At 59.3% G+C, this 115343-nt stretch carries 92 protein-coding genes and 1 pseudogene (1 of these 93 only partly in view); 56 read left to right on the plus strand and 37 right to left on the minus strand.

From position 1 onward, the window contains the following. Both HU718_RS19055 and HU718_RS19060 read left to right on the plus strand, forming a co-directional pair. Positions 1-3884: the 3' portion of an RHS repeat-associated core domain-containing protein gene (locus HU718_RS19055; RefSeq protein WP_217868230.1), read on the plus strand. The gene continues 895 nt to the left of window position 1, outside the view; the window shows 3884 of its 4779 coding nt (coding positions 896-4779); its start codon lies off the left edge, out of view; the stop codon is at positions 3882-3884. Next, positions 3881-4300 carry a DUF6896 domain-containing protein gene (locus tag HU718_RS19060; RefSeq protein ID WP_150731421.1) on the plus strand — a complete coding sequence of 140 codons (420 nt, stop codon included), beginning with the start codon at positions 3881-3883 and terminating at the stop codon, positions 4298-4300. Before HU718_RS19055 ends, HU718_RS19060 begins: the two co-directional genes overlap by 4 nt. Before the next feature lie 126 nt (positions 4301-4426). Here HU718_RS19060 and HU718_RS19065 read toward each other — a convergent pair. The 3 genes and pseudogenes from HU718_RS19065 to HU718_RS19075 all read right to left on the minus strand — a co-directional run. After that, a pseudogene (locus tag HU718_RS19065) lies at positions 4427-5428 on the minus strand (chitinase); the annotation flags it as partial. Between the two features lie 43 nt (positions 5429-5471). Next, positions 5472-6101: a lytic polysaccharide monooxygenase auxiliary activity family 9 protein gene (locus HU718_RS19070; protein ID WP_186616521.1), complete on the minus strand. Its 630-nt coding sequence runs from the start codon at positions 6099-6101 to the stop codon at positions 5472-5474. Between the two features lie 222 nt (positions 6102-6323). Beyond that, positions 6324-6761 (minus strand): hemerythrin domain-containing protein, encoded by a 438-nt coding sequence (locus HU718_RS19075; protein ID WP_186616520.1) that lies wholly within the window; start codon positions 6759-6761, stop codon positions 6324-6326. Between the two features lie 148 nt (positions 6762-6909). On the opposite strand from HU718_RS19075, the gene HU718_RS19080 reads away from it, so the two are divergent. Next, positions 6910-7335 (plus strand): GNAT family N-acetyltransferase, encoded by a 426-nt coding sequence (locus HU718_RS19080; protein ID WP_007908103.1) that lies wholly within the window; start codon positions 6910-6912, stop codon positions 7333-7335. A gap of 117 nt (positions 7336-7452) precedes the next feature. On the opposite strand, the gene HU718_RS19085 is transcribed toward HU718_RS19080, so the two are convergent. After that, on the minus strand, positions 7453-7803 hold the full coding sequence (locus tag HU718_RS19085; RefSeq protein ID WP_077573583.1) for a hypothetical protein: 351 nt from the start codon (positions 7801-7803) through the stop codon (positions 7453-7455). Positions 7804-7937: 134 nt separating this feature from the next. On the opposite strand from HU718_RS19085, the gene HU718_RS19090 reads away from it, so the two are divergent. From HU718_RS19090 to HU718_RS19125, 8 genes are all read left to right on the plus strand, one after another. Then, positions 7938-8267, plus strand: a complete 330-nt coding sequence (locus HU718_RS19090; RefSeq protein WP_134176699.1) for a DUF6388 family protein — start codon at positions 7938-7940, stop codon at positions 8265-8267. Between the two features lie 25 nt (positions 8268-8292). Beyond that, the gene (locus HU718_RS19095) at positions 8293-8997 is read left to right on the plus strand and encodes a YoaK family protein (protein WP_186616519.1); all 705 of its coding nucleotides are present in this window, start codon (positions 8293-8295) and stop codon (positions 8995-8997) included. 191 nt (positions 8998-9188) lie between these two features. Further along, positions 9189-9581, plus strand: coding sequence for a sulfurtransferase complex subunit TusD (gene tusD / locus HU718_RS19100; RefSeq protein ID WP_186616518.1), 393 nt, complete (start codon positions 9189-9191; stop codon positions 9579-9581). A gap of 1 nt (position 9582) precedes the next feature. Next, entirely contained in the window at positions 9583-9939 is a 357-nt protein-coding gene (gene tusC, locus HU718_RS19105; RefSeq protein WP_186616517.1) for a sulfurtransferase complex subunit TusC, read from the plus strand. Beyond that, positions 9939-10232 carry a sulfurtransferase complex subunit TusB gene (gene tusB / locus HU718_RS19110; protein ID WP_186616516.1) on the plus strand — a complete coding sequence of 98 codons (294 nt, stop codon included), beginning with the start codon at positions 9939-9941 and terminating at the stop codon, positions 10230-10232. The genes tusC and tusB overlap by 1 nt, the downstream gene beginning before the upstream one ends. Next, positions 10229-10564, plus strand: a complete 336-nt coding sequence (locus HU718_RS19115) for a TusE/DsrC/DsvC family sulfur relay protein (RefSeq protein ID WP_102899345.1) — start codon at positions 10229-10231, stop codon at positions 10562-10564. Before tusB ends, HU718_RS19115 begins: the two co-directional genes overlap by 4 nt. Then, positions 10561-11562, plus strand: a complete 1002-nt coding sequence (locus tag HU718_RS19120; RefSeq protein WP_186616515.1) for a glycosyl transferase family protein — start codon at positions 10561-10563, stop codon at positions 11560-11562. Before HU718_RS19115 ends, HU718_RS19120 begins: the two co-directional genes overlap by 4 nt. A 91-nt stretch (positions 11563-11653) precedes the next feature. Continuing rightward, complete coding sequence (locus HU718_RS19125; protein WP_186616514.1) at positions 11654-12655, plus strand: glutathione S-transferase family protein; 1002 nt, start codon at positions 11654-11656, stop codon at positions 12653-12655. A gap of 116 nt (positions 12656-12771) precedes the next feature. Here the strand turns inward: HU718_RS19125 and cysG are convergent, their stop codons facing one another. The 6 genes from cysG to HU718_RS19155 all read right to left on the minus strand — a co-directional run bounded on the left by cysG (position 12772) and on the right by HU718_RS19155 (position 20404). Beyond that, a complete protein-coding gene (gene cysG / locus HU718_RS19130) occupies positions 12772-14166 on the minus strand; it encodes a siroheme synthase CysG (RefSeq protein WP_150793623.1) in 1395 nt (464 codons plus the stop codon). Beyond that, positions 14167-15447: a serine--tRNA ligase gene (serS, locus tag HU718_RS19135; RefSeq protein WP_186616513.1), complete on the minus strand. Its 1281-nt coding sequence runs from the start codon at positions 15445-15447 to the stop codon at positions 14167-14169. Between the two features lie 15 nt (positions 15448-15462). Continuing rightward, a complete protein-coding gene (gene crcB, locus HU718_RS19140) occupies positions 15463-15837 on the minus strand; it encodes a fluoride efflux transporter CrcB (RefSeq protein WP_095118232.1) in 375 nt (124 codons plus the stop codon). Then, positions 15837-17159 carry a replication-associated recombination protein A gene (locus HU718_RS19145; RefSeq protein WP_034155144.1) on the minus strand — a complete coding sequence of 441 codons (1323 nt, stop codon included), beginning with the start codon at positions 17157-17159 and terminating at the stop codon, positions 15837-15839. The genes crcB and HU718_RS19145 overlap by 1 nt, the downstream gene beginning before the upstream one ends. A 149-nt stretch (positions 17160-17308) precedes the next feature. Continuing rightward, entirely contained in the window at positions 17309-17929 is a 621-nt protein-coding gene (gene lolA / locus HU718_RS19150) for an outer membrane lipoprotein periplasmic chaperone LolA (protein ID WP_038369698.1), read from the minus strand. 66 nt (positions 17930-17995) lie between these two features. Beyond that, positions 17996-20404 carry a DNA translocase FtsK gene (locus tag HU718_RS19155; RefSeq protein ID WP_034155142.1) on the minus strand — a complete coding sequence of 803 codons (2409 nt, stop codon included), beginning with the start codon at positions 20402-20404 and terminating at the stop codon, positions 17996-17998. Positions 20405-20942: 538 nt separating this feature from the next. Between HU718_RS19155 and aat the strand changes: the two genes are divergently transcribed. The 3 genes from aat (at position 20943) to infA (ending at position 22719) form a co-directional block, all read left to right on the plus strand. Beyond that, on the plus strand, positions 20943-21623 hold the full coding sequence (gene aat, locus HU718_RS19160; RefSeq protein ID WP_016987045.1) for a leucyl/phenylalanyl-tRNA--protein transferase: 681 nt from the start codon (positions 20943-20945) through the stop codon (positions 21621-21623). Between the two features lie 57 nt (positions 21624-21680). Next, the gene (locus HU718_RS19165) at positions 21681-22388 is read left to right on the plus strand and encodes an arginyltransferase (RefSeq protein WP_016987044.1); all 708 of its coding nucleotides are present in this window, start codon (positions 21681-21683) and stop codon (positions 22386-22388) included. Between the two features lie 112 nt (positions 22389-22500). Continuing rightward, a complete protein-coding gene (gene infA / locus HU718_RS19170) occupies positions 22501-22719 on the plus strand; it encodes a translation initiation factor IF-1 (protein ID WP_002553999.1) in 219 nt (72 codons plus the stop codon). A gap of 929 nt (positions 22720-23648) precedes the next feature. On the opposite strand, the gene clpA is transcribed toward infA, so the two are convergent. Both clpA and clpS read right to left on the minus strand, forming a co-directional pair. After that, entirely contained in the window at positions 23649-25919 is a 2271-nt protein-coding gene (gene clpA / locus HU718_RS19175; protein WP_016987404.1) for an ATP-dependent Clp protease ATP-binding subunit ClpA, read from the minus strand. A gap of 30 nt (positions 25920-25949) precedes the next feature. After that, positions 25950-26333, minus strand: coding sequence for an ATP-dependent Clp protease adapter ClpS (gene clpS, locus HU718_RS19180; protein ID WP_011334948.1), 384 nt, complete (start codon positions 26331-26333; stop codon positions 25950-25952). 224 nt (positions 26334-26557) lie between these two features. Between clpS and cspD the strand changes: the two genes are divergently transcribed. After that, positions 26558-26842, plus strand: coding sequence for a cold shock domain-containing protein CspD (cspD, locus tag HU718_RS29845; RefSeq protein WP_141234537.1), 285 nt, complete (start codon positions 26558-26560; stop codon positions 26840-26842). Between the two features lie 82 nt (positions 26843-26924). On the opposite strand, the gene icd is transcribed toward cspD, so the two are convergent. Beyond that, complete coding sequence (gene icd, locus HU718_RS19190; protein WP_034155137.1) at positions 26925-28181, minus strand: NADP-dependent isocitrate dehydrogenase; 1257 nt, start codon at positions 28179-28181, stop codon at positions 26925-26927. 481 nt (positions 28182-28662) lie between these two features. Between icd and HU718_RS19195 the strand changes: the two genes are divergently transcribed. The 23 genes from HU718_RS19195 (at position 28663) to HU718_RS19305 (ending at position 56794) form a co-directional block, all read left to right on the plus strand. Next, the gene (locus tag HU718_RS19195) at positions 28663-30888 is read left to right on the plus strand and encodes an NADP-dependent isocitrate dehydrogenase (protein ID WP_186616512.1); all 2226 of its coding nucleotides are present in this window, start codon (positions 28663-28665) and stop codon (positions 30886-30888) included. Positions 30889-31086: 198 nt separating this feature from the next. Continuing rightward, positions 31087-31533 carry an NUDIX hydrolase gene (locus HU718_RS19200; RefSeq protein WP_102899352.1) on the plus strand — a complete coding sequence of 149 codons (447 nt, stop codon included), beginning with the start codon at positions 31087-31089 and terminating at the stop codon, positions 31531-31533. Positions 31534-31592: 59 nt separating this feature from the next. After that, a complete protein-coding gene (gene mnmA / locus HU718_RS19205) occupies positions 31593-32717 on the plus strand; it encodes a tRNA 2-thiouridine(34) synthase MnmA (RefSeq protein ID WP_186616511.1) in 1125 nt (374 codons plus the stop codon). Then, the gene (gene hflD, locus HU718_RS19210) at positions 32714-33337 is read left to right on the plus strand and encodes a high frequency lysogenization protein HflD (RefSeq protein ID WP_150707844.1); all 624 of its coding nucleotides are present in this window, start codon (positions 32714-32716) and stop codon (positions 33335-33337) included. The genes mnmA and hflD overlap by 4 nt, the downstream gene beginning before the upstream one ends. A 127-nt stretch (positions 33338-33464) precedes the next feature. Next, positions 33465-34835 (plus strand): adenylosuccinate lyase, encoded by a 1371-nt coding sequence (gene purB, locus HU718_RS19215; RefSeq protein WP_016987412.1) that lies wholly within the window; start codon positions 33465-33467, stop codon positions 34833-34835. An 86-nt stretch (positions 34836-34921) separates the two neighbouring features. Then, positions 34922-36091: a ribosomal protein uL16 3-hydroxylase gene (locus HU718_RS19220; protein WP_102899355.1), complete on the plus strand. Its 1170-nt coding sequence runs from the start codon at positions 34922-34924 to the stop codon at positions 36089-36091. Continuing rightward, positions 36084-36509, plus strand: a complete 426-nt coding sequence (locus HU718_RS19225) for a GNAT family N-acetyltransferase (protein WP_034155132.1) — start codon at positions 36084-36086, stop codon at positions 36507-36509. The genes HU718_RS19220 and HU718_RS19225 overlap by 8 nt, the downstream gene beginning before the upstream one ends. A 257-nt stretch (positions 36510-36766) precedes the next feature. Then, entirely contained in the window at positions 36767-37528 is a 762-nt protein-coding gene (locus tag HU718_RS19230; RefSeq protein WP_122606182.1) for a secretin N-terminal domain-containing protein, read from the plus strand. A gap of 474 nt (positions 37529-38002) precedes the next feature. After that, entirely contained in the window at positions 38003-39328 is a 1326-nt protein-coding gene (gene aceA, locus HU718_RS19235; protein WP_007920195.1) for an isocitrate lyase, read from the plus strand. 767 nt (positions 39329-40095) lie between these two features. Further along, the gene (locus HU718_RS19240; protein WP_003223812.1) at positions 40096-40509 is read left to right on the plus strand and encodes an NADH-quinone oxidoreductase subunit A; all 414 of its coding nucleotides are present in this window, start codon (positions 40096-40098) and stop codon (positions 40507-40509) included. A gap of 10 nt (positions 40510-40519) precedes the next feature. Next, positions 40520-41194 (plus strand): NuoB/complex I 20 kDa subunit family protein, encoded by a 675-nt coding sequence (locus tag HU718_RS19245; RefSeq protein ID WP_003223809.1) that lies wholly within the window; start codon positions 40520-40522, stop codon positions 41192-41194. A gap of 74 nt (positions 41195-41268) precedes the next feature. Further along, complete coding sequence (nuoC, locus tag HU718_RS19250) at positions 41269-43053, plus strand: NADH-quinone oxidoreductase subunit C/D (RefSeq protein WP_007920189.1); 1785 nt, start codon at positions 41269-41271, stop codon at positions 43051-43053. 2 nt (positions 43054-43055) lie between these two features. Then, a complete protein-coding gene (gene nuoE, locus HU718_RS19255; RefSeq protein ID WP_007920186.1) occupies positions 43056-43553 on the plus strand; it encodes an NADH-quinone oxidoreductase subunit NuoE in 498 nt (165 codons plus the stop codon). Then, positions 43550-44905, plus strand: coding sequence for an NADH-quinone oxidoreductase subunit NuoF (gene nuoF, locus HU718_RS19260; protein WP_007920184.1), 1356 nt, complete (start codon positions 43550-43552; stop codon positions 44903-44905). The genes nuoE and nuoF overlap by 4 nt, the downstream gene beginning before the upstream one ends. Before the next feature lie 136 nt (positions 44906-45041). Beyond that, positions 45042-47756, plus strand: coding sequence for an NADH-quinone oxidoreductase subunit NuoG (gene nuoG / locus HU718_RS19265; protein ID WP_186616510.1), 2715 nt, complete (start codon positions 45042-45044; stop codon positions 47754-47756). Next, positions 47753-48760, plus strand: coding sequence for an NADH-quinone oxidoreductase subunit NuoH (nuoH, locus tag HU718_RS19270; protein WP_007920179.1), 1008 nt, complete (start codon positions 47753-47755; stop codon positions 48758-48760). The genes nuoG and nuoH overlap by 4 nt, the downstream gene beginning before the upstream one ends. 11 nt (positions 48761-48771) lie before the next feature. Next, positions 48772-49320: an NADH-quinone oxidoreductase subunit NuoI gene (gene nuoI, locus HU718_RS19275; RefSeq protein ID WP_007920177.1), complete on the plus strand. Its 549-nt coding sequence runs from the start codon at positions 48772-48774 to the stop codon at positions 49318-49320. Positions 49321-49329: 9 nt separating this feature from the next. Further along, positions 49330-49830, plus strand: coding sequence for an NADH-quinone oxidoreductase subunit J (gene nuoJ / locus HU718_RS19280; RefSeq protein ID WP_007920176.1), 501 nt, complete (start codon positions 49330-49332; stop codon positions 49828-49830). Between the two features lie 3 nt (positions 49831-49833). Beyond that, the gene (gene nuoK, locus HU718_RS19285; protein ID WP_003223790.1) at positions 49834-50142 is read left to right on the plus strand and encodes an NADH-quinone oxidoreductase subunit NuoK; all 309 of its coding nucleotides are present in this window, start codon (positions 49834-49836) and stop codon (positions 50140-50142) included. After that, positions 50139-51992 carry an NADH-quinone oxidoreductase subunit L gene (gene nuoL / locus HU718_RS19290; protein WP_150731178.1) on the plus strand — a complete coding sequence of 618 codons (1854 nt, stop codon included), beginning with the start codon at positions 50139-50141 and terminating at the stop codon, positions 51990-51992. Before nuoK ends, nuoL begins: the two co-directional genes overlap by 4 nt. A 39-nt stretch (positions 51993-52031) precedes the next feature. Next, on the plus strand, positions 52032-53564 hold the full coding sequence (nuoM, locus tag HU718_RS19295) for an NADH-quinone oxidoreductase subunit M (RefSeq protein ID WP_007920174.1): 1533 nt from the start codon (positions 52032-52034) through the stop codon (positions 53562-53564). Positions 53565-53571: 7 nt separating this feature from the next. Then, a complete protein-coding gene (gene nuoN, locus HU718_RS19300) occupies positions 53572-55035 on the plus strand; it encodes an NADH-quinone oxidoreductase subunit NuoN (protein ID WP_150693914.1) in 1464 nt (487 codons plus the stop codon). Between the two features lie 433 nt (positions 55036-55468). Beyond that, the gene (locus HU718_RS19305) at positions 55469-56794 is read left to right on the plus strand and encodes an OprD family porin (protein ID WP_186616509.1); all 1326 of its coding nucleotides are present in this window, start codon (positions 55469-55471) and stop codon (positions 56792-56794) included. 450 nt (positions 56795-57244) lie between these two features. Here the strand turns inward: HU718_RS19305 and HU718_RS19310 are convergent, their stop codons facing one another. The 6 genes from HU718_RS19310 to HU718_RS19335 form a co-directional block, all read right to left on the minus strand. Then, complete coding sequence (locus tag HU718_RS19310; protein ID WP_150730409.1) at positions 57245-57625, minus strand: DUF6124 family protein; 381 nt, start codon at positions 57623-57625, stop codon at positions 57245-57247. Between the two features lie 449 nt (positions 57626-58074). Further along, positions 58075-58407, minus strand: a complete 333-nt coding sequence (locus tag HU718_RS19315; protein WP_186616508.1) for a DUF2790 domain-containing protein — start codon at positions 58405-58407, stop codon at positions 58075-58077. A gap of 77 nt (positions 58408-58484) precedes the next feature. Further along, positions 58485-58688 (minus strand): co-regulatory protein PtrA N-terminal domain-containing protein, encoded by a 204-nt coding sequence (locus tag HU718_RS19320; protein WP_150730408.1) that lies wholly within the window; start codon positions 58686-58688, stop codon positions 58485-58487. Positions 58689-58910: 222 nt separating this feature from the next. Further along, positions 58911-62063, minus strand: a complete 3153-nt coding sequence (locus HU718_RS19325; protein ID WP_186616507.1) for a CusA/CzcA family heavy metal efflux RND transporter — start codon at positions 62061-62063, stop codon at positions 58911-58913. 15 nt (positions 62064-62078) lie between these two features. Next, positions 62079-63272, minus strand: a complete 1194-nt coding sequence (locus HU718_RS19330; protein ID WP_186616506.1) for an efflux RND transporter periplasmic adaptor subunit — start codon at positions 63270-63272, stop codon at positions 62079-62081. 49 nt (positions 63273-63321) lie between these two features. After that, positions 63322-64569, minus strand: coding sequence for a TolC family protein (locus tag HU718_RS19335; protein WP_186616505.1), 1248 nt, complete (start codon positions 64567-64569; stop codon positions 63322-63324). A gap of 594 nt (positions 64570-65163) precedes the next feature. Between HU718_RS19335 and HU718_RS19340 the strand changes: the two genes are divergently transcribed. Continuing rightward, entirely contained in the window at positions 65164-65838 is a 675-nt protein-coding gene (locus tag HU718_RS19340) for a heavy metal response regulator transcription factor (RefSeq protein ID WP_122661495.1), read from the plus strand. Further along, the gene (locus HU718_RS19345) at positions 65835-67268 is read left to right on the plus strand and encodes a heavy metal sensor histidine kinase (protein WP_150708134.1); all 1434 of its coding nucleotides are present in this window, start codon (positions 65835-65837) and stop codon (positions 67266-67268) included. The genes HU718_RS19340 and HU718_RS19345 overlap by 4 nt, the downstream gene beginning before the upstream one ends. 263 nt (positions 67269-67531) lie before the next feature. Here HU718_RS19345 and HU718_RS19350 read toward each other — a convergent pair whose 3' ends face one another. From HU718_RS19350 to HU718_RS19375, 6 genes are read right to left on the minus strand one after another with little or no spacing between them, the layout of a single operon-like run. Further along, positions 67532-69274: an ABC transporter substrate-binding protein gene (locus HU718_RS19350; RefSeq protein ID WP_123376407.1), complete on the minus strand. Its 1743-nt coding sequence runs from the start codon at positions 69272-69274 to the stop codon at positions 67532-67534. A 47-nt stretch (positions 69275-69321) separates the two neighbouring features. Continuing rightward, positions 69322-69594 carry a DUF2160 domain-containing protein gene (locus HU718_RS19355; RefSeq protein ID WP_186616504.1) on the minus strand — a complete coding sequence of 91 codons (273 nt, stop codon included), beginning with the start codon at positions 69592-69594 and terminating at the stop codon, positions 69322-69324. Positions 69595-69604: 10 nt separating this feature from the next. Continuing rightward, positions 69605-70405 carry a carbohydrate ABC transporter permease gene (locus tag HU718_RS19360; protein WP_090284391.1) on the minus strand — a complete coding sequence of 267 codons (801 nt, stop codon included), beginning with the start codon at positions 70403-70405 and terminating at the stop codon, positions 69605-69607. A gap of 9 nt (positions 70406-70414) precedes the next feature. Continuing rightward, complete coding sequence (locus tag HU718_RS19365) at positions 70415-71281, minus strand: carbohydrate ABC transporter permease (RefSeq protein ID WP_007912484.1); 867 nt, start codon at positions 71279-71281, stop codon at positions 70415-70417. Then, a complete protein-coding gene (locus HU718_RS19370; RefSeq protein ID WP_186616503.1) occupies positions 71278-72387 on the minus strand; it encodes an ABC transporter ATP-binding protein in 1110 nt (369 codons plus the stop codon). Before HU718_RS19370 ends, HU718_RS19365 begins: the two co-directional genes overlap by 4 nt. Then, a complete protein-coding gene (locus HU718_RS19375; protein ID WP_123450812.1) occupies positions 72387-73481 on the minus strand; it encodes an ABC transporter ATP-binding protein in 1095 nt (364 codons plus the stop codon). The genes HU718_RS19370 and HU718_RS19375 overlap by 1 nt, the downstream gene beginning before the upstream one ends. Before the next feature lie 380 nt (positions 73482-73861). On the opposite strand from HU718_RS19375, the gene HU718_RS19380 reads away from it, so the two are divergent. Continuing rightward, positions 73862-75700, plus strand: a complete 1839-nt coding sequence (locus HU718_RS19380; RefSeq protein WP_186616502.1) for a sigma-54-dependent Fis family transcriptional regulator — start codon at positions 73862-73864, stop codon at positions 75698-75700. Between the two features lie 176 nt (positions 75701-75876). Here HU718_RS19380 and HU718_RS19385 read toward each other — a convergent pair whose 3' ends face one another. The 4 genes from HU718_RS19385 to HU718_RS19400 form a co-directional block, all read right to left on the minus strand. Beyond that, entirely contained in the window at positions 75877-77094 is a 1218-nt protein-coding gene (locus tag HU718_RS19385; RefSeq protein ID WP_186616736.1) for an MFS transporter, read from the minus strand. Positions 77095-77239: 145 nt separating this feature from the next. Beyond that, positions 77240-78385 (minus strand): integrase core domain-containing protein, encoded by a 1146-nt coding sequence (locus HU718_RS19390; RefSeq protein WP_186616588.1) that lies wholly within the window; start codon positions 78383-78385, stop codon positions 77240-77242. A gap of 453 nt (positions 78386-78838) precedes the next feature. Next, positions 78839-80221: a cysteine--tRNA ligase gene (gene cysS / locus HU718_RS19395; protein ID WP_186616195.1), complete on the minus strand. Its 1383-nt coding sequence runs from the start codon at positions 80219-80221 to the stop codon at positions 78839-78841. A gap of 15 nt (positions 80222-80236) precedes the next feature. Next, a complete protein-coding gene (locus HU718_RS19400) occupies positions 80237-81934 on the minus strand; it encodes a glutamine--tRNA ligase/YqeY domain fusion protein (protein ID WP_034154737.1) in 1698 nt (565 codons plus the stop codon). Positions 81935-82185: 251 nt separating this feature from the next. Here HU718_RS19400 and HU718_RS19405 point away from each other — a divergent pair, with 251 nt between their 5' ends. Together HU718_RS19405 and lpxH are read left to right on the plus strand one after the other, a co-directional pair. After that, the gene (locus tag HU718_RS19405) at positions 82186-82692 is read left to right on the plus strand and encodes a peptidylprolyl isomerase (protein ID WP_186616196.1); all 507 of its coding nucleotides are present in this window, start codon (positions 82186-82188) and stop codon (positions 82690-82692) included. Beyond that, a complete protein-coding gene (lpxH, locus tag HU718_RS19410) occupies positions 82689-83435 on the plus strand; it encodes a UDP-2,3-diacylglucosamine diphosphatase (RefSeq protein ID WP_034154735.1) in 747 nt (248 codons plus the stop codon). Before HU718_RS19405 ends, lpxH begins: the two co-directional genes overlap by 4 nt. Positions 83436-83655: 220 nt before the next feature. On the opposite strand, the gene HU718_RS19415 is transcribed toward lpxH, so the two are convergent. The 4 genes from HU718_RS19415 to HU718_RS19430 all read right to left on the minus strand — a co-directional run bounded on the left by HU718_RS19415 (position 83656) and on the right by HU718_RS19430 (position 88485). Next, complete coding sequence (locus HU718_RS19415; protein WP_064389289.1) at positions 83656-85185, minus strand: DHA2 family efflux MFS transporter permease subunit; 1530 nt, start codon at positions 85183-85185, stop codon at positions 83656-83658. A gap of 140 nt (positions 85186-85325) precedes the next feature. Further along, positions 85326-86528 (minus strand): HlyD family secretion protein, encoded by a 1203-nt coding sequence (locus HU718_RS19420; RefSeq protein WP_008082123.1) that lies wholly within the window; start codon positions 86526-86528, stop codon positions 85326-85328. Between the two features lie 15 nt (positions 86529-86543). Further along, complete coding sequence (locus tag HU718_RS19425) at positions 86544-88013, minus strand: efflux transporter outer membrane subunit (RefSeq protein WP_186616197.1); 1470 nt, start codon at positions 88011-88013, stop codon at positions 86544-86546. Beyond that, complete coding sequence (locus HU718_RS19430; RefSeq protein ID WP_077573642.1) at positions 88003-88485, minus strand: MarR family winged helix-turn-helix transcriptional regulator; 483 nt, start codon at positions 88483-88485, stop codon at positions 88003-88005. Before HU718_RS19430 ends, HU718_RS19425 begins: the two co-directional genes overlap by 11 nt. Before the next feature lie 221 nt (positions 88486-88706). Here HU718_RS19430 and HU718_RS19435 point away from each other — a divergent pair, with 221 nt between their 5' ends. The 8 genes from HU718_RS19435 (at position 88707) to HU718_RS19470 (ending at position 101730) form a co-directional block, all read left to right on the plus strand. Continuing rightward, positions 88707-89675: a fimbrial protein gene (locus HU718_RS19435; protein ID WP_116030159.1), complete on the plus strand. Its 969-nt coding sequence runs from the start codon at positions 88707-88709 to the stop codon at positions 89673-89675. A gap of 55 nt (positions 89676-89730) precedes the next feature. Next, a complete protein-coding gene (locus HU718_RS19440) occupies positions 89731-92544 on the plus strand; it encodes an ATP-binding protein (RefSeq protein WP_116030160.1) in 2814 nt (937 codons plus the stop codon). Further along, positions 92531-93718, plus strand: coding sequence for a response regulator cyclic di-GMP phosphodiesterase PvrR (gene pvrR / locus HU718_RS19445; protein WP_116030161.1), 1188 nt, complete (start codon positions 92531-92533; stop codon positions 93716-93718). Before HU718_RS19440 ends, pvrR begins: the two co-directional genes overlap by 14 nt. A gap of 87 nt (positions 93719-93805) precedes the next feature. Then, on the plus strand, positions 93806-96967 hold the full coding sequence (locus HU718_RS19450) for a hybrid sensor histidine kinase/response regulator (protein WP_186616198.1): 3162 nt from the start codon (positions 93806-93808) through the stop codon (positions 96965-96967). A gap of 22 nt (positions 96968-96989) precedes the next feature. Further along, positions 96990-97637 (plus strand): response regulator, encoded by a 648-nt coding sequence (locus HU718_RS19455; protein ID WP_116030163.1) that lies wholly within the window; start codon positions 96990-96992, stop codon positions 97635-97637. A 106-nt stretch (positions 97638-97743) separates the two neighbouring features. Beyond that, entirely contained in the window at positions 97744-98331 is a 588-nt protein-coding gene (locus HU718_RS19460) for a fimbrial protein (protein WP_116030164.1), read from the plus strand. 74 nt (positions 98332-98405) lie between these two features. Continuing rightward, the gene (locus HU718_RS19465) at positions 98406-99152 is read left to right on the plus strand and encodes a fimbrial biogenesis chaperone (RefSeq protein ID WP_116030165.1); all 747 of its coding nucleotides are present in this window, start codon (positions 98406-98408) and stop codon (positions 99150-99152) included. Positions 99153-99237: 85 nt separating this feature from the next. Further along, complete coding sequence (locus HU718_RS19470; protein WP_116030166.1) at positions 99238-101730, plus strand: fimbria/pilus outer membrane usher protein; 2493 nt, start codon at positions 99238-99240, stop codon at positions 101728-101730. A 130-nt stretch (positions 101731-101860) separates the two neighbouring features. On the opposite strand, the gene HU718_RS19475 is transcribed toward HU718_RS19470, so the two are convergent. From HU718_RS19475 to HU718_RS19485, 3 genes are all read right to left on the minus strand, one after another. After that, complete coding sequence (locus HU718_RS19475) at positions 101861-105535, minus strand: translocation/assembly module TamB domain-containing protein (RefSeq protein WP_186616199.1); 3675 nt, start codon at positions 105533-105535, stop codon at positions 101861-101863. Next, positions 105532-107259, minus strand: coding sequence for an autotransporter assembly complex protein TamA (locus HU718_RS19480; RefSeq protein ID WP_186616200.1), 1728 nt, complete (start codon positions 107257-107259; stop codon positions 105532-105534). The genes HU718_RS19475 and HU718_RS19480 overlap by 4 nt, the downstream gene beginning before the upstream one ends. Positions 107260-107325: 66 nt before the next feature. Beyond that, complete coding sequence (locus HU718_RS19485) at positions 107326-107976, minus strand: GNAT family N-acetyltransferase (protein WP_186616201.1); 651 nt, start codon at positions 107974-107976, stop codon at positions 107326-107328. A 301-nt stretch (positions 107977-108277) separates the two neighbouring features. Between HU718_RS19485 and xthA the strand changes: the two genes are divergently transcribed. Next, on the plus strand, positions 108278-109090 hold the full coding sequence (gene xthA, locus HU718_RS19490) for an exodeoxyribonuclease III (protein ID WP_141129140.1): 813 nt from the start codon (positions 108278-108280) through the stop codon (positions 109088-109090). Between the two features lie 187 nt (positions 109091-109277). Further along, positions 109278-110612: a substrate-binding domain-containing protein gene (locus tag HU718_RS19495; protein WP_186616202.1), complete on the plus strand. Its 1335-nt coding sequence runs from the start codon at positions 109278-109280 to the stop codon at positions 110610-110612. Between the two features lie 130 nt (positions 110613-110742). On the opposite strand, the gene HU718_RS19500 is transcribed toward HU718_RS19495, so the two are convergent. After that, positions 110743-111972: an acyl-CoA dehydrogenase gene (locus HU718_RS19500; RefSeq protein WP_134178261.1), complete on the minus strand. Its 1230-nt coding sequence runs from the start codon at positions 111970-111972 to the stop codon at positions 110743-110745. 157 nt (positions 111973-112129) lie between these two features. Between HU718_RS19500 and HU718_RS19505 the strand changes: the two genes are divergently transcribed. From HU718_RS19505 to HU718_RS19515, 3 genes are all read left to right on the plus strand, one after another. Further along, positions 112130-113059 carry a LysR family transcriptional regulator gene (locus HU718_RS19505; RefSeq protein WP_016986544.1) on the plus strand — a complete coding sequence of 310 codons (930 nt, stop codon included), beginning with the start codon at positions 112130-112132 and terminating at the stop codon, positions 113057-113059. A 197-nt stretch (positions 113060-113256) separates the two neighbouring features. After that, positions 113257-113658 carry a MerR family transcriptional regulator gene (locus tag HU718_RS19510; protein ID WP_038362702.1) on the plus strand — a complete coding sequence of 134 codons (402 nt, stop codon included), beginning with the start codon at positions 113257-113259 and terminating at the stop codon, positions 113656-113658. A 152-nt stretch (positions 113659-113810) separates the two neighbouring features. Beyond that, the gene (locus HU718_RS19515) at positions 113811-114710 is read left to right on the plus strand and encodes a hydroxymethylglutaryl-CoA lyase (protein WP_186616203.1); all 900 of its coding nucleotides are present in this window, start codon (positions 113811-113813) and stop codon (positions 114708-114710) included. Positions 114711-115343 lie beyond the last annotated feature (633 nt).

Below are 115343 nucleotides of genomic sequence, written 5' to 3' on the forward strand. Positions count from 1 at the left end.
AAGTGGTGGCCGAGGTTCGGGCCGAGCTGCTGGTCAGTTTTCTGCTGATGGGGTTGTCGGGTGGCATCGGCGTGCCGGTGCGCTTGAGCAGCAAAGTGCTGGCGAAGATCAAGTCCCCCCGGGCTCGAGAATGGCTGGCGGCGTCGGCGTTGCGCTTGGCCGAACTGACGTCCTCGGCGGATTTGACGCGGCATGCCAGCGTTTTGAAGCCGCTGATGCTCAATGTGCGTGACGTTGAGTTGAAACCGACACCGTCGATACCGCTGAACATTCGTCAGGCCGACTCGCTGGTGTTGACGGTGCCGAATCCGGCGCCTGTTGTGCGGGACAAGCCTGGCGGTTCGAGCCGGCTGGAACGGCATGAACCTCACGACGATTCGCCGGATCAGGCGAAAAATCCCAATGGCGACAGCGCTGATTGTGTGCCACGCACCTGCACCAACGGTTGCCCGGTGTCGATGGTCACTGGCGAAGAACTGCTGACCCTCACCGATGCGGTGCTCGATGGGGTGTTGCCGTTTGAGTTCACGCGGTTGTATCGCAGCAGCGCCGCCGAGATCGATATCGGGCTGGGGTTTGGCTGGAGCCATTCGCTGGCGCATCGGCTGGAGTTTGAGAATGACTTTGTTGTCTGGGTCGATCACGAAAACCGGCGTACGCGTTTTCCGTTGCCGAGCGTTGAACGACCGGCGATTCACAACAGCCTGTCGCGGGCGGCGATTTTCCTTGGCGATGAACCGGAAGAACTGATCCTCGCGCTGGCCGGGGAAACGGCGCGGTTTTATCACTTTCGCGCGGGACGGCTGACAGCGATCAGCGATGCCTATGGCAATCGTCTGACGGTGCAGCGCGATCGCTCTGACCGGGTGCAGCGACTGGACAACGGCGCCGGGCGTTCGCTGTTGTTGCGCTATGACCGGGCGCAGTTGCTGGGTGTTGATTATCAGGTGTTTCGCGAGGGTGCCTGGAGTACCGAACAGGCGCTGGTCAGTTACCGCTACGACGCTTATCAACACCTGATCGAGGCCAGCAACGCCGTCGGTGACAGCGAGCGTTACGACTACGACGACGCCCACGTGATCCTGCAGCGGCAACTGGCTGGCGGGGCGAGTTTCTTTTGGGAGTGGGAGCGGTCGGGGAAAGCTGCCCGTTGCGTGCGCCACTGGGCGTCGTTTTCGCAGATGGACACCCGTTATGTCTGGAATGACGACGGCAGTGTCGCGGTGCATTACGTCGATGGCACTGAAGAGGTTTACGTCCACGACGAGCGTGCGCGGCTGGTGCGCAAGGTCGAGGCCGACGGGGGCGAGCAGCTCAAGGCCTATGACTCCTCGGGCCGCTTGATCGCCGAGCAGGATGCGTTAGGCGCGGTCACCGAATACCGCTACGACGAGCTCGGACGGCTGATCGCGCTGATTCCGCCGGACGAGGCACCCACGTCCTACGAGTATCGCAACGGTTTCCTGTACCGGCGTTCGCGCGGTGAGGCGGTGTGGATCTACCGGCGCAATGCCGAAGGCGATGTCACCGAAGCGGTCGACCCCGACGGTCAGGTCACCCATTACTACTACGACACCCGGGGTCAGTTGCTGTCGATCCGCTACCCGGACAGCAGCCGCCATCGGTTGGTCTGGAATAGCCTCGGCCAACTCATCGAAGAGACCCTGCCCGACGGTGGCGTGCGGCGTTTTTCCTACGATGCACTGGGGCGGCGGACCACAACTGCCGACGAACACGGTGCAGTCACCCGTCAGCACTGGGACGCCGCAGGCCGACTGGCCCAGACGACTTTTCCTACCGGTAGCACCCGCGCCTACAGCTACGGCGCCTACGGTCAGGTCACCGCCGAGCGTGATGAACTGGGGCGCATCACCCGCTACGAATACGACGACGATCTGCACCTGGTCTCGCGGCGGATCAACCCCGACGGCACGCGGGTGCAGTACCGCTACGACCATGCGCAACTGCTGCTCACCGAGATCGAAAACGAATCCGGGGAAAAGTACCGGCTGGACTACACGCCGACCGGGCTGATCCGTCAGGAAAGCGGTTTTGACGGCCGGCGCACGGCGTACGCCTACGACCTCAACGGCCATCTGCTGGAGAAGACCGAGTTCGGGGATGACAGCTCTTGTTTGCTCACCGCTTATGAGCGCGATGCTGCCGGGCGTCTTCTGGCCAAAACCCTGCCCGACGGCCTCAAGGTTTTTTATCAATACGACCGCCTCGGCCGACTGATCAGTGTCGACGACGGTCAGCAACACCCGCTGGCCTTCGAGTACGACCGTCAGGACCGGCTGATCACCGAACATCAGGGCTGGGGCACCCTGCGCTACAGCTACGACGCCTGCGGCCAGCTCCAGCGCATGCGCCTGCCGGACAACAGCAAACTCGACTATCACTACGCCAAGGGCGGGGCGCTGGCCGCCATCGACCTCAATGGCGCATCGCTGACCCGGCATGTCTACCAGTCGGGCCGCGAACAACAACGCCAGCAAGGTCTGCTGCTCAGCGAATATGCCTACGACGATCAGGGACGATTACTCGCCCACGCTGTAGGCCATCAGCACGATTCACTGTACCGCCGCGATTATGCCTACAGCGCCAACGGCAATCTGGCGCACATCGCCGACAGCCGCCACGGCCAGCGTACCTACGGCTACGACGCCCTCGATCGCCTGATCAGCGTTCGTCACTCACGCGACGAACTGCCGGAAAGCTTCGCCCACGACCCGGCCGGCAACCTGCTGATGCAGGACCGCCCCGGCCCCAGCCAGATCAAGGGCAACCGCCTGCTGATGCAGGGCGACCGCCATTACGACTACGACGCCTTCGGCAACCTGATCCGCGAACGCCGCGGCCGCGGACAAACACTCGTCACCGAATACCGCTACGACTGCCAGCACCGCCTGATCGGCCTGACCCGTCCCGACGGCAAGACCGCCAGTTACCGCTACGACGCCTTCGGCCGACGCATCCGCAAAACCGTCAACGGCGAGACCACCGAGTTCTTCTGGCAAGGCGACCACCTCGTCGCCGAAAGCAGCGAACACGAATACCGCAGCTACGTCTACGAACCCGGCACCTTCCGCCCCCTCGCGCTGCTCGACGGCAAAGGCCCGAAAAAAGCCTGCCCGTTTTATTACCAACTCGACCACCTCGGCACCCCGCAGGAACTTACCGACTACAGCGGCGACATCGTCTGGTCAGCGCAATACGACGCCTACGGCAAAGTCGCCGCGCTGACCCTGGCCGGCGAAGACTACCTGAACCAGCCGCTGCGCTTTCAGGGTCAGTATTTCGACGGGGAAAGCGGGCTGCATTACAACCGGCACCGGTACTACGACCCGAGGTTGGGACGGTATTTGACGCCGGATCCGATCAAGTTGGCGGGTGGGCTGAATCAGTACCAGTACGTGCCGAATCCCACGGGGTGGGTGGATCCGTTGGGGTTGAATTCCAACTGCCCGCCGCCGAATAAGCCTGGGTGTGAGGTGCCGGGTGGGATTAGCGGGGCTAAGGTTGATGAGGGTGAGCCACAATTACCGGACTTGATTCATGGCGTTGACCCACATTCAGTGAAGCGAACGCATGCAATTATGGGAAAAAATTCAACTAAACACGTCGAAAAAATAAGGGATCAAATGCGAGCGGATGGCTACGATGTCAGCTATCCCATAGACGTAGCAGAACATCAGGGCACCTTCTATATTCTAGATGGACATCACCGTGCAGCAGCTGCAAAACAAACAGCAACGCCAATAACTATAAAATTGATCACAAATATCAGAGAGCATAAAGGACAACTTAATACGATCGAAGAAGTCATTGAATCAGCTAACAATGTCGGACACGACCGATTGGAGCATCACAGAAGAAGATGAAAACAGCCGATAAAAATCTTGAGGACCTAATAACTGACTTTCTTTCAAAAGTTGAAAGTGGAACAGAATTACTACAAATAAAATTTGGCACTCGGAATATTTTAAGACTCTGGCGGAGCAAGCAAATCGAACGCTGCGGTGAAATAACTGATGAAATTCAATATGAACTGCACGGCGTAGGGTGCGCCATTCATTTCCCATCAGAATCAGTGGACTTCGATTACGGCTCGAACAGCAGAATCGACGGCTTTGACGTATGGCGCCTTTACATTTACGCTTCGGACAGGCCGCTTACATATGAAAAATACTGCGACAAGAAAACACTCGAAAAAGAATTCAAAGAGCTTATCTATTTAAACAGAATCGAAAAGATGTCGATCAATGACAATCTTTATGTCCTGGTTAAAACCGAATAAAAACATACCCACACGCATTCCAAACCAACAAAAAAGCCCGGCAGCGCTACCGGGCTTCTTTATTTGCAACTAACGAGCGATGTGCGAAAGCTTGTCATCGACATCCGACTCGGCGGAACTCACTCCATGAATCAACGGCCCATAACGCCGACTGAACTCCCAGTTGTACGGCACGCCATCCTTGCTGGTGCCGTTGTCCCAATTCACCGACCACGTCATCAAGCCTTTGATCGGTATCCCCTTGATCGCCAGACGTTTGAGGACATTCCCGACCACGGTTTTGTCGATCACATAACCGGTGGCCGCCGCATCGTTGTTGGCCGGCAGGCCGATGACGAACTTGTCCGCCGGAATTCTGGTGAAGCCGCGAGTACCGGTCACCAGGCTTTCAGTCAGGTAGTAAAGGAAATCCTCCTTCAGCGGGTCGTTGTTCTGCGCAATCCACGCACCTGCACCGTCGTTGGCTTCCTGCACCCAGACACCGTCGCCACCCTGGTTGTAGAACTGTGGGGCGATGAAGTCGTAGTAGCCTTCCAGTGCCTGCAGGTAGCTCACGTATTTGCCGGTGCTGGTCAGATAAGGAAACTCTGGGGCCATGCTGATGATGAAGTGCTTGCCCTGGCCTGCGTAGTGATCCTTGACCAGTTTCAGTGCGGCCGGCAGGACGGTCTTGTTGGCAGCGAAGTCAATCGCGCTCTGTTCAAGATCGATGTCCAGCCCGTCGAAACCGTAGGTTTCCACCAGACGGATGATTTCATTGGCCAGCGCTTGTTCCTGACCACTGCGCAATTCGATGTGCGCATCGGCGCCGCCGAGGGAAATCAACACTGCTCGCCCCTGGCTGTTGAGCACGCCGACCTGGCGGCGGAACTCGGCATCGGAAACGTTGAACGGCTTGAAGGTCGGAATCCCGCTGCCCTTCATGAAGGCCACCGCGACCACGTTGTACTCCTTGGGCACCTCCTCAAGCGAGAGGCTGGCGAAGCGACCCTGGCGGTAACCATCGCTCGGACCCGCAGGCCAGTTGTGCCAGAAGCCCATGAGGATCTTTTTACCGGCAATGCTCGGCATCAGCGAAGCGGCATCGCTCGCCGCGCTTTGCACTAAAGAGAAATCGATTTGTGACATGTTCTAATCCTTCAGAACGTGTGGGTTTGACGACATATCGCCGTTATTTGAAGTCGACGTCGAAAGCCTGATAGAAGGCGTTACCGGTATTGGCAACGATCCACATCAGCACGATCACGTGATGGCCCTTCTTGTTGGCCGGTAGTTTCACCGCGTGATTGACCTTGGCCTTCAGCTCATTCGGATAGCTGTAATAAGGCACCTGAGTGTAGAAGTCCTCGAAGAACGGTTGCGCTTCCAGTTGCGCGCGGCTGATGCGTTGTTTCGGGTCCCAGCCATCCTTGGTGATCAGCCAGCGGTAGCCGCGGGTGGTGTGCGGCGCGGTGTATTCCCATTTGATTTCGAGGGTCTGCCCCGGGGTGACATTGAGCAGCGGCCAAGTGAACGGACGAGCGAGTTTCTTGCTCATTTCATCATTGGTGAAGTTCACGCAATCGCGGGCATCGCTCTTGCCACCGCTGAGAATGTAGCCGTCGGCCGGTGGCGTGACACTGTCCGAGTCGGTCTGATAAGGCACCGGAAATGGCCCGGCTGCAAGCGCCGGGAAATTCTTGCCGCCTTCCATTTCGTTGACCTGCCAGGCACCGAGCAATCCTTGCTCAATGGCAACCGCACCGCGGCTTGCAGGGGAAATGACACGACCGTGTCGCAGTTGGGTTTGTGGTTGATTCATGATTTTTCACTCCGTTGATTTAAGAACTCTCCTTTCCGAGGAGAGGCCTTCAAGCTAACGGAGAGGGATTTTTTGTCCATCGGCGGTTTTGTCGCAGTCAGCAGCCTTGAACCGTAAAAACACCACAAACACTGGATGTATATACAGTCTTCTGCGACAGCGCCCACCTGAGATGTGGTCAAAAGATTACACGGCAATGCTGCAAAAGCTGCCATTCAGTACTCATGTCAACTGTGCGTTGAACTCCTTTTCGTACTGCCCGGCGAGTTGTTCTTTCTGTTTCTCGTTGAGCAACTTGCCGGCCATCTGGAAGAACTTCTGCTCTTCTTCCTTGAGATGGTGATGAACCTTGTCAGAAAGCTTTTTCGCGATGGCCAGCCAGGCCGGGCTGGACATCTCGGTCTCATCGAGCTCTTCCATCATCTCGTCCATTTCATGGTGTTCGGCGATGGCATGGCGGCTCAGATCGACACCGTCATCAAGCTCCATCAACGGAATGTAGAAATGGCGCTCTTCAGCAGTTTCATGGGCCTGGAGCTCTGCCTTGAGCTGTTTGTAGGCTTCGACCCGCTCCGGCGTATCGCCGCTGGTTTCGATCAGGGTTTTGGCGTAGCTGCGCTGGCGATCATGGCTTTCGCGAAGGGCTTCGAAAATATTCATGGGAGTTCCTTATCAACCGCGTGCTGGAATGACGCTGTAAAGGCTAGACCTCGACGCGAGAGCGGCAGTTCCACCGCGTTGAGGAAGGGCTTGGAAGACAGGCGTCGGGCAGGATAGGCTGCGGATTCAAACCACAAGGAAGTCATGCATGAACTTGCGAATCGAGCTGTCGCAAAACCCGACCGAAGAAGAACGCACAGCCATCCTCGCGCCGCTGCGTGCGCACAACGTTGCCAACGCCGGACCGTCGACCTTCGAGCCGATCGCTCTGTTAGTGCGTGATGAACACGACGCCATCCTCGGTGGTTTGTATGCCCACACGTTCTATCGTTGGCTGTTCATTGAGTTACTGGCCGTGCCGGAGCAAGGTCGCGGCAAGGGTATCGGCTCGCAGTTGATGCAGAGGGCGGAGGATCTGGCACGGGAAAAAGACTGCGTTGGCATCTGGCTCGACACCTTCTCCTTTCAGGCTCCGGAGTTTTACAAGAAGCTTGGATTCAGCGAATGCGGAGAGATTCTGGATTACCCCTTGGGGCATAAGCGGCATTTCTTCCAGAAGCGACTGATTGGTTGAATGTTGCGACCCCTTCGCGATTAGGCTCGCTCCCACATTGGAACGCATTGCAAAATGTGGGAGCGAGCCTGCTCCGGGCGGCGTTCCGACGAAGGTGGCAGCCGCCTCAACACATGATCAGAGACAGGTCGCCAACGCCGCCAACCGGCGCTTGGCGACAAAGTCATCCTTCTGCGCGTAGTAATTCAGCGTCGTACCCGAGGCCTCGGTAATCACGTCGACAAACGACTCAGCCGACCGGGTATACACCGTCGTCCCACCCGACTTGCGCGGTTCCAGATACGCCGCCGCGTCCACGCCGAACACCGCTTCGTCCTGCCAGCCGAACTGCACACACTGGGCGACGACTTTCTCGGCTTTGTCCGAAGTCAGTACTTTATAGGGGGCTTTGGTGCGAGCATCGTCCATCACCGAGCCTGCGCAACCGGCCAGCAGCGTTGCCGCCAGCGCTACCATCAGAATTCGCATTGCATTCGCTCATTCAGAAAAAAGCGGACTGTATCACCGCAGCAGCAGAAATCGTTCTGCTTTACTGCATTTATAGCGCGACACGCGCGGGCCGCTGCGGCAACCTAAGGTCATCAGCCTCACAAGGAAAACACATGGCGCCTACCGACCAGCGACATGAACATGCCCTGAAAGTATTTCTCGACGCGCGTCCCGAACTGCGCGAAACCCTCGATCACCTCAACCCGTTGCTGGCCCAGGCCAAAGGCGAAACTCAAGCGCACTATCGCGAAGAGCGACTGCATGAAGCATTTGAGGCCGAAGCGGAAAGTCTCGGACTTTTTGCCTGGGAGTTGACCTTGCAACTGACGGCTGATTCGCCTGAGGAGTATCAGGCGCAGCGGTTGGAAGTGCACCGTGAAGTCGCGGAAATGGCCGGGATGGGTTGGCCGGAATATTGCGATCTGTATGGCATAGAACCATAACCGCCGCCCAAGGACACTTCTACCGATGCTGCCATCCGCCTCGACTCACCGCGCCAGCCCCGGGCATCTGCATACTCAGAAGTGGCGCGGGCGGATTGGTCTGGCGCTGGTGGCCAGCCTCTCGGTACTGGCCGGCATGACCGACGCCATTGGCTTTATGGCCAGCGGCGACTTCGTCTCGTTCATGAGCGGCAACACCACCCGACTCGCCGTGGCGATCAGCGATGGCGATGTCGGGTTGACTGCGCGCCTGGTGATTCTCGTCGTAACTTTTATCGTCGGGAATGCCTTGGGGGTGGTCGTTGCACGTTTCGGTGGACGTCGGGCGTTGCCACTGCTGCTGTGTATCGCCACCCTGCTGTGCGCGGCGGCTGCTTGGCCTTTCGACACCCAACTGCCGGCGTTGCTGGCGGCGATCGTTGCAATGGGCATGCTCAATGCGGCCGTCGAAGAGGTGAATGGCTTACCGGTCGGGCTGACTTACGTGACTGGTGCGCTGTCGCGATTCGGCCGTGGATTGGGTCGCTGGATGCTCGGCGAACGGCGCAGTGGCTGGCGGGTGCAACTGGTGCCATGGAGCGGGATGTTTATCGGCGCGATTCTGGGGGCGGTGCTGGAACATCATTTGGGACTGAAGGCGATGTTTGTCAGCGGTGTGCTGGCCGCGATGATCGGGCTGCTCTCGCTGAAAATCCCACGGCGCTGGCAGTTGGGCTATATGCCTCGCTAATGGACTCTTATACAAATCCTTGTGGGAGCGAGCCTGCTCGCGAAGAGGCCGGCACATTCAATGTTGTTTATCGCCTGACCCACCGCTTTCGCGAGCAGGCTCGCTCCCACAGGGGCCTGAGTACAACTTGGGTTTCGCGGCAGCCTCGATAAAGCTTTATCATGGCCGCAGTTTTGCTGATCGAGTCCGTCATGAAGTTCGCCATTGCGCTGTTTTCCGCCGCCCATGCGCCCTCCTCGCGCCGCGCCCTGCTGTTTGCACGGGCTGCGCTGGCCGGTGGGCATGAGATTGTCCGGCTGTTTTTCTATCAGGACGGCGTTTATAACGCTTCGGATGCGGTCGTCACTCCGCAGGACGAACTGGATTTGCCCAAGCAATGGCGCAGCTTCATCACCGAGCAAAAGCTGGACGGCGTAGTCTGCATCGCTGCGGCCCTGCGCCGAGGGGCGCTGAACGCGGAAGAAGCCAAGCGCTTTCAGCGTGAAGCGATTTCGGTCAGCGCGCCGTGGGAATTGTCCGGCCTCGGTCAGTTGCATGACGCAGTGCAAGACGCTGACCGCTTGATCTGCTTCGGAGGTGCGTGAGATGGCCAAATCCCTGTTGATCATCAGCCGTCAATCGCCGTGGTCCGGCCCCGCTGCCCGTGAGGCGCTGGACATTGTGCTGGCCGGTGGCGCCTTTGATCTGCCCATTGGCTTGCTGTTTCTCGATGACGGCGTGCTGCAACTGGCTGCCGGGCAGAACGCCAAGGCCCTGCAGCAAAAAGACCTCAGCGCCAACCTGCAAGCGCTGCCGATGTTTGGCGTTGAAGAGTTGTTCTACTGCGCCGAGAGCGCCACCATCCGTGGCCTCGGCAACTTCTCGCTAGACGACGCGCAGCCACTCGCCGCCGAGCAAATCACCGCCCTTATTGACCGTTACGACCAGGTGATCACCCTCTGATGTCGACTTTGCATGTGTTGTCTCATTCCCCTTTTGGCGACGATCGCCTCACCAGTTGTCTGCGCCTGATTGGCAGTGCTGATGCCCTGCTGCTGTCCGGCGATGCGGTCTATGCGCTGCAACCGGGCACCGCGCCGTTCACAGCCCTGCAAAGCCGTCAGATTAGATTGCTGGTCCTGGCCGAAGATGCACAGGCTCGCGCCATCGAAGTCCCGGACTGGGCTGAGGCCATTGATTACCCGGTCTTCGTCGAACTGTCGATCCACCACGACAAGGTCAACAGCTGGCTATGAATTCCATGACCGTCGGCGCCCGCGCCATCGAACTGGACAAGGACGGCTTTCTCGTCGACCTGAGCGACTGGTCTGCCGACGTTGCCAGCGCCCTCGCCGCCGCCGAAGAGATCGAGTTGACACCGGAGCACTGGGAAGTCCTCGAGCTGCTGCGCAGCTTCTACGAAGAATTCCAGCTGTCCCCGGCCACACGGCCATTGATCAAGTACACCGCGTTGAAACTCGGCCCGGACAAAGGCAACAGCCTCCACCTGAACCGACTGTTCAAAGGCACCCCCGCCAAACTCGCCGCGAAACTGGCGGGCCTGCCCAAACCGACGAATTGCTTATGACCGACTTTCCAGCGCTGACCCTCGAAACGCCCGCCGAGCATCCCTTCGCCCAGTTCGTGCGCATCCTCGGCAAAGGTAAACGTGGCGCTCGCGACCTGACTCGTGAAGAAGCCCGCGAAGCCATGGGCATGGTGCTCGACGACAAGGTTGAAGACACCCAGCTCGGTGCATTCCTGATGTTGTTGCGGCACAAGGAAGAAAGCGCCGAGGAGATGGCTGGTTTCACCGAAGCCCTGCGCGAGCGCTTGCAGGCACCCGAGTTGAACGTCGATCTGGACTGGCCGACCTATGCCGGCAAGAAGCGCCATCTGCCGTGGTATCTGCTGGCGGCCAAATGCCTGGCACAGAACGGCGTGCGCATCTTTATGCACGGCGGCGGCGCACACACGGCCGGGCGGCTCTACAGCGAGCAACTGCTCGGCGAGTTGAACATTCCGTTGTGCCGCACCTGGCAACAGGTCGGCACGGCGCTGGATAACGGTGGCTTGGCGTTCATGCCGCTGGTGGACTGGGCTCCGCAACTGCAAAAGATGATCGATCTGCGCAATACCCTCGGCCTGCGTTCACCGATTCATTCCCTGGCGCGGATTCTCAATCCGCTGGGCGCGCGTTGTGGGCTGCAAAGTATTTTCCATCCTGGCTATCAGGCAGTGCATCGCGATGCCAGCGGTTTGCTCGGCGACACAGCGATTGTGGTCAAGGGCGACGGCGGCGAAATCGAGATCAACCCGGATGCCGACAGCCACCTCTACGGCACCACCGGCGGCGAGAGCTGGGACGAGGAATGGCCGCAATTGTCGGCGCAACGCCACGTTAAACCGGCGACCTTGGACGTTGAACATTTGAAAGCCGTGTGGCGTGGCGACGTGGTCGACAGCTACCCACAAATGGCCCTGATTGCGACTATGGCCTTGGCCTTGCGCGGCCTCGGTCAAAACCGTGAGCAAGCCTTCACAACCGCCGAGCAGTACTGGGCCGCGCGGAACAAATCGATTTAACCGATCATTCGCGCCCGATCTTTGCGCTTTTTGTTCGAACTCATCGGAATAGACTCGACTCCAACGATTATTGGTTTACGGAGTCTTGATCATGGGTTTACTCGTCAATGGCCACTGGCAGGACAAGTGGTACGAAAGCAGCAAGGACGGCGCGTTCCAGCGCGAACAGGCCAAGCGCCGCAACTGGGTTACCGCCAACGGTGAACCCGGCCCCAGCGGTGAAGGCGGTTTTGCCGCTGAAGCCGGGCGCTATCACCTCTACGTTTCCCTCGCCTGTCCATGGGCGCATCGCACGCTGATCCTGCGCAAGCTCAAAGGTCTGGAAAGTCTGATCGACGTTTCGGTGGTCAGTTGGCTGATGCTGGAAAACGGCTGGACTTTCGACACGGCACTCGGCTCAACCGGCGACAAGCTCGACGGCTTCGACTTCATGCACCAGCGCTATACCGCCGACACGGCCGATTACACCGGCCGCGTTACAGTGCCGGTGCTGTGGGACAAGAAGCTCAAGCGCATCGTCAGCAATGAATCGGCGGAGATCATCCGCATGTTCAACAGCGCGTTTGATGATCTGACCGGCAATGATCTGGATTTCTACCCGGCACCATTACGCGGCGAGATCGATGCGCTGAACGAGCGGATTTATCCGGCCGTGAACAACGGCGTGTATCGCGCTGGTTTTGCTACGTCGCAACAGGCTTATGAAGAAGCGTTCGATGAGGTGTTTGCCGAGCTGGATCATCTGGAGCGTCTTCTGGGTGCCAATCGCTACTTGTCGGGGGAATACCTGACGGAAGCGGACATCCGTTTGTTCACTACGATGATTCGTTTTGACGCGGTGTATCACGGGCACTTCAAGTGCAATCTGCGGCGCATTGCCGATTATCCGAACCTGTCGAACTGGCTGCGGGAGATGTATCAGTTGCCGGGGATTGCCGAGACGGTGGATTTCCAGCACATCAAGAATCACTACTACGGCAGTCACAAGACGATCAATCCGACAGGGGTTGTGCCGAAAGGGCCGGAGCAGGATTTCACTGTGGCCCATGATCGGGCGCAGTTGAGCGGCAAAGGGGTTTGGCGCAGAGGCTGATTGATTCGGTGTTTTTGAGGGCCTCTTCGCGAGCAGGCTCGCTCCCACAGGGGATTTGTGCACGACACAGATCCAATGTGGGAGCGAGCCTGCTCGCGAATGAGGCGACTCGGTTTTCAGACCTGCGCCTGAGCCCCTTCGAACCACGCCAGTTTCTCGCGCAGTTGCACCACTTCACCAACGATCACCAGTGTCGGCGCATGCACTTCGTGCTCCGCCACCAGTCGCGGCAGATCAGCCAGCGTGCCGGTAAAGACGCGCTGATTAACCGTGGTGCCCTGCTGAATCAATGCCGCCGGGGTATCGGCTGAACGACCATGTTTGATCAGTTGTTCGCAGATGACCGGCAAGCCGACCAGGCCCATGTAGAACACCAGCGTCTGCGCCGGGGCGACGAGGTCGACCCATGGCAGATCAGTGGAACCGTCCTTCAAATGCCCGGTGACAAAACGCACCGACTGCGCGTAATCACGATGCGTCAACGGAATCCCGGCATATGCCGCGCAACCGCTGGCCGCTGTGATCCCCGGCACCACCTGAAACGGAATGCCGTGAGCGGCCAGCTCTTCGATCTCTTCGCCGCCACGCCCGAAGATAAACGGATCGCCGCCCTTCAACCGCACCACACGTTTGCCGGCCTTGGCCAGATCGACCAGTTGCTGGTTGATCTGATCCTGCGGCACGGCGTGATCAGAACGACGCTTGCCAACGTAGACCCGCTCGGCATCGCGACGGCAGAGCTCAAGAATCGCTGGCGCGACCAAACGGTCGTAGAGCACCACGTCGGCTTGCTGCATCAGACGCAAAGCCTTGAACGTCAGCAGATCCGGATCGCCCGGGCCCGCGCCGACCAGATACACCTCGCCGGTGGTGACCATGGCTTCGCCATCGATCTTGGCTTGCAGCAGACGCTCGGCTTCAGCGCCCTGCCCGGCCAGTTGACGATCGGCAATCGGCCCCTGAAACACGTCTTCCCAGAAGCCACGACGCTGCTGCACATCCGGAAACAGGCTTTTCACCTGATTACGGAAACGCGCGGCGAGTCCGGCCAATTGGCCGTAGGTCGATGGAATCCAGGTTTCGATCTTGGCGCGAATCAACCGCGCCAGTACCGGTGCGTCACCGCCGCTGGACACGGCAATGATCAGCGGCGAACGATCGACGATCGCCGGGAAGATCACGCTGCACAAGGCCGGCGCATCGACCACGTTGACCGGCACGCAGCGCTTGTGAGCATCGGTGGAAACCTGTGCGTTGAGCATCTCATCGTCGGTAGCGGCAATGATCAGCCCGCAACCGTCCAGATCCGCCTCAACGTAACCGCGCAACAGGCATTCACCGCCAGAAGCAGTAACCAGTTCACGCAGTTGCGTTTCAATTTCAGGTGCGACCACCCGCAGCAGCGCACCGGCATCGGCCAGCAGGCGGGATTTGCGCAAGGCAATTTCCCCTCCACCGACGACCAACACACGACTGCCGCGCAGGTTGTGAAACAGCGGCAGATATTTCATTTAGCCGATGACCTCAAGGCCACCCATGTACGGCTTGAGCACGTCCGGCACACGGATCGAACCGTCGGCCTGCTGGTAGTTTTCCAGCACGGCAACCAGCGTACGGCCAACAGCCAGACCGGAGCCGTTCAAGGTGTGTACCAGTTCCGGCTTGCCGGTTTCCGGGTTGCGGAAACGCGCTTGCATACGACGGGCCTGGAAGTCGCCGCAGTTCGAGCACGAGGAGATTTCGCGGTACTTGTCCTGGCTCGGAATCCACACTTCGAGGTCATAAGTCTTGACCGCGCTGAAGCCCATGTCGCCGGTGCACAGCGCCAGGGTGCGGTAAGGCAGACCGAGCAGTTGCAGGACTTTTTCGGCGTTGGCGGTCAGGCCTTCCAATGCTTCCATCGAGGTCGACGGCTCAACGATCTGGACCATTTCAACTTTGTCGAACTGGTGCTGACGGATCATGCCGCGCGTGTCGCGACCCGATGCGCCGGCTTCACTGCGGAAGCAAGGGGTATGCGCGACGAACTTGATCGGCAGCAGTTTCGAGTCGACGATTTCGCCGGCAATGATGTTGGTCAGCGATACTTCGGCGGTCGGGATCAGATACAGATCGGCTTCGCCTTCGCGAGCGATCTTGAACAGGTCTTCTTCGAACTTCGGCAGTTGACCGGTGCCTTGCAGTGCCGGCGCCTGAACCAGATAAGGCGTGTAAGCCTCCTCGTAGCCGTGCTCGTTGACGTGCAGGTTGATCATGAACTGCGCCAGTGCGCGGTGCAGACGGGCGATCGGGCCACGCAGCAGGGCGAAACGCGCGCCGGACAGTTTGGCGGCGGTTTCAAAGTCCAGCCAGCCGAACTTCTCGCCCAGCGCCACGTGGTCTTTCACTTCGAAATCGAATGCTGTCGGCGTGCCCCAGCGGCGCACTTCGACGTTGTCGTCTTCGTCTTTGCCGACTGGTACGGATTCGTGTGGCAGGTTGGGAATGCCGAGCAGGATCGAGTCCAGTTCGGTCTGGATCGCGTCCAGCTCGACTTTACCGGCACTCAGTTCGCCCGCCATGCGCTCGACGTCCGCCATCAACGGCGCGATGTCTTCGCCGCGCTGCTTGGCCTGACCGATGGATTTGGAACGCGCGTTACGCTCAGCCTGCAGTGCTTCGGTGCGGGTCTGGACGGTCTTGCGCTGTTCTTCCAGCGCTTCGATGCGCGCGGTATCCAGGGCAAAGCCACGGGAAGCCAAGCGGTCCGCTACGTCCTGAAGGTTGCTACGTAACAGTTTGGAATCGAGCATGTCGGTTTCTCGTTATCAAAGTTTGGTCAAAGACAGGCCAGCCCACGTCGCGAGCAGCCCGCCGAATACGCTGAGTGCCGCATAGCCCAGGGCCAGCAGCACTTGCCCGCTTTCCAGCAAGCGCACCGTATCCAGTGAAAAGGATGAAAAAGTCGTCAGCCCCCCGAGGAAGCCAACCATCAACCCGGCGCGCACCTCGATCGGCACCTCCGGGCGTATCAAAAACAGGCCGTACAACACGCCAATCAGCAGACAGCCCACGATATTAACGGCCAGCGTCGCGGTATAGAAGTGCCGCGGCCAATTGGCGTTGACCCAATTGCCGGTGGCGAAGCGCAACAAGGTGCCGGCGACACCGCCGACGGAGACCGCAACAATCAATGGAAGCACTATTTTCTCCGCTGCCGAGGGCTTAAACGATCGAGTTGAGCGAGGTGGTTGAGCTTCTCGCCGATCTTCAACTCCAGGCCGCGCGGCACCGGTTGGTAGAACGGGATGGGATCAAGCTCTTCCGGGAAGTAGTCTTCGCCGGCGGCGTAGGCGTCCGGTTCGTCGTGGGCGTAGCGGTATTCGTCACCGTAGCCCAATTGTTTCATCAGTTTGGTTGGCGCATTGCGCAGGTGCAGCGGCACTTCCAGCGAGCCGTTTTCAGCGGCGGCACGCAGAGCGGTTTTGAAGCCCATGTACACCGCGTTGCTTTTCGGCGCACAGGCCAGATAGGTGATGGCTTGAGCCACGGCCAACTCGCCTTCCGGGCTGCCGAGACGTTCCTGCACTTCCCACGCTGCAAGACACAGGCTAAGGGCGCGCGGGTCGGCGTTGCCGATGTCTTCACTGGCCATGCGCACCACACGCCGGGCCAGGTACAGCGGATCGCAACCGCCGTCGATCATTCGCGCAAACCAATACAGCGCGCCGTCGGGGTTGGAGCCGCGTACCGATTTGTGCAGCGCCGAGATCTGGTCGTAGAACGCCTCGCCACCCTTGTCAAAACGCCGACGGGTGTCCCCGAGCAGGCTTTGCAGGAGCTCGGTGCCGATTTCGCTGTTGTCTTCAGCCAGATCGGAGGCGTTTTCAAGCAGATTGAGCAGACGCCGGCCATCGCCATCGGCGGCGGACAGCAACATCTGGAAGCCTTCGTCGTTCAGCGTCAGGTTGCGCTTGCCCAGACCGCGTTCTTCGGTGAGCGCGCGATGCACCAGTTTGCGCAGCGCCGCTTCGTCGAGGCTTTTCAGCACGTAGACGCGGGCACGCGACAGCAGAGCGTTGTTGAGTTCGAATGAAGGGTTTTCGGTGGTGGCGCCAATGAAGATCAGCGTGCCGTCTTCAACGTAAGGCAGAAACGCATCCTGCTGGGATTTGTTGAAGCGGTGCACTTCATCGACAAACAGAATCGTGCGCTTGCCGTACTGGCCGGCCTGCTGCTTGGCAATTTCAACGGCCTGACGGATCTCTTTAACCCCGGCGAGTACTGCCGAGACCGTTTCGAAATGCGCATCGGAGACTTCCGCGAGCAACCGCGCCAGGGTGGTTTTACCCACGCCCGGCGGCCCCCAGAAAATCATCGAATGCAGGGCACCCTGCTCCAGCGCCTCCCGCAGAGGCTTGCCGCGAGCGAGCACGTGCTCCTGACCGACGTACTCATCCAGATTGGTCGCCCGCAAACGCGCGGCCAGTGGCTGGGCAATCGGTGCACTGCGAAACAGATCCATCACGTAGCGTTGAAACCTCTATTTTGATCAAGTCGATCATTTGCCCTTGTGGGAGCGAGCCTGCTCGCGAAAGCGGTGTATCAGTCACTATTAATGCTGGATGAAATATCGCTTTCGCGAGCAGGCTCGCTCCCACAGGGGTTTTGGGTTTATTCCTGGATCACGTCAGCACCCTTGGGGATGTCGAACTTGAACTTGGAGGCCGGCACCGGCTCGTTGGCCTTGACCCCGGTAAACAGGATGTTGGTGCGCTGGCCGACGCTGTCGATCAGCTGCATATCGTTAAGCAGACCGTTGCGGAACGACAGACGCAGGTTGTCGAACAGGGTGTCCTTGGTTTTCGGCTTGAGGGTGAAGTCGATCACGCCGCCCGCCTCTTTCGCGCTGATGTCAAAGCTCTGGCTGATCTTCGACACATCACCGGACAGCAGCAGCGCCGGGGTCTGGGTCAGACGCTCGTCGAGCTTTTTGATGGTCGCCTGTTCCAGATCCGGGTCCCACAGGGTGACTTTCTTGCCGTCGGAAACCATGGTTTGCTCGGCCGGCGCATTGGTGTGCCAGTAGAACAGGCCCGGACGCTGCAGGGTCATGTCGCCGGTGGTTTCCTGCAACTGCGTGCCGCTGCCGTCGAGGGTCAGCTGCGAGAAGTTCGCACTCAGGGTCTTGGATGTTTCCAGCAATTGGGTCAGACGCGCCACGTCCTTTTGATCGGCGTGCGCCGTGAGAGTGGTCAGCGCCAGTACTGGCAGCAACATGCGGATAAGACGCATGGGAGTCCTCTTGAATACTCGTTGGGAGAGCGGCGGCACATCATTGTCCCGCCTCTTGCTTTGGAATCAGTCGCGTACCGGGCCTGGGGCCAGGACTTCACGGGAACCGTTGGTGTTCATCGAGGTGACGACGCCGGCCATTTCCATGGCTTCGATCATCCGTGCGGCGCGGTTGTAGCCGATCTTCAGCTTGCGCTGTACCGCGGAAATCGAGGCGCGACGGCTTTCCAGCACAAACTGTACAGCTTCGTCGTACAGCGCGTCGGCTTCCGGATCATCGCCGTCGCCGCCACCGCTGCTGCCTTCAAAACCGCTGCCGGCTTCTTCGACACCGTTGAGGATGTCATCGTTGTATTCCGGTGCGCCGCGCAGTTTCCACGCCTCGACCACACGGTGTACTTCATCGTCGGAGACGAACGCGCCGTGAACACGGATCGGCAGGCTGGTGCCTGGCGGCATATAGAGCATGTCACCATGACCGAGCAGTTGTTCGGCGCCGCCCTGATCGATGATGGTTCGGGAGTCGATCTTGCTCGACACCTGGAACGCCATACGCGTCGGAATGTTGGCCTTGATCAGACCGGTGATCACGTCCACCGATGGCCGCTGGGTTGCGAGGATCAAGTGAATACCCGCCGCACGCGCTTTCTGCGCAATACGGGCGATCAGTTCTTCAACCTTCTTGCCGACGATCATCATCATGTCGGCGAATTCGTCGACCACCACGACGATGGTTGGCAGCTTCTGCAACAGCGGTGCTTCGTCGTGAATGCTTTCGCGCTTGTACAGCGGATCGCTCAACGGCTCGCCAGCGTCCTGGGCTTCCTTGACCTTGGCGTTAAAGCCGGACAGGTTTCGCACGCCCATCTTCGCCATCAGCTTGTAGCGGCGCTCCATCTCCGCGACGCTCCAGCGCAGGGCGTTGGCGGCGTCCTTCATGTCGGTCACAACCGGGCACAGCAAATGCGGAATGCCTTCGTAGATCGACAGTTCCAGCATTTTCGGGTCGATCATGATCAGCTTGGCGTCTTCCGGGCCAGACTTGAACAGGATCGACAGGATCATCGCGTTCACACCCACCGACTTACCGGAACCGGTCGTACCGGCCACTAGCAAGTGCGGCATCTTCGCCAGGTCGGTGATGACCGGTTTGCCGCCGATGTCATGACCGAGTGCCAGAGTGACCGGCGATTTGAAATTATCGTACTCAGGCGTCGACAGCACTTCGGAGAAGCGCACGATCTGCCGGTCTTCGTTGGGAATCTCGATACCGACGGTGGTCTTGCCCGGAATCACCTCGACCACCCGCACACTGGTCACCGCCAGGGAACGTGCAAGGTCTTTGGCGAGGTTGGCGATGCGGCTGACTTTTACGCCGGCGGCCGGCTGGATTTCGTAACGGGTAATCACCGGGCCCGGGTGGATCGAATCCACCGTAACCTCGACACCGAACTCCTTGAGCTTGATCTCGAGCAAATGGCCGACTGCCGCCAGGGATTCCGGTGAGTAATTGAGTTGTTTCTTTTCCGCAGGATCGAGAATCGAGATCGGCGGCAAGGTGCCTTCCACGGCACTGTCGACGAACAACGGCACCTGTTTCTCTTTCTGCACGCGCTTGCTTGGCTCGGGCGCTTTGGCTGGAGCTGGCGCAATGACCGGCGGAACTTGTTTCTCGCGATCGGACATGTGCTTGCTCAGGGCTTGCTCACGTTCGATCAGGCGTTCTTTGACTTTGGCCTGCTCACGCTTGTCGGTGACCGTCGGCGCGACCACGTCATGCACGCGATCATCGACTTCACGCAGTTGCGCAACCAGTTGTTTGCGTTCGGTACGTGCCGACCACCAGCGATTGAGCGCACCTTGGAACAGTTCGAACAGGTCGAGAGTGATTTTGCCGGTGATGTCCATCACCTTGAACCACGACAGGTCGGTAAATACCGTAAGGCCAAACAGGAATAACGCGATGAACAGCAACGTGCTGCCCTGAATGTTCAGCGCGTTCTTTGCCAGATTGCCGAGGCTTTCGCCCAGCGCACCACCGGCACCCGCCGGCAGACCCGAGGCCGCGTGAAAGTGCAGATGCGCCAGCGCAGCGCCGGACAGCACCAGAAACACCAGACCGATCAGACGCCAGGAGAACAGCCAGCCGCTCCACTGCCACGGTTCGTGGCGCTGGCGGAAGATCTGGTAGGCCTTGATCGCCAGCAGCAACGGGAAGATGTAGGCGAAGTAACCCAGCACCATGAACAGGATGTCGGCGCTGTAGGAGCCCGCCGGGCCGCCAAAATTCTGCACGTCGTCGATCTTGCTGTTGTGGCTCCAGCCCGGATCGTCCTTGCCGTAGGTCAGCAAAGCCATCATCAGGAACAGGCACAAGGCACCGATGGCGATCAATGCACCTTCCTTGAGCCGGTAGTGCAACTGTTGGCGCCAGAGCGGAACGACGGTTTTTGGTGCTTCGGTGGATTTCTTCAAAACGCTTCTTTTCCTGCGCCCGAGGCGCGTCCATCTATTGAATGACGATAAAAAACTGCCCAATCCAGGCAGGTAAAAAAGTTGACGGGCACAACTGAGACTACTTTTAACACTGCGCTGCTGCTTTTATAAACACAGGTATCAAAACAGTGCCCGGCGAATATTCTGTAACAGCCCGGCATTGTACGGGTTTGTGCGTCGGATGCCATGCTTCAGACCCCAGCATTGAGCATAGCCAAGCGCATAAAACCTGCGCTTCAATTTGAGCACGCATTGTCTTTTGTGACAAAGGCTTATGAGGTGTATTTGATGAACGTAGCGAAGCATTGCCATCCAGACCTTCTGAACTGTCGCTGAGCGCTCGCCATGCCGGCCAGGCGCCGGGCCACAGCGCTCGGTTACGACCGCGTCCGTCTCGCCAAGTTGCAATGCGGCGAACGTCGCGCAGGATCGAGACGACATTCGCAACGTTTAGCGGCACACTTTACCGCGAGCCCAACAGCTCGCCCCGCCCACCCCTTCTGCAAGCCCGGATGCCATGCTGACTTGGTTACAACGTAACTCCCTGACTTTTCCGCCTCTGGAAAAGGCCATGCGCGACCCCAACGGATTGCTCGCCGCGGGCGGCGATCTGTCTGCCGATCGTTTGATCGCGGCTTATCGTCATGGCTGTTTTCCGTGGTTTTCCGAGGGCCAGCCGATTCTCTGGTGGTCGCCGGATCCGCGCACGGTGCTGTTTCCCGACGAACTGCATGTCTCGCGCAGCCTCGGCAAACTGCTGCGCCAGGCACGCTATCAAGTGACCTTCGATCAGGACTTCGACGCCGTGATCCGCGCCTGCGCCGCGCCACGGGATTACGCCGACGGCACCTGGATCACCGAAGCCATGCAGGATGCCTACATTGAATTGCATCGCCGCGGCTTCGCTCATTCGGTCGAAGTGTGGGATCAAGGCGAACTGGTCGGCGGCCTGTACGGACTGGCTATGGGCCAACTGTTTTTTGGCGAATCGATGTTCAGCCGCGCTGACAACGCCTCGAAATTCGGCTTTGCCACCCTGGTGCGCCACCTGAAAGACTCAGGATTCGTGCTGATCGACTGCCAAATGCCGACCGATCATCTGCACAGCCTCGGCGCGCGGGCGATTCCTCGTCAGCAATTCGCCGACTATCTGGCAAATCACCTGGATCAACCCAATCGTGCCACCTGGGTTTGCTGAGCGACTTTTGCGCGCGTGGCTTACACTTAATTCACCAGCTTATCCCGAGGGTTGATCATGACCGAGTTGGCGCGGTTGAAGTTCTATGCCACTCAGCCTCACTCTTGCAGTTATCTGCCCGAGGAGCAGGCCACCACCCTGTTTCTCGACCCGAGCCAGCCCATGGATGTGCATGTCTACGCAGACCTGTCGGAAATGGGCTTTCGCCGCAGTGGCGATCATCTGTACCGGCCGCATTGCCAGAACTGCAATGCGTGCGTGCCTGCGCGCATTCCGGTGGCGCAGTTCACACCTAATCGTCAGCAGAAGCGGATTTTCAAGCGCAACGCGGATTTGCAGGTGCGCCCGGCCAAACCGCAATTCAGTGAAGAATATTTCGATCTGTACCAGCGCTATATCGAACAACGCCACGCCGACGGCGATATGTACCCGCCAAGCCGTGATCAATTCTCGACTTTTCTGGTACGTGACCTGCCCTTCTCGCGTTTTTACGAATTCCGACTCGACGGACGGTTACTGGCCGTGGCGGTGACCGATTTACTGCCGAACGGTTTGTCAGCGGTGTACACCTTCTACGAACCCGACGAAGAGCGCCGCAGCCTTGGCCGATTTGCCATCCTCTGGCAAATCGCCGAGGCACAGCGTCTCGGGCTTGAGGCGGTGTACCTCGGTTACTGGATCAAGAACTGCAAAAAGATGAACTACAAGACGCAATACCGACCCATCGAATTGCTGATTAATCAGCGCTGGGTCATCCTCAACTAAACCCAAGCCGTAAACCCCTTGGCGTAAACCCCATTTTTCGGGCACAATGCACGCCGCTTTTGCCTGGCGCAGTTGCACCGGGCCATTCATTGGATACCGAGGGCTTTACTGCATGTCGAAAGAAGACAGCTTCGAAATGGAAGGCACTGTCGTCGACACCCTGCCCAACACCATGTTTCGTGTGGAGTTGGAAAATGGGCACGTCGTAACCGCGCATATTTCCGGCAAGATGCGCAAGAACTACATTCGTATTCTTACCGGTGACAAAGTGCGCGTCGAGCTGACGCCCTATGACTTGAGCAAAGGGCGCATTACTTACCGCGCTCGTTAATCAAGTCAATACAGAACGCCCGGTTTATGCCGGGCGTTTTTGTTTGTCTGCGTTTTGGGGTTTGGGGTTTGGGGGCATTTCCGTTTTTTCGGGTGCGGCCGCTGGCGGTTTCGCTCTTACAGCGAGTCCCTTTTTCAAACGCCAAAAAGGAACCAAAAGGCTTTGCCCCTGGCGTACGGCACTTCGCCTAGGCTCAGTGTTCCCTCGCTACGGTGTCCATCCGGGGGCATCGCCTACGGTTTGCTTCGCTGCACCTCCTCTCGATGTATGCGGCTGCGCCGCACGGCGCTGCGCGCCTAACCCCCGGATGAACACCTCCGCTCGGCCTGCCGATGGGGCAAAAGATCAAAAGCCCCTCACCCTAGCCCTCTCCCGGAGGGAGAGGGGACTGACGGTGGTGTTTGGGAGAGGTACGCCGACGTGCGATACCGCGTTGAACTCAGGCTTTGAAAAGCACACAAATCGGCCCCCTCTCCCTCGGGAGAGGGCTGGGGTGAGGGGTGAATCCACCACAAATCCAAAGCCGAGCACGCTGTTGCTCCTCACCACTCAACAGGATGAGCGTTAGCTCGGCTGCAGCTCTTGATCTGTAAGGCGACGTCGGAAGGCTGAGTGGAGGGATTGATCCGGGCGTGGGAGCGCAGCGACCGTTTGGCGCAGCCAAACACAGCGAGAGGAGGTGCAGCGAAGCAAACCGTAGGCGCTGCGCCCGGATCGATACCGCAGCGAAGGAACCCCGAGCCCCAGCGAGCGGGCCGCACGTAGGAGCAAGCGTTTTTTGCTTACTTTTTTTGGCGTTTGAAAAAAAGTGAGTCGCCGTAAGGGCGAAACCGTAATAAGCCGCCACCGCAGCAACGGATATTCACCCAAAAAACCCAAACGACAAATAACAAAAAGGCGCCCGAAGGCGCCCTCTTGATCTCAGGCCATCAGGCCATTTCTGCGGTAGTCTCGAAGTCAAACGTCAACTCACCATCCTTGATGTCGATGTGCACCACACCGCCATGCTCGGCCAGCTCGCCAAACAGAATCTCCTCCGCCAACGGACGCTTGATCTTGTCCTGGATCAGACGCGCCATCGGACGCGCACCCATCGCCGAGTCATAACCACCCGCCGCCAGCCAACTCCGCGCGGCATCAGTGACCTCAAGCAGCACACGCTTGTCTTCCAGCTGCGCCTGAAGCTCGGTAAGGAACTTGTCCACCACACTTTTGATGACCTCATGACTGAGGCGACCAAACTGGATAATGGTGTCCAGACGGTTACGGAACTCCGGCGTAAAGCTCTTCTTGATCACTTCCATCGCATCAGACGAGTGGTCCTGATGGGTGAAACCGATCGAAGCCCGCGCGGCCGTTTCGGCACCGGCGTTGGTAGTCATGATCACGATCACATTGCGGAAGTCCGCTTTGCGCCCGTTGTTGTCGGTCAGCGTACCGTGGTCCATCACCTGCAACAGCAGGTTGAAGACTTCCGGATGCGCCTTCTCGATTTCATCGAGCAGCAATACGCAGTGTGGCTGCTTGGTGATCGCTTCGGTCAACAGACCGCCCTGGTCGAAACCGACATAGCCCGGAGGCGCACCGATCAGACGCGATACGGTGTGACGCTCCATGTATTCGGACATGTCGAAGCGAACCAGCTCGATCCCCAACGCCTTGGCCAATTGCCGCGCAGCCTCGGTTTTACCAACACCGGTCGGACCTGCGAACAGGAACGAACCAACTGGCTTATCAGGCGACTTGAGGCCGGCACGCGACAGCTTGATCGCAGTCGACAGCGAATCGATCGCTGCGTCCTGACCAAACACCGTCAGCTTCAGGTCACGCTCCAGGTTACGCAGCAGTTCCTTGTCGGAACTGGTGACGTGTTTCGGCGGAATCCGCGCGATTTTCGCGACGATGTCTTCGACCTGTGGCACTTCAATGCGCTTCACACGTTTTTCGACCGGTTGCAGACGCTGGTAGGCGCCCGCCTCGTCGATCACGTCGATGGCCTTGTCCGGCATATGCCGGTCATTGATGTAGCGCGAGGCCAGTTCAGCAGCCGCGCGCAACGACTCATCGCTGTATTCGATGTTGTGATGCTGCTCGAAACGCCCTTTCAGGCCGCGCAGGATACCGATGGTGTCTTCCACCGACGGCTCGACGACATCGACTTTCTGGAAGCGACGCGCCAAGGCACGATCCTTCTCGAAGATGCCGCGAAATTCCTGGAACGTGGTCGAGCCGATGCAGCGAATGTCGCCAGACGACAGCAGCGGTTTGAGCAGGTTCGAAGCGTCCATCACGCCACCGGACGCAGCGCCGGCACCGATGATGGTGTGGATCTCGTCAATGAACAGGATCGCCTGCGGACGTTTTTTCAGTTCATTGAGCAGCGCCTTGAAGCGCTTCTCGAAATCACCGCGATATTTGGTGCCTGCGAGCAGAGCGCCAAGGTCAAGCGAGTAAACAACGCTGTTGGCCAGCAGATCCGGCACCTGGTTGTCGACAATGCGCTTGGCCAGACCTTCGGCAATTGCGGTTTTACCCACGCCTGCCTCACCGACCAGCAGCGGATTGTTTTTGCGTCGACGCGCGAGAATCTGCGCGACACGCTCGACTTCCGATTCGCGGCCGACCAGCGGATCGATGCGACCCTGACGCGCGAGTTCGTTGAGGTTGCTGGCATAAGCATCCAGAGGATTGCCTGAAGAAGAAGACTCACCGCCCTCGTCGTCCTGCATATCTTGTTCACCTTCAGAGTGATCGCCATGCCCCGGCACTTTCGAAATGCCGTGTGCGATGTAATTGACGACATCGATGCGCGCAACGCTCTGCTGTTTCAGCAGGAACACTGCCTGACTCTCTTGCTCACTGAAGATGGCAACCAGCACGTTAGCGCCGGTTACTTCGCGTTTGCCCGAGCTCTGTACGTGGAAAACAGCACGTTGCAGTACACGCTGGAAGCCCAGGGTTGGCTGGGTTTCGCGATCTTCGTCATGAACGGGGATCAATGGCGTGGTGGAGTCGATGAACTCCTGCAGGTCGTGCTTGAGTTTGTCGAGGTTTGCGCCACAGGCACGCAAAACGGTGGCGGCAGCCTCATTGTCCAATAGGGCCAGCAAAAGGTGTTCGACGGTCATGAATTCATGACGTTTCGAACGAGCCTCCTTGAAGGCTAGATTGAGGGTGACTTCGAGCTCGCGGTTTAACATAGCTTCACCTCATACCCAAGTGGTCGGCGATTAACCGTCCTTCTCGATTTCACAGAGTAGCGGATGCTGGCTTTCCCTGGCGTACTGGTTGACCTGCATGGCCTTTGTCTCGGCGATGTCGCGGGTAAACACTCCACATACTGCCCGTCCTTCTGTGTGGACGGCCAGCATGACCTTGGTCGCCAGCTCGCGATTCAGGTTAAAAAACACCTCGAGCACTTCGACGACGAAATCCATCGGTGTGTAGTCATCGTTGAACAAAACCACCTTGTACATCGGCGGCGCCTGTAACGCAGGCTTTGCTTCCTGAACAGCAACGCCTGCCGAATCGTCGTCGTGCTCCTGTGGAAGATCCTTTTGGAGAAGCGGGCGATCCTGATTGAATGTTAGTCGAATCTGGCTGATTGCATGCATGGAAAGAAAGGTTCGTCAGTTGTGCAAATACAGTGGTGGGGGCGGCTGTCCACGTTTTCAACTCCGACTGCCCGGTCACCTTGACTATCGGGAAAACGGTGTTACAACCAATAGAACCCACAGTGGGTAAAAAAGATCCGCGGAGTCAATTCTTTTAACGAATAAGATTGCGGATGAATTGGATGATACTCCAGCGATGGAGTCTGTTGCAGAGGGATTTGAGCATGGCTGTCGGCAAGGTGAAATGGTTCAACAATGCCAAGGGTTTTGGATTCATTATCGAGAACGGCCAGACAGAAGACCTGTTTGCCCACTACTCGGCTATCCAGATGGAAGGCTATAAAACCCTGAAGGCAGGCCAAGAGGTGTACTTCGAACTCCTTCAAGGCCCCAAAGGCCTGCACGCAATCGCGATTCAGGACAAAAACACAGTGGATGAAGCTGTGGGTGCAGCAGGAGCCGCTGCCGCCGCAACCAGTGGCATCAACCACGCTGCAGTCGTGAGCTGAGCAACCTCGCCCAAGACACCCGGCCATAAAAAAACCGCCTGACTCAATTCACCAAGTCAGGCGGTTTTTATGTGCCCGCGTTTTACATATGCGAAATCAACGCATCCCCGAAGCCCGAAGACGAAACCAGCTTCGCTCCATCCATCAGACGCTCGAAGTCATAGGTCACGGTCTTGGCACCAATGGCGCCGTTGGTGCCCTTGATGATCAGATCCGCCGCTTCAGTCCAGCCCATGTGCCGCAGCATCATCTCGGCCGAGAGAATCAGCGAACCCGGGTTGACCTGATCCTTGCCGGCGTACTTCGGCGCAGTACCGTGAGTCGCTTCGAACATCGCCACGGTGTCGGACAGGTTGGCGCCCGGCGCGATACCGATACCGCCCACTTCCGCCGCCAGGGCGTCGGAGAGGTAGTCGCCGTTCAGATTCAGGGTCGCGATCACATCGTATTCCGCCGGGCGCAGCAGGATCTGCTGGAGCATGGCGTCGGCGATGGCATCTTTGACCACTACGTTCTTGCCGGTTTTCGGGTTTTTGAACTGCATCCACGGGCCGCCGTCGAGCAGGGTCGCGCCGAATTCTTCGGCGGCCACTTCGTAGGCCCACTCTTTGAAGGCACCTTCGGTGAACTTCATGATGTTGCCTTTGTGCACGATGGTCAGCGAATCGCGGTCGTTATCGACCACATATTGCAGGGCCTTGCGCGCCAGACGCTTGGTGCCTTCCAGCGAAACCGGCTTGACGCCGATGCCGCAGTTTTCGTCGAAACGGATCTTGGTGACGCCCATTTCTTCTTTAAGGAATTTGATGACTTTGGTGGCTTCCGGCGAACCGGCCTTCCACTCAATGCCGGCATAGATGTCTTCGGAGTTCTCGCGGAAGATGGTCATGTCGACGTCGCCAGGCTTTTTCACCGGGCTTGGCACGCCTTCGAACCAGCGCACCGGGCGCAGGCAGACGTACAGGTCGAGTTGCTGACGCAGGGCCACGTTCAGCGAGCGGATGCCGCCACCGACCGGCGTGGTCAGCGGGCCTTTGATGGAAACCACGTAATCCTTGACTGCGTCCAGGGTTTCCTGAGGCAGCCAGGTGTCCTGATCGTAAACCTGAGTGGCTTTTTCCCCGGCGTAGACTTCCATCCAGGAAATCTTGCGTTTACCGCCGTATGCCTTTTGAACTGCAGCATCGACAACCTTGATCATCACCGGACTGATGTCGACACCAATGCCGTCACCTTCGATGAAGGGGATGATCGGGTTATCAGGAACATTGAGAGAATGGTCTGCATTGACGGTGATTTTGTCGCCGACGGCTGGAACCTGAATCTTCTTGTAACCCATGCTGAACTCCATTGTTTGGATTGAACATCTGGCTTGGTTCGAGCGTAACCCAGTTAAATCAACACGCAAACCCTCTGTTCGTGGCGCGCCTACATCTCGTTTCGTACAAGCCTGAAAGCAAAGGGAAAAGCGCCAAACTCAAGCATTCGCGACGACTCTACGCCCCACCCTGCCCTGCGACCTTTAGACCAATGGACGAGAATCGTTGCATATGAACCATCGGCAGATTGCCAGCTACCTATGTATAATGCCGCCCGCTGACCACAGGGTCACGACGGCTGGCCTCTCTAGCACGAGACTTTCCGCCTGATTGGTCGGGTTGTTACCGCAGCCTGACTGCTTGACGCTCTACTGATGCACCCAACATCACCGCGAAGAATCTCGACATTCGGTTCATGGATGACTTTGAACGAACGCGCTTACCCGGCGCCCCTCGAGTTTCTGCGCACGCTTTAGCAAAGAAGAGAGAGTTAATCCGAATATGCCCACCCGCTCGAAGATCATCTATACCTTCACCGACGAAGCTCCAGCCCTCGCCACCTATTCCCTGCTGCCGATCATCGAGGCTTACACCGCCTCGGCCGATATCGCCGTGGAAACCCGCGATATCTCTCTTGCAGCACGTATTCTGGCCAGCTTCCCCGAGCAACTGGGCGACAAAGCCGTAGCCGACCACCTCGCCGAACTGGGCGACCTGGCCGTTACGCCTGAAGCCAACATCATCAAGCTGCCGAACATCAGCGCTTCGGTGCCACAGCTGCAAGCCGCGATCAAAGAGCTGCAAGCTCAGGGTTACAACCTGCCGGACTACCCGGAAACCGTGACCAGCGATGCCGACAAAGATGCCAAGGCACGTTACGACAAGGTCAAGGGCAGCGCCGTGAACCCGGTTCTGCGTGAAGGCAACTCTGACCGCCGTGCTCCGCTGTCGGTCAAGAACTATGCGCGCAAGCACCCGCACAAAATGGGCGCCTGGGCCAAAGACTCCAAGTCCCACGTCGCTCACATGAGCACCGGCGATTTCTACGGCAGCGAAAAAGCTGCTCTGATCGACGCCGCTGACGCCGTGAAGATCGAACTGATCGCCAAGGACGGTACCGCTACCGTTCTGAAAGAAAAAACCACCGTTCAGGCCGGCGAGATCCTCGACTGCGCCGTGATGAGCAAAAACGCTCTGCGCGCGTTCATCGCTGCTGAAATCGAAAGCGCCAAGGCCCAGGGCGTGCTGCTCTCGGTTCACCTGAAAGCGACCATGATGAAGGTCTCCGACCCGATCATGTTCGGCCAGATCGTTGCCGAGTTCTATAAAGACGCCCTGACCAAGCACGCTGCCGTGCTGGCCGAGATCGGCTTCAACCTGAACAACGGCATCGGCGATCTGTACGCGCGCATCAAGGCCCTGCCGGCCGAGCAGCAAGCGCAGATCGAAGCTGACATGGCCGCGGTCTACGCCGCTCGTCCATCGCTGGCGATGGTCAACTCCGACAAAGGCATCACCAACCTGCACGTGCCGAGCGACGTGATCGTCGACGCCTCGATGCCAGCAATGATCCGTGACTCCGGCAAAATGTGGGGCACCGACGGTCAGCTGCACGACACCAAGGCAGTGATTCCGGATCGTTGCTACGCGACCATCTACCAGGCCGTGATCGAAGATTGCAAAGCCAATGGCGCTTTCGATCCGACCACCATGGGCAGCGTGCCAAACGTTGGCCTGATGGCGAAGAAAGCCGAAGAGTACGGCTCGCACGACAAGACCTTCCAGATCAAGGCTGACGGCGTGGTTCGCGTCACCGACAGCAAGGGCAACCTGCTGATGGAACAGGCTGTTGAAGCCGGCGACATCTTCCGCATGTGCCAGACCAAAGACGCGCCGATCCAGGACTGGGTCAAACTGGCCGTCAACCGCGCTCGCGCAAGCAGCACCCCAGCGATCTTCTGGCTCGACCCGATGCGCGCTCACGATGGCGTAGTGATCGAGAAGGTTCAGGCTTACCTGAAGGATCACGACACCACCGGTCTGGACATCCAGATCATGGCGCCGGTCGACGCCATGAAGTTCACCCTGCAGCGCACCCGCGAAGGCAAGGACACCATTTCGGTGACCGGCAACGTACTGCGCGACTACCTGACTGACCTGTTCCCGATCATGGAACTGGGCACCAGCGCGAAAATGCTGTCGATCGTGCCGCTGATGAACGGCGGTGGCCTGTTCGAAACCGGCGCCGGCGGTTCGGCTCCGAAGCACGTGCAGCAACTGGTTGAAGAGAACTTCCTGCGCTGGGATTCGCTGGGCGAGTTCCTCGCACTGGCAGCGTCCCTTGAGCATCTGGGTGTGAACTACAACAACCCGAAAGCACTGGTACTGTCGAAGACCCTGGACCAGGCCACTGGCCAGTTCCTCGACAACAACAAGTCGCCATCGCGCAAAGTCGGCAACATCGACAACCGCGGCAGCCACTTCTACCTGGCGATGTACTGGGCTCAGGCCCTGGCCGCCCAGACTGAAGACGCTGCACTGCAAGCGCAGTTCGCGACCCTGGCCAAAACCCTGACCGAGAACGAAGCAACCATCGTTGCCGAGCTCAACGCCGTTCAGGGCAAGCCAGTTGACATCGGCGGTTACTACCACGCCAATGCCGAGCTGATCAGCAAGGCCATGCGCCCAAGCGCAACCCTCAACGCGGCGATTGCTGCGCTGGTTTAAGGTTGTAGCGCTGTAAACGAACCCCGGCCCTGTGCCGGGGTTTGTGTTTCCAGAGTTCACACAATTCCCCTGTGGGAGCGAGCCTGCTCGCGAATGCGGTTTATCATTCAGCATCTTCATTGACTGACTCACCGCTTTCGCGAGCAGGCTCGCTCCCACAAGGGGATCGGGTTTCAATTCAATATTTGAGGACAACTCATGGAATGGCTCCCCCACATCACCGTCGCCACCATCGTCGAGGACAACGGTCGCTTCCTGATGGTTGAAGAACACAAGGCTGGGCGTAACGTGCTCAACCAGCCCGCCGGCCATCTCGACCCGGACGAAACCCTGATCGATGCAGCCGTGCGCGAAACCCTCGAAGAAACCGGCTGGGACGTCGAACCCACCGGCGTGATCGGCATTTACCTGTACACCGCGCCGAGCAACGGCGTGACTTACCAGCGCGTGTGCTTCAGCGCCAAAGCCGTCAAACATAACCCGGATTATCAATTGGACGACGGCATCGTCGGCGCCAAGTGGCTGACCCGCGACGAACTAATCGCCCAACGCGACAACTGGCGCAGTGAGCTGATCATCCGTTGCATCGACGATTATCTGGCCGGTCATCACTTCAGCCTCGAACTGATCCGCCCTTCTCTTTAGCCTTGAGGCCGCGAGCCTGCTAGAATCGCGTCCTTTTTCAAGACACTCATTGAATCCCTATGCGTGATCCAGCCCCTTCTGACACATCCAAGAAGCGCGTCATTGTCGGCATGTCCGGCGGCGTGGACTCTTCCGTTTCCGCTCTCCTGCTGATCGAGCAGGGCTTTGACGTGGAAGGCCTGTTCATGAAGAACTGGGAAGAAGACGACGGAACGGAATACTGCACCGCCATGGACGACCTGGCGGATGCTCAGGCTGTCTGCGACAAGATTGGCATCAAGCTGCACACCGCCAACTTCGCCGCCGAGTACTGGGACAACGTGTTCGAGCACTTCCTCGCCGAATATAAGGCCGGTCGTACACCGAACCCGGACATCCTCTGCAACCGCGAGATCAAGTTCAAGGCGTTCCTCGACTACGCCATGATGCTCGGCGCCGACCTGATCGCCACCGGTCACTACGTGCGCCGCCGCGATATCGATGGCCGCACCGAACTGCTCAAAGGCCTCGATCCGAACAAGGATCAGAGCTACTTCCTGCACGCCGTTGGCGGCGAACAGATCGCCAAGACTCTGTTCCCGGTCGGCGAACTGGAAAAGCCGGAAGTTCGGGCGATTGCCGAGAAATACGAACTGGCCACCGCCAAAAAGAAAGATTCCACCGGAATCTGCTTCATCGGCGAGCGTCGCTTCAGCGATTTCCTCAAGCAATACCTGCCGGCACAACCGGGCGAGATCAAGACCACCGAAGGCGAAGTCATCGGCCGTCACCACGGTTTGATGTACCACACCATCGGTCAGCGCCAGGGCCTCGGTATCGGCGGTTTGAAAGATGCCGGCGATGAGCCGTGGTACGTGCTGCGCAAGGATCTCGACACCAACGAACTGATCGTCGGCCAGGGCAACAACCATCCATGGCTGTTCTCCAGCGCCCTGCTCGCCTCGGAAATCTATTGGGTCAACCCGATCGACCTGAGCCAGCCGCTGCGCCTGACCGCGAAAGTGCGTTATCGCCAGAGCGACCAGGCCTGCACCCTGGAAAAAACCGCCAGCGGCTACCGCGCCGTGTTCGACGAGCCGCAACGCGCGGTGACGCCGGGCCAGTCCGTGGTGTTCTACGACGGTGAAATCTGCCTCGGTGGCGGCGTGATCGAAGTCGCTGAGCCGTGGAGCGGCCAGGCATGAGCCCGACTCAGGAGCAACTGACGGCGCTCGGCGGTGTGTTTCTCGCCGCCGTACTGGTCGACCGGATCGCCAAGACCGGGCAAACCAGCGAGGCAGGCCTGAGTTGCATGCTCGGCAGCCTGCTGGTGCGCGACCCTAAAGACACGCTGGACGTGTACGGCGGCGACGACATCAATCTGCGCGAAGGCTATCGAGCGCTGATCGGCGCCCTCGAACGCGACCCGAGCACGCTGCAACGCGAGCCGTTGCGCTATGCCCTGTCGATGCTCGGCCTTGAGCGTCAACTGGCGAAGCGTGACGACATGCTCGACACCATCAGCAAGCGTTTGCCGCAGATCCAGTCGCAGGTCGAGCATTTCGGCCCGGCCCACGAAAACGTCGTCGCGGCTTGCGGCGCGCTGTATCAGGACACCCTGAGCACCCTGCGCCAACGCATTCAGGTGCACGGCGACATGCGTAATCTGCAGCAGCCGAGCAATGCCTCGAAGATCCGCGCCCTGCTGCTTGCCGGCATCCGTTCAGCGCGCCTGTGGCGGCAGCTCGGCGGGCATCGCTGGCAGTTGGTGATCAGCCGGCGCAAGCTGCTCAAAGAGCTATATCCGTTGATGCGCAGCGAGTAAATCGCCCTGCAATAAAAGCTTTGTAGTCTGTAACGCGTAATACGCCGGTCAGTTGGCAACGGACCGGCGGATTTTTTCATGTATGATACGCGCCCCATTTCGTTGCCCGACTGTCCGAGAACACCCCATGCAGCTTTCTTCGCTCACTGCGGTTTCCCCTGTTGACGGCCGCTACGCCGGCAAAACCCAGGCCCTGCGCCCGATTTTCAGCGAGTACGGTCTGATCCGTGCCCGTGTTCTGGTTGAAGTACGCTGGCTCCAGCGTCTGGCCGCCCACGCTGGTATCCCTGAAGTGCCAGCCTTCTCCGCCGAGGCCAACGCCGTTCTCAACGAACTGGCTGAAAACTTCTCGCTGGAGCACGCCGAGCGCGTCAAAGAGATCGAGCGCACCACCAACCACGACGTCAAAGCGATTGAATATCTGCTCAAAGAGCAGGCGGCCAAGCTGCCGGAGCTGGCCAAGGTCAGCGAGTTCATCCACTTTGCCTGCACCAGCGAAGACATCAACAACCTGTCCCACGCTCTGATGCTGCGCGAAGGCCGTGACGACGTGATGCTGCCGCTGATGCGCCAGACTGCCAACGCCATCCGCGAACTGGCCATCCGTTTCGCTGACGTGCCAATGCTGTCGCGCACTCACGGCCAACCAGCCTCCCCGACCACCCTGGGTAAAGAGCTGGCGAACGTGGTTTACCGTCTCGAGCGTCAGATCGCTCAAGTCGCTGCCGTTCCACTGCTGGGCAAGATCAACGGCGCCGTCGGCAACTACAACGCACACCTGTCGGCCTACCCGCAGATCGACTGGGAAGCCAATGCCCGCGCCTTCATCGAAGACGAGCTGGGCCTGGGCTTCAACCCGTACACCACGCAGATCGAACCGCACGACTACATCGCCGAGCTGTTCGACGCGATCGCACGCTTTAACACCATCCTGATCGACTTCGACCGTGACATCTGGGGCTACATCTCCCTGGGTTATTTCAAGCAGCGCACCATCGCTGGCGAAATCGGTTCGTCGACCATGCCGCACAAGGTCAACCCGATCGACTTCGAAAACTCCGAAGGCAACCTGGGCATCGCCAACGCGCTGTTCCAGCACCTGGCGAGCAAACTGCCGATCTCCCGCTGGCAGCGCGACCTGACCGACTCCACCGTACTGCGCAACCTCGGTGTCGGCTTCGCCCACAGCGTGATCGCTTACGAAGCCAGCCTCAAAGGCATCAGCAAACTGGAGCTCAACGAGCAGAAGATTGCCGCTGACCTCGACGCTTGCTGGGAAGTATTGGCTGAGCCGATCCAGACCGTGATGCGCCGCTACAACATCGAAAACCCGTACGAGAAGCTGAAAGAACTGACCCGTGGCAAGGGCATCAGCCCTGAAGCGTTGCAGACTTTCATCGATGGCCTGGACATGCCAGCGCAAGCGAAAGCCGAGCTCAAGCAACTGACCCCGGCCAACTACATCGGCAACGCTGTAGCGCAAGCCAAACGCATCTGATCGACCGCTTGACCCGTTTGAGACGCCCGGCCGCGCCGGGCGTTTTTATTCCCGTCTGAAAAGTGCTTTTTTTCAATAGGTTACATATGAATCCCGATATTCCTCTTCAACTTCTGGGCGGCATCACGGCACGCGAGTTCCTGCGTGACTACTGGCAGAAAAAGCCATTGCTGATCCGTCAGGCGATTCCTGACTTCGAAAGCCCGATCGACGCCGACGAACTGGCCGGCCTGGCACTGGAAGAAGAAGTCGAATCGCGCCTGGTGATCGAGCACGGCGAGCGTCCATGGGAACTGCGTCGCGGCCCGTTCGCTGAAGACGAATTCAGCAAATTGCCGGAAAAAGAGTGGACCCTGCTGGTTCAAGCGGTCGACCAATTCGTCCCGGAAGTCAGCGAACTGCTGGAAAACTTCCGCTTCCTGCCGAGCTGGCGCGTCGACGACGTAATGATCAGCTTCGCCGCCCCGGGTGGCAGCGTTGGTCCGCACTTCGACAACTACGACGTGTTCCTGCTGCAAGGCCACGGCAAGCGCAACTGGAAAATCGGTCAGATGTGCGATTCCGAGAGCCCGCTGCTGCAACATGCGGACCTGCGCATCCTCGCTGAATTCCACGAGACCGAAGAGTGGGTGCTGGAACCGGGCGACATGCTCTACCTGCCGCCGCGCTTGGCTCACTGCGGTGTCGCCGTCGACAATTGCATGACCTACTCGGTCGGTTTCCGTGCGCCAAGCGCCTCTGAAGTGCTGACCCACTTCACCGACTTCCTCAGCCAGTTCCTGACTGACGAAGAGCGCTACACCGATGCCGACGCACAGCCAGCAGCCGATCCACACCAGATTCAACACGACGCACTGGATCGCCTGAAAGCCCTGCTCGCCGAACACATGAGCGACGAGCGCCTGCTGCTGACCTGGTTCGGCCAGTACATGACCGAGCCGCGTTATCCAGAACTGGTGGCCGGCCCGGAAGAAATCGAAGAAGAAGACTTCCTCGCTGCCCTGCAGGATGGCGCCATTCTGATCCGCAACCCGAGCGCGCGCCTGGCCTGGTCGGAAGTCGATGACGACCTGCTGCTGTTCGCCAGCGGCCAGAGCCGTTACCTGCCGGGCAAGCTGCGCGAACTGTTGAAGCTGATCTGCGCCGCTGACGCCCTGCACACTGACAACCTCGGTGAGTGGCTGAACGACGAAGACGCTTGCGGCCTGCTGTGCCAGCTGGTCAAGCAAGGGAGCCTGGGGTTCGCCGATGAATAAGATTCGCGTACGTGTCGCAGACTGGCAGAAGGACATCGCCGAGATCCGGCGCATTCGTGAAACGGTGTTCATCGCCGAACAATCGGTGCCACCCGAGCTGGAATGGGACGCGGATGACGCGACCGCCGTGCATTTTCTGGCGTTTGAAGGCGACTTTCCGATTGGCACTGCGCGCTTGTTGCCTGATGGGCACATTGGCCGGGTTTCGGTGCTGAAAGACTGGCGCGGGATGAAGGTCGGTGATGCGCTGATGCAAGCGGTGATCGCCGAAGCTGAAGAGCGTGGTTTGAAGCAGCAGATGCTCAGTGCTCAGGTGCAGGCCACGGCGTTCTATGAGCGCTTGGGTTTCAGCCTGGTCAGTGAGGAATTCCTCGAGGCCGGGATTCCGCATGTCGACATGGTTCGGCATTCGGCCTGAGACCGAGATGCGGCTTTCGTCGGAACGCCGCCCGGAGCAGGCTCGCTCCCACAGGGGATCTCCAGCGGACGCGATATTTGTGTCAGACAGAGATTCAATGTGGGAGCGAGCCTGCTCGCGAAGAGGCCCGCAAGCACACCACAAAACGCCCCGACATCAACCGATGCCGGGGCGTTTTGCTGTCTACGATTCAACTTGCCCCACCCCAGGCCGACAAACTGGCAATATCAAGCCTTTCGAAAGCGGAGATAACGGACATGTCCCTACGCACCCTGCTCACCACCCTGCTGCTCGGTTGCAGTTTTTCGGTGATGGCAGCCACAGAAATCGTGCCCCTCAATTACCGCACCAGCACCGACATGCTGCCGATGGCGCAAGACTTCCTCGGCAAGGACGGTCAGGTCAGCGCCTACGGCAACCAGCTGATCATCAAGGCCGAGCCGGACAAGATTCAGGAACTCAAAGCACTCATCACGCAACTGGACACCGCGCCCAAGCGCTTGCTGATCACTGTCGACACCAACGAAAACAATGGCCGTGGCGACGAAGGTTATTCGGTCAACGGCGCTCAGCCGAATCAGACCCGTATCATCAGCCGCAGCACCACCAGTCGCGAAGGCGGCGTCCAGCAAGTTCAGGCCACCGATGGCATGCCGGCGCTGATTCAGGTTGGCCAGAGCGTGCCGATCACCAATGTTCAGAGCGATTCCTACGGCGGTTACAACAGCCAGACGCAATACCGCAACGTCACCCAGGGTTTCTACGTTACCGCCAGCGTCACCGGCGACATCGTTCATCTGGCGATCAGTACCAACCGTGACCGCATGAGCCAGGAACGTCCCGATGTAGTGAACGTGCAAAGCACCGACACAACGGTCAGCGGACGCCTTGGTGAGTGGATCACCCTCGCCGGCGTCAATCGCCAGACTCAGGCCGACAAACAGGGCCTGACCCGCAGCTACTCGACTCAAGGTCGGGATGACATGACCTTGCGGGTGAAAGTCGACGCCCTGGACTAAAGCACCGAAAACTGACTGATTAGTCGTATTAGACGAAAGATGTAGTGCTTGAAAAAAAGCACTACAAAACGTTTGACGGGGTAAAAAAGCGAAGGCATGATGGCCTCGCTCCCGCTAATCAGAGGCCCTGGCAAGGGCCTTCGAAGCGATGTTCGCACCTACCCCGCGAACCGCTTCGTGTCTGTACCGCCCACAAGGTGTGTTTGACGAGGTTGCCGACTGGAACGAAGTTGTCCCGAGGGACGGAAGCGTATTTAGGTAACCCGGCTTCACACTGTAGACCGTATAAAGGCCCACGACGCCCGAATGCGCCCACAGTCCGCCACTACCTGCTCACTTCCCCTCGAGCCCATCGTTCATCCCGTCGCCTACCCCGCCGAATCCGACTTGACCACCTAAGCTTCTGGTCAGCGAGCGCAGGAATTTTCCACCGCAGAACAACTTTTCATAAAAGACGCGACGAGGTTTATCTCCATGGCACTGACACGCGAACAGCAAATTGCAGCCCTCGAAAAAGACTGGGCTGAAAACCCGCGCTGGAAAGGCGTGACACGCACTTACTCCGCTGCTGACGTCGTCCGTCTGCGTGGCTCGGTTCAACCTGAGCACACCTTTGCAAAAATGGGCGCCGACAAGCTGTGGAACCTGGTCACCCAGGGTGCCAAGCCGTCCTTCCGTCCTGAGAAAGATTTCGTCAACTGCATGGGCGCCCTGACCGGTGGCCAGGCTGTTCAGCAGGTTAAAGCCGGTATCCAGGCGATCTACCTGTCGGGCTGGCAAGTGGCTGCGGACAACAACTCCGCTGAATCCATGTACCCGGACCAGTCGCTGTACCCGGTGGACTCGGTGCCTACCGTGGTCAAGCGCATCAACAACTCGTTCCGTCGTGCTGACCAGATCCAGTGGAAAGCCGGCAAGAACCCGGGCGACGATGGCTACATCGACTACTTCGCACCGATCGTGGCTGACGCTGAAGCCGGTTTCGGCGGCGTTCTGAACGCTTACGAACTGATGAAGAGCATGATCGAAGCAGGCGCCGCCGGCGTTCACTTCGAAGACCAACTGGCTTCCGTGAAAAAATGCGGTCACATGGGCGGTAAAGTACTGGTTCCTACTCAGGAAGCCGTACAGAAGCTGACCGCTGCGCGTCTGGCGGCTGACGTTGCCGGTACTCCGACCATCATTCTGGCCCGTACCGACGCCAACGCTGCTGACCTGCTGACCTCCGATTGCGACCCGTACGATCAGCCGTTCGTGACTGGCGAGCGCACTCAGGAAGGTTTCTACAAGGTCCGTGCTGGTCTGGATCAAGCCATCGCCCGTGGTCTGGCTTACGCGCCGTACGCCGACCTGATCTGGTGCGAAACCGCCAAGCCGGATCTGGACGAAGCTCGCCGCTTCGCCGAAGCGATCAAAAAGGAATACCCGGACCAACTGCTGTCGTACAACTGCTCGCCTTCCTTCAACTGGAAGAAAAACCTCGACGACGCGACCATCGCCAAGTTCCAGCGCGAACTGTCCGCCATGGGTTACAAGCACCAGTTCATCACCCTGGCCGGCATTCACAACATGTGGCACAGCATGTTCAACCTGGCGCACGACTACGCCCGCAATGACATGACTGCCTACGTGAAGCTGCAGGAGCAGGAATTCGCCGACGCGGCCAAGGGTTACACCTTCGTGGCTCACCAGCAGGAAGTGGGCACCGGCTACTTCGACGACATGACCACTGTGATTCAAGGTGGCTCGTCCTCGGTAACCGCATTGACCGGTTCGACCGAAGAAGAACAGTTCCACTGATTCGGCTTCGCTGAGCAAACGGCCTCTGCGGATCGTACAGAAAGCTAACCGCAGAGCCGCAAGACTGACGCCCCGACTGGTTCGGGGCGTTTTTTTTGCCCCCGGAAAACACACCCTCCCCTGTAGGAGCTGCCGAAGGCTGCGATCTTTTGATTTTGCTTTTAAAAGACAAGATCAAAAGATCGCAGCCTTCGGCAGCTCCTACAGGGGGCATGTGTTGGGTTCAAGACCTCCCAAGCGCCACGAAACCTTGTGGGAGCGAGCCTGCTCGCGAATGCGTTGTGCCAGCTTGCACATGCGGTGACTGACCCACCGCATTCGCGAGCAGGCTCGCTCCCACAGGTTTTCTCTTCAGCCTGGGAGACAAAACATTGACCCAGCGCGGTACATCCGTCAGAAAAATCCGCTAAAACGGGCGCCGTCGCTACTTGCAGTAACGTGCAAGTAAGACAACTTCCCAACTGACATCCCGTTAAACAGTTACAAAACCACTCCAAACGATATCAATTATCATTTAGCCGCAACTATGTTCGTTACATTCCCTACAAAACATTATTTGCATAAACCCGCCTAATGCCCGCAACGCATGGGCTGCAGGGCATTGGAGATGCGCTATGTCCTTATTCCAATAAATAATTTCGCTATAGGAATTTTACTTGCAGGGTGTTTAGCCATAAAATCAGCGCGATTGATTGCTGCGACATATCGTCACTGCCTATTTCTTTATCAAGCTCAGAGACCTTTGCTCTCTGTTAAGGATTACCAGCATGCCCGAAGCGACAGGACTCATGGCCCACAACTGGGGCTTTGCCATTTTCCTTCTGGGTGTCGTCGGCCTGTGTGCCTTCATGCTTGGCGTCTCCAGCCTCCTTGGGTCAAAAGCCTGGGGCCGCAGCAAAAACGAACCGTTCGAGTCGGGCATGCTACCTACCGGTGGCGCCCGCTTGCGGCTCTCAGCCAAATTCTATCTGGTCGCGATGCTCTTCGTGATCTTCGATATCGAAGCCCTCTTTCTCTTTGCATGGTCTGTGTCCGTCCGCGAAAGCGGCTGGACCGGATTCGTCGAAGCTCTCGTTTTCATAGCAATTCTGTTGGCAGGTCTTGTCTACCTGTTCCGAGTGGGCGCCCTTGACTGGGCTCCGGAAGCTCGTCGCAAGCGGCAGGCGAAGCTGAAACAATGAGGCTTTGGCAATGCAATACAATCTCACCAGGATCGACCCCGATGCTCCTAACGAGCAATATCCGATTGGCGAACGGGAAACCGTTTCCGATCCGTTAGAAGATCAAGTCCACAAAAACATTTTCATGGGCAAGCTGGAAGACGTGCTGAGTGGCGCGGTCAACTGGGGACGTAAGAACTCCCTGTGGCCGTACAACTTCGGCCTGTCGTGCTGCTACGTGGAAATGACCACCGCCTTCACGGCGCCCCACGACATCGCGCGCTTTGGCGCCGAAGTGATCCGGGCATCGCCGCGTCAGGCCGACTTCATGGTTATCGCCGGGACCTGCTTCATCAAGATGGCGCCGATCATCCAGCGTCTCTACGAGCAGATGCTCGAGCCGAAGTGGGTTATCTCCATGGGTTCGTGCGCTAACTCCGGCGGCATGTACGACATCTACTCTGTGGTTCAAGGGGTGGACAAGTTCCTGCCCGTGGACGTCTACGTACCTGGCTGCCCGCCCCGTCCGGAAGCATTTCTGCAAGGCTTGATGCTGTTGCAGGAATCGATTGGACAGGAGCGTCGTCCGCTTTCCTGGGTCGTTGGTGATCAAGGCGTTTATCGCGCCGACATGCCTTCGCAGAAGGAACAGCGCCGCGAACAGCGAATCGCAGTCACCAATCTGCGCAGCCCTGACGAAGTCTGATCCAGATCTGTTCTTACAAAAGAAACGAGAAGCTGGCTTCATTCTTTACGTTGACCGAAAGCGAAAAAATAACCATGACTACAGGCAGTGCTCTGTACATCCCGCCTTATAAGGCAGACGACCAGGATGTGGTCGTTGAATTGAACAACCGTTTTGGCGCCGAAGCGTTCACCGCTCAGTCGACCCGCACCGGCATGCCGGTGCTGTGGGTCGCGCGCGCCAGGCTCGTTGAAGTCCTGACTTTCCTGCGTAACCTGCCCAAGCCGTACGTCATGCTCTATGACCTGCACGGCGTGGACGAGCGTCTGCGCACCAAGCGTCAAGGGCTGCCGAGCGACGCCGAGTTCACCGTGTTCTATCACCTCATGTCGCTGGAGCGTAATAGTGACGTGATGATCAAGGTCGCCTTGTCCGAGAGCGACCTCAGCTTGCCGACCGTCACCAGCATCTGGCCGAACGCCAACTGGTACGAGCGCGAAGTCTGGGACATGTTCGGCATCGACTTCAAAGGCCACCCGCACCTGTCGCGCATCATGATGCCGCCGACCTGGGAAGGTCACCCGCTGCGCAAGGACTTCCCGGCGCGCGCCACCGAATTCGATCCGTACAGCCTCAACCTCGCCAAGCAACAGCTTGAGGAAGAAGCCGCGCGCTTCCGTCCTGAAGACTGGGGCATGAAGCGCTCCGGCCCGAACGAGGACTACATGTTCCTCAACCTCGGCCCGAACCACCCTTCCGCGCACGGTGCGTTCCGCATCATTCTGCAACTGGACGGTGAAGAGATCGTCGACTGCGTGCCGGACATCGGTTACCACCACCGTGGTGCCGAGAAGATGGCCGAGCGTCAGTCCTGGCACAGCTTCATCCCGTACACCGACCGTATCGATTACCTCGGCGGCGTGATGAACAACCTGCCGTACGTGCTCTCGGTCGAGAAGCTGGCCGGCATCAAGGTGCCTGAGAAGGTCGACGTCATCCGCATCATGATGGCCGAGTTCTTCCGGATCACCAGCCACCTGCTGTTCCTCGGGACTTACATCCAGGACGTTGGTGCGATGACCCCGGTGTTCTTCACCTTCACCGACCGCCAGAAGGCGTACACGGTGATCGAAGCCATTACCGGTTTCCGTCTGCACCCGGCCTGGTACCGCATCGGTGGCGTCGCCCACGACCTGCCACGCGGCTGGGAAAAACTGGTGAAGGACTTCGTTGAATGGCTGCCAAAACGCCTCGACGAATACACCAAGGCTGCCCTGCAGAACAGCATCCTCAAGGGCCGTACCATCGGCGTCGCCCAGTACAACACCAAAGAAGCCCTGGAATGGGGTGTCACCGGTGCTGGCCTGCGTTCGACCGGTTGCGATTTCGACCTGCGTAAAGCGCGTCCGTACTCCGGCTACGAGAACTTCGAGTTCGAAGTACCGCTGGCTGCCAACGGCGATGCCTACGACCGCTGCATGGTTCGCGTCGAAGAAATGCGCCAGAGCATCAAGATCATCGACCAGTGCATGCGCAACATGCCGGAAGGCCCGTACAAGGCGGATCACCCGCTGACCACGCCGCCGCCGAAAGAACGCACGCTGCAGCACATCGAAACCTTGATCACGCACTTCCTGCAAGTTTCGTGGGGCCCGGTGATGCCGGCCAACGAATCCTTCCAGATGATCGAAGCGACCAAGGGCATCAACAGTTATTACCTGACGAGCGACGGCGGCACCATGAGCTACCGTACCCGGATCCGCACTCCAAGCTTCCCGCATCTGCAACAGATCCCTTCGGTGATCAAAGGCAGCATGGTCGCGGACATGATTGCGTACCTGGGTAGTATCGATTTCGTTATGGCCGACGTGGACCGCTAAGCATGAACAGCACGCTTATCCAGACAGACCGTTTCACCCTCAGTGAAACCGAGCGCTCGGCCATCGAGCACGAGCTGCATCACTACGAAGACCCGCGCGCGGCGTCGATCGAAGCCCTGAAGATCGTTCAGAAGGAGCGCGGCTGGGTGCCGGATGGCGCCTTGTACGCGATCGGCGAGATCCTCGGCATCCCGGCCAGCGACGTTGAAGGTGTGGCGACGTTCTATAGCCAGATTTTCCGTCAGCCGGTTGGCCGCCACATCATTCGCGTCTGCGACAGCATGGTCTGCTACATCGGCGGCCACGAGTCGGTGGTCAGCGAAATCCAGAACAATCTGGGCATCGGCCTGGGTCAGACCACCACCGACGGTCGTTTCACCCTGCTGCCTGTCTGCTGCCTCGGCAACTGCGACAAGGCACCGGCGCTGATGATCGACGACGACACCTTTGGTGATGTGCAGCCTGCTGGCGTCGCCAAACTGCTCGAGGGCTACGTATGACCCTGACATCTTTCGGCCCGGCCAACCGCATTCAGCGTTCGGCCGAGACTCACCCGCTGACCTGGCGTCTGCGTGACGACGGCGAAGCCGTTTGGCTCGACGAGTACCAGGCCAAGAACGGTTACGCCGCTGCGCGCAAAGCCTTCGCCGACATGGATCAGGACGCCATCGTCCAGACCGTGAAAGACGCAGGTTTGAAAGGTCGCGGCGGTGCAGGCTTTCCCACTGGCGTGAAGTGGGGCCTGATGCCCAAAGACGAATCCATCAACATCCGCTACCTGCTGTGCAATGCGGATGAAATGGAGCCGAATACCTGGAAAGACCGCATGCTGATGGAGCAACTGCCCCATCTGCTGATCGAAGGCATGCTGATCAGTGCTCGCGCGCTGAAAACCTACCGTGGCTACATCTTCCTGCGTGGCGAATACACCACCGCCGCCAAGCACCTCAACCGTGCCGTGGAAGAAGCCAAGGCTGCTGGCCTGCTGGGCAAGAACATTCTCGGCAGCGGCTTCGATTTCGAGCTGTTCGTCCACACCGGCGCCGGGCGTTACATCTGCGGTGAAGAAACCGCACTGATCAACTCCCTCGAAGGCCGCCGCGCCAACCCGCGCTCCAAGCCGCCCTTCCCTGCCGCTGTTGGCGTGTGGGGCAAGCCGACCTGCGTGAACAACGTCGAAACCCTGTGCAACGTGCCGGCGATCATTGCCGACGGCGTGGACTGGTACAAATCGTTGGCTCGCGAAGGCAGCGAAGACATGGGCACCAAGCTCATGGGCTTCTCCGGCAAAGTCAAAAACCCCGGCCTGTGGGAGCTGCCGTTCGGCGTCACCGGTCGCGAGTTGTTCGAAGACTACGCCGGCGGTATGCGCGACGGCTTCAAGCTCAAGGCCTGGCAGCCAGGCGGCGCCGGTACCGGTTTCCTTCTGCCAGAACACCTCGACGCGCAAATGTATGCCGGCGGCATCGCCAAAGTGGGCACCCGTATGGGTACCGGCCTGGCCATGGCGGTGGACGACAGCGTCAACATGGTCTCCTTGCTGCGCAACATGGAGCAGTTCTTTGCCCGTGAGTCGTGCGGTTTCTGCACCCCGTGCCGTGATGGTTTGCCATGGAGCGTCAAGCTGCTGATGGCCATCGAACAAGGCCGCGGTCAGCCAGGCGACATCGAGACCCTGCTGGGTCTGGTCAACTTCCTCGGCCCGGGCAAGACCTTCTGTGCTCACGCACCGGGTGCCGTGGAACCGTTGGGCAGTGCCATCAAATACTTCCGTCCAGAGTTCGAAGCCGGTATCGCGCCAGTCAGCGCCGCCGTCCCGCCTCTGGCAAGGCCGATCGTAATCGGCGCGTAAACGCTTAAAAAGGTGAAGGGTCCGTGCCCTTCGCCTTTCGTCCGATGACGCCTTTCGGGGCTGACTGGATTCGGACGGATAACAAGATTCCATTAGCCACGCCCGCTGACACCGGGCCAACGAAGACCTTTGAACCATGGCCACTATCCACGTAGACGGCAAAGCGCTCGAAGTCGACGGGGCAGACAACCTGTTACAGGCATGTCTGTCGCTGGGCCTCGACATTCCATATTTCTGCTGGCACCCCGCGCTTGGTAGCGTCGGGGCTTGCCGCCAGTGCGCGGTCAAGCAGTACACCGACGAGAACGACACCCGTGGTCGCATCGTCATGTCCTGCATGACCCCTGCCACCGACAACACCTGGATCTCCATCGAAGATGAAGAATCCAAGGCGTTCCGCGCCAGTGTTGTCGAATGGCTGATGACCAACCACCCGCACGACTGCCCTGTGTGCGAAGAAGGCGGTCATTGCCACCTGCAAGACATGACCGTGATGACCGGCCACAACGAGCGCCGTTATCGCTTCACCAAACGCACCCACCAGAACCAGCAACTGGGCCCGTTCATTTCCCACGAAATGAACCGCTGCATCGCTTGCTACCGCTGCGTGCGTTTCTACAAGGATTACGCTGGCGGCACCGACCTCGGTGTGTTCGGCGCCCACGACAACGTGTACTTCGGTCGCGTTGAAGACGGCACCCTCGAAAGCGAGTTCTCCGGCAACCTCACCGAGGTCTGCCCGACCGGTGTGTTCACCGACAAGACTCACTCCGAGCGCTACAACCGTAAGTGGGACATGCAGTTCGCGCCGAGCATCTGCCATGGCTGCTCGAGCGGTTGCAACATCTCCCCGGGCGAGCGTTACGGTGAACTGCGTCGCATCGAAAACCGTTTCAACGGTTCGGTGAACCAGTACTTCCTGTGCGACCGTGGCCGTTTCGGTTATGGCTACGTCAACCGCACCGACCGTCCACGTCAGCCGCTGCTGGCCGACGGCACCAAGCTCGGTCTGGATGCCGCACTGGATAAAGCCGCTGACCTGCTGCGCGGTCGCAACATCGTCGGTGTCGGTTCGCCGCGCGCCAGCCTTGAAAGCAACTACGCGTTGCGCGAACTGGTCGGCGCCGAGCACTTCTACTCGGGTATCGAAGCCTCCGAACTGGAGCGCATCCGTCTGGTCCTGCAAGTGCTGAAAGACAGCCCGCTGCCAGTGCCGAACATGCGCGACATCGAAGACCACGACGCCATTTTCGTGCTCGGTGAAGACCTGACCCAGACCGCCGCCCGTGTAGCGCTGTCGCTGCGTCAATCGGTCAAGGGCAAAGCCGAAGACATGGCCGAAGCCATGCGCGTTCAGCCTTGGCTCGACGCCGCCGTGAAGAACATCGGTCAGCACGCGCTGAACCCGCTGTTCATCGCCAGCCTGGCGGAAACCAAGCTCGACGACATCGCTGAAGAATGCGTACACGCCGCTCCAGACGATCTGGCGCGCATCGGTTTCGCCGTTGCTCACGCTCTGGACGCCAGTTCCCCGGCCGTTGAGGGTCTGGACGCCGAAGCACTGGAACTGGCCAAGCGCATTGCCGACGCCCTGCTCGCGGCCAAACGTCCGCTGATCATCGCCGGTACTTCGTTGGGTTCCAAAGCCCTGATCGAAGCCGCCGCGAACATCGCCAAGGCGCTGAAGCTGCGCGAGAAAAACGGTTCGATCAGCCTGATCGTGCCGGAAGCCAACAGCCTTGGCCTGGCCATGCTCGGTGGCGAATCGGTCGACGCTGCGCTGCAAGCCGTCATCGACGGTAAGGCTGACGCGATCGTTGTGCTGGAAAACGATCTGTACACCCGCACCGCCAAAGACAAGGTCGATGCCGCGCTGAACGCTGCGCAAGTAGTGATCGTTGCTGACCATCAGAAGACGGCTACCAGCGACCGCGCGCATCTGGTTCTGCCAGCCGCAAGCTTCGCTGAAGGCGACGGTACCCTGGTCAGCCAGGAAGGCCGCGCCCAGCGCTTCTTCCAGGTTTTCGACCCGCAATACATGGACGCGAGCATTCTGGTTCACGAAGGCTGGCGCTGGCTGCACGCCCTGCGCGCGACCCTGCTGAACCAGCCGATCGACTGGACGCAACTCGACCACGTCACCGCTGCCGTTGCTTCGAGCACCGAGCAACTGGCGCGTATCGTCGACGCTGCACCGTCCGCCGCGTTCCGCATCAAGGGTCTGAAACTGGCGCGTGAGCCGCTGCGTTATTCCGGTCGCACCGCAATGCGCGCCGACATCAGCGTTCACGAACCACGCACCCCGCAAGACAAAGACACCGCGTTCGCCTTCTCCATGGAAGGTTACTCGGGCTCTGCCGAACCGCGTCAGCAAGTACCATTTGCATGGTCGCCGGGCTGGAACTCGCCACAAGCGTGGAACAAGTTCCAGGACGAAGTCGGTGGTCACATCCGTGCCGGCGACCCGGGCACCCGCCTGATCGAAAGCACCGGTGATTCGCTGAACTGGTTCGCTGCTGCACCGCGCGCATTCAATCCGGCGCCGGGCACTTGGCAAGCCGTGCCGTTCTTCCACCTGTTCGGCAGCGAAGAGAACTCTTCGAAAGCCGCGCCGGTTCAAGAGCGAATTCCGGCTCCATACGTGGCACTGGCCAAGTCCGAAGCGGATCGTCTCGGCGTCAACGACGGTGCCCTGCTGAGCCTGAACGTGGCCGGTCAGACCCTGCGTCTGCCGCTGCGTATCAATGAAGAACTGGGCGCCGGTCTGGTGGCATTGCCTGCGGGCATCGCCGGCATTCCACCGGCATTCGCCGGCGTATCCGTCGACGGTCTGCAGGAGGCAGCGCAATGACCTGGTTCACCCCTGAAGTGATCGATGTGATCCTCTCGGTCGTCAAAGCCATAGTGATTCTGCTGGCCGTAGTGGTCGCGGGCGCGTTGCTCAGCTTTGTCGAACGTCGCCTGCTGGGCTGGTGGCAGGACCGTTACGGTCCGAACCGCGTTGGCCCGTTCGGTATGTTCCAGATCGCCGCCGACATGCTGAAGATGTTCTTCAAGGAAGACTGGACCCCGCCGTTTGCCGACAAAGTGATCTTCACTTTGGCACCGGTGGTGGCGATGTCGGCCCTGTTGATCGCCTTCGCGATTATCCCGATCACCCCGACCTGGGGCGTCGCGGATCTGAACATCGGCTTGCTGTTCTTCTTCGCCATGGCCGGTCTGTCGGTCTACGCGGTGTTGTTCGCCGGCTGGTCGAGTAACAACAAGTTCGCCCTGCTCGGCAGCTTGCGTGCGTCGGCGCAGACCGTGTCCTACGAAGTGTTCATGGGCCTGGCCCTGATGGGCATCGTGGTCCAGGTCGGCTCGTTCAACATGCGCGACATCGTCGAGTACCAGGCGCAGAACCTGTGGTTCATCATTCCGCAGTTCTTCGGCTTCTGTACCTTCTTCATCGCTGGCGTCGCCGTGACTCACCGTCACCCGTTCGACCAGCCGGAAGCAGAACAGGAACTGGCCGACGGTTACCACATTGAATACGCCGGTATGAAATGGGGCATGTTCTTCGTCGGTGAATACATCGGCATCATCCTGATCTCGGCGCTGCTGGTCACCCTGTTCTTCGGTGGCTGGCACGGTCCGTTCGGCATCTTGCCGCAACTGGCGTTCGTCTGGTTCGCACTGAAGACCGCGTTCTTCATCATGCTGTTCATCCTGCTGCGCGCTTCCATTCCGCGTCCGCGTTATGACCAAGTGATGGATTTCAGCTGGAAATTCTGCCTGCCACTGACCCTGATCAATTTGCTGGTGACCGCTGCGGTCGTGTTGTGGAACACGCCTGCAGTCGCGGTTCAGTGAGGATTTGACCCATGTTCAAATATATTGGCGACATCGTTAAGGGTACTGGTACCCAGTTGCGCAGCCTGGTCATGGTCTTCGGCCATGGCTTTCGCAAGCGCGACACCCTGCAATACCCGGAAGAAGCGGTCTACCTGCCACCACGCTACCGTGGTCGCATCGTCCTGACCCGTGACCCCGATGGCGAAGAGCGTTGCGTTGCCTGCAACCTGTGCGCCGTGGCTTGCCCGGTGGGTTGCATCTCGCTGCAGAAAGCTGAAACCGAAGACGGTCGCTGGTACCCGGACTTCTTCCGTATCAACTTCTCGCGCTGCATTTTCTGCGGTCTCTGCGAGGAAGCCTGTCCGACCACCGCAATCCAGTTGACTCCGGATTTCGAGATGGCCGAGTTCAAACGTCAGGACCTGGTGTACGAGAAAGAAGATCTGTTGATCTCCGGCCCCGGCAAAAACCCTGATTACAACTTCTATCGTGTTGCAGGTATGGCAATCGCTGGCAAGCCGAAAGGCTCCGCGCAGAACGAAGCCGAACCGATCAACGTGAAGAGCTTGCTGCCTTAAGGAAGAACGATGGAATTCGCTTTCTATTTCGCATCGGGTATCGCTGTTGTGTCCACGCTTCGCGTAGTCACCAACACCAACCCTGTGCATGCCCTGCTCTACCTGATCATCTCGTTGATCGCCGTGGCCATGACCTTCTTCGCACTCGGCGCACCGTTCGCCGGCGTGCTGGAAGTGATCGCTTACGCTGGCGCCATCATGGTGCTGTTCGTGTTCGTGGTGATGATGCTCAACCTCGGCCCGGCCTCGGTTCAGCAAGAACGCGTCTGGCTCAAGCCCGGCATCTGGGCGGGGCCGGTGATTCTCGCCGCGCTGCTGCTGGCCGAACTGCTGTATGTGCTGTTCGCTCACCAGAGCGGCCAGGCCATCGGCCACACCACCGTAGACGCGAAAGCCGTGGGCATCAGCCTGTTCGGTCCGTACCTGCTGGTGGTCGAACTCGCCTCGATGCTGCTGCTCGCTGCAGCCGTCACGGCGTTCCATTTGGGCCGTAACGAGGCGAAGGAGTAAGACATGCCTGCTATCCCTCTCGAACATGGATTGGCCGTTGCCGGCATCCTGTTCTGCCTTGGTCTGGTCGGCCTGATGGTCCGCCGCAACATTTTGTTCGTGTTGATGAGTCTGGAAGTGATGATGAACGCCTCTGCACTGGCGTTCATTGTTGCAGGCGCCCGTTGGGGCCAGCCGGATGGACAGATCATGTTCATCCTGGTGATCAGCCTTGCAGCCGCAGAGGCCAGTATTGGTCTGGCGATCCTGCTGCAACTGTATCGCCGCTTCCACACGCTCGATATCGACGCTGCCAGTGAGATGCGCGGATGAATCTTATCTTTCTGACTTTCGTATTCCCTCTGATCGGTTTCCTGCTCCTGTCGTTCTCCCGTGGACGCTGGTCGGAAAACCTCTCGGCGCTGATCGGCGTGGGTTCCATTGGCTTGTCGGCGATCGTCGCCGCCTACGTCATCTGGCAATTCAACGTCGCGCCACCCGAAGGCGGTCACTACACGCTGGTACTGTGGAAGTGGATGGCGGTCGAAGGGTTCAAGCCTGACTTCGCCCTCTACGTCGATGGCCTGTCGATCACCATGCTCGGCGTGGTCGTTGGCGTCGGTTTCCTGATCCACCTGTTCGCGTCCTGGTACATGCGCGGCGAAGCGGGCTACTCGCGCTTCTTCTCGTACACCAACCTGTTTATCGCCAGCATGCTGTTCCTGGTGCTCGGCGATAACCTGTTGTTCCTGTACTTCGGCTGGGAAGGCGTGGGCCTGTGCTCGTACCTGTTGATCGGTTTCTACTACAGCAACCGCAACAACGGTAACGCCGCACTCAAGGCCTTCATCGTGACCCGGATCGGCGACGTGTTCATGGCCATCGGCCTGTTCATCCTGTTCCAGCAAGTCGGCACGCTGAACATCCAGGAACTGCTGGTGCTAGCACCGCAGAAATTCCAGGTCGGCGACTTCTGGATCACCCTGGCGACCCTGATGCTGTTGGGTGGCGCAGTCGGTAAATCTGCACAACTGCCGCTGCAAACCTGGCTGGCGGACGCGATGGCCGGCCCGACCCCGGTTTCGGCACTGATCCACGCCGCAACCATGGTGACCGCTGGTGTTTACCTGATCGCCCGTACCCACGGTCTGTTCACCCTGGCGCCGGAAATCCTCCACCTGGTCGGCATCGTCGGTGGTGTGACCCTGGTTCTCGCAGGCTTCGCCGCACTGGTTCAAACCGACATCAAACGTATCCTCGCCTACTCGACCATGAGCCAGATCGGCTACATGTTCCTGGCGCTGGGCGTTGGTGCCTGGGACGGCGCGATTTTCCACCTGATGACCCACGCCTTCTTCAAGGCCCTGTTGTTCCTTGCTTCCGGTGCGGTGATCGTTGCCTGCCACCACGAGCAGAACATCTTCAAGATGGGCGGTCTGTGGAAAAAACTGCCACTGGCCTACGCCAGCTTCATCGTCGGTGGTGCTGCGCTGGCCGCTCTGCCACTGGTTACCGCAGGCTTCTACTCCAAGGACGAAATCCTTTGGGAAGCGTTCGCCAGCGGCAACCACGGTCTGCTCTACGCAGGTCTGGTCGGCGCGTTCATGACGTCGCTGTACACCTTCCGCCTGATCTTCATCACGTTCCACGGTGAAGCCAAGACTGAAGCCCACGCCGGTCACGGCATCTCGCACTGGTTGCCACTGTCGGTGCTGATCGTATTGTCCACCGCCATCGGCGCGATGATCGTTCCGCCACTGCACGGCGTACTGCCAGAAAGCGTTGGCCATGCCGGTGGCGAAGCCAAGCACAGTCTGGAAATCGCTTCGGGCGCCATTGCCCTGGCCGGTATCCTGCTGGCAGCGCTGCTGTTCCTCGGCAAGCGTCGCTTCGTCACGGCGATCGCCAACAGCGGCATCGGCCGTTTCCTTTCGGCCTGGTGGTTCGCTGCCTGGGGCTTCGACTGGATCTACGACAAACTGTTCGTCAAGCCTTACCTGGCGATCAGCCACGTACTGCGCAAAGACCCGCTCGACCAGACCATCGGTCTGATCCCGCGTATGGCCAAGGGTGGTCACACTGCCCTGAGCCGCACCGAGACCGGTCAACTGCGTTGGTACGCTGCTTCGATGGCTGCTGGTGCCGTGCTGGTGATTGGCGCCATCGTGCTGGTAGCGGTCTGATATGAACCTTGCGAATTTGCGAAAGGAAACGAGCCCGTCATGATTCTGCCTTGGCTAATCCTGATCCCCTTCATCGGCGGCCTGCTGTGCTGGATGGGTGAGCGCTTCGGCGCTACCCTCCCGCGCTGGATTGCGCTGTTGACCATGACCCTGGAACTCGCCCTCGGCCTCTGGCTGTGGGCCCACGGTGACTATTCATTTGCACCGGCGCCTGGCGCCGATCCGACCTGGGCGCTTGAGTTCAAGCATGTCTGGATCCAGCGCTTCGGCATCAACGTGCACCTGGCCCTCGACGGCCTGTCGCTGTTGATGATCCTGCTGACCGGTCTGCTGGGTATCTTGTCGGTACTGTGCTCGTGGAAAGAGATTCAACGTCACGTTGGCTTCTTCCACCTGAACCTGATGTGGATCCTGGGCGGCGTAGTCGGCGTGTTCCTCGCCCTCGACCTGTTCATGTTCTTCTTCTTCTGGGAAATGATGCTGGTGCCGATGTACTTCCTCATCGCGCTCTGGGGTCACAGTTCTTCGGATGGCAAGAAAACCCGGATCTACGCAGCGACCAAGTTCTTCATCTTCACTCAGGCTTCCGGCCTGATCATGCTGGTGGCGATCCTCGGTCTGGTGCTGGTCAACTTCAACAACACTGGCGTGATTACTTTCAACTACGCCGACCTGTTGAAAACCAAGATGTCGATGACCACCGAGTACATTCTGATGCTCGGCTTCTTCATCGCCTTCGCGGTCAAGCTGCCAGTGGTTCCGTTCCACTCGTGGTTGCCTGATGCCCACGCCCAGGCGCCGACTGCCGGTTCCGTCGACCTCGCCGGTATCTTGCTGAAAACCGCTGCCTACGGCCTGCTGCGTTTCGCCCTGCCGCTGTTCCCGAATGCTTCGGCCGAGTTCGCGCCGATCGCCATGACCCTCGGTCTGATCGGGATCTTCTACGGTGCGTTCCTCGCTTTCGCACAAACCGATATCAAGCGTCTGATCGCCTTCTCGTCCGTTTCCCACATGGGTTTCGTGTTGATTGGCATCTACTCCGGCAGCCAACTGGCCCTGCAAGGTGCAGTGATCCAGATGCTCGCGCACGGTGTGTCGGCGGCGGCACTGTTTATCCTCAGCGGTCAGTTGTACGAGCGTCTGCACACTCGTGACATGCGTGAGATGGGCGGTGTGTGGTCGCGTATCGCTTACCTGCCGGCGATCAGCCTGTTCTTTGCAGCCGCTTCGTTGGGTCTGCCGGGTACCGGTAACTTTGTCGGTGAGTTCCTGATCCTGATCGGCTCCTTCGCAAGCTGGCCGTGGATCACTGCGATTGCCACTTCCGGTCTGGTGTTCGGTTCGGTCTACTCGCTGATCATGATCCACCGTGCTTACTTCGGTCCGGCGAAATCGGATTCGATTCTGCACGGTATGGACGCTCGCGAACTGATCATGGTGCTAGGCCTTGCGGTGTTGCTGATCTACATCGGCGTCTACCCGCAACCGTTCCTCGACACGTCTGCCGCCACGATGCATGGCGTGCAGCAGTGGCTCGGCACCGCCTTCACTCAACTCGCTTCGGCCCGGTAAGAGCGCTATGGAATTCACGATTCAACACTTTATTGCGCTTGCGCCACTGTTGATCACCAGCCTCACCATTATCGTGGTGATGCTGGCAATCGCCTGGCGCCGCAACCACTCGCAGACCTTCCTGATCTCGGTCGCCGGTCTGAACCTGGCCTTGCTGTCGATCCTGCCAGCCCTGAAAGTCGCGCCTCTGGCCGTGACCCCACTGCTGCAAATCGACACTTTCGCTTGCCTGTACATGGCGCTGATCCTGGTCGCCACCCTCGCCTGCGTCACCCTCGCCCACGCCTATCTGGGCGATGGTGGTTCGGGTTACCCGGGCAACCGTGAAGAACTCTACCTGCTGATCCTGATGGCCGCCGCTGGTGGTCTGGTTCTGGTCAGCGCGCAGCACCTGGCCGGTTTGTTCATCGGTCTGGAACTGCTGTCGGTGCCGGTCTACGGTCTGGTGGCTTACGCCTTCTTCAACAAGCGCTCGCTGGAAGCCGGCATCAAATACATGGTGCTGTCGGCCGCCGGTTCCGCGTTCCTGCTGTTCGGTATGGCGCTGCTGTACGCAGACGCCGGTTCGCTGAGCTTCGTCGGTATCGGTCAGGCACTGGCCGCGACCGGTCTGCCTAGCCCGCTGGCGCAACTGGGCCTGGGCATGATGCTGATCGGTCTGGCGTTCAAGCTGTCGCTGGTACCGTTTCACCTGTGGACGCCTGACGTCTACGAAGGTGCTCCGGCACCGGTGGCCGCGTTCCTTGCGACCGCTTCGAAAGTGGCCGTGTTTGCGGTGATGGTGCGTCTGTTCCAGATCTCCCCTGCTGCCAGCAGCGGCGTACTGAGCGACGTGCTGACCGTCATCGCCATCGCCTCGATCCTGTTCGGTAACCTGCTGGCCCTGACCCAGAGCAACCTCAAGCGTCTGCTCGGTTACTCGTCCATCGCGCACTTCGGCTACCTGCTGATCGCGCTGGTGGCGAGCAAGGGTCTGGCGGTGGAAGCCATCGGCGTGTACCTGGTCACCTACGTGATCACCAGCCTCGGCGCCTTCGGCGTAATCACTCTGATGTCCTCGCCGTACAACGGCCGTGACGCCGACGCGCTGTACGAGTACCGCGGCCTGTTCTGGCGCCGTCCGTACCTGACCGCCGTACTGACCGTGATGATGCTGTCCCTGGCCGGTATCCCGCTGACCGCGGGCTTCATCGGCAAGTTCTACATCATCGCTACCGGTGTCGAATCGCACCAATGGTGGCTGGTCGGCTCGCTGGTGCTGGGCAGCGCCATCGGCGTCTTCTACTACCTGCGCGTGATGGTCACCCTGTACCTGATCGAACCAAACCTGCGTCGCCACGACGCCCAGCTGCACTGGGAACAGAAGGCAGGCGGCGTAATGCTGCTGGCCATCGCCCTGGTCGCATTCTTCCTGGGTGTGTACCCGCAGCCATTGCTGACACTGGTTCAGCAGGCGGGTCTGGCGGGCTGATTGCTTGGCTGGCTAGAAATGAAAACGGCACCTTCGGGTGCCGTTTTTGTTTTTGCGGGATTTAACGTCTCGAGCGCTTGCGCTGGCCTCATCGCAGGCGCGCCCGCCTCCCCAGGTTTGTGCGTCGCTCACAAACTCCGGGCACACCCAAAAACCATTGTGGGAGCGAGCCTGCTCGCGAAGGCGTAGGCACTTTCAACATCTTGATTGGCTGACACTCCGCTTTCGCGAGCAGGCTCGCTCCCACAGTTTTGTGTGGCGTTCACTCAATTCATATAACCACATGACGAAATTGTAATTCCCCCATCACCTCCGCGTTATCCGCAGCTTGCAACGATGTGACCCGGCGACCATGCCGGCGGGCCCTGCCCCGCCGAACAATAAAACCCACGCCGACACACGTTCCCGTTCTGCCGAACCCAAGGAGTGTTTGATGGTTAACAATTCAAAAATGTCGATTTCCGCTTTAGCGGTGGTGATCGGCGCCGGGCCGTCCATGGTGTTTGCAGAAGACAAGCCTGAAGGCTTTGTCGAAGGCAGCAGCCTGACGGTGCTCAACCGCAACTTGTACTTCAATCGTGATCATCGCAACGGCCAGTCCAGCCCCACCGGCAACGGTTATTCCGAAGCCTGGTCGCACGCGGTGATCAGCAAGTTCGAATCCGGTTTCACCCAAGGCACCGTCGGGGTCGGTGTTGATGCGTTTGCGATGATCGGGCTAAAACTCGACAGCGGTGACGGCCGCAACGGTGGGCGCAGTTCGTTTGATGTTTTGCCGGTCAATAGTGATGGCGAGGCGCGGGACGAATACACCAAGGTTGGCGGCGCCGCGAAAATTCGGGCGTTCGATACGGTGGTCAAGGTTGGCGATGTGTTCCCGGCCAATCCGGTGGTTGCGGCGGGTGACTCGCGCCTGCTGCCGGAAAGCTTTCGCGGGGTGACGGCGAGCAACACCAGCATTGAAGGTTTATCGGTTCAGGGCGGTCGACTGCACGCGATGAGCCAACCGGTGTCCAGCGACATGCGCGAGAACTTCGCCACGTTCTACGCCGGGCCGGTCAATTCGCCGTGGATCGCGTATGGCGGCGGCGATTATGTGCTGAACAAAAACCTCAGTTTCAGCCTGTACTCCAGCCGTCTGAAGGATGCGTGGAATCAGTACTACGCAGGCACCGCTTGGACCTATCCGCTGTCCGATGACCTGTCGCTGTTCGGTGGTCTGAACTATTACAAGGCCGTCGATGAAGGCAAACAACTGCTCGGCGAGTTCGACAACAACATCTGGAGCGGCCGCGTTGGCGTCAAGCTTGGTGCCCACTCCGTCGCCCTCTCCCACCAGCGCAACAACGGTAATGACGACTTCGACTACCTGCGCCAGTCCGACTCGATCTTCCTCGACAACTCGATCCAGTACAGCGACTTCAACTCGCCGAAAGAACGTTCGTGGATGGTGCGCTATGACCTCGACATGAGCACCTATGGCGTACCGGGTCTGTCGTTCATGACCCGTTACGCACGCGGTACCGACGCCGACTATTCCAACGCCAACGCCGTGTACATGCGCCGCGATGCCGAGGGCAATCCGCTGACAGATCAGAAACGTTGGGAGCGCGATTTCGAAGTCAAATACGTAGTGCAAAGCGGTTCGATGAAAGACTTGTCACTACGCTTGCGCCAGGCCACCACCCGCGCCACGGCGTTCGAGTCGGATCTGGATGAAGTTCGGGTGATTGTCGAGTATCCGTTGGCGATTCTTTGATGGTGCGGTTGATGCAAATTCACCTTTAGAAGCTCCTTGCTCCTTTGGTAAGAGGTGAATCTTTTAGCGTCCTTCGGGGCGCTTTTTTTGCTTTGCGTTTTGCCGTGGTTATGTTTTTCAGGTTTAGGCCCGGCCCTCACCCTAGCCCTCTCCCAGAGGTAGAGGGGACTGACCGAGTTGGCTGTTGCAGATACATCGACCTGAAAAACCGGGGCGCACTCTGGTTTTGAATGGCTTGAAAGCCTGCTCCCTTTCCCCCTGGGTGAGAGGGGACTGACCGAGTTGGTTGTTGCAGATACATCGACCTGAAAAACCGAGGCGTACTCTGGTTTTGAATGGCTTGAAGATCTGCTCCCTTCCCCCTCGCCCCCTCGGGGGAGAGGGCTGGGGTGAGGGGGCAGGATTTTGAGGTCAACGCAAAAACAACGGTTAAAAACTGGCCATTGATAACTACGCGTTTGGATCTACGTTATCCAGCGCCTTGTTCACCGCCAGTTCGCCAAGCATGACCACCTGCGCGATACCGAGCAGGGTCTTGCGATGGGTGCCGCCTAGCAGCGCGGCGAAGTCACCGAGCATTACCGTGGCCGAGGCCAGGGATTCGCTGGCGTTGGCCAGTAATGATTCGGTGTCGGCTTTGGGATTGACCAGGAACATCTGGTTGGGGATGTACGGTGCGGACATGATGGCGGCCGACGGTTTGAGGTAGAAGTCGAGGGCGCGGTCGGCGGCTTCGTGGAGTTTTCTAGTCTCAATGGAGACGTAGGGGGATGTTGAGTTGGCGTCGGGGATTGCGTCTGCTTCGGGGGGATTGGGTGTTGGCTTTTTCATAATGTTTTACTCAGCTTGAAGGTGGAGCTGGCCCTTTCGGTTCCACGCGAAAGGGTGGCAGCTGTACGCAGGTTGGAACCCGGGCAACTGAGCAAACCCGACAGACTCGAAGTCTCCCGCGCACAGCCGCCATAACGGAGTGCACACATGAAAGTGCGCAAGCATACGTCATGAACAGTGCGTTTTGCTTCAGTTGAGCCGCGGGGTTCCAATCCCGATCGCTGAATTGGCAGCGACCCACACAGGCTAGTGAGCTGACGTCCGACGGACAACCTGAAAACATTGTGGGAAGGTTCCGCACTTCCCACATAACCTTTAAACATCACGAATTGAAATACAGAACGTGTAGGAGCTGCCGAAGGCTGCGATCTTTTGATCTTTAAAATCAAAGTCAAAAGATCGCAGCCTTCGGCAGCTCCTACACGGGACCACGTTTTGGCGTGGCGGATTCAGCTTCCGCCGTTTCGACACACGCCCATCACGTTGTACTTGATGGTATTGAGCTGACCTTTGGAGTCCTCATAGGTCATCGCGGTGGGCACCACTTTGCACGCAGGCTGTGGCTTGACCACGCTCACCACTTTGACCACGTCCAGCTTCATTCCGTATTCGTAATCCTTCACCACCGGCGCCGCTTTGCCCTGGTTGGCGGCGTACTGTTCCATGGCTTTGCTGTTGGCGCTGAGCGCGCGTTCAAAAGTGCGGTCACCACCGCCTTCGGCCAGCACATTCACAGACATCGCCATGACAGCGGCGAATGCGATCAACTTGAGTACTTTCATTCTCTTTCCTTCCCGTCCAGGCGTAAAAAAAGCCCGGCATCGATGCGCGATATCGGGCTTGTTCAGGTGCAGCAGGCTTACAGATCGCGGGTCTTGTCATCTTTCTTGTCGTTGACGACGACCGGGTTACCGGCGGCTTTTTCCTTGGCCACGAACAGCTCCATGGAGCGGTCGTTGCTGGTCATCATCCGCTCGAAAGTGCGGTCGCCGCCGCCTTCGGCCAGGGCCACGGAAGAGATCGCCAGAGCGGCTGCGAAAGTACTGAGTTGGGCAAGTTTCATCGTTGATTCCTCGTTTAAGTAGCTGACGGGTTCAAGGTAACAAGGCGCACCTTTCGTGACGGTGGCGGGGAAATTACATATCCGTTATGTGCCCGGCACTCTTCTGAAGTCGAACACAAAACCTGTAGGAGTGAGCCTGCTCGCGATAGCGGTGTGTCAGTCAATTTAGATCTGACTGATAGACCGCTATCGCGAGCAGGCTCACTCCTACAAGGGGATTACCTATTCAGATGGAACCGCGTCCTCATCCCGGCGATGGGCGAGTTGGTAGAGAGCCGGCAAGATCAGCAACGTCAGGATCGTGGAAGACAAAATCCCGCCGATCACCACGGTTGCCAGTGGCCGTTGCACTTCAGCGCCGGTGCCGGTTGCGAGGGCCATCGGAATAAATCCCAGCGACGCCACCAACGCCGTCATCAACACCGGCCGCAAACGCGTCAGCGCACCTTCGTGAATGGCATCGGACAGCGACCGCCCCTCCTCACGCAAATTATGAATAAACGCAATCATCACCAAGCCGTTCAACACCGCCACCCCGGACAACGCGATAAACCCGACCCCCGCCGAAATCGACAACGGAATATCGCGCAGCCACAGCGCCATGACCCCACCGGTCAAGGCAAACGGAATCCCGGTAAACACCAGCAAGCCGTCCTTCAGGTTGTTGAACATCATGAACAACAACCCGAACACCAGCAGCAGCGCCACCGGCACCACGATCTGCAAGCGCTTGGCCGCCGATTGCAGTTGCTCGAACTGCCCGCCCCAACTGGTCCAGTAACCGGCCGGGACTTGCACATCACGCTCGATCACCTCACCGGCCTCGCTGACGAACGAGCCAATGTCACGCCCACGCACGTTGGCGCTGACGATCACCAGACGCTTGCCGTTCTCGCGGCTGACCTGATTCGGCCCAAGCACCAAATCGAGGCTGGCGACGTCTTGCAGCGCGATGAAACCGATCTGATTGGCCGCTGCATTCAGAGGCGCCGGCACTGGAATCAGCAGCGCCGACAGCCCCTCGATGTCCTTGCGCATGGCATCGGACAAACGCACAACCATGTCAAAACGCCGATCACCCTCATACAACGTCCCGGCCTTACGCCCGCCGACTGCAACGGCAATGGTGTCCTGCACATCACCGACGTTGAGCCCGTAACGCGCCGCTTTGTCGCGATCAATGTTGATGGTCAGCACCGGCAAGCCGGTGGTCTGTTCGACTTTCACCTCGGATGCGCCGTTGACCTTCTGCATCGCTGCGGCAATTTTCGCAGCGGTGGCATTGAGCACGTCCATGTCATCGCCGAATACCTTCACCGCGACATCGCTGCGCACGCCGGAAATCAGTTCGTTGAAACGCAATTGAATCGGCTGCGACAGTTCATAGTTGCTGCCCGGCAGCGTCGCGGCGGCGGCTTGCAGTTCGGCCATCAGGGTTTCGCGGGACTTGCCTGGGTCCGGCCACTGGTCCTTGGGTTTGAGCATCACGTAGCTGTCAGAGATGTTCGGCGGCATCGGATCCGAGGCGATTTCGGCCGTGCCTGTGCGGGCAAACACGCGCTCGACTTCCGGCACCTTCGCCAGAATCAGCGTTTCCAGCCGCAGCTGCATGTCCACCGATTGCGTCAGGCTGGTGCCCGGCACGCGCAACGCTTGCAAAGCAAAATCCCCTTCGCTGAGGCTCGGCACAAACTCGCTGCCCATACGACTGGTGAGCACACCGCTGAGCACGATCACGCCCAACGCAGCGCCCACGGCCACCGCGCGATGGGACATGACCCAGGCCAGCGCCGGCGCATACACGCGACGGGCGCCGCGCATCACCGCGCCCTCTTCTTCCTTGACCTTGCCCGTGACGAACAACGCAATCGCCGCCGGTACAAAGGTCACCGACAACAGCATCGCGCCAAGCAACGCAATCACCACGGTGAACGCCATCGGGTGGAACATTTTCCCTTCGACGCCGCTCAAGGCGAAAATCGGCAGGTACACGACCATGATGATCAACTGCCCGAAAATCAGCGGCCGCCGCGCCTCTTTCGCTGCGGCAAAGACTTCCTTGAAACGCTCGGCGCGAGTCAGCAAACGGCCGTGATGCTGCTGCGCATGGGCCAGTCGACGCAGGGTGTTTTCGACGATCACCACCGCGCCGTCGACGATAATGCCGAAGTCGAGCGCGCCGAGGCTCATCAGGTTGGCGCTGACCTTGTTGCTGAACATCCCGGTGAAAGTGAACAGCATCGACAGCGGAATCACCATCGCGGTAATCAGCGCCGCGCGGATGTTGCCGAGGAACAGGAACAGAATCGCGATCACCAGAATCGCGCCTTCGATGAGGTTCTTTTTCACCGTGGCGATGGCCTTATCGACCAGGTGCGTGCGGTCGTACACCGGCACGGCGATCACGCCTTGCGGCAAGGATTTGTTGATCTGTTCGAGCTTGCTGGCCACCGCTTGCGAGACCGTGCGGCTGTTCTCGCCGATCAACATAAACACCGTGCCGAGCACCACTTCGCGACCGTTTTCCGTGGCCGCACCGCTGCGTAATTCGCGGCCGATTTCCACGGTGGCGACGTTCTTCACCCGGATCGGCGTGCCGTCGACATTGGCCATGACGATGTTGGCGATGTCCTCGGTACTCGCCACTTGCCCCGGCGCGCGGATCAGCAATTGCTCGCCGCTGCGCTCGATGTAACCGGCGCCGACGTTGGCGTTGTTGCGCTCCAGCGCGGTGACCAGATCGGTGAGGGTCAGCTTGTACGCGGCCAGGCGTTTCGGGTCCGGCGCAATCTGGTATTCCTTGGCGAAGCCGCCGATGGTGTTGATCTCGGCGACACCGGGTACGTTGCGCAATTGCGGCTTGATGATCCAGTCCTGAATCACCCGCAGATCGGTCGGTGTGTACGCACTGCCATCGTCCTTGAGCGCGCCCTCCTTCGCCTCGACCGTCCACAAAAAGATCTCGCCGAGACCGGTGGAAATCGGCCCCATCACCGCCTCCGCGCCTTCGGGCAATTGCTCCTTGGCGATCTGTAAACGCTCGTTGACCAGTTGGCGGGCGAAGAACAGGTCGGTGCCGTCCTTGAAGATCACCGTCACTTGCGACAGCCCCGAGCGCGACAACGAACGGGTCTGCTCCAGTGCTGGCAAACCGGCCATCGCGGTTTCAATCGGGAAGGTGATGCGCTGTTCGGTTTCCAGCGGCGAGAACCCGGCGGCGCCGGTGTTGATCTGCACTTGGACGTTGGTGATGTCGGGTACGGCGTCGATCGGCAGTTTTTGATAACTGGCGATGCCGAGGCCGGCCATGAGCAGAACGGCGAGCAGCACGATGATGCGTTGCTCGATGGCAAACTGGATCAGGCGTTCGAACATGAGGACCTTCCAGAATTAATGACTATGCTCGGCTGAGGCTTTGCCCAGCTCCGACTTGAGGACGAAGCTGCCGGCGCTGGCGACTTGCGCGCCCGGTTCCAGGCCTTGAGTGATTTCCACATGGCCGCCTGCGCGACTGCCCAGCTCTACTGCGCGCGCTTCGAAGCCATCGTCGGTACGCACGAACACCGTGGATTTGTCCTCGACGGTCTGGATCGCAGATTCCGGTACGGCGACTTTCGCTTCGCGGCTGTCAGTGGCGACCAGCGCGGTGACGAACAGACCGGGGCGCCATGAGCCTTGCGGGTTTTCCAGGGTGACGCGGACGGTCGCGGTGCGGGTTTGTTCGCCGAGCAGGCTGCCGACGTAAGCCACGCTGCCGACCACTTCTGCGTTCAACTCCGGGGCGCTGACGGTGACCGCTTTGCCTACTTGAACCTTGTTCAGATCCTTCGGTGACACGCCGAACGTCACCCACACTCGCGACAGATCCGAGAGCGTGAATGCCGCCGTGGTTTCATCAACGACTTCCCCCGGCGTCAGGTGTTTTTCCACCACCACGCCGTCGAACGGCGCGCGCAATTCGTAGCGGTTGCCGCCGGTGGCGACCACGCTGCCGCTGAGTACGCTGATCTTTTGCTGCGCATTGCTCACGGCAATTTCTGCCTCTTGCAGTGCCTGGCGCGCCTGGAGGAAATCCTGCTCGGCCGAGATTTTGTCCTGCCAGAGTTTTTTCTCGCGCTCGTAGGTGGTGCGCGCCAAGGCCAAACGGCGCTGCGCGGCGGCCTGCTCGCTGCGTTGATCGGAGATCTGCTGACTGGCGATCACCGCCAGCAACTGGCCCTTCTTCACCGTTTGCCCGAGGTTGACCGCCACCGCCTCGACCACACCCGGCACGCGCGGCACGACGTGGGCGGTGCGGTCTTCGTCGAAGCGCACTTCGCCGGGGAATGGCAGACCGCGGCTGATGTTTTGCGGCTTTGCTTCGGCGAGTTGAATACCGGCAGCGGTGATTTGTTCGGCGCTCAACTCAATGTGCCCTTCTTCGCCATGCTCGCCTTCGGCGGCGGCACCTTCTTCGGCGTGATCGGCATGTTCGGCTGCTTCATCGGCATGGGCATCGATGCTTGCATCGCCCGCCCACATCGAGCCGATACCAATGCCCAGCGCCAACGTCGCCACCGCGACCACCATCAGTTTTTGATCCATGGAAACTCCTCTGCGTCATACCTGCGCGCAGTGCTGTGAAAAGTGAAATTCAAGGGCTGACGCTGAGGTCGCCGAAGATCCGTTCAATGCGTACGCGGGCATCGGTCGCTTCGCTGACTGCCTGGATGTACTGGCTACGGGCGCTGATCAAAGTGCGTTGCGCATCGAGCACATCGAGGAAGCCGAACTTACCCATTTCGAAACCACGGGTGGCGCTGTCGACCGCACTTTGCGCCGCAGGCAGGATGGTCTGGTTGAATGCCTTTACCTCGCCATTGGCGGTCTGCCATTGCTCGAGACTGGTCTGGATTTCCGTGCGCAAACGCAGCTCGGTGGCGTTGCGCAGATCCCGCGCCTGATCGGTTCGGCGCGCTGCGGCGAGTACGTTGCCCTGATTGCGGTTGAACAGCGGAATCGGCATCGACAGCCCGACCACGTTGACCCGCTCGCGCTCGGTTTCGCTGTACTGGCTGCCGATGCTCACGGTCAGGTCGGGAATGCGCTGGGATTTTTCCAGGCCCAATGACGCTTCGCGTTGATCGATCTGCAGTTTGGCCAGACGCAGTTCGGCAGTCTCGTTCAGACGCTCGAGCAATCTTGTCGTTGGTGGAACGGCCGGCATGCTTTGCGTGGGTGCCTGCACCTTGGTCGACGTCGGCAACGGCGCGCCCATGACTTGCGCCAATTGTTGGTACGCGGTGGCCTGATCGCGTTCTGCCCGGCTCAGTTCAAGGCGCACTTCCGAGAGCTGCACTTGCGCCCGCGTGCCTTCGACCGGTGATGATTTGCCTGCTTCGATGCGCCCTTGCGCCACGCGCACACCGTGCTCGGCCAATTGCAGGGATTGCCGCGACAGCTGCAAGCGTTGCTGCGCGGTTTGCGCGCTGTTGAACGCCTGAATGACGTCTGCACGCAAGGCATTGCGCTTGCGCTCCAGTTCGATGCCGACAGCGTCCTGCGCGCGGCTGGCGACATCGATCCGCGCGCCGCGTTTGCCGCCCAGTTCGATCGGCTGACTGAGCATCACCGTGGTTGTGCGCGAATCGCGGCGAGTGTCTTCAGCCTCCCACGACACTTCGGGATTGGGGATCAGCCCGGCTTGCTGACGCTCGCCTTGAGCGATGCCGATTTCCCACTGCACAGCGGCCAGGTCCGGGTTGCCGGCGAAGGCACTTTGCAGGGCTTGCTCCAGCGTCAGGGGCGCCGCGTTCGCGAGGCCGGTACAGGCCAGCAACAGGATGCCGCTGGCGGTTTTTTTCAGGCGTGATCGCGCCGTCAGTTTTATTAAACCGGGCAATGGAAGACTTCCTTTATTCAAGAATCTCGGATGCCGCCACGGTAGGGTTTTGAACTTATCGACAAGGTGACTGGAACATTACAAATCCGTTATCCACGGTTTGCCGAAGTTGTTTTGCTCTAGGATGCGAAGTGCTGGCGGCGTTATCGAAATACATCGAAACAAAAACACGCTAGTTATCTGCTGAATTGCACTTGCCGGAATCAAAGTGATGGGGATTTTGTGGTTTGTGCTGCGACCGACTGTCGCAGAGCACCGTTTTAAAGCGCTTAGTCGTTGACCCTGTAGCCACTACAACCTTTATCGTCCGGACTTCCCCTCACCCCAGCCCTCTCCCGGAGGGAGAGGGAGCCGACCGAGGTGTCTGACACTTTCCATCGACCTGTTAAATCAAGTCGACTATGGATTCCGTAAAGATGTTCCACGTCGGTGCAGTTCTGAAGCATCCCACGTTTAGTCCCCTCTCCCTCTGGGAGAGGGTTAGGGTGAGGGGCTTCTTATCGTTATTGAACAACGTCCGGAAGACCTTACAAAAACAATAACTTTCCCAGTCACCGAAATTAAATACCCATTAAATAAAAGTGGTGAAAGATCATGCGAATCCTTGTCGTCGAGGACGAGCTTAAAGCTGCCGAATACTTGCATCAGGGTTTGACCGAAAGTGGTTATGTCGTTGACCACGCCGCCACCGGTGCCGATGGCCTGCACCTGGCGCAACAGCAGACCTATGACCTGATTATTCTCGACGTAAACCTGCCGGAACTGGATGGCTGGGGTGTGCTGGAACAGTTGCGTCGCACTCATTCCACACGAGTGATGATGCTCACCGCGCGCGGGCGTTTGGCCGACAAGATTCGCGGCCTCGATCTGGGCGCCGACGATTATCTGGTCAAGCCGTTCGAGTTCCCCGAACTGCTGGCGCGGGTGCGCACATTGATGCGCCGCAGCGAAAACATCCCGGTGCCGCAGGTGCTGAAAGTGGCTGATCTGGAGCTCGATCCGGGCCGCCATCGCGCGTTTCGTGGTGCGCAGCGTATTGACCTGACCACCAAGGAATTCGCCCTGCTGCATCTGCTGATGCGCCAGTCCGGCGAAGTGCTGACGCGCACACAAATCATCTCGTTGGTGTGGGACATGAATTTCGATTGCGACACCAACGTGGTCGAAGTGTCGATCCGCCGCTTGCGGGCGAAGATCGACGACCCTTTCGACAGCAAGTTGATCCACACCCTGCGCGGTGTCGGCTATGTGCTGGAGGCGCGGGAATGAAGCCTTCCAGCCTGTCGATGCGCTTGGGTTTGACAGTGAGTGTTCTCGGCGCGCTGCTGGTGGTGTTCCTCGCGATCCTTGCCTATTTCGCGTTGACCCATGAGCTGAATTCGCTTGCCAGAGACAGTCTGGAAAAGAAGATGGCGCAGGTGGAGCACAGCCTGTCGCTGTACGTCGATGCCAATGAAATCACCGGCAAGCCGCATATCCTTCTGGATCAGGTGATGGGCCATGACAACCTCACTTTGACGATTTATGACCGTTTGAATTTGCGCTCGCCGCTGCTCAAATCCGGTAGCGGTCTGACTGATCCACGGGTTGAATTGAAAGCAGTGCGCGCGACCACTGATCAACTGGCGTATTCCGACAGCCTGGATGCTGAAGGCGCGAAATTCCTCACCGTGTCCAAGCTGATTCGTCTCAAGGACAGCAGCAGCGTGCCGGTGCTGCTGTCCGTGGATAACGCCCACGATGAGGCCCTCCTCAGCGCCTACCTGCGCTCGACGCTGATTGCCTTGCCGTTGTTGCTGGTGTTTATCGGCCTCACTGCGTGGGGCGCGGTGCAGCGTGGTTTGGCGCCGCTGCGTGAGTTTCGCAAGGTGGCGGCGATGGTCTCGACCCAGGACCTGGAGCATCGATTGTCGGTGGTGAACATGCCTCAGGAACTGAGCGAACTGGCGCAAGGCATCAACTTCATGCTGCATCGACTCGATGCCGGGGTGCAGCAGTTGTCGCAGTTCTCCGATGACCTGGCGCATGAGCTGCGCACGCCGATCAACAATCTGATGGGCAAGGCGCAGGTGACCTTGTCCCGCGAACGCACGACCGAGGAATACAAGGACGTGCTGGTGTCCTGCACCGAGGAGTTGGAGCGCGTGGCGCGGATTGTTTCGGACATGCTGTTTCTGGCGCAGGTCAGTCATCCGTCGGCGCTGGCGCCGTTTGAAGCGGTGGCGCTAGAAGTTGAAGTGGCGAAGGTGGCGGAGATGTTTTCGTTGTCGGCGCAGGACAAGCAGATTCATTTGAATGTGCTTGGCAGTGCCTCGGTGCTGGGCGACCGGTTGATGATTCAGCGAGCGATTTCCAATCTGCTGTCCAACGCGTTGCGTCATTGCCCGAATGGGAAAACCGTGACGTTGCTGATTGAGCAGAGCGCAGCGCAGGCATCCCTGCTGGTCAGCAACCCCGGCGCCGGGATTGAAGCGCAGCATTTGCCACATCTGTTCGACCGCTTCTACCGCGTCGACAGCAGCCGCTCGCGCTCGCAGGGCAGCACCGGGTTGGGACTGGCCATCGTCCGTTCGATCATGAGCCTGCATCAGGGCGTGGCGGAGGTGAAGAGTTTGCCGGGTGCGATGACCGTGTTCCGGCTTGGGTTTCCTGCGGTGCCGCCAATGGCCCCATCGCTTGCAGGCAAGCTCCCACAGTGATTTGCGGGGTATCCGAATCTTGTGAACACTAAAAAAACCTGTGGGAGCCTGGCTTGCCAGCGATGGCGGTGGGGCAGGCGATATCCATGTTGAATGTCAGTAAGCAATCGCTTGCAGGCAAGCTCCCACAGTGGTTTCGGGTGCACTCGGAATTTGTGAGCGACGCAGAAACCTGTGGGAGCGAGCCTGCTCGCGAAAGCGGTAAATCAGGCACCAACAAAAACGGCACCTTGCGGTGCCGTTCGCCTTTCACATTTCAGCTTTTACTTACGCGCATCCGCCCAGGATTTCAGCAGTTCGTTGTAGCTCACGGTCTCGCCCTTCGGTTTCTCGTTAGCCAGTTTCGGTTTCGGTGCGCCCGGTTGATCAAACCAGTATTGCGCATCGCGCTCCGGGTTCATCTTCGGAGCACAAACGGCCTGAGCCTTGGAGCGTTCCAGACGCGTCATGATCGCGTCCTGGTCCTTGGCCAAGCCATCCAGCGCCTGTTGCGGGGTCTTCTCGCCGCTGGCCGCTTCGGCGATATGGCTCCACCACAGTTGCGCCAGACGCGGATAATCCGGCACGTTGGTCCCGGTCGGAGTCCATTGCACGCGGGCCGGGCTGCGGTAGAACTCGACCAGGCCACCGAGTTTCGGCGCCAGATCAGTCATCGCCTGCGAGTTGATGTCCGACTCACGAATCGGCGTCAGGCCGACGATGGTTTTCTTCAGCGACACGGTTTTCGAGGTCACAAACTGCGCGTACAGCCACGCTGCCAGCTTCTGTTTCTCAGGCGTGGATTTCATGAACGTCCACGAACCCACGTCCTGATAACCGAGCTTCATGCCCTCCTCCCAATACGGCCCGCGTGGCGATGGCGCCATGCGCCATTTCGGCGTGCCGTCGGCGTTGACCACCGGCAGGCCCGGTTTGGTCATGTCGGCGGTGAACGCGGTGTACCAGAAAATCTGCTGAGCAATGTTGCCCTGCGACGGCACCGGACCGGACTCGGAGAAGGTCATGCCCGCCGCTTCCGGTGGCGCGTATTTCTTCAGCCAGTCGACATACTTGGTGGTGGCGAACACCGCGGCCGGGCCGTTGGTATCGCCGCCACGGGTCACACTGGAGCCGACCGGGTGGCAATCCTCGACGCGAATCCCCCACTCGTCCACCGGCAAACCATTCGGGATGCCTTTGTCGCCGCCACCGGCCATGGAGAACCAGGCATCGGTGAAACGCCAGCCCAGCGACGGGTCTTTCTTGCCGTAATCCATGTGCCCGTACACGCGCTTGCCGTCGATTTCCTTGACGTCTTCGCTGAAGAATTTGGCGATGTCTTCATAAGCTGACCAGTTCACCGGCACGCCCAATTCGTAGCCGTACTTTTCCTTGAACTTGGCTTTCAGATCGGCGCGCTCGAACCAGTCGGCGCGGAACCAGTAGAGGTTGGCGAATTGCTGGTCGGGCAATTGATAGATCTTGCCGTCCGGCGCGGTGGTGAATGAGATGCCGATGAAGTCCTTGATATCGAGGGTTGGCGAGGTGAAGTTCTTGCCTTCGTTGGCCATCAGGTCGGTGATCGATTCGGTCTTGCCGTAGCGAAAGTGCGTACCGATCAAGTCCGAGTCGTTGACCCAGCCGTCATAGATGTTCTTGTCCGACTGCATCACCGTCTGCATTTTCTCGACCACATCGCCTTCTTGCAGCAGGTCGTGGGTGAGTTTGATCCCGGTGATTTCGCTGAACGCCTTGGCCAGCACTTTCGACTCGTATTCGTGGGTGGTCAGGGTCTCGGAAACGACCTTGATGTCCATGCCGCGAAACGGCTCGGCGGCCTTGATGAACCACTTCAGTTCTTCGAGTTGCTGCTCGGCCGTCAGGGTCGACGGTTTGAATTCACTGCCGATCCATTTTTTCGCCGCGTCCTCGTAGGCATCGGCCCACGCGGCGGCGCTCAAACCGCTGAGTGCCAGCATGGCTGCCAATGAAATGCTATGTCGCAGCTTATTGTTTTTGTCGAACATAGAGACCTCCTGTTTAAGTTGTGGAGCCGCGTTGCCGAACGACTCGACTAGCCCCAACGCATCACAGCCAACAGCCACACCAGGGACAACGCGGACGCCACCCAGATGCTCCAGTCGGTGGCGCCGATCACCAGCAAATGCAGGTAGGCGCTGCCGAGAAGACCGATAAACAAACGATCACCACGGGTGGTGGCAATCGGCAGAAAACCTCGCCGCAGGATGCTCGGCGAACGCAACTCCCACGTGATCATACCGACCAGAATCAGGCCGATGACGATGAAGAATGCTGCGGTAGGCGTGGTCCAGCTCATCCATTCCATCATCACCTCCTCAGACCCGACCGAGGGCAAAGCCCTTGGCCACGTGGTTGCGAACAAACCAGATCACCAGCATGCCCGGCAGAATGGTCAACACCCCCGCCGCCGCCAGCACGCCCCAATCAATGCCCGAAGCGGACACCGTGCGCGTCATCACCGCCGCAATCGGCTTGGCGTTGACCGAAGTCAACGTGCGCGCGAGCAGCAGTTCGACCCAGGAAAACATAAAGCAGAAAAACGCCGTGACACCGATCCCGGAACCGATCAACGGGATGAAAATCTTCACGAAGAACTTGGGGAAACTGTAGCCGTCGATGTAGGCGGTTTCGTCAATTTCCTTGGGAACCCCAGACATGAACCCTTCGAGAATCCACACCGCCAACGGCACGTTAAACAGGCAATGCGCCAACGCCACGGCGATGTGCGTATCGAACAGACCGATCGACGAATACAACTGAAAGAACGGCAGCAGAAACACCGCCGGCGGCGCCATGCGGTTGGTCAGCAGCCAGAAAAACAGGTGCTTGTCGCCGAGAAAACGATAGCGCGAAAACGCATACGCCGCCGGCAACGCCACGCTCAGCGAGATCACCGTGTTCAAACTCACGTAATACAGCGAGTTCAGATAACCGGTGTACCAGCTCGGATCGGTGAAGATCACCTTGTAGTTCGCCAGCGTAAAGGCCTGTGGGAAAAGCGTCAGGCCGCCGAGGATTTCGGTGTTGCTCTTGAAGGACATGTTCAGTAGCCAGTAGATCGGCACCAGCAGGAACAGGATGTACACCAGCAACGGAATCAGCTTTCTCTTGCTCATGGCCGGGCCTCAGCGGTTGGCGTCGGAGTGCGTCATGGCGGTGTAGAACAGCCAGGACACCAACAGGATGATCAGGAAGTACACCAGCGAGAACGCCGCTGCCGGACCGAGGTCGAATTGCCCTACGGCCATCTGGGTCAACGTCTGACTCAAGAAGGTCGTGGCGTTACCCGGCCCGCCGCCGGTGAGCACGAACGGCTCGGTGTAGATCATGAAACTGTCCATGAAGCGCAGCATCACCGCGATCAGCAGCACGCTCTTCAGCTTGGGCAACTGAATGTGCCTGAACACCGCCCAGGCCGAGGCCCGATCAATGCGCGCAGCCTGGTAGTACACATCGGGAATCGCGCGCAAACCGGAGAAGCACAACAACGCCACCAACGAAGTCCAGTGCCAGACGTCCATCACCAGCACCGTCACCCAGGCGTCCATGGTGTTGGCCGCGTAGTTGTAACTGATGCCCATGGCGTTGAGGCTCGACCCCAGCAAACCAATGTCCGCGCGGCCGAAAATCTGCCAGATCGTACCGACCACGTTCCACGGAATCAGCAGCGGAATCGCCAGAATGATCAGCACCACCGACGACCAGCGACCCTTGGTTGGCATGGTCAGGGCAACGGCAATGCCCAGCGGAATTTCAATCAACAACACGCACGCCGAGTAGATAAACTGACGCAGCAACGAGTCGTGCAGACGCGGGTCGAGCAGCACTTGCTTGTACCAGTCCGCGCCGACGAAGTAGCGGCTGGACTGGTCGAAGATGTCCTGCACCGAATAGTTGACCACGGTCATCATCGGGATCACCGCACTGAACGCCACCAGCAGGAACACCGGCAACACCAGCCACCAGGCTTTGTTGTTCTGCACCTTGTTCATGGCTGCACCTCTTCGTCGGCTTCCAGCAGAAATTCATCGGCATAGACCATCAGCCACTGCGCCGGGAAACTGATGTACGCCGTGCCTTGCGGCACCGGTTTGTCTTCGGCCAGCCGCACTTTCAGCGGTGCGCCGTCGAGGTCGAGGGTCATGATCTTGTAGGTGCCGAGGTCTTCGACGTGTACGACCCTGGCCTGCATCGCGTCATCAAACGGCTCGTCCCACACATGAACAAACTCGGGGCGGATGCCGACCTTCAGATTTTTCCATTGGCCGTGTTCGATATGTCGCTGCATGGCGTCGGACAACGGCAGGTGCGTCGAGGCGAACCCGACGCCACCGGGCTGCGGCTGCACCTCGATCAGGTTCATCCCCGGGCTGCCGATGAAATAGCCGACAAAGGTGTGGCTCGGCCGCTCGAACAGTTCCCGTGGCGTGCCGAACTGGACGATCTGGCCGCCGTACATCACCGCGATCTTGTCGGCGAAGGTCGAGGCCTCGAGTTGATCGTGGGTGACGTAGACCATGGTGATGTTGAACTGCTCGTGAATCTGCTTGAGCTTGCGCCGCAGCTTCCACTTCAGGTGCGGATCGATCACCGTCAGCGGCTCGTCGAACAGGATTGCGGAAACGTCGTCGCGGACCAGGCCACGGCCCATCGAGACTTTCTGTTTTTCGTCGGCGGTGAGGTTGCGCGCCTTCTTGCTCAGGAGGTTTTGCAGGTCGAGGACTTCGGCAATTTCCTGCACCTTGCTGTGCACTTTCGCCTCGGCCATGCCCTGATTTCGCAGGGGAAACGCGAGGTTATCGAACACGGTCATGGTGTCGTAGACCACCGGAAACTGGAAAACCTGGGCGATGTTGCGCTTCTCCGGCGTCAGGTCGTTGACCGCTTTGCCATCGAACAGCACATGGCCCTGCGAAGGGCTGAGCAGGCCGGAAATGATGTTGAGCAAAGTTGACTTGCCGCAACCCGACGGCCCGAGCAAGGCGTAGGCGCCGCCCTGCTCCCAGACGTGATCCATCTCGCGGATCGCATAATCCTCGGCGCCGCTCGGGGTTTTGCTGTAGCTGTGGGCGAGGTGCTGTAAACGGATTTCGGCCATCAGGCAACCCTCGCGACACGCCGGCCCGGTGCTTGCACCAGACGGCCCTGCGCATCGAAAACGAACAGTTTATGGGTCGGGATGTAAATGCGGATCGGCGCATCGACGTCGTATTCGTGAACGCCGGGCAAGTGCAGCACCAGCAGGAAATGCTCGTTGCGCACGTGCAGGAAGGTTTCCGAACCGCTGATCTCGGCGACTTCGACGGTGACCGCCAGTTCGAGGTCGTCATCGTTGCTCGGCACCAGCGAGATGTGGCTGGGACGCACGCCGAAACGGAACTCGCCCTCGCCCACCGGACGCAGATCGACGTTCAACGGGAAGTGTACGAAGTTGGCAAAACTCACTTCATTGCCAGCAATGCGCCCCGGCATCAGGTTGATCGGTGGCTCGGAAAACAATTCCGCCGCAAGCACGCTTTGCGGCTGGTGATACACCGAAGTCGACGGGCCGCTCTGAATCACCCGGCCTTCGTGAAGAATCGTCGTGGTGCCGCCCAGTGCCAGCGCTTCGTTGGGTTCGGTGGTGGCGTAGATGGCGATGGTGTGGCGCGCCTTGAACAGCTCGCGCATTTCCTGGCGCAGCTCTTCGCGCAGTTTGTAATCGAGGTTGACCAGCGGCTCATCGAAGAGGATCAGCTCGGCATCCTTGACCAGCGCGCGAGCCATGGCCGTGCGTTGCTGTTGACCGCCGGACAGCTCCAGCGGATAGCGCTGCAGAAACTTCTCGATGCGCAGCATCTTCGCGGTTTCCTGCACTTTGCTGTGGATGATCTCTTTCGAGACACCGGCCTGACGCAGCGGCGAGGCGATGTTCTCGAACACGGTCATGGTCGGGTAGTTGATGAACTGCTGATAGACCATCGATACGTTGCGCAGACGCACCGGGCGTTGGGTGACGTCGACGCCGTTCATCAGGATGCGACCGCTGTCGGGCTTATCGAGCCCGGCCATTAAACGCATGAGGCTGGTTTTGCCGGACAGCGTGCGGCCGAGCAAAACGTTGAAAGAACCGGGTTCGAATTTCAGGCACGCATCGTCGATCCAGGTCTGGCCCTCGACGGTACGGCTGACGTGCTCCAGGGTGAGTGACATGGCTCGGCCTTTTTATTATTGGAGTCAAGCGACCTGTGCACGGGAGCGAGTTTCGTGCCAGAAATGGCAAGTGGTTGATTTGGCGTGAAAATCGTTGAAAGCGCGGGGAACAGGCGTTCATTGCTGAACACATTTGAACAGTCGGGCGATTGACAATGAACAATAGTGAACAACACTCTATGAACGCTTTTTGCCCGATCTCATGGACGCCGAAGATCCCTGTAGGAGTGAGCCTGCTCGCGATAGCGGTGTGTCAGTCAATGCAATTTTGTCTGATAGACCGCTATCGCGAGCAGGCTCACTCCTACAGGGATCGGTGTTGGTTTCAAAGATCGGGTTCATAACAACAATAAAAATCGCTGCATCAGAGGCCCACTGCCATGGCCGCACCTGCCCCGCCGCTGTCCCACGACGCGATCGTCCAGACTTCCTGGCAACGTTGCCGCGCGTTCGGTCTTGACCACCAAAGCACGCCGGCCTTCGATCAACTGCCCGCCGCCGGCATCGCGCAGTTGCTCGACAGCCATCATTCGCTGGTGCAGACCACGCACCAGGAAGTCCTGCCCTATTACGAAAACATCCTCAGCAATTCCAACTGCCTGATCATGCTCGCCGACAATCAGGGCCAGGTCCTGACCTCGTGGGGCACGCAGCGCTTTATCGAGCCGAATCTGGCCCGGGGTTTTCAGGCTGGGGCGAGCTGGATGGAGCGCTGCAGCGGCACCAATGCGATCGGCACGGCACTGGCCTGTGAACAAGCGGTGCATATCGAACACGATGAACACTTTCTGAAAGCCAACCGTTTCATGACCGGTTCCGCCGCGCCGATTTTCGACGCTGAGCGCAAGGTCATTGCCGTGCTCGACGTGTCCAGCGACAGCTATCTGCCGCCCTCGCACACTTTGGGCATGGTCAAGATGATGAGCCAGACCGTGGAGAACCGGCTGATCCTCAATCTGTTTCACGGCCAGCATTTTCAGCTGACCTTCAACACCGGGTTGAACAACCTCGACAGTCAGTGGGCCGGGTTGTTGATTTTTGATGAGAGCGGACAGGTGCTGTCGGCCAATCGCCGCGCCGACAATCTGCTCGGCCTGCGTTTGTCGCGGGTCAGCGTTGAAAGTCTGTTCAAGGTGTCGCTGCTGGAGTTGATCAACCAGCCGGACGGGTTGCCGTTCGCCTTGCAGACCTCCGGGCGTAACCGCTTTCAGTGTTTGTTGAAGCGGCCGAAGCAGGCGTCGATTCAGCCGCGCGTGTTTGCTGCTGAACCGAAAACCGCCGCGCCCACCCCCATCAGCCTCAACACTCTGCACTTCGGCGACGCTCGCGTGGAAAAAGCCGTGCGTCAGGCTGAGCGTTTGCTGGAGAAAGACATTCCGTTGCTGATCCATGGCGAAACCGGGGTTGGCAAGGAAGTTTTCGTCAAAGCCCTTCATCAAGCAAGCTCCCGCAGTAAACAGGCATTTATCGCCGTCAACTGCGCGGCGATCCCCGCCGAACTGGTCGAGTCCGAGTTATTCGGTTACGAGAAAGGCGCGTTCACCGGCGCCAACCAGAAAGGCAGCATCGGCCTGATTCGCAAGGCGGATAAAGGCACGCTGTTCCTTGATGAAATTGGCGATATGCCGCTGCCGACGCAGGCGCGGTTACTTCGGGTGTTGCAGGAGCGTTGTGTACAACCGGTGGGCAGCAGCGAGTTGTTTGCGGTGGATTTGCGGATTATCTCGGCGACTAACCGTTCGTTGCGCGAGCAAGTGCAATTGGGCCGGTTTCGTGAGGATTTGTATTACCGCATTGGTGGGTTGACGCTGGAGCTACCGCCGCTGCGGGAGCGCAGTGATAAGGAGGCGTTGTTTAAACGACTGTGGGAACAGCATCGTGAGCCGACGCAGTGGGCGGGGTTGAGCCAGGAAGTGTTGGAGTTGTTCAGCCGTCATCCGTGGCCGGGGAATTTGCGTCAGGTCAGTAGCGTGATGCAGGTGGCGTTGGCGATGGCTGAGGAGCAGCCGGTGAGGCTGGAGCATTTGCCGGATGATTTTTTTGTCGATCTGGAGATGGAACCGGTGGAGAGCGCGGCGCCGTTGGGGGTTGATTTGAATGATGTCGAGGCGTTGAACCGGGAGTTGAAAGCGGCTGGGGGGAATATTTCGCACTTGGCACGGCGGTTGGGGGTGAGTCGGAACACGCTTTACAAGCGGCTGCGGCAGATTGAGGGTTGAGTGAATCCCGTTCCCCTCACCCCAGCCCTCTCCCGGAGGTAGAGGGAGCCGACCGAGGTGTCTGGCGTTGTACATCGACCTGAAAAAACCAGTCGATTATGGATTCAAAGCAGCACGTTCAGGTCGGCGTATCTCGTGAACATCCCCCAATCAGTCCCCTCTCCTGCGGGAGAGGGCTAGGGTGAGGGCGAAAATTCCGGCTCAACATGCGCAACCGAAGCCGCCTCCAATGTCCGCAGCCCCAACAACACAACAACCACCATCATGATCCCTGCACCAATGGCCACGCCGAATCCCGCCCGCGCACCCCACGCATCAATGACCAGCCCCGCCAGCATGCCGCCCAGCGCGACGCCGATGCTTATACCCGTGGTCATCCACGTCAGCCCTTCGGTGATCCGCGACGGCGGGATGATGATCGTCCCCAGCTTCATGACCACGACCATCGTCGGCGCAAACGAGATGCCGGCGATAAACAGCGCCGCTGTCAGCACATAAACATCCGTTGCAAAAACAGGCAAAACGCCGGTGAACGCCGTGACCAATATCCCGATCAGGAACTGTTTTTCGATCGCCAGAGAAAGCCTCAGCGCACCGAACGTCAAACCCGCCACCAGTGAACCGAACGCATAAGCAGCGAGGATGAAAGTCGCCGACGCTGGCCAGCCTTGTGCATTGGCGAAAGCCACAACAGCCACATCGATTGCTCCGCCAATGACCCCCATCGCCAACAACGCGAGGACAATGGTGCGCACACCAGGGATCAGCAAGGTCGAGCCGCTATGGCTGGCGTGACCCACGACAACCTTGGGTTCAGTCTGGCGTTGCAGGAGAAACGCCGTGACTCCGACGGCCAGCAGCCCGACCGCGACCAGTGGCCCGGCCTCGGCAAAAAAACTAACGCTCAAGCCAATCGCCAGCGGCGGGCCGATAATGTAGGCCATTTCGGTGAGGACCGTGTCCAGCGAGAACGCCGTGTGCAACTGCGGCTTGCCCCGGAACAACTGCGACCATCGCGCGCGGATCATCGACGGCATGCTCGGCATCGTCCCCGCCAGTGCCGCCAGAACAAACAGCAGTGCGGCTGGAGCGCGCAAGTAGACGGCGGTGATCAGCGCCAGCAGCATGGCAATGCTGAACGCGGTGACGACGGGCAGTACGCGACTCTGGCCATGTTGGTCGACCAGTCTCGAGATGTAAGGGCCGAGCAGTGCATTGGCCAGGGTGAACGTCCCGGCGACGGTGCCGGCCAGCCAGTAAACCCCGGTTTGCTGGACCAGCATGGTGATGATGCCAATGCCGATCATTGCCTGCGGCAAGCGTGCGATAGAACTCGCGAGCACTAGCCCGGTGGCGCCGGGGGTCGTTAGCAGTTCGCGATAGTGATTGGCCATGGTGTTTCCCTTACATGATCGTCACCGCTCAGCATCCGGCTGAACGCGTTGCCGACATCAAGACCTACGCGAACGCCAAAAGCAACCCTCACTGTAGAGACCGGTACATCCTTTACAAATTAGACCGGGGACATCGTTTACACCTTTACAGGCTTGAAACGCGTTTTGCGCCGCTTTCAAGCCTGCCTAAACAGTGGCTGCAAAGGTACAGTTCCCAAGCGTCATCAGCCACTTCCTTCAGCGCGATGTCCTCTCCAATCAGAGCCTCTCCTAGAAAAATCAGCTGTCCTTTCCATTTAATTTCCCCATTTGACCGAACCTTGCGCACTTCAACATCGGAACCGTATTCAAGCGCAGGCAAGTAACCGGGATAAGCGCGTGTCGACGGGCTATAGACAGATGCCGGCGGTTTCATGCCCAGCGCGGTGTGCGGTCGGTGGTGGTTGAAGTCTTGGATGAAGTCCTGAAAAGCCAACTGCTGGCGCACCAGGTTTTCCGCCGGTGGCACTGCTGCCTTTAGCGTTCGATGCATCCGTTCATGTCGACCATTTTGGTCGGGACGGCCAGGCGTAATCGTTTCGACATGGATTCCAAGCCTGATGAACCAAACCGATAACTTCGAAAGTCGCGCCAGACCTGTCGACGCAAAAGGAGCGCCATTGTCAGTGCGGATCACATCCGGCAGCCCATATTCTCGAAAAGCCCACTCGAAGCCTTCCCGCGTAGGCGCTCCGTGCGTACTGGGCAAAGCGCGACAGACGAATAAAAAACGGCTCATCTGATCGGTAATGGTCAGCGGATAGCACCAATTACCGTCCTGCATTTTGAACTGCCCTTTGTAATCAGCACACCAAGTCTGGTTGGGCGCGTCGACCGGACGCAAATGTGTTGGAGCACGGGGACGCGGGGGATAGGGCCGTCGCGCCACCACCAAACCAGCTTTCTTCAACCACTCCCCGGCGGTACTCGCCGCCGGCCATTGGATATGCGGATCGGAATCGCGCAGGCGACCAATGATCTGCTTGGGTCCCCGATCGGGATGTTCGTTTTTCTTGGCCAGCAGCGTGGCAATGATTTCGTCGGGCGTTTGATGAGGACAGTTCAACGGCTTGCGCGATTGCTCTTTCAAGCCATCTACGCCCAACGCTGCATATCGTTCCAGCCATTTGTCGATGGTTGGACGGCTGACGCCATAGCGCCGGCTTAATTGGCTCTTGGTGTAGCTGCCGCCAAGCCAGTCACTGACTAACTTCACTCGTTGATCCATTGGGGACTCTTGATTCCAGGGCATGGTCAGCACCTCCTGACCATGATTAATACCTGTAAACCATGTCCCCGGTCTCAAACGTAAAGGATGTACCCGGTCTTTACCCACCCCAGCCCTCTCCCGGGGGGAGAGGGCGTTGACCGAGGTGTCTGGCGTTGTGCAGCGACCTGAAAGACCTAGTCGGTTATGGATTTAGTACGGTGCATTGAGGTCGGAGGATCTCTTTGACGCCATTCCCCTCACCCCAGCCCTCTCCCAGAGGGAGAGGGAGCTGACCAAGGTGTCTGGCGTTGTACATCGACCTGAAAAAACCAGTCGATTATGGATTCAAAGCAGCACGTTCAAGTCGGTGTATTTCCTGAACATCCCCCAATCGGTCCCCTCTCCCTCCGGGAGAGGGTTAGGGTGAGGGGCTCTTTCTCGCGACCAAACAAAAACCCGCACAAGGCGGGTTTTGTTTTAAAGCCGATAAGACAATCAGTCAGCCAGACGCCAAGTAGTACCACCCTTGCCGTCTTCCAACACAACACCCATAGCGGTGAGCTGATCACGAATACGATCCGACTCAGCCCAATCCTTACCCGCACGCGCCGCCAGACGCGCCGCAATCAGCGCATCAACCTCTGCCGCATCGACACGCCCTTCAGCGCCCGCCTGCAAAAAGTCATCGGCTTCGAGCTGCAACACACCCAACACACTCGCCAGCTCTTTCAGACGTGCCGCCAGACCCGCCGCCGCATCAAGATCGCTCTCGCGCAGACGGTTGATCTCACGCACCATCTCAAACAGCACGGCACAAGCTTCCGGCGTACCGAAGTCGTCGTTCATCACCGTGGTGAAACGCTCGACGAAGGCTTCGCCGCCCGCCGGTGCCACGGTCGGCAGGCCTTTCAAAGCATGGTAGAAACGCTCCAACGCCCCTTTGGCGTCCTTGAGGTTGTCTTCCGAGTAGTTGATCGCGCTGCGGTAGTGGCTCGACACCAGCAGGTAACGCACGACTTCCGGGTGGTACTTTTCCAGCACGTCGCGAATGGTGAAGAAGTTGTTCAAGGACTTGGACATCTTCTCGCCATTGATGCGAATCATGCCGCAATGCATCCACGCGTTGGCGTAGGTCTTGCCGGTGGCCGCTTCGCTCTGGGCGATTTCGTTTTCGTGGTGCGGGAACTCGAGGTCGCTGCCGCCGCCATGAATGTCGAAGGTCTCGCCGAGGCAGCAGGTGGACATCACCGAGCACTCGATGTGCCAGCCCGGACGCCCGGCGCCCCATGGCGATTCCCAGCTCGGCTCACCCGGTTTGGCGGCTTTCCACAGCACGAAGTCGAGCGGGTCCTGTTTCGACTCGTCGACTTCGATGCGGGCGCCGATGCGCAGGTCTTCGATTTTCTTGCGCGACAGTTTGCCGTAGCCCATGAACTTGGCGACGCGGTAGTACACGTCGCCGTTGCCCGGGGCGTAGGCGTAACCCTTGTCGATCAAGGTCTGGATCATCGCGTGCATGCCCGGAATATGATCCGTGGCGCGCGGCTCCATGTCCGGCTTCTTGATGTTCAGGCGCGCTTCGTCTTCGTGCATCGCGGCGATCATGCGATCGGTCAACGCTTCGAACGATTCACCGTTCTCGTTGGCGCGGTTGATGATCTTGTCGTCGATGTCGGTAATGTTGCGCACATAGGTCAGGTCGTAACCGCTGAACCGCAACCAGCGGGTCACCAGGTCGAACGCGACCATGCTGCGGCCGTGGCCCAGGTGGCAGTAGTCGTACACGGTCATCCCGCAGACGTACATGCGCACCTTGTTGCCATCCAGCGGCTTGAAGACTTCTTTGCTCTTGGTGAGCGTGTTGTAGATCGTTAGCACGTTAAATCCCTTGAATCACTGGCCCCACGAATCACGCAGGGTCACGGTACGGTTGAATACCGGCTGACCTGGTTTCGAGTCCTTCAAATCGGCAACGAAGTAACCTTCGCGCTCGAACTGGAAACGGTCTTCCGGCTGTGCATTGCCAAGCGATGGCTCAGCACGACAACCGGTGAGTACCTGCAGCGAATCAGGGTTGATGTTGTCGAGGAAACTCGCGCTGTCTTCGGCCTTCTCAGGGTTGGCCGAACGGAACAGGCGATCGTACAGACGCACTTCGCACTCGACGCTGGCCGCGGCCGGCACCCAGTGGATCACGCCTTTGACCTTGCGGCCTTCAGGGTTCTTGCCGAGGGTTTCCGGGTCGTACGAGCAACGCAGTTCGACGATGTTGCCATCGGCGTCCTTGATCGCTTCGTCGGCACGGATCACGTAGCTGCCGCGCAGACGCACTTCACCGGCCGGTTCCAGGCGCTTGTAGCCCTTCGGCGGCTCTTCCATGAAATCGTCACGGTCGATGTAGATTTCCCGGGCGAATGGCAGCGCACGCACGCCCATGTCTTCTTTCGGGTGGCGCGGCAGTTCGAGGTTCTCGACCTGGCCTTCCGGGTAGTTGGTGATGACGACTTTCAGCGGACGCAGCACGCACATGGCGCGCGGTGCGGTGTGATCGAGGTCGTCACGGATGCTGAACTCGAGCATGCCGAAGTCGACCACGCCGTCGGAACGGTTGGTGCCGATCATTTCGCAGAAGTTGCGGATCGATTTCGGCGTGTAACCACGGCGGCGGAAGCCCGACAGCGTGGACATGCGCGGATCGTCCCAGCCGTTGACGTGCTTTTCATCGACCAGCTGCTTGAGCTTGCGCTTGCTGGTGATGGTGTAGTTGAGGTTCAGACGGCTGAACTCGTACTGACGCGGGTGCGCCGGCACTGGCAACGCGTCGAGGAACCACTCGTACAGCGGACGATGGCTTTCGAATTCCAGGGTGCAGATCGAGTGGGTGATGCCTTCGATGGCGTCCGACTGACCGTGGGTGAAGTCGTAGTTCGGGTAGATGCACCACTTGTCGCCGGTCTGATGGTGATGGGCGTGACGGATGCGATACATGATCGGGTCGCGCAGGTTCATGTTCGGCGAGGCCATGTCGATCTTCGCGCGCAGCACACGGGCGCCGTCCGGGAACTCACCGGCGCGCATACGGGCGAACCAGTCGAGGTTTTCTTCTACCGAACGGTCGCGGAACGGGCTGTTCTTGCCCGGCTCGGTCAGGCTGCCACGGTATTCCTTGGCCTGCTCTGGGGTCAGGTCGTCAACGTAGGCCTTGCCGGCCTTGATCAGCTCGACGGCCCAGTCGTGCAACTGGTCGAAATACTGCGAGGCGTAGCGCACTTCGCCGGACCACTCGAAGCCCAGCCATTTGACGTCGCTTTCGATCGCGTCGATGTATTCCTGGTCTTCCTTGGCCGGGTTGGTGTCGTCGAAACGCAGGTGCGTGACGCCGCCGAACTCCTGAGCCAGGCCGAAGTTCACGCAGATCGACTTGGCGTGGCCGATGTGCAGGTAGCCGTTGGGCTCAGGCGGGAAACGGGTGACGATCTGCGTGTGCTTGCCCGAGTCCAGGTCTGCCTGGATGATCGGCCGCAGGAAATTGACCGGCACGGCAGGGCCGGACTTGGCATTCGAGGTAGGGTCGACAGTGGGCTTGCTCATAGGATCCTTGACTTACATGTGCGCGGCCGCAGAGGGGGCCAGACAAAACAAAGCCGCTATCATAGCCGATGCTGTCAAGGGGCTGACAGAGCACGGCCTATAAAGGAGCGCATTTAATCGCAGGGATTTGGAAAAACAGCCTCGAAATTCGCGCCTGTCACGCTAAACTGCGCACCTTGGCCGAAGCAGGCTGAACCGGTTTCGGGACTTTGTGTCCGGAAACCACGAATTCCTTATAAAGAGTAGCGATCATGACTCAAGTTAAATTGACCACCAATCATGGCGACATCGTCATCGAACTGAACGCTGAAAAGGCGCCGATCACCGTCGCCAACTTCATCGAGTACGTCAACGCCGGTCACTACGAAAACACCGTTTTCCACCGTGTCATCGGTAACTTCATGATCCAGGGCGGCGGTTTCGAGCCAGGCATGAAAGAAAAGAAAGACAAGCGTCCAAGCATCCAGAACGAAGCTGACAACGGTCTTTCCAACGACAAATACACCGTTGCCATGGCCCGCACCATGGAGCCGCATTCGGCTTCCGCGCAGTTCTTCATCAACGTTGCCGACAACACCTTCCTCAACCACAGCGGCAAGAACGTGCAAGGCTGGGGCTACGCAGTATTCGGTAAAGTGACCGCTGGCACCGACGTTGTCGACAAGATCAAAGGTGTTTCGACCACCTCCAAGTCCGGCCACCAGGACGTACCAGCAGACGACGTGATCATCGAGAAAGCCGAGATCATCGAAGCGTGATATTGCTGATTTCAGACTTGCATCTGGAAGAGGAGCGCCCGGACATTACCCGGGCGTTTCTGGATTTGCTCGCCGGACGCGCCCGCTCGGCGAGTGCGTTGTACATTCTCGGCGACTTCTTCGAAGCGTGGATTGGCGACGACGCCATGACACCTTTCCAGCGTTCCATCTGCCAGGCCCTGCGCGAATTGAGCGACAGCGGCACGGCGATTTTTCTAATGCACGGCAATCGCGACTTCATGCTCGGCAAGGCCTTCTGCAAGCAGGCCGGCTGTACGTTGTTGAAGGACCCGAGTGTCGTGCAGTTTTACGGCGAGCCCGTGCTGTTGATGCATGGCGACAGCCTGTGCACCCGCGACGTCGGCTATATGAAGCTGCGGCGTTATCTGCGTAACCCGATCACCCTGTTTATCCTGCGTAACCTGCCCTTGAGCAGCCGCCACAAACTGGCGCGCAAACTGCGCAGCGAGAGCAAGGCGCAGACGCGGATGAAGGCTAATGACATTGTCGATGTCACGCCTGAGGAGATTCCGCGGATCATGCAGGAATACGGCGTGAAAACCCTGATTCATGGGCACACTCATCGCCCGGCGATCCACAAGTTGCAGCTCGGTGAGCAAGCGGCGAAGCGGATTGTGCTCGGGGATTGGGATCGGCAGGGTTGGGCGTTGCAGGTGGATGAGAGCGGGTATGCCTTGGCGCCGTTCGACTTCGCCCCGCCACTGGCTTTGCCGCACGGCTGAAGATCGCCACCCCCTCACCCCAGCCCTCTCCCCCAGGGGGGCGAGGGGGAAAGGGAGCCGACCGAGTGCAGTTCAAAACCCGCGATCGACTCACAATCTCAAATCATGCTTTCCCCAAACCGGAGTTCAACTCGGTGGCTCAGGTCGGCGTACCTCGAAAGAAAACTTCGGTCAGTCCCCTCTCCCTCGGGGAGAGGGCTAGGGTGAGGGGCTTTTGACTTTAGTGCCCTGAAGCCGCAGGCCCCGCCTTGGCAGCAAACGGCGGTTTCGCCAGCCACACAATCAGAATCAACCCCATGAACCCCCAGCCCAGCAACGTGAAGTAATCCACGGTGGAGAGCATGTACGCCTGACTGGTGAGGATCTGATCCATCTGCGCATAAGCCGATTGGCTCGCCCCGCCCAAGTGATTCAAGGTCTCGCGCGTCGCCGGCTCGAAGGTGCTGATGCTCTCACTCATATACGCATGATGCTGATCCGCGCGGCGAATCCAGATCCACGTGGTCAGCGACGCCGCAAAGCTACCGCCCAACGTCCGCAGGAAAGTCGCCAGACCGGCACCGTCGGCAATCTGACTCGGCGGCAGGTCCGACATCAGAATGCTCAAAGTCGGCATAAAGAACAGCGCCACACCAATGCCCATGAACAACTGCACCAGCGCGATATGCTGGAAGTCGACCTCGTTGGTGAATCCGGCCCGCATGAAGCAACTCAGACCAATCGCCAGAAACGCCAGCCCGGCCAGCAAACGCAGGTCGAACTTGTTCGCGTACTTGCCGACAAACGGCGACAGCAGCACCGGCAGAATGCCGATCGGCGCGACGGCCAGACCGGCCCAGGTCGCGGTGTAGCCCATTTGCGTCTGCAACCACTGCGGCAGGATCAGGTTGATGCCGAAGAACCCGGCGTAACCCAGCACCAACACCAACGTGCCGATGCGGAAGTTACGGTGCGCAAACAATCGCAGGTTGACCACCGGATGCTGGTCGGTCATTTCCCAGATAACGAACACCGCCAGCGCGATCACCGAAATCGCCGCGCCGATGATGATGAAGTTCGACTCGAACCAATCCAGGTCATTGCCCTTGTCGAGGATCACCTGCAACGCGCCAACACCAATGATCAGCGTAATCAGGCCGACGTAATCCATCGGCTGACGGCTGGTTTCCACCGGACGTTTGGCCAGTTGCGAACGCACCACCATCACCGCAAAGATGCCGATCGGCACGTTGATGAAGAAGATCCACGGCCAGCTGTAACTGTCAGTAATCCAGCCGCCAAGAATCGGCCCGGCAATCGGCGCGACCACCGTGACCATCGCCAGCAACGCCAGGGCCATACCTCGCTTCGCGGGCGGATACACCGCGATCAACAAAGTTTGCGTCATCGGATACAGCGGCCCGGCGACCAGACCTTGCAGCACGCGGAAGCCAATCAGTTCCGGCATCGACGTCGAGATACCGCAGAGAAACGAGGCCAGCACGAACAAAATGGTGGCCCACAAAAACAGCTTCACCTCGCCGAAACGGCGGCTGAGCCAACCGGTCAGCGGCAGCGCAATCGCGTTGCTCACGGCGAACGAAGTGATCACCCAGGTGCCCTGCTCCGAACTCACCCCCAGGTTGCCGGAAATCGTCGGCAGTGCCACGTTGGCGATGGTGGTGTCGAGCACTTGCATGAACGTCGCCAGCGACAGGCCGATGGTGCTGAGCAACAGGCTGGGCGGCGTGAAAGAGGCGTTATTGCTCATTGTGAATCCTATGAAACCAGGTTGACGCCGCCCTCTTGTGGGAGCGAGCTTGCTCGCGAAGGCGGCCTGTCAGACAAAACAATGCTGAATGACACACCGCTTTCGCGAGCAAGCTCGCTCCCACAGGGTCAGGTGTGATCTCAGCGTTGCGCGGTTTTGCTCACCGCGGCGCTGTTGTCGTGGATCAGCTGCGCAATCATCGCGTCGGCTTCGGCCAGTTGGCGGTCGTAGACGTTGGTGCTGAACGAGGCCTTTTGTGGAGGCTGCTGCGCCAATACCGGGCCGCTCTGGTCGTGCAGGTTCACTTCAACATTGGTCGACAGACCAACGCGCAGCGGATGCTTGGCCAGTTCTTCGGCGTTGATGTGAATGCGCACCGGCACACGCTGAACGATCTTGATCCAGTTACCGGTGGCGTTCTGCGCGGGCAGCAGGGCGAACGCGCTACCGGTGCCAGCGCCGAGGCTGTCGACGGTGCCGCTGTATTTCACGTCGCTGCCGTAGATGTCGGATTCGATATCGACCGGCTGACCGATGCGCATGTCACGCAACTGGGTTTCCTTGAAGTTGGCGTCGATCCACAGTTGATCCAGCGGAATCACCGCCATCAACGCCGTGCCCGGCTGCACGCGCTGACCGAGTTGCACGGTGCGCTTGGCGACGTAACCGGTGACCGGCGCGATCAAGGTGCTGCGGGCATTGGTCAGATACGCCTGACGCAGATCGGCGGCGGCCGACATCACGTCAGGATGCGACGACACCACGGTGTCATCGACCAGCGCGCTGGTGGTTTTCAGTTGCTGCTTGGCGTTGGCCAGGGCGTTTTGCGCCGAGGTCAGGTCGTCGCGAGCGTGGGACAGTTCTTCCTGGGAAATCGCCCCGCCCTGCGCCAGGTTTTTCCGGCGGTTGTAGTTGTCCTGGGCTTTCTGCACTTCGGCCTGTTGCGCGTTGACCTGGGCTTTCATGCCATCAACGTTGCTGTACAGACCGCGCACCTGACGTACGGTGCGCGCCAGTTTTGCCTGCGCACTTTGCAGGCCGACTTCAGCGTCGTTCGGGTCGAAGTTGATCAGCACCTGACCTTCGTGAACCAGATCACCATCGTCAGCACCGATGCTGACCACGGTGCCGGTCACCAGCGGGGTGATTTCGACGACGTTGCCGTTGACGTAGGCGTCGTCGGTGCTTTCGTTAAAGCGCCCGATGAATTCGTGATACGCCCAGACGCCGGCGCAGGCGAGTGCAACCACAACAGCCAGCACCAGCAGCATGACTTTGCGTTTGCGCGGGTTGCCGGTGTCCGGGGTGTTGCCTTGAGCTTGGGTGTTTTCGGCAGTGGCCATGACAATTACCTTGAATTAGTTGTGCGGCGTGGCTGGGCTGGCGTTGGCTGCGGTCAGGGTGTCACCCTGGAAGCCGCCGCCCAGCGCTTGCATCAGTTGAATCGACAGGTCGATCTGCTCGGCATTGAGGTTGGCCAGTTGACGCTGGGCCTGGAGCAATTGCTGCTCGATGCTGAGCACGTCCAGGTAGTTGCCGATGCCGGAACCGTAACGCTGGACGACGGTGTTGTAAGAATCCTGAGCGATGTCGGTGGCGTGTTGCTGCGCACCGATTTGCCGGCCGATGTCACACAACTGGTTGATCGTGTCGCTGACATCGCCCAGTGCTTTCACCAGGCTTTTGTTGTACTGCGCCACCGCCAGATCGTAATCGGCGTCGCGAGCATCGAGGTTGGCGCGCAGGCGTCCGCCGTCGAAGATCGGCACCGAAATGGTCGGGGCAATGTTGAAGAAGCGACTGGCCGAACCGAACATCGCATCACCCAACAAGGACTCGGCACCGGCCGAGGCCGACAGGTTCAGGTTCGGATAGAACTGGGTTTTCGCCGAGTCGATATCCTTGCTCGCCGCTTCTACACGCCAGCGCGCAGCGACCAGATCCGGGCGCCGACCGAGCAGTTCCGCAGGCAATACCGACGGCACAGCGACGGCGCTGGCTTGCAGCACTTTCGGCCGGGCAATTTCGTTGCCGCGATCCGGGCCTTTGCCGAGCAGCACGGCCAAGGCGATCTTGGCGCTGTTCAGGCGCTTTTCTGCGTCGATCAGGCTGGCTTCGGAACTGGCTTCCAGACTTTGCGTTTGCTGGAACTGGTACTGGCTGTCGATCCCGGAACTCAGGCGACGCTGGCTCAGGTCGAGCATCTGCTTGGTGCGTTTGAGGTCTTCGTTGGCCAGGTCATAAACGATGTGCGCCTGACCAAGATCGCTGTAGGCACGGGCGACATCGGCAGCCAGGGTCAACTCTGCAGCCTGACGGTCGACTTCAGCCGCGCGGGCCTGACCGAGTGCGGCTTCCCACGCGTCGCGCTGACCGCCCCACAGATCGAAGTTGTAATTGAAACCGGCGCTGATATTGCGCACCGTCGAATAAGCCCCGCCCTGCCCCAGCGGATCCTGATCGCGAGCCAGACGCGAACGGCTGATGCCGGCGCTGGCGTCGAGGGTCGGATAACGTTCGGCATCGGCGGCATACGCGGCGGCGCTGGCCTGATGCGCGCGGGCTTCAGCGATCTGCATGTCCGGGCTGTCGTGCAGGGCTTCGCGGATCAAGCCGTCGAGTTGCGGATCGCCGAGGCTGGTCCACCAGTCGCTTTTCGGCCATGCGGCTGGCGACAGGGTCACGCCGTTGAGGGATTGGCCGACTTTCAGGCTTTTCGCATCAAGGCTTTTGCCTTGAGTGTCGAGGCCACTGTAGTTGGCGCAACCGGCGAGGATCATCGCCGACAGCACCAGCGTCAGGCTGCTGCGCAAGGTTTTACCGCTCATTGTGTTCACCTAAGCGCTGGATGGTGATCGGGTCACCGGCTGCCAGCAGGATTTTCTTGAGGATGTATTCCAGGGTCTTCAACTCGTCCGGAGTGACGGCGCCGGCGAGTTCATTCATCGCATCGGCGCCGATGTGCGGCAGGCGATCGGCCAGTTGCTGGCCTTGTTCGGTCAGCTTGAGTTGCACCTGACGGCGATCGCCTTCGCTGCGCTGGCGAGCGAGGAAGCCTTTCTGCTCCAGACGATCAAGCATGCGCGTCATCGAACCGCTGTCCAGCGACAGATGCCGGCACAGCTCGGCCGGGGTATCGACGCCGAACTGAGCCATGATGATCAACACCTTAAACTGCGCGGCGGTGATGCCGTGGGGTTCCATGTGAGTGTCGATGATCCGGTCCTTGAGCAGCGCAGCACGGCCAAGCAACAGGCCGAGATGGCAATGTTTGAATTCGTCCGGGGTGAAATGCTTCATTTGCTCACCTAATAACTGCCTAGGCAGTGAATGTATGTCGAGATGTTACTGCCTAGGCAGCGAATGTCAATGGAATAGTTAGGAGGCTTGGTAATTAGTTGACCAGTGGAGTGGGTTTTTGTGTTGCATGGGCGACCGCATTCTAGGAATCGCCTGATGTCCAGGCTCGAGTGCCGTGGCTAACGTACGCCGCTCATCGGCCGACACGTAAAGCCCTACTAATGAAGCGTTTCAAACTCCACCGCCCGCTCCTGCTCTCTATCGCAGTCACTCTGTTTGCCTGCGCTTCGAACGCGATGGCCGGCAGTTGTGTGGTAGTCGACTCAAAACTCGACACGCTCAACTTCGGCGCCAGCCTGGCCAGTTCAACCCTGACCATTCCTGCCGACACACCCAATGGCACCGTGGTTTATCAGGACACCGTGCAGTCGACCGCTCACATCTGGAGCTGCTCAAAGACGTCCATGTTCGGCATTCTGATGAATCCGAAGTTAGGCACCGCCAGCGGTACGGAAACTCTTTTTCCGTTAGGCAAAAGCGGGCTTTCCTACCGGGTCTGGTTTGCCGCGCTACACCGCTACCAATCAGCGCCGCAGGCCATCCCGCCCAACACCAGCTATGGCTTCGGTGCAAACTCGGTGCGCCTGGAAATCGTCAAGACCGGCGAGCTGGCGTCGAAAGTCAACATCGATGCGGGGTATCTGGGCAGCCTGCAGGACGATGATCTGATCCTGAAAAAACTCAACCTGATGAACCCCATCGTACTGAACGCCGCCTCCTGCGAGACACCTTCCGTCCCGGTGGCCATGGGCGACGATTATCAACTTCATGAATTTCGCGAAGCCGGCGCCAAGCCGCGCACGGTGCGCTTCGATATCGCCCTGAACCAATGCCAGACCGGCATCAAGAAAGTCACCTATTCGCTCAAGGCCAACACGCCAGTGATCGACGCGACCAAGGGCATCGTCGCACTGAATGCCGGGTCCACCGCCAAAGGCATCGGCCTGCAAGTGATGAATGAAGCGGGCCAGCCGATCGCTTTCGACACGACCTACCCGTTCGATGCTTTCAACACCACCGGGCTCAACTTCAAGATCCCGTTGTCAGCCGCTTATTACCGCCTGGGCAATGAAGAACTCAGCGCGGGCAGCGCCAATACCGAAGTGACTTTCATCGTCAATTACTTGTGAAGTCTTTAAGAATCGTCTGATTTTCGCCGCCCCCGGCCCCCCCTACTGTGCCGGCATGCGATTGAAGAATTACCTCCACCAGATCAGCCCGGTCCTGTCCACGCCCCATGCTGCGCGACGTTTGTTGCGCATTTTTGCGTGGGTGTTGCTGGTGGGCATCCTCGGTGGCGTGTACAGCTTTCTGCTGTTCACCTTCAACAATGAGATCTCCCAGCGGCGCAGCTACATGAGCAGCGCCATTGCCGAGGCGCATACGTTTTTCACTACGCGCGAGGCGCTGCTGGAAAGCCTGAGTTTGTCGGCGACTCGGCAGACTGCGTTAAGCGCGCCGCTGTCCGAAGAGGAAATTCGACTGTTGCTCGGACAACCCCCGGGCAAGCAATGGAGCATCTGGCTGACCCAGCGCATGCGCGACTACCTGCAGGCGCGCAAACTGAACCTGCTCTACGTCAGCAGCGGCGCCAAGGTGCAGGTCTGGCGTCTGTACAACACGACGCCCATGGCAGGCGATTTTCCGCGTGCGATGCTTGATCGCCTGGAAACCCTCAAGCGTGACAACACCAGCGCCCTCAAAGAAATCTGGCTGACCCACAATTCGCAAGGGCACTCGCAGCTGTACATTTTTATTCGTCTGGATGATCGCGACCTCGATTCCGGCTGGCTCGGTCTGGAAATGGACGACCGCGAAGTCTCCAGCGCATTGAGCGACCATAGCGCCGGCGAGTTCACCATGTTCAACTCGCAAGGCATGCCACTCTTCAGCAACAGCCACAAGCCGCCGCCCGGGCAGGATCTGCCGCTGTTGCGCCAACAGGATTTCTTCGGCTTCGTCGGAGACGGCTGGCTGCCCGAGCAATTGGTGTTGCGCAAACAGCTGAAATCGTCGGACTGGCAGTTGACCTATTCCATCGACTTGCTCGCAGTGTTGTGGGCGTTGTGGCCACAGATGCTTGGCGCGCTGGCCTTCTGCGTGGCCAGTATCAGCTTGGTCTGGCTGCTGATCCGGCGTCTGGAACATCGCTTCATCATGCCGACCCTGCAACGCATTCAAGCGTTGGTCGAAAGTGAGCTGTTCAGCCGCGACGTGATCCAGACCGCGCCAGTGGCGCTCTGCGTATTACGCCGCAGCGATGCTCAAGTGGTGCTGGAAAATACCCTCGCGCAGCAATGGCTGGGCGCCTGCAGCGAACAACTCGGCCCCGGCTGGATCCGGGCTGCATTCGCGGAAAACGCGCCATGCCTGACCGACTACTTCGAGACCGCCGACGGTCGCCACCTGTACCTGAGCTGCGCGCCGACCCGCTACAAGGGCGAAGACGTGTTGCTTTGCGCCTTCAGCGACATCAGCGCACGCCGACAGATCGAAGCGGCGCTGGAGCAGGCGCGCCAGTCGGCCGATGCCGCCAACGAAGCGAAAACCCTGTTTCTGGCGACCATGAGCCACGAAATCCGCACGCCGCTGTATGGCGTGCTCGGCACTCTGGAGTTGCTCGCTCGGACCCGGCTCGACGCTCAGCAGAAAGGTTACTTGCGAGCGATCGAAGGATCGTCGGCGACCCTGCTGCAATTGATCTGCGACGTGCTCGATGTGTCGAAAATCGAGGCCGGGCAATTGGCGCTGGAACTGAGTGATTTTTCCGTCGTGGCGCTCGCCCAAGAAGCCGTTCAAGGATACGCGGCGGCGGCACAGAGCAAAGGCTTGCAGCTGTACGCCTGCTTTGACCCGCAATTGCCCGACAGCTTGATCGGCGATGTCAGTCGCTTACGGCAGATCCTCAATAATCTGTTGAGTAACGCGGTCAAATTCACCGATTCCGGGCGCGTGGTGTTGCGGGTCAAAGTGCTGACCCGCGAAGGCGAACGCGTTTGCGTGCAATGGCAGGTCTCGGACACCGGGCGCGGGATTGCCCACGCGGATCAGGCCTTCATCTTCGAACCGTTCTACCAGACCCAAGGCAACAGCCATGAGGTTGCCGGTACCGGGCTGGGCCTGCCGATTTGCCTGCGCCTGACCCATCTGATGGATGGCACCCTGCGCATGGTCAGCGAGCCGGGGCTGGGCAGCAGTTTTTCCCTGACCTTGCCGCTGGAGCAGCGCTCGGGTAATGCGCAGCCTGAGGGCAAGGCGAAGCTCGCGGCCGATACCGTTTACGTGGTGTCGCCAGTGCGCGAGCTGGCCGAAAGCCTCGCTGGCTGGTTGCGCCGCTGGGGCGCTCTGCCGCATATCGGCGCACCGGCCAGCCACGACGGTGCCGACGATGGCGTGTTGCTTGAGTTGTGGCCTGCGCCGATGGAACAGCGCCGAGAACTGCGCTGGGCAGGGCCACGTATTCTGGCGAGCGGCGATGGCGCGTGGGAGTCGCTGAGCAAAGGCGACGGCTGGCTCGTCAACCTGAACGATCTGGCCGCGATCCGCCAGGCGGTGTGCCAAGCGCAGGGCGGTCCCGTCATCGAGCATCAACACCCCGCTCAAACCCAGGTGCTGGCGGCGTTACACCTGCACATCCTCGTCGCCGAAGACAATGCGATCAACCAACTGATCCTGCGTGACCAATTGCAGGAACTGGGCTGCACGGTGACGTTGGCCAGCGATGGCGAAGAAGCCTTGTCACTCTGGCAGGACGACAGCTTCGATGTCGTCCTGACTGACGTGAACATGCCACATCTCAACGGCTACGAACTGGCCAAGGCCCTGCGACACCTGGGCTGCACCACGCCGATCATCGGCGCCACCGCCAACGCCCTGCGCGGTGAAGAGGCGTTGTGCCTGGCCGCCGGCATGAATCACTGCCTGATCAAACCTTTCACGTTGCGAGCCTTGTCGACCGCACTGGCTCCCTACCAACGAGTCGCCGATGAAGTCCTCTAGCCTACTGATTGTCGAAGATCACCCATTTCAGCATCTGTACTTGCAGAACCTGTTCAATGCGCTGGGCGTGTTCGATCTGGAATTTGCCCGGGACGGCGAAGAAGCCCTGCACCGCCTGCAAAATCGCGAGTTCGATCTGGTGCTTACCGATCTGTTGATGCCGGGCATGGACGGCGTGCAGTTCATTCAGGGCCTCGCGATGCAGAAATCGCGCCCGGCACTGGCGATCATGAGCGCCGCCTCGCGGCGCATGCTGATGGGTGCGAGCCTGGTGGCGAGCAATCTGCAGGTGAAGGTCATCGGGCTGATTTCCAAACCGGTCAACAGCGCGGCATTGCACTGCCTGATCGAGCAGTTGCAGGCGTTGCGTCAGGACGCGCCTGTTGCCGCGCATACCGGTATTGATCGGCAGAGCATTTTGCGCGCGCTGGACAACGGTGAGCTGCAAGCCTGGTTTCAACCCAAGAAGGCGCTGGACAATGGCCGCATCGTCGCCGCCGAAGCACTGGTGCGCTGGGTGCACCCCGAACATGGCATGTTGTTACCGGGGTTATTTCTGCCGGTGCTGATCGCCCACGACCTTGAAGAACATCTGCTCTGGCGCATGCTGGAACAGGCGATTGCCGCCCAGGCAATATGGCGCCAGCAAGGCTATGACATTCCGGTGTCGATCAATCTGCCCACGCACTTGCTCAACAGCCACGACCTGCCCGATCGCATCCTCGCCTTTGTCCTGCAACACAACGGTCTGCCGGCGCGGATCTGTTTCGAGCTGATGGAATGCTCGGTGCCCGACGACATCAGCAATTTCTACGCCGGAGCCTGTCGCTTGCGGATCAAGGGTTTCGGCTTGTCTCAGGATGATTTCGGCAAAGGCTACAGCGCCTACATGAACCTGGTGTCGGCGCCGTTTACCGAGCTGAAAATCGACCGTGCACTGGTCCAGGGTTGCAACAGCAACGCCGAACTGGCGCAAGCGCTGACCAGCATCGTCACCCTGGGTCGGCAACTGGGCCTGACGGTGGTGGCCGAAGGCGTGGAAACCGCGCAAGAACTTGCTCTGTTGCGTAAGATCGACTGCACTCAGGTTCAGGGTTTCCTGATTTCCCACGCAGTGTCTTCGGAGCAGTTCCAGCAGTTGCTCAGCCACGACGGCCCGGCGAATGTCTGGTGACCGGCACAATGCAGTGGACAATCACCACTTGCCATCGAGGCCATCCATGTTCACTCGCGTAATCACTTTCTTTGACCGGGCGTGTTGATGCCGCATCCCAATGCCTTGCTGGAAAAACTCGCCAGCAGTTCACTGCGCCTGAACAAGGGCTTGCTGATCCTCGGCGCGCTGGTTTTGCTGTTGCTGGGCATCAGCTATCTCGGCGTGCAGCGCATGGTCGAAGAACAGCGCGATACCATGCAGTTCCACTTCGCCCGGCTGATGGAAAACATTCGCGAGCAGGAAGCGTTTCTCGGCGATATCTCACGGGCCAGCGACAAGGGCGAGTACTTCCCGGAAACCGTGGCGCCGCCGGTGGTGCAAAAGCGTTTGCCCGAAGAAGGGCCGAACATTTATGAAGGCCGTGGGCTGCCGTTCTCGCTGCCATTCAGCGTCAAGATCGATCCCGAGCGAATCGCTCCCAGCCAACACCCCAAGGTGTTTGCCCTCGGCAGCTATCTGGCAGCGTATTACAGCGCCTTCTGGGCGGCCTCGCATTACCAGTCGCCGCAGGTGATCCTGCTCAACGGCCCGGACAATTTCGATATCGCCGTGCCCGCCGCCGGTCGTCTGCGAGGTGCGGGGCCAACGCAAATCAGCACCTTCGTCGAGATCATGACCCAGAAGAATCTGCAACGGCGCGCGCAGACTTCAGCGCAAGTGCAGTGGGCGCCCTACCCGTTCGCTGCGGACGACAACGTGACGCCGAGCCTGCTCGCTTATGTACGGATCAACCTGAGCAAACCGACGCTGACCATTGAAGGGGCGAATTCCTGGGTAGTGCTCGGCTCGCTGCTGAAGCTCTCGCAAGTCAACAATATCGAGCGTTTGATGAAATGGTCGATCTACGATGACTTCACCCTGATCACGCCCAGCGGCACAGTGTTGATCGGCGAACTCAAGCCTGATCGGGTGCTCAATGAAGGCGCAAACCTGACCCGCGACGGTCTGGTGTTCAAGCTGAGCAGCCCCGGTGAACGGCACTGGACGGCGATCTATGTGATCAGCGTGCAGAGTTTTCTCGATTACGCATTATGGCCATTGCTGTGTCTGCTGGGCTTGGTGCTGGTAGTGCTCGGCAGTGGCCGAGCGCTGAATCGCTGGTACGCGCAACGGGTGATTTTGCCCGCACAAAGTGCCCACGCAAGCATCGCCGAAAGTGAAGCGTTCAGCCGTGCGGTCATCGATACCGCACCGACCGGCCTGTGCGTGATCAGCCGTCGTGATCATCAGGTCTTGCTGGAAAACCAGCGCGCCCAGCAATGGCACGACACCCAGGAATTGATCAGCCTGCTCGAACAACAAGGCGCGACCGGCCATGGCCACGCGGAGCTCGAGATCGACGGCCGGCATTTGCACGTGGCCTTCATCGCCACCCGTTATCAGGGCCAGGACGCGTGGCTGTGTGCGCTGCACGATGTCACCCGCCATGTCGAAGATGCAGCGGCACTGGAAGTCGCCCGTCAGGCGGCCGATTCGGCCAATCAGGCAAAAAGCCGTTTTCTGGCAACCATGAGCCATGAAATCCGCACGCCGCTGTATGGCGTGCTCGGCACCCTGGAACTGCTTGGCCTGACCGATCTCGCGCCGCGTCAGCAGGCCTATCTGGAAACCATTCAGCGCTCGTCCGCCAGCCTGTTCAAACTGATCAGCGACGTGCTGGATGTGTCGAAAATCGAGGCCGGGCAGATGAACCTTGAGCTTCAGCCGTTCTGCCCGCTGGAGCTGACCGAAGACGTGGTGCGCAGCTACGGCGCGTTTGCCCGAGGCAAAGGTCTGCAACTGTACGCCTGCATTGATGCGGCATTGCCGGATCAACTGCTCGGTGATGCGCAACGCATTCGCCAGATCCTCAACAACCTGCTGAGCAACGCGATCAAGTTCACCGATAACGGGCGCGTTGTGGTGCGCGTTGTGGTGCTGCAAAGCACTGGCGGCCGCACCGAGGTGCAGTGGCAGGTCAGCGATTCCGGCGTGGGTATTTCCCAGGCACAGCAAGAGCAATTGTTCGACCCTTTCTATCAAGTCAATGAAGCCGATAGTCATGCCGGTGCGGGTCTCGGTCTGGCCATTTGCAAATGGCTGTGCGAGTTGATGCATGGCGAGTTGAATGTGGTCAGCGAACCGGGCCTGGGCAGTCGCTTCAACCTGCAACTGGCGCTGGATTGCGCGCCGGGCAGGCTCGCCGATTGCCCGGCCTTCGAGGCCGGCAGCGCCGCCGTTTACGTGCGCGCACCGGTCGCCGAACTGGCGCAGCATCTGCTCGGCTGGCTGCACCGCTTTGGTCTGGATTGCCGTCTGGTGACGCACGAGTTGCCGTCGTCTTCCGCGCTGCTGGTGGATCTTGCGCCGCTGACCCACGCCACGGTTTTCGATGGCCAGCGAATCGTCGCAATACCGGGCGGCCCCAACCCGGCACAGATCAGCGGCAGCGGCTGGCAGGTCGATGCCGACGATGTGCGCGCGATTGGCTGGGCGATCGCGCTGGCAAGGCACGACGCCCATCAGCGGCGCGTACCCTCGCAGCAGGAAAATACCCGAGCACTGAACCTGCGCGTGCTGGTGGCCGAGGATAATGTGATCAACGCAGCGGTCATCCAGGAACAACTGGAGGCACTAGGCTGCTCGGTGGTTGTCACTACCAACGGCGAACAGGCGCTGGAGCGATGGGCGCCGGGGCGCTTCGATATGCTGCTGACCGACGTCAACATGCCGATCATGAACGGCTATGAGCTGACCACAGCCTTGCGCGAACAGGATGCAACGCTGCCGATCATCGGTGTTACCGCCAACGCCTTGCGCGAAGAAGGCGAACGCTGCGCCGCTGTGGGTATGAACGCATGGATGGTCAAACCGCTGAACCTGGCGACGCTGCGCGCGCAACTGCAAAGCCACTGCCAGATTCCGATCGCGCAGGTCGCTGACATCCCGCCAGCGCTATCGCCGAAGATGCGCGAGCTGTTTGTCTCGACACTGCACAAGGATATTCAGACCACCCTCAGCGCGCTGGATGCCGCCGACGCCAACAGCGTCGCGCAGCAACTGCACAGCATGGCCGGTGCGTTGGGTGCGGTGCAGGTCGAGGCGCTGGCCCAAGCTTTCGTTGCACTGGAATGCCGCCTGACCGGCATGTCGGTGACTCCCGCGCTGGCCGTAGAGGTTCGTCAACAACTGGCGCGCCTGACTGACCTGCTCGACGCCCTTGAATAATTTCACTCTGGATAAAGCACTCATGGAAACCTTCAACGTTGTCATCGCCGATGATCATCCCATCGTCCTGCTGGGGGTGCGGGAACTGGTCGAGCGCGACCGGCGCTTCAGCGTAGTCGGCGAGGTAGTGTGTTCCGATGGTTTGATCAAGCTGCTGAGGTCACAACCGGTGGATCTGCTGATCACCGACTTCAACATGCCCGGTGACTCGCCCTACGGTGATGGCCTGAAACTGGTGGAGTACGTGACCCGACACTTTCCCGCAGTGCGGGTGCTGGTGCTGACCATGATTTCCAACCCGTTGATCCTGACCCGCCTGCAAGAACTCGGCGTACTTGCAGTCATTCAGAAAAGCCAGTTGCACGTTGAAATAGAAGTGGCGCTCAAAGCCATCGCCAAGGGCAAGCGCATAAGCGGCCATCGAACGACGCCGACTTCGGTGCTGGACGATGGCGCCGATCTCGATGAACGTTTCTCCCGTCTATCGCCCAAGGAACATGAAATCCTGCGCTTGTTTGTTCAGGGGCAAGGCGTCAATGAAATCGCCCGAGGTCTGAATCGAAGTGCAAAGACAATCAGCACGCAGAAGATTTCGGCCATGCGCAAACTGGATGTCAGCAGTGATCAGGAGCTGCTGACTTACTGCATCGAACGCAACTTGTTCAATTGACAGACTGTTGCCCCTCGCAACTTGCTGGTTTCTAGGGATTGTCTGATGTTGCAGCGCCCAACCGGGTTTTATCGTGTTGTCTTTACCCCACCAATGGAAAAGCAACATGAAAAAGCTGTCTCGCACGCTTCTCGCCCTGTCGATCTTCGCTGCCGCTAATGTCCTGGCGGCCGATCCGGTTGTGCCTACCAAGGCTGGCAGCGGCACCATCAACTTCACCGGCACCATCAACAACGATGCCTGCTCGGTCGAAGGCGCCGGCAAGGACAAGACCATTTCGGTGAACATGGGCGAAGTGTCGATCAAGGACATGGGCACCGCCACCGCGCCAAAAGGCAACGGCACGCTGAGCGTCGAGAACTTCGACATGAAGATCAACTGCAACGCTGGCACCAAAGTGGCAATGATCTTCGAACCAACCAAGGGCGCAGGCTCGGGTATCGAAACCGGCACCAAGGTCTTGAAACTGATCGACGGCCTGGGCTCGGCAAAAGGTATCGGTATCGCCTTGCTTGATGCCAACGGTGCAGTAATCGACCTGACTTCGCCGACTACCGCGCGCATCGAAAACACCCTGCAGGACAGCAACACCACGCTGAAATTCTCGGCCGCCTACGTGACCACCGTCGATCCGAAACTGGCCGTTGCCGGCCGTGGCGACGCGACCCTGCCGTTCACCCTGCAATACGAATAAATCGCGCGATTCATCGAGCACTGTGCGGGGCCGAACGGTCCCGCACTTTCTTTCACTCTGCGCGGTAATTCTTCATGTTTTTACGTCCTTCCCTGTCCCTTTGCGTCGGCCTTCTGGGCCTGCTCGCCGTCAATCAGGCCATGGCTGGCATTTCCCTGAGCAGCACTCGACTGATATTCGACGGCAAGCACAAAGAAGCCGGCATCACCGTGCGCAACAGCGGTGCAGACGTGTTGATTCAGTCCTGGGTCGATACCGACAGCGACGAAGCCTCTGTGCCCTTTGCCGTCACTCCACCGCTGGTGCGCGTCAGCGACGGAGAACAACAGATTCTGCGGGTCATCTACGAAGGCACCGGTATGCCCAAAGACCGCGAGTCGGTGGTGTGGTTGAACGTGCAGGAGATCCCGCAGTCGGCGAAAACCGCGAACACCCTGCAACTGGCGGTGCGCCAACGGATCAAGGTGTTCTTCCGCCCTGGCGGCCTGAACAACAACGCTTATCAGGCCCCGACCGAGCTGACCTGGCGACTGACCGAGCGCGCCGGCAAGAGCGTACTGGTGGTGAGTAATCCCGGGGTTTATCACGTCTCGATTGCCGACATCACTGTGCAATCCGGCGCCACACGCGAGCATCCGTTCGACTCGATGATGATCGCCCCTGGCGAAGAAAAAGAGTTTGTTCTCAAACAACTTCACACGGCAGGTTCCCCGCGCCTGTTGTTCAGCAGCATCAACGACTACGGCGCCAGAGACCGTTATGTCGCGCAACTTTCCGGCAGCGCCGCAGTAAGCGCCAGCCTGGATAAAGAATCGCCATGACTCGCGTGCTGCTTTAACAGCCGCACTTTCACTGTATTTCTCTTCGCTCCGTTAGTTCGTATCGGAGGTGATATAGGGTTCCTGCATGTTTTTATTCAAGCGCGATGGCCTGGCACCGTTTTCGGTTGCTCTGGTCTTCAGCACAACCTGTCTGGCTGACGCCGAAGAGCAATTCAATACCTCGTTTCTGCAAGGCGCGACGTCTGCCATCGACCTGCAATCGCTGCTCGCCGGCAGCCGCGTGCTCCCCGGCACTTACCGGGTCGATCTGTATGGCAACGATATGCTGGTGGGCCGCCGCGATATCGCCTTTCGGCGTCTCCCCGACAGTCACAAGGTCCAAGCCTGTCTGACTCTGGACATGCTCAAGCAACTGGGCGTGGATATTGGCAAGCTGCAAGCCAGCGGCAAACTCGACGTCGCCGATGCGGATGCCTGCCTCGACCTGCCCGCGCTGATCGATCATGCCACCGTGCGCTATGACGTGCCGCGCCTGCGTTTGCTGGTCAGCGTGCCGCAAAGTGCCATGGAGCGTGGCCGCCGTGGTTATGTCGATCCGGCGCTGTGGGACGAAGGCGTACCCGCAGCGTTCATCAATTATCAGGTGAGCAGCAACCGCAACAGCACCGATGCCCAGACCACGATTGCCAATAACGTCGGCCTGCGCAACGGCATAAACCTTGGCGGCTGGCGCCTGCGTAACGAGTCGAACTTCAACAGCAGCACCGGCCAGCCAAGTACGTTCAAGAGCAACCGCAGCTACCTGCAACATGACGTCACCGCGCTGAAGGGCCAGTTCAGTGCCGGGGATATTTTCTCCGACGCCGACCTGTTCGACAGCGTGCGTTATCGCGGCCTGAAACTGGCCTCCGACGACGGCATGCGCGCCGACAGTGAGCGCGGCTATGCGCCGGTGATTCGCGGCATTGCGCAATCCAGCGCCACGGTAGAGATTCGCCAGAACAATTACATTCTGTACACCGCCAACGTACCGCCCGGGCCGTTCGAGATCAGCGACATTTACCCCAGCGGCTCCAACGGCGATCTGGAAATCACCGTAATCGAAGCCGATGGCCGGCGCCGGGTCACGGTGCAGGCTTTTTCAAGCCTGCCGATCATGGTGCGCGAAGGCCAGTTGAAGTACAGCGTTTCGGCGGGCCGCTACAACAGCAACAGCGATGACCAGCAAACGCCGGAATTTATCAGCAGCACCGTGGCTTATGGCGTCAGCAGTAACCTGTCGGCGATTGTCGGCACTCAGGCCACCGAGGATTTTCAGGCACTGTCGATCGGCGCCGGTCGCAACACTGCCATCGGGGCGATCTCGCTCGATCTGACCCACTCCAGCAGTCGCACCTTCGGCCAGACGCTCAAGGGCAACAGCCTGCGCGCGTTGTACGCCAAGACCTTTACCGGTACTGACACCAACTTCACCCTCGCCGCTTATCGCTATTCGACCGAGGGCTATCGCACCTTGAGCGAACACGTCGAAGAGCTAAGCCGTGAGGGTGAGCAGCGTAGCGGCAACTCGAAAACCCGCACCGACCTCACTGTCAACCAGAGCCTGGGGCGCAATCAGCAGTTCGGCAGCATCTACCTCAACGCCAGTGATCAGCGCTATTGGGGCCGCGGCGGTTCGCAGAGCCTGTCGGCCGGTTACAGCAATTATTGGGCTGACGTCAGCTACAACCTCAGCGCGACTTACACCAAGGATGTCGGCAACTACGGCCCGGCGAACAACGACACTTTGTTCAATCTCTCAGTGTCGTTTCCGCTGGGCTCAAAGCCCCGCGCGCCGCGAGCGTTCGTTTCGGCCAGCACGCAGAAAGATGACAGCAGCACCCAGGTCGGCATCAACGGTTACCTGTCCGAAGACAGCGACACCTATTACTCAGTGCAGGGAGGCAACAGTCGCACCGGCGGCAGTACGGGGTCGGCCAACCTCAGCACGCGAACCCCAGTGATGGACATCAGCGCCGGCTACAGTCAGGGCCGTGGCTACAACTCGCAGAGTCTCAACGTGGCCGGATCGATTGTCGGCCACGCGGGCGGGATCAACCTGGGGCAGACCGTCGGTGAGACTTTTGCGCTGGCGCAGGTCGACGGTGTCAAAGACGTGAAGATTGCCAGTTTCTCGGGCGCGAAAACCGCCGGTAATGGATTCGCTGTGGTGTCCAATGCGCAGCCGTATCGGGTCAACTGGATCAGCCTCGACACCCGCGACCTGGGCGGCGACTTTGAAATTGAAAACGCCACCCAGCAAGTGGTACCGCGCCGTGGTGCCGTGGTGCTAGCGCGCTACGCGAGCAAAACCGGACGCCGGGTGCAGTTTTCTCTGTTCGACGCGCACCACCAGCCGATCCCGTTTGGCGCCGCACTGGAGGACGCCGCCGGCAAACAACTGGCGATCTCCGACCCGAGCGGCAAGGCACTGGCGCTGGTCGCGGACGACGCCGGCACCCTGACCATCAATTGGCAAGGCCAGCGCTGCGAGGCGTCGTATGCACTGCCCGAGCGGGACAAGGCGTTGAACTACGAGCGGGCCTCCCTGGTGTGCCGCGCGCCAGTGGCTGACTGAGAAGACGCCATCGCTGGCAAGCCAGCTCCCACAAAGTCCTTGGCGCACACAACAATCATGTACGCCACAGAAGCTTGTGGGAGCTGGCTTGCCAGCGATTGAAGCGACTCGGTTCAGGAGAAAGCGCGATCTAGAAATCGCGCTTGTAGAAAATATCCAGCGAACTGGCCACGCCACTGGCCGCTTCGACGTAAACCTTCTTGCTCAGCTTATAGCGCAGCGCAATGGTGCTGGCCGGTTCAAACACGCCAACGCCATAACGCAAACTGAGCTTCTCAGTAATATTGCCGCTGGCCACAACACTGGTGGCATCGCCGCTGCCTGCCGTGTCGAGCTGGAAGTCCTGAATCCCCAGATCCTTGGCCAGGCTGCTGGTGACCCCGGAGCTGCCCATCAAGCCCAGACCCAACGCCGCTTGCGCGAGCATGTTGTTGTCTTCACCGTTGGTGCTCAGCGGTCGACCGAGGACCAGATAGGACAACGCCTGTTCCTGACTCATCGCCGGTTCCGAGAAGATCTGCGTGGTCGGCTGCTCGGCGCTGCCGCTCAGGCGAATACCGGCGATCACGTCGTCGGTCTGGCGAATCGCTTCGATGTCCAGATATGGCTGATCGAGGGGACCGGCGAACAACAGACGCGCACGGCGCACTTGCAGGCGCTGGCCGTAGGCACTGTAGCGGCCGTCATTGAGCCACAGCTCGCCACGGGTATCCATGTTGTCGCCGATGTGCACATGACCTTGCACGTTGGCGGTCAGACCAAAACCGGCGAAGGCCAGTTTGTCTTCACCGACCACCACGTCGATGTCCATTTTCATCGCCATCGGCGGTTTGCCCTCTTCGGTCTGCGCACCGACGATGATCGTGTCATCGGAGACTTTCACCGTTGACGGCGGCAGCTCACGCACGGTGATTTCACCTTTGGGCACCTGCACTTTGCCGGCGATTTTCAGCTCGTCGCCGGCCATGGAAATCTTCAGGTCCGGCGCCACTTCCAGCTTGGCATAAGGCTCGACGGTGACCGGCAATTGCGTGCCTTTCAACGCCAGATCAACCACCAGTGCCTGGCCCCAGGCAACGTTACCGTTGAGGCTGCCCTGCCCGCTCTTACCGCTTTTCCAGCCGCCGTCGAGGCGTACCGATTCACCGGCAATCAGGGCGGTGAGTTGCAGGTTCTGCAGCTCCATCGGCAACTCGGCGCCGGACACTTCGCCGTCACTGAGTTGCACGGTGCCGTTGACCAGCGGCGCCAGCAATCCGCCGGAAATGGTGCCGCTACCATTCAGGCGCCCGGTGAGTTTTTCGACCATCGGCACAAACGGCCGAGCCACCGACAGGTCCAGCCCGCTGAGGCGGAACGAGCCGCTCAACGGTTTGTTTTTTGGCAGCGGATTGAGTTGCGCCTGCACCATCAATTCGCCGAGTTTGCCGCCGACGAAATTCAGTTCGGTGTCGACGCGTTTTGGCGTGAGTTTGCTGGTGAGTTTCAGGGTCTGGTACGGGAAGTCCAGCCACTGATCCTTGTCCTTCATGCGCAAGGTGCCGCCACTGGCGTCGATGCTGACCACACCGTTGGGGCCGCTGGCCGGCAGATCCAGTTGCAGATCGGCGTTGAGCTTACCCTTCCAGGCAAAGTCTTTCGGCAGCCATTGCGCGAGGCTTTCGATCGGGAATTGCTTGAGGTGGTAGCGCAGTTTCGGCTCCGGCATCAGGCGCTGATCTTCACCGCACAGGCTGGCATTGCCGGACATCCAGCAATGCGCGCCGAAGTTGATTTTGCCGTCAGCCAAGCGTTCGAGTTTTGCCGGATTCTGCAGTTTCCAGTCCTGGCCACCGGCCTGAATGTCACCGCTGGCCAGGCGACCGCGCCAGTTACCCTTGTCCAGATTGCCATCCAGACCGAGGGCCAGTTTCAGCTTCGGCCCAGTCAGGTCGAGGTTGAGTTTCTGGTTCTTGATGTCGCCTTGAGCGCTGGCGGTCAACACCCCGAGGTTGGTGTCGCCGGCCTGAATGCCGCTACCTTTCAGATCGATTCTCGCCCGCTGCGCACTGTCGAGGGTGGCGTCGAGGTTGAGGCTTTGCAGGCGATTGTCCTGAAACGCCAGTTGCGAACCTTGCAGGTCGAGCTTGCCCTGCGGCGCCTTCAACGTACCGGCCACATTGACCTGCCCGTTGACCTGCCCGCGCAGTTGCGGCCAGAGCTGAGCCAGACGCGACAGCTTGATATCGATCTGCCCGGTGAGTTTCTGTTGCAGGCTGCCCTTGCCGCTGATGCTGTTGTCGCCGAGACGGATTTGCAGAGCGTTGAGATTCCACTGTTCGCCAGCGCCGTCAGCCTTGGCCTGGAGAATCGCCGGTTGCCCGCGCAGTTTGCCTTTCAAATCGAGATCAGCGGTCAGGCTCAGGCGTTCGTTCTTCATTTCGCCTTGGCTTTTCAGCGGCCCGGCCAAGGTGCCCGGCAGCTCGGCAACCCAGTACGCCGGGTTGAGCGCAGACAGCTCCAGCGCTGTGTCCCAGGCGATACCGTCGGCAAACTGTACATTGACGTGCCCTTCAGCCTTGCCCTGCCCGGCTTGCATCTTCAGTTGCGGCAAAGCGATCTGTTTAAGGCTGCCGCTGAACGGACTGCTCAGGGTAAACGCGCCCGCCGGGCCATCCAGTGCGGCGTCGAAGTTACCGAGGTATTGCCCATCGGTGTAGGAGACTTCGCCACTGAAAGTACGCAGGGCGACTTGCGGCTCGTCGATTTCGTTATAGAGCCGGTGCCACGGGAAATCCTGCCAGTTGATATTGGCTTGGGCGCTGAGGCCTTTGCTCCAGTCAACGCTGCCAGTGAGTTTCAGGCTTTGTTTGTCGTTGGCCGTCAGGTCGAGGCCGGCAATCTGCGCGCCGCTGGCGTCGACTTTGCCTTTGAGCAACAGCGCCACCGGACCTTTATCGGCGGGCAGCGTGGCGTTGCCGTTGAGCTGATAACCGTTTTTCAGGTCGCCTTCACCGGTCAACAGCAATTGATTGAGCTGAAGGGTGTCCGGCAGGTCAGCGCTCGGTTTGAACGCATCGCTGGTGATGCGCACCTTGGCCGGCAGGTTTTCCGCCAGCGGTTGCAGCTCGCCGCTTAACTGGCCGTCAAGGTAACCCCGGCTGTCGGCGTGCAGGTTGAGGGTTTTCAACAGGTCGCCGTCGATCTTCAACGCCAGTGTCCACGGCCCAGTTCTCGGGGATGGCAGGGTCAGGTCACCGGCGATGTTCAGCGGCCAGTTGCCGCTCGGTTCAAGTGTGCCGGACAGGTTCAGGCTGAGCTCGTCGCGCTGCAATTTCACGCTGTCGATCTGCATGCCCTTGGCAGTCCAGTGCGCCGCCAGTTGCAGGCCCTTGAGCTGTTCGCTGCCATTGAACAGCAGGCTGCCAACCTGCACGTCACCCAGCTCGATGGCCACCGGCAATTGCAGATCCGGCAGTTTGATCGGGCCGCTTTCGGTGGTCTCTTCGCTCGGCGGGAATTGCAGAATGACCTGATCAGCCTTGAGCTGTTCGATGCACAGGGTCATGCGGGTCAGGCACAGCGGTGACCAGGCGAAGATTGCCTTGTTCAGCTCGACGCGGCTGCTGTCCTGCTGCCACAGCAGATGATCGGCACTCCATTGCCCGCCGAGGCGACCCTGGAAATTTTCCACGCTCAAGCCCGGCACGAGGCCCAGCACCCAGCGGCTGCCGGCCGCCGTGCCGAGTACGGCGGTGACGCTCAATACGATCAACAACAGCAGCGCCAACAACGCCAGCGCCGTAATTTTCAAACCACGCTTCACAGCTCAGGCCCCATGGAAAAGTGCAGCCGGATGCCGCCATCGTCGTCGAGTGCGTGGGCCAGGTCGAGGCGGATCGGCCCCACCGGCGAGACCCAGCGCACACCAATACCGACCCCGGTCTTGAGGTTCGGCAGTTCGAGTTTGTTGAAAGAGTTGCCCTGATCGACGAAGGTCGCCACGCGCCATTTCTCGGCGATCGAGTATTGATACTCGACGCTGCCAGCGACCATGTAACGCCCGCCGATCCGGTCACCGTCGGAGTTTTTCGGCGACAGGCTCTGATAGTCGTAACCGCGCACGCTCTGATCGCCACCGGCGAAGAAACGCAGCGACGGCGGCACCGAGTTGTAGCCGTTGGTGGCGCTGCCGCCGACCTGCACACGACCGAGCAAGCGGTGCTTGTCGAACACCGTGGTCAGGCCTTTGACCAGCGCGGTGCCATATAAAAGGTTGTTGTCCGAGCCGAGGCCTTCTTTCGCCACTTTACTTTCAAAGCTCAGGCGATAGCCGTTGTGCGGGTCGATGCGATTGTCGCTTTTCAGGTACGAGTAACTGATGCCGGGCATCAGCAAGGTGCTCAGACCGGAGTCATCGCCGAGTTCATATTCTTCACGCTGCCATTTCAACGAGATCACCCGCTGCCAGCCGCTCGGCAACTTGCTGTGCCATTCCGGGCCGAAGGTCAGCAGTTTGCTCAGCGTATCGGAACCGTCGATGTCTTCGAATTGATAGCCGCCGGCCCAACGCAGTTTGTCGGTCAGCGGCGGGTCGAGCGGGATGTCATAGAACAGCCCGACGTTTTGCCGTGGCGCCGAGAGTTCGGCTTCCCAACCATAACTGTCGCCTTGCGGGTTGACCCAGTGGCGGGTCCAGTTGGCTTTGATGCGCGGGCCGACGTCGGTCGAATAACCGAGGCCCAGGCCCATGGTCCGTGGTTTGCGTGTGTCGAGTTTGACGTCCACCGGGATCACGTCATTTTTCGCCGTGGTCGGTGCGGCATCGACGCGTACGCCTTCGAAGTAACCGCTCGATTGCAGATCGCGATTGAGCTCAGCGATCAGCTCGGAGTCGTACGGCTCGCCTTCCTTGAACGGCACCATGCGTTGCAGCAGGTCTTCGTCGAACGGCGTGTCGCCTTCGAATTTGACTTTGCCCAGCGCATAACGCGGGCCGCTTTCGTAGATCAGTTCGATGTCGGCGACCCCGGCGCGCGGGTCGACCATGAGTTTTTGACTAGTGAAATGGCCACTGAAAAAACCGAAGCGCGAGGCCTGATTCTGAATAAGTCTTTTGGCGTCTTCGTAACGCCCATGGTTGAGCACCGCACCGGACTTGAGCGCGTCGCTTTTCGGTACACGAAAGGATTTGAGGGAGGCAGCCGGGCCGTCGACACGGAGGGTGACGTTGCGCAGGTGAATAGGCTCGCCGGGATCGATGTTCAACACCAGGCGCGGCTTGTCGCCGCCCTTGACGTCACTTTCAATCTGCGGCTGGTAGTAGCCCAACGCCTGGGCCGCTTTGCGCGCCTGCTCTTCGGCACCGCGACTGAAGCGCTGCAGGGCTTCTTCGTCACGATCGCCGAGGCTGCCGATATAGCCTTCTATATTGGCCTTGAGTTCATCGTTGGACGGTTTGATCCGCACATCCAATTCACTTTGCGCCAGCGCCGTGCAGCTGGTTAACAGCATGAGCACGCCACTGGTAAATCTTCCTGGAAACTTCATAGGCGCGGATGCTATCACGGGCTTGGGAGCGTGATAGAACAGGAAATTTCCCAAGAAGTTCGATTGTCATGCTGTTGCAGTTTGTAACACCTGCGGATTGGCGTGGAAAAATACGTGTTCGCGCACCGGGCCGACGGCAACTTCGCCGATCTCTTGGTAACCCTGCCTTTTGTAGAATTCCAGATAGCGTGGGTTGCCGGTGTCGAGCACCACGCCTTGCGAGGTTTCGTCCACCGCGCACCAGTTGTGTACGGCGGTCAGCAGTTGCTCGCCAAAGTGCTTGCCCTGAAATTGTGGGTGGATGCCCAGCAGCGGCAGCATGTGTACCGAATCACTGGGCACACACGCGGCGACGGCGTCGTGGTAATCGAGATAGCGCCGGGTGCAGCGGAATCCGGTGCTGAGCACCATGCGCAAACGCCACGCCCAGCTTTCGGTGATGCCCAAACGGCGTTGCGGCGGCGCGATCAGGGCGATGCCGATCAGGCGGTCGTTGACCAGCAGGCCAATGGCGGGCAGGTCCTGCAGAAAGTGTTGTTTGACCAGTTCGCGCACCGTCGCCCGCACGCGCTGTTCGTAGCCAGGGCGCTCGGCTTCGAACAGGTAAGCGAAGGTCGGCTCATGGCGATAAGCCTGATAGAGCAGCGATCGAGCTTCGCGGGAGTAGCCACGGTCGAGCATATGAATGTCGGCGATGGCGGTCTGGGTTTCAGGCATGACGGTGATTCTCCCCGGGGCGCGTTCAAATGGCGGCGCTCTTGTTGGTACGAACCTTTTACGGGTGGCGTGGTTCCCCACAGGTATAGACCAAGTCGGGATCTTCATCGACTGGGCGGACGCCTTCGCGAGCAAGCTCGCTCCCACATTTGGAACGCATTCCCCTGTGGGAGCGAGCTTGCTCGCGAAGAGGCACTTACAGGCAACACAAATCCCACAGACAAAAGTGATTTCTCCCACCCCACACTGGCCCATCTCCCCCATGTCAGCTAGCATCGCCCTTTTGCCAGGACTGCCGACCATGAAGATCGTTTCCTTCAACATCAACGGACTGCGCGCCCGTCCGCATCAGCTGGCAGCGCTGATCGAAAAACACCAGCCGGATGTTATCGGCCTGCAGGAAACAAAGGTCCACGACGATCAGTTCCCGCTCGAAGAAGTCCGCGCCCTCGGCTATCACGTGTACTTCCACGGCCAGAAAGGCCATTACGGCGTGGCGATGCTCTCGCGTCAGGAACCGATCGCCATCCACAAAGGTTTCGCCACTGACGAAGAAGACGCTCAGCGCCGCTTTATCTGGGGCACTTTCGCCGACGCCAATGGCGTGCCGGTGACGATCATGAACGGCTATTTCCCTCAGGGTGAAAGCCGCGACCACCCAACCAAATTCCCCGCCAAGCAGCGTTTCTACAGTGATCTGCAAGCACTGCTGGAAAGCCAGTTCCACAACGAACAGCCCGTGGTGGTGATGGGCGATGTGAACATTTCCCCGGAAGACTGCGACATCGGCATCGGCCCGGACAACATGAAACGCTGGCTGAAAACCGGTAAATGCAGCTTCCTGCCGGAAGAACGCGAGTGGATGGCGCGCCTGAAGAATTGGGGTTTGACCGACAGCTATCGCCACTTGAACCCGGACGTGACCGACATGTTCAGTTGGTTCGATTACCGCAGCCGTGGGTTTGAGGATGAACCGAAGCGTGGCCTGCGCATTGACGTGATTCTGGCATCCCATGGTTTGTTGCCGCGGGTGAAGGCTGCGGGCGTGGACTACGAACTGCGCGGGATGGAAAAACCGTCCGATCATGCGCCGATCTGGCTTGAACTCAGCTGATCCCAAGCCTTACGCAATACCTGTAGGAGTGAGCCTGCTCGCGATAGCGGTGAATCAGTCGACATAAATTTGACCGGTACACCGCTATCGCGAGCAGGCTCACTCCTACATGGGTTAGTTGTCATCTTTTGGTCATGCGCCTGACTTAATCTCCCCGGCAATCCCCTTGGCTTGATTCGGTGCCGGCATGACCCTGCGTGTTCTGTGCGTTTTTCTCTTGAGTGCGTGGCTGACGGTTTCTGCCGCCGCCCTGCCCCTCCCTGAAAACGGCCCCGCGCTGCGCATTCAAGGCTCCAACACCATCGGTGCCGAACTTGGACCGGCTCTGGTCGAAGGTCTGCTGCAAGAACAGGGCTTGCTGAAAATCCACCGCGAAACCCCGGACACCGCCAACGAGTTGCGCATCATCGGCCAGACCGCTCAAGGCAAACTCGTGATCGTTGAAGTCGCCGCCCACGGTTCCAGCACCGGTTTCACCGCGTTGAAAAATGCCAGCGCCGATCTTGCCGCGTCCTCCCGCGAAATCAAGGACAGTGAATTGCAGGCCCTGCAATCACTGGGCGACCTGAAAAGCCCCGCCGCCGAACAAGTCATCGCCATCGACGGCCTGGCGATCATCCTTCATCCCGATAATCCCCTCCAACAACTGGACACCGAGCAACTGGCGCGGATCTTCGCTGGCGATGTGAAAACCTGGGAAGACCTCGGCGGGCGTGGCGGTGCGATTCATTTATATGCGCGCGATGACCAGTCCGGCACCTACGACACGTTTAAGGAGTTAGTCCTGAGTCGTCGCGGGAAAAGTCTGAGCAACGCGGCGAAAAGGTTTGAGTCCAGCGAGCAATTGTCCGACGCGGTGAGCAGCGATCCGCAAGGCATCGGCTTCATCGGTTTGCCTTACGTGCGCCAAGCCAAAGCAGTATCGATTGCTGATGGCGCATCGCAGTCGATGCTGCCGCTGAACAGCCTGATTGCCACCGAAGACTATCCGCTGTCGCGGCGCTTGTTCTTCTATCTGCCGCCCGACAGCAACAATCCTTGGGCGCAGGCCTTGGTGACGTTTGCACAAAGTCGTCAGGGCCAGGCGATCGTGGCGGCCAACGGCTTCATCAGCCAGACCGTGCACGCCATGACGGTGGCACCGAATGCGCTGATGCCCGAGGGTTATCAATCCCTCAGCCGTCACGCCCAGCGTCTGACGGTGAATTTCCGTTTCGAGGAAGGCAGCGCGAATCTCGATAACAAGGCGCGTCAGGATCTGGCGCGGGTGTTCGACTATATAAAGCGCCACGACAAGACCGAGCGCGCGGTGACATTGGTTGGGTTTGGTGATGCCAAGGATGACCCGGCGCGAGCCGATCTGCTGTCGAAGCTGCGGGCGATGGCGGTGCGGCGGGAATTGGTGAAGAACGGCGTGGTGTTGCGTGAGGTTCGTGGCTTTGGTGCGTTGATGCCGGTGGCGGCGAACAATGCGGATGAGGGGCGGATCAAGAATCGGCGGGTTGAGGTTTGGGTGTATTGATATCACCGGATCGTTCCCACGCTCCGCGTGGTAACGCCGCCATGGACGCTCTGCGTCCACTGTGACGCAGAGCGTCACGGGATGCATTCCCACGCAGAGCGTGGGAACGATCAGGTAACGCGGTGCCGGATCAGCGTTCGCTACGCAGCATTTCCTTCGGCACATACTTGCCGATCTCGAACTTGCCGATCGCCGCGCGGTGCACTTCGTCCGGGCCGTCGGCCAGGCGCAGGGTACGTTGCATCGCATACATGTAGGCCAGCGGGAAATCGTTCGATACCCCGGCCCCGCCATGCATCTGGATCGCCCGGTCGATCACCCGCAGCGCGACGTTCGGCGCAACCACTTTGATCTGCGCGATCTCGCTTTTCGCCACTTTATTGCCGACGGTGTCCATCATGTACGCCGCTTTCAGCGTCAGCAGACGTGCCATGTCGATTTCCATCCGCGAGTCGGCGATCTTGTCGACGTTACCGCCCAGCCGTGCCAGCGGTTTGCCGAACGCCGTGCGGCTCACCGCACGTTTGCACATCAACTCCAGTGCACGCTCGGCCATGCCGATCGAACGCATGCAGTGGTGAATCCGGCCTGGGCCAAGACGACCCTGAGCGATTTCGAAACCGCGACCTTCACCGAGCAGAACGTTTTCGTACGGCACACGTACGTTGTCGAACAGCACTTCAGCGTGGCCGTGTGGCGCGTCGTCGTAACCGAATACCGGCAATGGGCGGACGATTTTCACCCCGGGGGTATCGACCGGCACGAGGATCATCGAGTGCTGGGCGTGGCGTGGTGCATCGGGGTTGCTCAGACCCATGAAGATGAGGATCTTGCAACGCGGATCGCAGGCGCCGGAGGTCCACCATTTTTTGCCGTTGATCACCCACTCGTCGCCATCACGCACGGCGCGGGCGGCCATGTTGGTCGCGTCAGACGAAGCCACATCCGGTTCGGTCATGGCGAACGCCGAGCGGATCTCGCCTCGTAGCAACGGTTCGAGCCAGCGTTGTTTCTGTTCTTCGTTGGCGTAGCGCACCAGCACTTCCATGTTGCCGGTGTCTGGCGCCGAGCAGTTGAACGGTTCCGGCCCGAGCAGCGAACGGCCCATGATTTCCGCCAATGGTGCGTATTCGAGGTTGGTCAGACCGGCACCGAGTTCCGACTCCGGCAGAAACAGATTCCACAAGCCTTCAGCTTTGGCCTTGGCTTTGAGCTCTTCCATGATCGCCGTCGGCTGCCAGCGATCGCCTTCGGCAACCTGGCGTTCGAACACGGCTTCGGCCGGGTAAACGTAAGTGTCCATGAACGCGGTCACGCGCTCACGCAGTTCTTGCACCTTGGGCGAATAAGCGAAATCCATGATCAATTACCTTCTTGGGCAGAGGTTGTTCAAGTCATGCAATCGATGCTAGAACAGCGCTGATAATTTACCTAGCCTATTCTCGGCGTGTATAAACATTCATCACCGATATATGATCCAGTGATCGTCAGCCCTTAAAAACAAGAGAAGCCGCGTTATGAATCTGAGCAAGGTCGACCTCAACCTTTTCATCGTCTTTGACGCGATCTATACCGAAGCCAACCTGACCCGCGCCGGGCAGATTGTCGGCATCACCCAGCCGGCGGTGTCCAACGCGCTGGCACGGTTGCGCGAGACCTTTAACGATCCGCTGTTCGTGCGCACGGCTCAGGGCATGGTGCCGACGCCAATGGCGCAGAACATCATCGGCCCGGTGCGCAATGCCCTGTCGCTGTTGCGCGTATCGGTTCAGGAAAGCCGCATTTTCAACCCGGCGCAAGCGGTCAAGACCTACCGCATCAGCATGACCGACCTCACCGAAGCGGTGATTCTGCCGCCGCTGTTCCAGCGCCTGCGCCGTCTGGCACCAACAGTGATCATCGAAAGTTTCCTGTCCAAACGCCGCGAGACCACCAAGGAACTGGCGGCCGGACGCTTGGATTTTGCCGTGGATGCGCCGCTTAACACCGACCCGCAGGTGCGCCACGTCAAGCTGATGGAAGACCGTTACGTGTGTGCGATGCGCAAAGGGCATCCGATGGCGGGCAAGGAAAAGCTCTCGCTGGATGATTATCTGTCGCTGACCCATATCCACATTTCCAGCCGCCGCAGTGGTTTGGGTTATGTCGATCTGGCACTGGGCAAAATGGGCATTCAGCGCAAGATTGCCCTGCGTTCGCAGCATTACTTGATGGCGTCGCAGGTGATGCAGCAGACGGATATGGTCATGACCGTGCCGGAACGCTTTGCCCGTCGGCATGAGCTGCAAGCGTTTAACCTGCCGGTGAATGATGTGCCGCCGGTGGAGACGCATCTGTACTGGCATGAAAGCACCGATCAGGATCCGGCGAATCGCTGGATGCGCGAGCAGATGATCGAGTTGTGCCAGCAGGTGACGGCGCAGGAGAAGAAGCTCGATAAGGTGTAGGGCTTTTTACCGCGTTATCGTTCTTCGCGAGCAGGCTCGCTCCCACATTCGACCGCGTTTCTCCAGCTGAAATGCGATTCAATGTGGGAGCGAGCCTGCTCGCGAAGGGGCCATCAAATACACCACAGATCATCCCGCTTGACGTAAACGTCAACCTGCCATTAGCTTAGCGCCAAGACCTTTTTCCGAGCGCTTCCATGAGCAGCCAGACTTACAGCATCTCCGACCTCGCCCGCGAGCTGGACATCACCACCCGGGCGATCCGCTTTTATGAAGAGCAAGGCCTGCTCAGCCCTGAGCGCCGTGGCCAGGAACGCATCTATTCGCCGCGCGACAAGGTCAGCCTGAAGCTGATCCTGCGCGGCAAGCGCATTGGCTTCTCCCTGGCCGAATGCCGCGAACTGATCGAGCTTTATGACCCGTCCAGCGGTAACACCAAACAGCTCAACAGCATGCTGGCGAAAATCAGTGAACGCCGCGAGCAACTGGAGCAGCAGTTGCTGGATATCGAACAGATGAAGCTGGAACTCGATACCGCCGAGGAGCGCTGCGTGCAGGCGCTGGAGCAGACGCTGAAGAGCCAGCAGGCCATTCAGTAACAACCAACCCCATTCCCTGTGGGAGCGAGCCTGCTCGCGAATGCAATTTGTCATTCGACATCTATAGTGATTGACCCGGCGCATTCGCGAGCAGGCTCGCTCCCACAGGGGGATATCCGCAGACTTCAGATAACTACAACAGGTCAACCGCCATGTCCCTCCCCTCCCAAGTACGCCTGATCGAAGTCGGCCCGCGCGATGGCCTGCAGAACGAAGCCCAACCGATCAGCGTCGCCGACAAGGTGCAACTGGTCGACGCTTTGAGCGCCGCCGGCCTTGGCTATATAGAAGTCGGCAGTTTCGTTTCGCCCAAATGGGTACCGCAGATGGCCGGTTCTGCCGAGGTGTTCGCGCAGATACAGCGCAAACCCGGCGTGACCTACGGTGCACTGGCGCCGAACCTGCGCGGCTTCGAAGACGCCATAGCCGCCGGGGTCAAGGAAGTCGCGGTGTTCGCCGCCGCGTCTGAGGCGTTCTCACAGCGCAACATCAACTGCTCGATCAGCGAAAGTCTGGCGCGCTTTGCGCCGATCATGGAAGCGGCGAAACAGCACGGCGTTACCGTGCGCGGTTACGTGTCCTGCGTGCTCGGCTGCCCGTACGAAGGCACGGTCGCGCCGGAGCAAGTGGCGATGGTCGCGCGCGAGTTGTATGCGATGGGCTGCTACGAAGTATCGCTGGGCGACACCATTGGCACCGGCACCGCTGGCGCGACTCGCCGCTTGTTTGAAGTGGTGTCGGCGCAAGTGCCACGGGAAAAACTCGCCGGGCATTTCCACGACACTTACGGTCAGGCCATGGCCAACATTTATGCCAGCCTGCTCGAAGGCATTTCCGTATTCGACAGCTCTATCGCGGGCCTCGGCGGCTGCCCGTACGCCAAAGGCGCGAGCGGTAACGTTGCTACCGAAGATGTGGTGTACCTGCTCAACGGCCTCGGCATCAAGACCGGAATCGACCTGGACGCCTTGATTGCTGCGGGTCAGCAGATCAGCGCGGTGCTCGGTCGCCCGAGCGGTTCGCGCGTGGCCAAGGCTCGCAGCGCACAGTGAGGGGACAAGGTGTTACCGCTGTGTCCGGAATGTGGGTTCAAGCGAGTAACACGGAAACAAATTGTCTGGCTTCGCCGGAGTGAAAAAACGCCTAAATTTTCAAGCCATTGATTTATAAAGGATTTTAAAAGTTGGCACGGCTTCTGCTATCTCTATGGCATAACAAGAATAAAAAGCAGCAAACCAATAAAAATAAGACGTACCGACTCTGACATAACAAAAACAACACGGCAGAGACGCAGCTAACAGATTTTTTTGGAGAAGGTGTGCTTTTCAGGGTGCTCTCAGGAGTGACCCGCAACCGGGCAGAGAACAATAAAACTACCTTCAGGTAGCTCCCGAATCGGTTGGATCGTTTAACGAGAAAGTAGATCAGCGCTCAAAAAAATACGTTTGCTCTTGACCCCGGATGGGGGTCGCCAAAAACAGCGGTAAAGGGCCACGGTTGCCAAAAACAACAACAGACCGACCCTCAATAATAAAAAAGAGCACGCGACGACAAAATTAAAGGGGAGCCTCGGCTCCCCTTTGTGCTTTCTGTGATTTGTGTTTTCACTGCGTATCCCTTGTGGGAGCGAGCCTGCTCGCGAAAGCGGTGTATCAGACACATCTGCGCTGAATGACACACTGCAT

Source organism: Pseudomonas tensinigenes, from assembly GCF_014268445.2.
Classification (GTDB): Bacteria; Pseudomonadota; Gammaproteobacteria; order Pseudomonadales; family Pseudomonadaceae; genus Aquipseudomonas; species Aquipseudomonas tensinigenes.

Bases quoted from the DNA above. Each gene is read 5' to 3' on its own strand.
- nuoG (WP_186616510.1), top strand. From the start codon at position 45,042: ATGGCCACTATCCACGTAGACGGCAAAGCGCTCGAAGTCGACGGGGCA.
- HU718_RS19125 (WP_186616514.1), top strand. From the start codon at position 11,654: ATGGGTTTACTCGTCAATGGCCACTGGCAGGACAAGTGGTACGAAAGC.
- nuoC (WP_007920189.1), top strand. From the start codon at position 41,269: ATGACTACAGGCAGTGCTCTGTACATCCCGCCTTATAAGGCAGACGAC.
- HU718_RS19425 (WP_186616197.1), bottom strand. From the start codon at position 88,013: ATGAGCGGTAAAACCTTGCGCAGCAGCCTGACGCTGGTGCTGTCGGCG.
- HU718_RS19165 (WP_016987044.1), top strand. From the start codon at position 21,681: ATGACCGAGTTGGCGCGGTTGAAGTTCTATGCCACTCAGCCTCACTCT.
- nuoJ (WP_007920176.1), top strand. From the start codon at position 49,330: ATGGAATTCGCTTTCTATTTCGCATCGGGTATCGCTGTTGTGTCCACG.
- HU718_RS19510 (WP_038362702.1), top strand. From the start codon at position 113,257: ATGAGCAGCCAGACTTACAGCATCTCCGACCTCGCCCGCGAGCTGGAC.
- HU718_RS19515 (WP_186616203.1), top strand. From the start codon at position 113,811: ATGTCCCTCCCCTCCCAAGTACGCCTGATCGAAGTCGGCCCGCGCGAT.
- HU718_RS19470 (WP_116030166.1), top strand. From the start codon at position 99,238: ATGTTTTTATTCAAGCGCGATGGCCTGGCACCGTTTTCGGTTGCTCTG.
- HU718_RS19315 (WP_186616508.1), bottom strand. From the start codon at position 58,407: ATGAAAGTACTCAAGTTGATCGCATTCGCCGCTGTCATGGCGATGTCT.
- HU718_RS19375 (WP_123450812.1), bottom strand. From the start codon at position 73,481: ATGTCACTCACCCTGGAGCACGTCAGCCGTACCGTCGAGGGCCAGACC.
- HU718_RS19360 (WP_090284391.1), bottom strand. From the start codon at position 70,405: ATGAGCAAGAGAAAGCTGATTCCGTTGCTGGTGTACATCCTGTTCCTG.
- HU718_RS19420 (WP_008082123.1), bottom strand. From the start codon at position 86,528: ATGGCCACTGCCGAAAACACCCAAGCTCAAGGCAACACCCCGGACACC.
- HU718_RS19355 (WP_186616504.1), bottom strand. From the start codon at position 69,594: ATGGAATGGATGAGCTGGACCACGCCTACCGCAGCATTCTTCATCGTC.
- pvrR (WP_116030161.1), top strand. From the start codon at position 92,531: ATGAAGTCCTCTAGCCTACTGATTGTCGAAGATCACCCATTTCAGCAT.
- tusD (WP_186616518.1), top strand. From the start codon at position 9,189: ATGAAGTTCGCCATTGCGCTGTTTTCCGCCGCCCATGCGCCCTCCTCG.
- clpA (WP_016987404.1), bottom strand. From the start codon at position 25,919: ATGTTAAACCGCGAGCTCGAAGTCACCCTCAATCTAGCCTTCAAGGAG.
- serS (WP_186616513.1), bottom strand. From the start codon at position 15,447: ATGCTCGATTCCAAACTGTTACGTAGCAACCTTCAGGACGTAGCGGAC.
- HU718_RS19115 (WP_102899345.1), top strand. From the start codon at position 10,229: ATGAATTCCATGACCGTCGGCGCCCGCGCCATCGAACTGGACAAGGAC.
- HU718_RS19200 (WP_102899352.1), top strand. From the start codon at position 31,087: ATGGAATGGCTCCCCCACATCACCGTCGCCACCATCGTCGAGGACAAC.
- nuoI (WP_007920177.1), top strand. From the start codon at position 48,772: ATGTTCAAATATATTGGCGACATCGTTAAGGGTACTGGTACCCAGTTG.
- icd (WP_034155137.1), bottom strand. From the start codon at position 28,181: ATGGGTTACAAGAAGATTCAGGTTCCAGCCGTCGGCGACAAAATCACC.
- HU718_RS19495 (WP_186616202.1), top strand. From the start codon at position 109,278: ATGACCCTGCGTGTTCTGTGCGTTTTTCTCTTGAGTGCGTGGCTGACG.
- HU718_RS19240 (WP_003223812.1), top strand. From the start codon at position 40,096: ATGCCCGAAGCGACAGGACTCATGGCCCACAACTGGGGCTTTGCCATT.
- HU718_RS19085 (WP_077573583.1), bottom strand. From the start codon at position 7,803: ATGCGAATTCTGATGGTAGCGCTGGCGGCAACGCTGCTGGCCGGTTGC.
- HU718_RS19080 (WP_007908103.1), top strand. From the start codon at position 6,910: ATGAACTTGCGAATCGAGCTGTCGCAAAACCCGACCGAAGAAGAACGC.
- HU718_RS19500 (WP_134178261.1), bottom strand. From the start codon at position 111,972: ATGGATTTCGCTTATTCGCCCAAGGTGCAAGAACTGCGTGAGCGCGTG.
- infA (WP_002553999.1), top strand. From the start codon at position 22,501: ATGTCGAAAGAAGACAGCTTCGAAATGGAAGGCACTGTCGTCGACACC.
- HU718_RS19120 (WP_186616515.1), top strand. From the start codon at position 10,561: ATGACCGACTTTCCAGCGCTGACCCTCGAAACGCCCGCCGAGCATCCC.
- HU718_RS19220 (WP_102899355.1), top strand. From the start codon at position 34,922: ATGAATCCCGATATTCCTCTTCAACTTCTGGGCGGCATCACGGCACGC.
- HU718_RS19075 (WP_186616520.1), bottom strand. From the start codon at position 6,761: ATGAATATTTTCGAAGCCCTTCGCGAAAGCCATGATCGCCAGCGCAGC.
- aceA (WP_007920195.1), top strand. From the start codon at position 38,003: ATGGCACTGACACGCGAACAGCAAATTGCAGCCCTCGAAAAAGACTGG.
- HU718_RS19090 (WP_134176699.1), top strand. From the start codon at position 7,938: ATGGCGCCTACCGACCAGCGACATGAACATGCCCTGAAAGTATTTCTC.
- HU718_RS19460 (WP_116030164.1), top strand. From the start codon at position 97,744: ATGAAAAAGCTGTCTCGCACGCTTCTCGCCCTGTCGATCTTCGCTGCC.
- HU718_RS19320 (WP_150730408.1), bottom strand. From the start codon at position 58,688: ATGAAACTTGCCCAACTCAGTACTTTCGCAGCCGCTCTGGCGATCTCT.
- HU718_RS19245 (WP_003223809.1), top strand. From the start codon at position 40,520: ATGCAATACAATCTCACCAGGATCGACCCCGATGCTCCTAACGAGCAA.
- aat (WP_016987045.1), top strand. From the start codon at position 20,943: ATGCTGACTTGGTTACAACGTAACTCCCTGACTTTTCCGCCTCTGGAA.
- HU718_RS19230 (WP_122606182.1), top strand. From the start codon at position 36,767: ATGTCCCTACGCACCCTGCTCACCACCCTGCTGCTCGGTTGCAGTTTT.
- cysG (WP_150793623.1), bottom strand. From the start codon at position 14,166: ATGAAATATCTGCCGCTGTTTCACAACCTGCGCGGCAGTCGTGTGTTG.
- HU718_RS19325 (WP_186616507.1), bottom strand. From the start codon at position 62,063: ATGTTCGAACGCCTGATCCAGTTTGCCATCGAGCAACGCATCATCGTG.
- HU718_RS19350 (WP_123376407.1), bottom strand. From the start codon at position 69,274: ATGTTCGACAAAAACAATAAGCTGCGACATAGCATTTCATTGGCAGCC.
- HU718_RS19195 (WP_186616512.1), top strand. From the start codon at position 28,663: ATGCCCACCCGCTCGAAGATCATCTATACCTTCACCGACGAAGCTCCA.
- HU718_RS19095 (WP_186616519.1), top strand. From the start codon at position 8,293: ATGCTGCCATCCGCCTCGACTCACCGCGCCAGCCCCGGGCATCTGCAT.
- nuoL (WP_150731178.1), top strand. From the start codon at position 50,139: ATGAATCTTATCTTTCTGACTTTCGTATTCCCTCTGATCGGTTTCCTG.
- lolA (WP_038369698.1), bottom strand. From the start codon at position 17,929: ATGCGTCTTATCCGCATGTTGCTGCCAGTACTGGCGCTGACCACTCTC.
- HU718_RS19455 (WP_116030163.1), top strand. From the start codon at position 96,990: ATGGAAACCTTCAACGTTGTCATCGCCGATGATCATCCCATCGTCCTG.
- HU718_RS19505 (WP_016986544.1), top strand. From the start codon at position 112,130: ATGAATCTGAGCAAGGTCGACCTCAACCTTTTCATCGTCTTTGACGCG.
- HU718_RS19415 (WP_064389289.1), bottom strand. From the start codon at position 85,185: ATGAGCAATAACGCCTCTTTCACGCCGCCCAGCCTGTTGCTCAGCACC.
- tusB (WP_186616516.1), top strand. From the start codon at position 9,939: ATGTCGACTTTGCATGTGTTGTCTCATTCCCCTTTTGGCGACGATCGC.
- HU718_RS19440 (WP_116030160.1), top strand. From the start codon at position 89,731: ATGCGATTGAAGAATTACCTCCACCAGATCAGCCCGGTCCTGTCCACG.
- HU718_RS19465 (WP_116030165.1), top strand. From the start codon at position 98,406: ATGTTTTTACGTCCTTCCCTGTCCCTTTGCGTCGGCCTTCTGGGCCTG.
- HU718_RS19070 (WP_186616521.1), bottom strand. From the start codon at position 6,101: ATGAATCAACCACAAACCCAACTGCGACACGGTCGTGTCATTTCCCCT.
- HU718_RS19225 (WP_034155132.1), top strand. From the start codon at position 36,084: ATGAATAAGATTCGCGTACGTGTCGCAGACTGGCAGAAGGACATCGCC.
- HU718_RS19390 (WP_186616588.1), bottom strand. From the start codon at position 78,385: ATGCCCTGGAATCAAGAGTCCCCAATGGATCAACGAGTGAAGTTAGTC.
- HU718_RS19145 (WP_034155144.1), bottom strand. From the start codon at position 17,159: ATGGATCTGTTTCGCAGTGCACCGATTGCCCAGCCACTGGCCGCGCGT.
- HU718_RS19370 (WP_186616503.1), bottom strand. From the start codon at position 72,387: ATGGCCGAAATCCGTTTACAGCACCTCGCCCACAGCTACAGCAAAACC.
- nuoK (WP_003223790.1), top strand. From the start codon at position 49,834: ATGCCTGCTATCCCTCTCGAACATGGATTGGCCGTTGCCGGCATCCTG.
- HU718_RS19305 (WP_186616509.1), top strand. From the start codon at position 55,469: ATGGTTAACAATTCAAAAATGTCGATTTCCGCTTTAGCGGTGGTGATC.
- HU718_RS19405 (WP_186616196.1), top strand. From the start codon at position 82,186: ATGACTCAAGTTAAATTGACCACCAATCATGGCGACATCGTCATCGAA.
- HU718_RS19480 (WP_186616200.1), bottom strand. From the start codon at position 107,259: ATGAAGTTTCCAGGAAGATTTACCAGTGGCGTGCTCATGCTGTTAACC.
- HU718_RS19450 (WP_186616198.1), top strand. From the start codon at position 93,806: ATGCCGCATCCCAATGCCTTGCTGGAAAAACTCGCCAGCAGTTCACTG.
- nuoF (WP_007920184.1), top strand. From the start codon at position 43,550: ATGACCCTGACATCTTTCGGCCCGGCCAACCGCATTCAGCGTTCGGCC.
- HU718_RS19365 (WP_007912484.1), bottom strand. From the start codon at position 71,281: ATGAACAAGGTGCAGAACAACAAAGCCTGGTGGCTGGTGTTGCCGGTG.
- mnmA (WP_186616511.1), top strand. From the start codon at position 31,593: ATGCGTGATCCAGCCCCTTCTGACACATCCAAGAAGCGCGTCATTGTC.
- tusC (WP_186616517.1), top strand. From the start codon at position 9,583: ATGGCCAAATCCCTGTTGATCATCAGCCGTCAATCGCCGTGGTCCGGC.
- HU718_RS19485 (WP_186616201.1), bottom strand. From the start codon at position 107,976: ATGCCTGAAACCCAGACCGCCATCGCCGACATTCATATGCTCGACCGT.
- HU718_RS19330 (WP_186616506.1), bottom strand. From the start codon at position 63,272: ATGGATCAAAAACTGATGGTGGTCGCGGTGGCGACGTTGGCGCTGGGC.
- HU718_RS19435 (WP_116030159.1), top strand. From the start codon at position 88,707: ATGAAGCGTTTCAAACTCCACCGCCCGCTCCTGCTCTCTATCGCAGTC.
- nuoM (WP_007920174.1), top strand. From the start codon at position 52,032: ATGATTCTGCCTTGGCTAATCCTGATCCCCTTCATCGGCGGCCTGCTG.
- HU718_RS19385 (WP_186616736.1), bottom strand. From the start codon at position 77,094: ATGGCCAATCACTATCGCGAACTGCTAACGACCCCCGGCGCCACCGGG.
- xthA (WP_141129140.1), top strand. From the start codon at position 108,278: ATGAAGATCGTTTCCTTCAACATCAACGGACTGCGCGCCCGTCCGCAT.
- HU718_RS19310 (WP_150730409.1), bottom strand. From the start codon at position 57,625: ATGAAAAAGCCAACACCCAATCCCCCCGAAGCAGACGCAATCCCCGAC.
- clpS (WP_011334948.1), bottom strand. From the start codon at position 26,333: ATGCATGCAATCAGCCAGATTCGACTAACATTCAATCAGGATCGCCCG.
- nuoN (WP_150693914.1), top strand. From the start codon at position 53,572: ATGGAATTCACGATTCAACACTTTATTGCGCTTGCGCCACTGTTGATC.
- HU718_RS19060 (WP_150731421.1), top strand. From the start codon at position 3,881: ATGAAAACAGCCGATAAAAATCTTGAGGACCTAATAACTGACTTTCTT.
- purB (WP_016987412.1), top strand. From the start codon at position 33,465: ATGCAGCTTTCTTCGCTCACTGCGGTTTCCCCTGTTGACGGCCGCTAC.
- cspD (WP_141234537.1), top strand. From the start codon at position 26,558: ATGGCTGTCGGCAAGGTGAAATGGTTCAACAATGCCAAGGGTTTTGGA.
- nuoH (WP_007920179.1), top strand. From the start codon at position 47,753: ATGACCTGGTTCACCCCTGAAGTGATCGATGTGATCCTCTCGGTCGTC.
- hflD (WP_150707844.1), top strand. From the start codon at position 32,714: ATGAGCCCGACTCAGGAGCAACTGACGGCGCTCGGCGGTGTGTTTCTC.
- nuoE (WP_007920186.1), top strand. From the start codon at position 43,056: ATGAACAGCACGCTTATCCAGACAGACCGTTTCACCCTCAGTGAAACC.
- HU718_RS19345 (WP_150708134.1), top strand. From the start codon at position 65,835: ATGAAGCCTTCCAGCCTGTCGATGCGCTTGGGTTTGACAGTGAGTGTT.
- HU718_RS19430 (WP_077573642.1), bottom strand. From the start codon at position 88,485: ATGAAGCATTTCACCCCGGACGAATTCAAACATTGCCATCTCGGCCTG.
- HU718_RS19400 (WP_034154737.1), bottom strand. From the start codon at position 81,934: ATGAGCAAGCCCACTGTCGACCCTACCTCGAATGCCAAGTCCGGCCCT.
- HU718_RS19340 (WP_122661495.1), top strand. From the start codon at position 65,164: ATGCGAATCCTTGTCGTCGAGGACGAGCTTAAAGCTGCCGAATACTTG.
- HU718_RS19380 (WP_186616502.1), top strand. From the start codon at position 73,862: ATGGCCGCACCTGCCCCGCCGCTGTCCCACGACGCGATCGTCCAGACT.